96 protein-coding genes and 9 pseudogenes (1 of these 105 running past the window's edge) are annotated in these 115,343 nt (G+C 69.5%); 64 read left to right on the top strand and 41 right to left on the bottom strand.

Translation table 11 applies throughout. The annotated features are described in order from the left end of the window. The 9 genes from AB5J87_RS39260 to AB5J87_RS39220 all read right to left on the bottom strand — a co-directional run. Positions 1-1,112 carry the 5' portion of a hypothetical protein gene (locus AB5J87_RS39260; RefSeq protein ID WP_369384112.1) on the bottom strand. The gene continues 175 nt to the left of window position 1, outside the view, so only the first 1,112 of its 1,287 coding nucleotides appear in the window; it begins with the start codon at positions 1,110-1,112; the stop codon falls past the left edge of the window. A gap of 869 nt (positions 1,113-1,981) precedes the next feature. Beyond that, positions 1,982-2,800, bottom strand: a complete 819-nt coding sequence (locus AB5J87_RS39255; protein WP_369384111.1) for a hypothetical protein — start codon at positions 2,798-2,800, stop codon at positions 1,982-1,984. A gap of 285 nt (positions 2,801-3,085) precedes the next feature. Beyond that, entirely contained in the window at positions 3,086-4,015 is a 930-nt protein-coding gene (locus AB5J87_RS39250; RefSeq protein WP_369384110.1) for a hypothetical protein, read from the bottom strand. Between the two features lie 35 nt (positions 4,016-4,050). Continuing rightward, the gene (locus AB5J87_RS39245) at positions 4,051-4,371 is read right to left on the bottom strand and encodes a hypothetical protein (RefSeq protein WP_369384109.1); all 321 of its coding nucleotides are present in this window, start codon (positions 4,369-4,371) and stop codon (positions 4,051-4,053) included. Positions 4,372-6,371: 2,000 nt separating this feature from the next. Then, positions 6,372-6,668 carry a hypothetical protein gene (locus AB5J87_RS39240; protein ID WP_369384108.1) on the bottom strand — a complete coding sequence of 99 codons (297 nt, stop codon included), beginning with the start codon at positions 6,666-6,668 and terminating at the stop codon, positions 6,372-6,374. 183 nt (positions 6,669-6,851) lie between these two features. After that, the gene (locus AB5J87_RS39235; protein ID WP_369384107.1) at positions 6,852-9,887 is read right to left on the bottom strand and encodes a DEAD/DEAH box helicase; all 3,036 of its coding nucleotides are present in this window, start codon (positions 9,885-9,887) and stop codon (positions 6,852-6,854) included. Beyond that, on the bottom strand, positions 9,872-10,642 hold the full coding sequence (locus AB5J87_RS39230; RefSeq protein ID WP_369384106.1) for a hypothetical protein: 771 nt from the start codon (positions 10,640-10,642) through the stop codon (positions 9,872-9,874). The genes AB5J87_RS39235 and AB5J87_RS39230 overlap by 16 nt, the downstream gene beginning before the upstream one ends. Positions 10,643-11,200: 558 nt before the next feature. Next, positions 11,201-12,781, bottom strand: coding sequence for an FG-GAP-like repeat-containing protein (locus tag AB5J87_RS39225; protein ID WP_369384105.1), 1,581 nt, complete (start codon positions 12,779-12,781; stop codon positions 11,201-11,203). Positions 12,782-13,106: 325 nt separating this feature from the next. After that, positions 13,107-13,547, bottom strand: coding sequence for a hypothetical protein (locus tag AB5J87_RS39220; RefSeq protein ID WP_369384104.1), 441 nt, complete (start codon positions 13,545-13,547; stop codon positions 13,107-13,109). A 469-nt stretch (positions 13,548-14,016) separates the two neighbouring features. On the opposite strand from AB5J87_RS39220, the gene AB5J87_RS39215 reads away from it, so the two are divergent. Together AB5J87_RS39215 and AB5J87_RS39210 are read left to right on the top strand one after the other, a co-directional pair. After that, positions 14,017-17,961 carry a DddA-like double-stranded DNA deaminase toxin gene (locus AB5J87_RS39215; protein ID WP_369384103.1) on the top strand — a complete coding sequence of 1,315 codons (3,945 nt, stop codon included), beginning with the start codon at positions 14,017-14,019 and terminating at the stop codon, positions 17,959-17,961. A 17-nt stretch (positions 17,962-17,978) separates the two neighbouring features. Next, a complete protein-coding gene (locus tag AB5J87_RS39210) occupies positions 17,979-18,485 on the top strand; it encodes an Imm1 family immunity protein (RefSeq protein WP_369384102.1) in 507 nt (168 codons plus the stop codon). Between the two features lie 231 nt (positions 18,486-18,716). Here AB5J87_RS39210 and AB5J87_RS39205 read toward each other — a convergent pair whose 3' ends face one another. The 3 genes from AB5J87_RS39205 to AB5J87_RS39195 form a co-directional block, all read right to left on the bottom strand. Beyond that, entirely contained in the window at positions 18,717-19,583 is an 867-nt protein-coding gene (locus AB5J87_RS39205) for a hypothetical protein (RefSeq protein WP_369384101.1), read from the bottom strand. Positions 19,584-19,607: 24 nt separating this feature from the next. Beyond that, positions 19,608-20,375 (bottom strand): hypothetical protein, encoded by a 768-nt coding sequence (locus tag AB5J87_RS39200; RefSeq protein ID WP_369384100.1) that lies wholly within the window; start codon positions 20,373-20,375, stop codon positions 19,608-19,610. A gap of 255 nt (positions 20,376-20,630) precedes the next feature. Continuing rightward, positions 20,631-21,758: a hypothetical protein gene (locus AB5J87_RS39195; protein WP_369384099.1), complete on the bottom strand. Its 1,128-nt coding sequence runs from the start codon at positions 21,756-21,758 to the stop codon at positions 20,631-20,633. Positions 21,759-22,645: 887 nt separating this feature from the next. Here AB5J87_RS39195 and AB5J87_RS39190 point away from each other — a divergent pair. Further along, complete coding sequence (locus tag AB5J87_RS39190) at positions 22,646-23,281, top strand: hypothetical protein (protein WP_369384098.1); 636 nt, start codon at positions 22,646-22,648, stop codon at positions 23,279-23,281. A 74-nt stretch (positions 23,282-23,355) separates the two neighbouring features. Here the strand turns inward: AB5J87_RS39190 and AB5J87_RS39185 are convergent, their stop codons facing one another. The 5 genes from AB5J87_RS39185 to AB5J87_RS39165 all read right to left on the bottom strand — a co-directional run bounded on the left by AB5J87_RS39185 (position 23,356) and on the right by AB5J87_RS39165 (position 28,056). After that, positions 23,356-24,282, bottom strand: a complete 927-nt coding sequence (locus tag AB5J87_RS39185; protein WP_369384097.1) for an FAD-dependent oxidoreductase — start codon at positions 24,280-24,282, stop codon at positions 23,356-23,358. Next, positions 24,279-24,821: an isochorismatase family cysteine hydrolase gene (locus AB5J87_RS39180; RefSeq protein WP_369384096.1), complete on the bottom strand. Its 543-nt coding sequence runs from the start codon at positions 24,819-24,821 to the stop codon at positions 24,279-24,281. The genes AB5J87_RS39185 and AB5J87_RS39180 overlap by 4 nt, the downstream gene beginning before the upstream one ends. Positions 24,822-24,859: 38 nt before the next feature. Beyond that, positions 24,860-25,591: a hypothetical protein gene (locus AB5J87_RS39175; RefSeq protein ID WP_369384095.1), complete on the bottom strand. Its 732-nt coding sequence runs from the start codon at positions 25,589-25,591 to the stop codon at positions 24,860-24,862. An 855-nt stretch (positions 25,592-26,446) separates the two neighbouring features. After that, complete coding sequence (locus tag AB5J87_RS39170; protein ID WP_369384094.1) at positions 26,447-27,700, bottom strand: helix-turn-helix domain-containing protein; 1,254 nt, start codon at positions 27,698-27,700, stop codon at positions 26,447-26,449. Further along, the gene (locus AB5J87_RS39165; protein WP_369384093.1) at positions 27,697-28,056 is read right to left on the bottom strand and encodes a putative quinol monooxygenase; all 360 of its coding nucleotides are present in this window, start codon (positions 28,054-28,056) and stop codon (positions 27,697-27,699) included. Before AB5J87_RS39165 ends, AB5J87_RS39170 begins: the two co-directional genes overlap by 4 nt. A gap of 432 nt (positions 28,057-28,488) precedes the next feature. On the opposite strand from AB5J87_RS39165, the gene AB5J87_RS39160 reads away from it, so the two are divergent. The 30 genes and pseudogenes from AB5J87_RS39160 to AB5J87_RS39015 all read left to right on the top strand — a co-directional run bounded on the left by AB5J87_RS39160 (position 28,489) and on the right by AB5J87_RS39015 (position 50,515). Next, positions 28,489-29,337 (top strand): hypothetical protein, encoded by an 849-nt coding sequence (locus tag AB5J87_RS39160; RefSeq protein WP_369384092.1) that lies wholly within the window; start codon positions 28,489-28,491, stop codon positions 29,335-29,337. 240 nt (positions 29,338-29,577) lie between these two features. After that, positions 29,578-29,838, top strand: coding sequence for a WhiB family transcriptional regulator (locus tag AB5J87_RS39155; RefSeq protein ID WP_369384091.1), 261 nt, complete (start codon positions 29,578-29,580; stop codon positions 29,836-29,838). Between the two features lie 90 nt (positions 29,839-29,928). Beyond that, a complete protein-coding gene (locus tag AB5J87_RS39150; RefSeq protein ID WP_369384090.1) occupies positions 29,929-30,105 on the top strand; it encodes a hypothetical protein in 177 nt (58 codons plus the stop codon). A 197-nt stretch (positions 30,106-30,302) separates the two neighbouring features. Further along, a pseudogene (locus AB5J87_RS39145) lies at positions 30,303-30,485 on the top strand (DUF5999 family protein); the annotation flags it as partial. Positions 30,486-30,723: 238 nt separating this feature from the next. Then, positions 30,724-31,098, top strand: a complete 375-nt coding sequence (locus AB5J87_RS39140; protein ID WP_369384089.1) for a hypothetical protein — start codon at positions 30,724-30,726, stop codon at positions 31,096-31,098. A 140-nt stretch (positions 31,099-31,238) separates the two neighbouring features. Further along, the gene (locus tag AB5J87_RS39135; protein WP_369384088.1) at positions 31,239-33,452 is read left to right on the top strand and encodes a hypothetical protein; all 2,214 of its coding nucleotides are present in this window, start codon (positions 31,239-31,241) and stop codon (positions 33,450-33,452) included. 184 nt (positions 33,453-33,636) lie between these two features. Beyond that, entirely contained in the window at positions 33,637-34,107 is a 471-nt protein-coding gene (locus tag AB5J87_RS39130; RefSeq protein WP_369384087.1) for a hypothetical protein, read from the top strand. Beyond that, positions 34,107-34,310 carry a hypothetical protein gene (locus AB5J87_RS39125; RefSeq protein WP_369384086.1) on the top strand — a complete coding sequence of 68 codons (204 nt, stop codon included), beginning with the start codon at positions 34,107-34,109 and terminating at the stop codon, positions 34,308-34,310. The genes AB5J87_RS39130 and AB5J87_RS39125 overlap by 1 nt, the downstream gene beginning before the upstream one ends. Positions 34,311-34,690: 380 nt before the next feature. Next, positions 34,691-36,373, top strand: coding sequence for a hypothetical protein (locus tag AB5J87_RS39120; protein WP_369384085.1), 1,683 nt, complete (start codon positions 34,691-34,693; stop codon positions 36,371-36,373). A 2-nt stretch (positions 36,374-36,375) separates the two neighbouring features. Then, positions 36,376-36,912, top strand: coding sequence for a hypothetical protein (locus AB5J87_RS39115; protein ID WP_369384084.1), 537 nt, complete (start codon positions 36,376-36,378; stop codon positions 36,910-36,912). 79 nt (positions 36,913-36,991) lie between these two features. Continuing rightward, entirely contained in the window at positions 36,992-37,852 is an 861-nt protein-coding gene (locus AB5J87_RS39110) for a hypothetical protein (RefSeq protein WP_369384083.1), read from the top strand. Beyond that, positions 37,849-39,282: a DNA/RNA helicase domain-containing protein gene (locus tag AB5J87_RS39105; protein WP_369384082.1), complete on the top strand. Its 1,434-nt coding sequence runs from the start codon at positions 37,849-37,851 to the stop codon at positions 39,280-39,282. Before AB5J87_RS39110 ends, AB5J87_RS39105 begins: the two co-directional genes overlap by 4 nt. A 112-nt stretch (positions 39,283-39,394) precedes the next feature. Further along, complete coding sequence (locus AB5J87_RS39100) at positions 39,395-39,868, top strand: hypothetical protein (protein ID WP_369384081.1); 474 nt, start codon at positions 39,395-39,397, stop codon at positions 39,866-39,868. 243 nt (positions 39,869-40,111) lie between these two features. Further along, complete coding sequence (locus AB5J87_RS39095) at positions 40,112-41,092, top strand: AAA family ATPase (protein WP_369384080.1); 981 nt, start codon at positions 40,112-40,114, stop codon at positions 41,090-41,092. Next, a complete protein-coding gene (locus AB5J87_RS39090; RefSeq protein ID WP_369384079.1) occupies positions 41,089-41,355 on the top strand; it encodes a hypothetical protein in 267 nt (88 codons plus the stop codon). The genes AB5J87_RS39095 and AB5J87_RS39090 overlap by 4 nt, the downstream gene beginning before the upstream one ends. Next, on the top strand, positions 41,352-41,555 hold the full coding sequence (locus AB5J87_RS39085; protein ID WP_369384078.1) for a hypothetical protein: 204 nt from the start codon (positions 41,352-41,354) through the stop codon (positions 41,553-41,555). The genes AB5J87_RS39090 and AB5J87_RS39085 overlap by 4 nt, the downstream gene beginning before the upstream one ends. Before the next feature lie 200 nt (positions 41,556-41,755). Continuing rightward, entirely contained in the window at positions 41,756-42,595 is an 840-nt protein-coding gene (locus tag AB5J87_RS39080; RefSeq protein WP_369384077.1) for a hypothetical protein, read from the top strand. A gap of 77 nt (positions 42,596-42,672) precedes the next feature. Beyond that, positions 42,673-43,443, top strand: coding sequence for a hypothetical protein (locus tag AB5J87_RS39075; protein WP_369384076.1), 771 nt, complete (start codon positions 42,673-42,675; stop codon positions 43,441-43,443). 99 nt (positions 43,444-43,542) lie between these two features. Beyond that, positions 43,543-43,851: a hypothetical protein gene (locus AB5J87_RS39070; protein ID WP_369384075.1), complete on the top strand. Its 309-nt coding sequence runs from the start codon at positions 43,543-43,545 to the stop codon at positions 43,849-43,851. A gap of 90 nt (positions 43,852-43,941) precedes the next feature. Next, a complete protein-coding gene (locus AB5J87_RS39065; protein ID WP_369384074.1) occupies positions 43,942-44,634 on the top strand; it encodes a GGDEF domain-containing protein in 693 nt (230 codons plus the stop codon). After that, positions 44,631-45,287, top strand: a complete 657-nt coding sequence (locus AB5J87_RS39060; protein ID WP_369384073.1) for a hypothetical protein — start codon at positions 44,631-44,633, stop codon at positions 45,285-45,287. Before AB5J87_RS39065 ends, AB5J87_RS39060 begins: the two co-directional genes overlap by 4 nt. Continuing rightward, positions 45,284-46,000 carry an RNA polymerase sigma factor gene (locus AB5J87_RS39055; RefSeq protein ID WP_369384072.1) on the top strand — a complete coding sequence of 239 codons (717 nt, stop codon included), beginning with the start codon at positions 45,284-45,286 and terminating at the stop codon, positions 45,998-46,000. Before AB5J87_RS39060 ends, AB5J87_RS39055 begins: the two co-directional genes overlap by 4 nt. After that, positions 46,000-46,482, top strand: a complete 483-nt coding sequence (locus tag AB5J87_RS39050) for a hypothetical protein (RefSeq protein WP_369384071.1) — start codon at positions 46,000-46,002, stop codon at positions 46,480-46,482. The genes AB5J87_RS39055 and AB5J87_RS39050 overlap by 1 nt, the downstream gene beginning before the upstream one ends. A gap of 208 nt (positions 46,483-46,690) precedes the next feature. Beyond that, positions 46,691-47,093, top strand: a pseudogene (locus tag AB5J87_RS39045) (NUDIX domain-containing protein). A gap of 86 nt (positions 47,094-47,179) precedes the next feature. Further along, complete coding sequence (locus tag AB5J87_RS39040; RefSeq protein ID WP_369384070.1) at positions 47,180-47,734, top strand: hypothetical protein; 555 nt, start codon at positions 47,180-47,182, stop codon at positions 47,732-47,734. Beyond that, a complete protein-coding gene (locus AB5J87_RS39035) occupies positions 47,731-48,420 on the top strand; it encodes a hypothetical protein (RefSeq protein ID WP_369384069.1) in 690 nt (229 codons plus the stop codon). The genes AB5J87_RS39040 and AB5J87_RS39035 overlap by 4 nt, the downstream gene beginning before the upstream one ends. Next, a complete protein-coding gene (locus tag AB5J87_RS39030; protein WP_369384068.1) occupies positions 48,417-48,626 on the top strand; it encodes a hypothetical protein in 210 nt (69 codons plus the stop codon). The genes AB5J87_RS39035 and AB5J87_RS39030 overlap by 4 nt, the downstream gene beginning before the upstream one ends. 36 nt (positions 48,627-48,662) lie before the next feature. Then, positions 48,663-48,955, top strand: a pseudogene (locus tag AB5J87_RS39025) (hypothetical protein); the annotation flags it as partial. Between the two features lie 49 nt (positions 48,956-49,004). Continuing rightward, positions 49,005-49,703, top strand: a complete 699-nt coding sequence (locus tag AB5J87_RS39020) for an HNH endonuclease (RefSeq protein ID WP_369384067.1) — start codon at positions 49,005-49,007, stop codon at positions 49,701-49,703. Positions 49,704-50,110: 407 nt separating this feature from the next. Continuing rightward, on the top strand, positions 50,111-50,515 hold the full coding sequence (locus tag AB5J87_RS39015; RefSeq protein WP_369384066.1) for a hypothetical protein: 405 nt from the start codon (positions 50,111-50,113) through the stop codon (positions 50,513-50,515). 542 nt (positions 50,516-51,057) lie between these two features. Here AB5J87_RS39015 and AB5J87_RS39010 read toward each other — a convergent pair. The 6 genes and pseudogenes from AB5J87_RS39010 to AB5J87_RS38985 form a co-directional block, all read right to left on the bottom strand. Beyond that, positions 51,058-51,405, bottom strand: a complete 348-nt coding sequence (locus tag AB5J87_RS39010) for a transposase (RefSeq protein ID WP_369384065.1) — start codon at positions 51,403-51,405, stop codon at positions 51,058-51,060. Between the two features lie 64 nt (positions 51,406-51,469). Then, positions 51,470-52,900, bottom strand: a complete 1,431-nt coding sequence (gene ltrA / locus AB5J87_RS39005; RefSeq protein WP_190094918.1) for a group II intron reverse transcriptase/maturase — start codon at positions 52,898-52,900, stop codon at positions 51,470-51,472. A gap of 614 nt (positions 52,901-53,514) precedes the next feature. Beyond that, positions 53,515-53,779, bottom strand: a pseudogene (locus AB5J87_RS39000) (IS630 family transposase); the annotation flags it as partial. Beyond that, positions 53,776-54,315: a transposase gene (locus tag AB5J87_RS38995; protein WP_369384064.1), complete on the bottom strand. Its 540-nt coding sequence runs from the start codon at positions 54,313-54,315 to the stop codon at positions 53,776-53,778. The gene AB5J87_RS38995 and the pseudogene AB5J87_RS39000, both read right to left, overlap by 4 nt. A gap of 70 nt (positions 54,316-54,385) precedes the next feature. Further along, positions 54,386-54,573, bottom strand: a pseudogene (locus AB5J87_RS38990) (transposase); the annotation flags it as partial. A gap of 48 nt (positions 54,574-54,621) precedes the next feature. Continuing rightward, entirely contained in the window at positions 54,622-55,827 is a 1,206-nt protein-coding gene (locus tag AB5J87_RS38985) for a cation:proton antiporter (RefSeq protein ID WP_369384063.1), read from the bottom strand. Positions 55,828-56,198: 371 nt separating this feature from the next. On the opposite strand from AB5J87_RS38985, the gene AB5J87_RS38980 reads away from it, so the two are divergent. The 3 genes and pseudogenes from AB5J87_RS38980 to AB5J87_RS38970 all read left to right on the top strand — a co-directional run bounded on the left by AB5J87_RS38980 (position 56,199) and on the right by AB5J87_RS38970 (position 60,590). Continuing rightward, entirely contained in the window at positions 56,199-56,762 is a 564-nt protein-coding gene (locus tag AB5J87_RS38980) for an SCP2 sterol-binding domain-containing protein (protein WP_369384062.1), read from the top strand. 77 nt (positions 56,763-56,839) lie between these two features. Beyond that, positions 56,840-58,041 (top strand): annotated as a pseudogene (locus AB5J87_RS38975) (acyl-CoA dehydrogenase family protein). A 1,064-nt stretch (positions 58,042-59,105) separates the two neighbouring features. Further along, positions 59,106-60,590 (top strand): FAD-dependent monooxygenase, encoded by a 1,485-nt coding sequence (locus AB5J87_RS38970; protein ID WP_369384061.1) that lies wholly within the window; start codon positions 59,106-59,108, stop codon positions 60,588-60,590. Between the two features lie 77 nt (positions 60,591-60,667). Here the strand turns inward: AB5J87_RS38970 and AB5J87_RS38965 are convergent, their stop codons facing one another. After that, positions 60,668-61,432: an SDR family NAD(P)-dependent oxidoreductase gene (locus tag AB5J87_RS38965; protein WP_369384060.1), complete on the bottom strand. Its 765-nt coding sequence runs from the start codon at positions 61,430-61,432 to the stop codon at positions 60,668-60,670. A gap of 296 nt (positions 61,433-61,728) precedes the next feature. Here AB5J87_RS38965 and AB5J87_RS38960 point away from each other — a divergent pair, with 296 nt between their 5' ends. From AB5J87_RS38960 to AB5J87_RS38950, 3 genes are all read left to right on the top strand, one after another. After that, positions 61,729-62,535 (top strand): alpha/beta fold hydrolase, encoded by an 807-nt coding sequence (locus AB5J87_RS38960; protein WP_369384059.1) that lies wholly within the window; start codon positions 61,729-61,731, stop codon positions 62,533-62,535. Between the two features lie 29 nt (positions 62,536-62,564). Beyond that, on the top strand, positions 62,565-64,031 hold the full coding sequence (locus AB5J87_RS38955; protein ID WP_369384058.1) for an FAD-dependent monooxygenase: 1,467 nt from the start codon (positions 62,565-62,567) through the stop codon (positions 64,029-64,031). 166 nt (positions 64,032-64,197) lie between these two features. Then, complete coding sequence (locus AB5J87_RS38950) at positions 64,198-65,382, top strand: acyltransferase family protein (RefSeq protein WP_369384057.1); 1,185 nt, start codon at positions 64,198-64,200, stop codon at positions 65,380-65,382. Positions 65,383-65,612: 230 nt separating this feature from the next. Here the strand turns inward: AB5J87_RS38950 and AB5J87_RS38945 are convergent, their stop codons facing one another. The 5 genes and pseudogenes from AB5J87_RS38945 to AB5J87_RS38925 form a co-directional block, all read right to left on the bottom strand. Further along, positions 65,613-66,701 (bottom strand): arylcarboxylate reductase, encoded by a 1,089-nt coding sequence (locus AB5J87_RS38945; RefSeq protein ID WP_369384056.1) that lies wholly within the window; start codon positions 66,699-66,701, stop codon positions 65,613-65,615. Beyond that, positions 66,698-67,654: an ACP S-malonyltransferase gene (locus tag AB5J87_RS38940; protein ID WP_369384055.1), complete on the bottom strand. Its 957-nt coding sequence runs from the start codon at positions 67,652-67,654 to the stop codon at positions 66,698-66,700. Before AB5J87_RS38940 ends, AB5J87_RS38945 begins: the two co-directional genes overlap by 4 nt. A 359-nt stretch (positions 67,655-68,013) precedes the next feature. Continuing rightward, on the bottom strand, positions 68,014-68,979 hold the full coding sequence (locus tag AB5J87_RS38935) for an NAD(P)H-quinone oxidoreductase (RefSeq protein ID WP_369384054.1): 966 nt from the start codon (positions 68,977-68,979) through the stop codon (positions 68,014-68,016). 183 nt (positions 68,980-69,162) lie between these two features. Beyond that, positions 69,163-70,845 (bottom strand): annotated as a pseudogene (locus tag AB5J87_RS38930) (MDR family MFS transporter); the annotation flags it as partial. Positions 70,846-71,331: 486 nt separating this feature from the next. Then, entirely contained in the window at positions 71,332-71,787 is a 456-nt protein-coding gene (locus AB5J87_RS38925) for a carboxymuconolactone decarboxylase family protein (protein ID WP_369384053.1), read from the bottom strand. A gap of 81 nt (positions 71,788-71,868) precedes the next feature. Here AB5J87_RS38925 and AB5J87_RS38920 point away from each other — a divergent pair, with 81 nt between their 5' ends. Further along, positions 71,869-72,747: a sigma-70 family RNA polymerase sigma factor gene (locus AB5J87_RS38920; RefSeq protein ID WP_369384052.1), complete on the top strand. Its 879-nt coding sequence runs from the start codon at positions 71,869-71,871 to the stop codon at positions 72,745-72,747. Between the two features lie 197 nt (positions 72,748-72,944). Here AB5J87_RS38920 and AB5J87_RS38915 read toward each other — a convergent pair whose 3' ends face one another. Then, positions 72,945-73,619, bottom strand: coding sequence for a gamma-glutamyl-gamma-aminobutyrate hydrolase family protein (locus tag AB5J87_RS38915; RefSeq protein ID WP_369384051.1), 675 nt, complete (start codon positions 73,617-73,619; stop codon positions 72,945-72,947). Positions 73,620-74,088: 469 nt separating this feature from the next. Here AB5J87_RS38915 and AB5J87_RS38910 point away from each other — a divergent pair, with 469 nt between their 5' ends. From AB5J87_RS38910 to AB5J87_RS38855, 12 genes are all read left to right on the top strand, one after another. Next, positions 74,089-74,547, top strand: a complete 459-nt coding sequence (locus AB5J87_RS38910) for a pyridoxamine 5'-phosphate oxidase family protein (protein ID WP_369384050.1) — start codon at positions 74,089-74,091, stop codon at positions 74,545-74,547. A 291-nt stretch (positions 74,548-74,838) separates the two neighbouring features. Then, positions 74,839-75,708, top strand: a complete 870-nt coding sequence (gene rfbA, locus AB5J87_RS38905; RefSeq protein ID WP_369384049.1) for a glucose-1-phosphate thymidylyltransferase RfbA — start codon at positions 74,839-74,841, stop codon at positions 75,706-75,708. A gap of 34 nt (positions 75,709-75,742) precedes the next feature. After that, on the top strand, positions 75,743-77,140 hold the full coding sequence (locus AB5J87_RS38900) for an NDP-hexose 2,3-dehydratase family protein (RefSeq protein WP_369384048.1): 1,398 nt from the start codon (positions 75,743-75,745) through the stop codon (positions 77,138-77,140). A gap of 58 nt (positions 77,141-77,198) precedes the next feature. Beyond that, positions 77,199-78,350: a nucleotide disphospho-sugar-binding domain-containing protein gene (locus tag AB5J87_RS38895; RefSeq protein WP_369384047.1), complete on the top strand. Its 1,152-nt coding sequence runs from the start codon at positions 77,199-77,201 to the stop codon at positions 78,348-78,350. Positions 78,351-78,499: 149 nt separating this feature from the next. Continuing rightward, positions 78,500-79,477 carry a dTDP-glucose 4,6-dehydratase gene (gene rfbB, locus AB5J87_RS38890; RefSeq protein WP_369384046.1) on the top strand — a complete coding sequence of 326 codons (978 nt, stop codon included), beginning with the start codon at positions 78,500-78,502 and terminating at the stop codon, positions 79,475-79,477. Next, positions 79,474-80,475 (top strand): NAD-dependent epimerase/dehydratase family protein, encoded by a 1,002-nt coding sequence (locus tag AB5J87_RS38885; protein ID WP_369384045.1) that lies wholly within the window; start codon positions 79,474-79,476, stop codon positions 80,473-80,475. Before rfbB ends, AB5J87_RS38885 begins: the two co-directional genes overlap by 4 nt. After that, positions 80,472-81,776, top strand: coding sequence for a lipopolysaccharide biosynthesis protein RfbH (rfbH, locus tag AB5J87_RS38880; protein ID WP_369384044.1), 1,305 nt, complete (start codon positions 80,472-80,474; stop codon positions 81,774-81,776). The genes AB5J87_RS38885 and rfbH overlap by 4 nt, the downstream gene beginning before the upstream one ends. A gap of 49 nt (positions 81,777-81,825) precedes the next feature. Beyond that, the gene (locus tag AB5J87_RS38875) at positions 81,826-82,797 is read left to right on the top strand and encodes a Gfo/Idh/MocA family protein (RefSeq protein WP_369384043.1); all 972 of its coding nucleotides are present in this window, start codon (positions 81,826-81,828) and stop codon (positions 82,795-82,797) included. A gap of 388 nt (positions 82,798-83,185) precedes the next feature. Then, the gene (locus tag AB5J87_RS38870; protein WP_369384042.1) at positions 83,186-86,563 is read left to right on the top strand and encodes a BTAD domain-containing putative transcriptional regulator; all 3,378 of its coding nucleotides are present in this window, start codon (positions 83,186-83,188) and stop codon (positions 86,561-86,563) included. 175 nt (positions 86,564-86,738) lie between these two features. Further along, a complete protein-coding gene (locus AB5J87_RS38865; RefSeq protein ID WP_358991193.1) occupies positions 86,739-86,963 on the top strand; it encodes a hypothetical protein in 225 nt (74 codons plus the stop codon). 141 nt (positions 86,964-87,104) lie between these two features. Beyond that, positions 87,105-88,019, top strand: a complete 915-nt coding sequence (locus AB5J87_RS38860; RefSeq protein ID WP_369384041.1) for a Crystal protein ET79 — start codon at positions 87,105-87,107, stop codon at positions 88,017-88,019. Positions 88,020-88,075: 56 nt separating this feature from the next. Further along, positions 88,076-88,951 carry a ribosome-inactivating family protein gene (locus AB5J87_RS38855; protein WP_369384040.1) on the top strand — a complete coding sequence of 292 codons (876 nt, stop codon included), beginning with the start codon at positions 88,076-88,078 and terminating at the stop codon, positions 88,949-88,951. Between the two features lie 126 nt (positions 88,952-89,077). Here AB5J87_RS38855 and AB5J87_RS38850 read toward each other — a convergent pair whose 3' ends face one another. Further along, a complete protein-coding gene (locus AB5J87_RS38850; protein WP_369384039.1) occupies positions 89,078-90,346 on the bottom strand; it encodes a hypothetical protein in 1,269 nt (422 codons plus the stop codon). Positions 90,347-91,565: 1,219 nt separating this feature from the next. Between AB5J87_RS38850 and AB5J87_RS38845 the strand changes: the two genes are divergently transcribed. The 4 genes from AB5J87_RS38845 to AB5J87_RS38830 all read left to right on the top strand — a co-directional run bounded on the left by AB5J87_RS38845 (position 91,566) and on the right by AB5J87_RS38830 (position 95,410). Next, positions 91,566-92,333 carry an XRE family transcriptional regulator gene (locus tag AB5J87_RS38845; protein WP_369384038.1) on the top strand — a complete coding sequence of 256 codons (768 nt, stop codon included), beginning with the start codon at positions 91,566-91,568 and terminating at the stop codon, positions 92,331-92,333. A 105-nt stretch (positions 92,334-92,438) separates the two neighbouring features. Continuing rightward, complete coding sequence (locus AB5J87_RS38840) at positions 92,439-93,530, top strand: MBL fold metallo-hydrolase (RefSeq protein WP_369384037.1); 1,092 nt, start codon at positions 92,439-92,441, stop codon at positions 93,528-93,530. A gap of 421 nt (positions 93,531-93,951) precedes the next feature. Further along, a complete protein-coding gene (locus AB5J87_RS38835) occupies positions 93,952-94,527 on the top strand; it encodes an N-acetyltransferase (protein WP_369384036.1) in 576 nt (191 codons plus the stop codon). Positions 94,528-94,879: 352 nt separating this feature from the next. Further along, the gene (locus tag AB5J87_RS38830) at positions 94,880-95,410 is read left to right on the top strand and encodes a macro domain-containing protein (RefSeq protein ID WP_369384035.1); all 531 of its coding nucleotides are present in this window, start codon (positions 94,880-94,882) and stop codon (positions 95,408-95,410) included. Positions 95,411-95,537: 127 nt separating this feature from the next. Here AB5J87_RS38830 and AB5J87_RS38825 read toward each other — a convergent pair whose 3' ends face one another. Next, on the bottom strand, positions 95,538-95,846 hold the full coding sequence (locus AB5J87_RS38825; protein WP_369384034.1) for a hypothetical protein: 309 nt from the start codon (positions 95,844-95,846) through the stop codon (positions 95,538-95,540). 1,189 nt (positions 95,847-97,035) lie between these two features. On the opposite strand from AB5J87_RS38825, the gene AB5J87_RS38820 reads away from it, so the two are divergent. Next, on the top strand, positions 97,036-97,566 hold the full coding sequence (locus AB5J87_RS38820; RefSeq protein ID WP_369384033.1) for a hypothetical protein: 531 nt from the start codon (positions 97,036-97,038) through the stop codon (positions 97,564-97,566). Between the two features lie 571 nt (positions 97,567-98,137). Here AB5J87_RS38820 and AB5J87_RS38815 read toward each other — a convergent pair. Together AB5J87_RS38815 and AB5J87_RS38810 are read right to left on the bottom strand one after the other, a co-directional pair. Continuing rightward, positions 98,138-98,638 carry an HAD domain-containing protein gene (locus AB5J87_RS38815; RefSeq protein ID WP_369384032.1) on the bottom strand — a complete coding sequence of 167 codons (501 nt, stop codon included), beginning with the start codon at positions 98,636-98,638 and terminating at the stop codon, positions 98,138-98,140. Further along, positions 98,635-98,928 carry a hypothetical protein gene (locus AB5J87_RS38810; RefSeq protein ID WP_369384031.1) on the bottom strand — a complete coding sequence of 98 codons (294 nt, stop codon included), beginning with the start codon at positions 98,926-98,928 and terminating at the stop codon, positions 98,635-98,637. The genes AB5J87_RS38815 and AB5J87_RS38810 overlap by 4 nt, the downstream gene beginning before the upstream one ends. Before the next feature lie 947 nt (positions 98,929-99,875). On the opposite strand from AB5J87_RS38810, the gene AB5J87_RS38805 reads away from it, so the two are divergent. From AB5J87_RS38805 to AB5J87_RS38795, 3 genes are read left to right on the top strand one after another with little or no spacing between them, the layout of a single operon-like run. Beyond that, positions 99,876-101,726, top strand: coding sequence for an ATP-binding cassette domain-containing protein (locus AB5J87_RS38805; protein WP_369384030.1), 1,851 nt, complete (start codon positions 99,876-99,878; stop codon positions 101,724-101,726). After that, the gene (locus tag AB5J87_RS38800; RefSeq protein WP_369384029.1) at positions 101,723-102,574 is read left to right on the top strand and encodes a class I SAM-dependent methyltransferase; all 852 of its coding nucleotides are present in this window, start codon (positions 101,723-101,725) and stop codon (positions 102,572-102,574) included. The genes AB5J87_RS38805 and AB5J87_RS38800 overlap by 4 nt, the downstream gene beginning before the upstream one ends. Further along, positions 102,571-103,536, top strand: a complete 966-nt coding sequence (locus AB5J87_RS38795; RefSeq protein WP_369384028.1) for a methyltransferase — start codon at positions 102,571-102,573, stop codon at positions 103,534-103,536. Before AB5J87_RS38800 ends, AB5J87_RS38795 begins: the two co-directional genes overlap by 4 nt. A gap of 168 nt (positions 103,537-103,704) precedes the next feature. Here AB5J87_RS38795 and AB5J87_RS38790 read toward each other — a convergent pair whose 3' ends face one another. The 4 genes and pseudogenes from AB5J87_RS38790 to AB5J87_RS38775 form a co-directional block, all read right to left on the bottom strand. After that, positions 103,705-105,867, bottom strand: a complete 2,163-nt coding sequence (locus AB5J87_RS38790) for a PIG-L family deacetylase (RefSeq protein ID WP_369384027.1) — start codon at positions 105,865-105,867, stop codon at positions 103,705-103,707. Positions 105,868-106,039: 172 nt separating this feature from the next. Next, positions 106,040-107,044 carry an esterase/lipase family protein gene (locus AB5J87_RS38785; RefSeq protein WP_369384026.1) on the bottom strand — a complete coding sequence of 335 codons (1,005 nt, stop codon included), beginning with the start codon at positions 107,042-107,044 and terminating at the stop codon, positions 106,040-106,042. Between the two features lie 461 nt (positions 107,045-107,505). Further along, positions 107,506-107,817 (bottom strand): hypothetical protein, encoded by a 312-nt coding sequence (locus AB5J87_RS38780; RefSeq protein WP_369384025.1) that lies wholly within the window; start codon positions 107,815-107,817, stop codon positions 107,506-107,508. 266 nt (positions 107,818-108,083) lie between these two features. Continuing rightward, a pseudogene (locus tag AB5J87_RS38775) lies at positions 108,084-108,473 on the bottom strand (TetR/AcrR family transcriptional regulator C-terminal domain-containing protein); the annotation flags it as partial. A gap of 204 nt (positions 108,474-108,677) precedes the next feature. Here AB5J87_RS38775 and AB5J87_RS38770 point away from each other — a divergent pair. Genes AB5J87_RS38770 through AB5J87_RS38760 form a run of 3 tightly spaced genes read left to right on the top strand, consistent with a single transcriptional unit; the run spans position 108,678 to position 111,534 of the window. Then, complete coding sequence (locus AB5J87_RS38770) at positions 108,678-109,097, top strand: amino acid ABC transporter permease (protein ID WP_369384024.1); 420 nt, start codon at positions 108,678-108,680, stop codon at positions 109,095-109,097. 5 nt (positions 109,098-109,102) lie between these two features. Continuing rightward, positions 109,103-110,944, top strand: coding sequence for an alpha/beta hydrolase (locus AB5J87_RS38765; RefSeq protein ID WP_369384196.1), 1,842 nt, complete (start codon positions 109,103-109,105; stop codon positions 110,942-110,944). Further along, positions 110,941-111,534, top strand: a complete 594-nt coding sequence (locus AB5J87_RS38760) for a hypothetical protein (RefSeq protein WP_369384023.1) — start codon at positions 110,941-110,943, stop codon at positions 111,532-111,534. Before AB5J87_RS38765 ends, AB5J87_RS38760 begins: the two co-directional genes overlap by 4 nt. A 53-nt stretch (positions 111,535-111,587) precedes the next feature. On the opposite strand, the gene AB5J87_RS38755 is transcribed toward AB5J87_RS38760, so the two are convergent. The 3 genes from AB5J87_RS38755 to AB5J87_RS38745 all read right to left on the bottom strand — a co-directional run bounded on the left by AB5J87_RS38755 (position 111,588) and on the right by AB5J87_RS38745 (position 113,513). Next, entirely contained in the window at positions 111,588-111,764 is a 177-nt protein-coding gene (locus AB5J87_RS38755; protein ID WP_369384022.1) for a hypothetical protein, read from the bottom strand. A gap of 103 nt (positions 111,765-111,867) precedes the next feature. Further along, entirely contained in the window at positions 111,868-112,575 is a 708-nt protein-coding gene (locus AB5J87_RS38750) for a M24 family metallopeptidase (RefSeq protein WP_369384021.1), read from the bottom strand. A gap of 212 nt (positions 112,576-112,787) precedes the next feature. Continuing rightward, positions 112,788-113,513: a VOC family protein gene (locus AB5J87_RS38745; protein ID WP_369384020.1), complete on the bottom strand. Its 726-nt coding sequence runs from the start codon at positions 113,511-113,513 to the stop codon at positions 112,788-112,790. Between the two features lie 467 nt (positions 113,514-113,980). Here AB5J87_RS38745 and AB5J87_RS38740 point away from each other — a divergent pair. After that, a pseudogene (locus AB5J87_RS38740) lies at positions 113,981-114,911 on the top strand (IS5 family transposase). Positions 114,912-115,343: the final 432 nt, after the last annotated feature.

The following is a 115,343-nucleotide window of genomic DNA, read 5'->3' as shown; positions in this document are numbered from 1 at the left end:
GACAGATGCGGCGAGGGGTAGTCCAGCACCGTGTACACACGCCAGTCCTGGTTGGCGTTGACCGGGGTGGGGCTGGAGGTGAACCAGCCCTCGGTGCGCTGGCGTGCGGCCTGCGTCTCGATCCAGGCGACTTCGTTGGGCTGGACGATCTCCTTGATCATGCGGCCGGTGGTGGGGTTCCAACTGGGGGAGGTCCCGGTGCCCGTGGTGAACTGCTTGGTCATGTTCTTGGAGGCAGGGACGGGAGGGAGTCCTGCCTCGGGTGGCAGGTCGCTGACCGTGCGGGAGGAGAACTGCAACGGACGTTCACGGGTCTGGGTTTCCCGGGTGCAGTTGATGTAGCCCTCGTCCGCTACGCGGGCGGGCGCGTAGGAGGCGAAGGAGTAGTCGTCCAGGGGCGTGAACTTGCACGGCGTTGCGTCTGCATTGCACGCGTTGACCCCGTCGATGACGGTGCGTTTGTCGTTGCCCCGGAAGGCCAGCGAGGAGGGGAGTTTGTTGGCGGGGATGGTCTTGTCCAGCGGTGGCTGTACCTGGACGGCCGTGACGTTGGCAATCATCGGCCCGCAGACGACGTCGTACGTGCCCGGGTCTGCGTCAGCGGCGGGAATGACATTGTCCGGCAGGGTCGAGGTGAAGGTCAGGAGCGGCTCGTACTCGGTGGAGGTGAAGCTGTAGGTGAGGCCGGTGCGCCACACTCCGCTGCCCAGCTTGAGGAATTGCTTGTCCGGGTCGGGCTCGGTGCGGTAGCTGCTGACCGCTCCGCCCGGAGCCTGGAGGGTGTAGCTCTGGCCCTGCTCGGTGCTGCGCGGCCCGCAGTCCAGACGCACGGTGGGGCTGTCGTCGAAGGTCACCGTGACCTTGGCGCCCGGGCGCACGCCCCGCAGTCGCTGCTTGAAGCCGGAGGTATCGCCGGATTTACGCAGCGTTACGGCGGGCTTGCCGCCCGGATGCCCGGAGGCTGTCGAGGAGAAGCGGCCCACTCCGCCGACAATGCCGTTGCCGTCGTTGTCGGCAGTGGAGCCGACGGACCAGCCGTAGACGACGTTGTCGGTGTAGTCGCCGGTGAACGCCGGCTGGGTGAAGTCGCCGTTGACGACCGCGACGCTCACCGGGTCGGCTGGTCCAGTTGGCTCGGCATGCACGGGCGGGCTGGTCAAGCAGAGGCCAAGAGCACTGCCGAGTGCAGCGGTCCCTACGGTGGCACAACGCAGGCGGCTCACAGGCCACCGCCGTGCAGACTCACACCTGCACCGGTCCCGCCGGTTCTCAACATGCGGACAACGGGGGGCTGGGCGGTGCGTGCGTCGGCCAGCACAGGCTGAGGCACTGCCGCCCTCGCACCCGGATGGATCTGTTGCATGAGGAATCCTCACGAGGGATGAATCACGAATGCACGCTGGCATATCGTGTTGACATCGGAATAAATTACGGAAAGCACTGCACATTCGGTGAAGTCCACGCCGAAACCTGCCCCGAATACCATCCCCTCGGCCTATCGACCGAGACTTCACACGCCACCGCCTGAGCCCAGGCTTTCACACCCGTCGAGGCGGCGGGCCGCGATTCACCGTAAAGCCGAACGCCCACCTTTACCACCCCAGCCATTCACCCGGAGCCCGGCGCCATGAGAATGAGATCAATGCATGTACTTGACTCTTAAGATCAGCCGATATCAGACTACCGAAACAAGGATTGGATTCTCACCCAGCCCAGACCTTCCAGCGAATCCACTGTGCCCCTGTTGACTATTTCAACAGGGGCACCAGGAGTCGCCGATCCGGATCTTTAATCCTGCTCCTCCGTCGCCCCCCATCAGGTCTCGGGCTCACCCGCCGACCCTCGTTCAACGGCCAGAAATCCAGCAACGCGTGCGCCTGATCCGACGCCGAAGGCAAGGTGTCATGACGCCCGCACCCTGGTCTGCGTCACCGCATTTTGCCTCTCGATTCACTAAAGACCGCACGCAGCCTCCCAGCCTTCACCCGGAAAGCGCTCCCCATGTCATCCACTGAGTCGTCCTCCCGCCACCGGGGTGATAAGTTACACGAGAGATAGCGTCCTGCGAATTCGTAGGGATTCCCGGGTTCGGGTTAATTGCTTGTTCCAAGATTCCCTTGGAAGTATTATTACCCTCCGCGTCAGTTTGGGTGAAGAATTTATGACCCAATCGCCCGAGGGCCTCACGAATCAGTGGCCCGAGAACCGGTCCCGCCTCATTTGCGAGCTTCTCATCTGCCATTTTTCTGAACTCTTCTGCTGCAGATCCGGCGAAGGCGTTCGGCCCGGCAGTGTATGAGAAGTCGTGCTGAACGCAGGCGTTGAACAAATCCTCTTTCTGTCTCTGGGTGAGGTCGCGCGGAAGTCCGGTGCACCCATTCGTGAAGAATGTCCTGCGCAAATGACTGAGTGGACCTGCTTTGGCCAGAATTGATTCCCGCAGGCAGATGAAGTCATCGTTGTCCATTTCCGCAAGCTGGCGGACCTGGTCCGCAGGCAGTGCCAGCCCGGGGCTCACTCCGCTACCAGCCGAAGGCGCCGCACCGAAGTTAGTGACCTTGGGGTGCGCCGCATACGGGGTGCCCGGGGCAGGGCTGGGATCGACGGTCCAGCCGTTCCTGGTGCACTTGTGGTGCTGCCCACTGCCTGTCCCCGCTGCGGTGGTCGCAGCAGGTGATGAGGCGGAGGCGCCCGTAGCCACCGTGAGCGTGGGGACCGTCAGCGTTACCCAGAGGACTCCGATCACCAGCATGCGCGGCATACTGCGCCCGCCCTCAGCTGCCGAGCCGTATTTGTGCATGGGAATCCTCCTGATACGGCCTCCCGCCGAGGGAAGGCGTGCGCGGGCCTGGGGATGGGGAAGGGCGGAAATCTGGGGCAGGCAAAAGGCCGTCGGAGACAGCAGATGCGGTCGCTGGCGACGGCCCGGCTTCTTCCGGGCGGCTTGTGTGACAACGAGGCGCCGCGCCGGTCAGTGCCGCGCACAGCTGGAGAGTTCACGGGGCGAAGCCGCCCGGCAGAGGGAAGCGTCAAGGGCGCGGTGGTGCCGACCGGCTGCCTGCCGGGGTCTGACAGCCGGCCTGCCTCACTTGGACAGCCGTGCTGGAATCCTCGCCACCTGGGAGGCGGAAGCCACGGAGCGCTTCTTCAGCTGTGCCCCCTTGGGCAGGGCGTCGATCGGCGTCAGCATGTCCGCCGCGGGCATCGCACGCGGGCCCGCGGCCTCTTGCGCAAGGCGCCCCTCCGGGCGAACGCGTTGGCAGGTCCCGTCCGGCACGGTGAACGTGTCCGCGATGAACGTACTGCGGTTCACCGAGGACGGGCCGTCGACGGCAACATTGCGGATGGACCCCCCGCTGCCGGTGGTCAAGGTCCCCGTGACTCTCTGCATGGCGTGGCTTGCCGCGAATACTAGGGTGTCTCCTGGCGCGACAACCACGTCGTACTGGGTCTCCTCGGCTTGCTGGTCCATCCAGGTGCGCGAGTACCTTCCGTTGTAGGCGCCCTTGAACGCCGCCGAGGCGCCCATGGAACCAGTGACGGAGCCGCTGGCGCCGGTGGTTGTTGTGCCGCCGATGGTGCCCGTGGGGCCCGTCTCCAGGTTGGGGAAGCTGAAACTGCCGTTGGTGTTGTTGTTGTTCTCCAGTGAGGAGGAGACCGATCCGGAGACGTTGCCGGATGAGTCGGCAGACCCCCCGATCTCGCCGCCCAGGTTGTCGGAGGTCGCCGTAGTCAGCGTGAGCTTGCGAGTGACCTTAATGTCCTTCTTCGTGCAGTTGATCACCGCGTTCCCCAGGGACTGCACTGCGGTGTTGAATTCTCGGGGCTTGGTCTGATCGATCTGGAACGAACAGGTGGCGCGTGTGGCCGCACAGTCCTGAAGAACCGGCGCATACGAGGCCATCCGCTCGCCCTTGGCGTCGTAGCCCTCGGCCGTAGGCATCGCCGAATCCGCATCCGCGGCCGCGAGCGCGCTGCCGGGGGCGACGGCGATGAGCGCTGCCACAGCCAGCACCAGCCGACTCCTTCGGGCAGAGAGAGGAAGGGACTTCACCGGGTCATCTCCTTGCACATCGCGGTGTACACGTCCGGGTTGTTCGCCGGGTCCCCCGCCGGCAGGCTCGCCTGAAAGTCCCCGCAGGTCTTCTTCACTGCGCCCGCTGCGTTTCCGACCGGCTCGGCCTGGTACTCGTCCAAGGTCTTCTTGGTGTCATTGATGCCGGCGTACTGCGCGCTGCCGTCACCCGCCAGCTTCTTCATGCACGCACTGTCACCTGGCTGGCAATAGTTCTGAAGCGTCTGCTGAATCAGCTTGAGGTCGGTCGCGTTCTGCCCCCGCTCCTGCTTGGCATCGTTGCGCTGGGCGTCCACCTCCTTCCGGTCCTCCGCCGTGGCCCCGCAGGGCTTCGCTTCACCATGCGGACACGGAGCATTGGGGTCGGGCGGGGTCGGCTCCGCAGCACGGACCCCGGAGACGCTGGCGCCAACGACGGTACCCGACGTCACCCCCACTGCCATGCCGGGCGCCGCGGAGAACACGACGCCTGCGAGAGCCAAGGCGGGCAGACCCGCCCGCACTACCATCCCCCACCGAGGGCAATTCCGCTGCATGGACCTTCCTCACGAAGAACGGACGCGAATACGCATCGACAAATCACGTTGACGCGAGCACGTTACGAACTTCTATGACAATCGCAATAACCGCCACACCGTCGTTGCGCCGCACTCGGTAACGAGTTCGACTGTCGAGCATGAGATCGGCTTGGAAAACCGAGCCGTGCCACACTCCATGATGTGTTGCCAGTGTCTCCGCCCGTCCGCCCACCGTGGCTGCCACGAGAACCGTCACCCGCAGTCATCCGACGGCGGCCGACGTCCCCCTGGCCGTCCCCGGGAGGCCAGCCAGAGGGAATGTTCGGACCGCGCTAAACGGACGACGCGCCCCGGTCGTCCGGGACCGGTCAGACAATGTCGACACCTTCCGACGACGCTGGACGCTCCATCCGATCTTCGGCAAAATGGTGGCCACGTCCGGCGTGCCCACACCGCCGCGGCGTGACCAGCTGCACGTACGACTTCGGCACCATCTGCGGGCCGACGATGATGGGCGCCGGCTTCCTTAGGCGCATCGGGGAGCGGAAGGCCAGCAAGAAGAGGCGAAGCGAAAACGGGACGCCCCAGAACGTGCTGGGCATCATCACCGGCCGGCTTCAGTGCCAAAGACGCGCTGCTGCGCCGTGCTTGGCGGTCTACGCCCCCGGCAAGGCGGTGATTCGGATGCCGGTACGCCCGAGCTGCCACCGGTGGGGCTTCAGTGGGGTCAGACTGGTACCAGGCAGCCAAGCCCCACCGAAAGACTGAGCGTTAGCCACCGAGGCCGCGCTGCCCACATTCCACGCCATACCGTTTCCCTAGGCCCGACGGATACAGGACCGCACCCACTATGCAGAGCAGCGTTGGCACCTACGGCGCACACGCACTGCCCAGGCGGCACAGAACGATCGTGTTGCCGACCCCGAGTGGTCGTCAATCCGCCGGGCCCTACAAAACGGCTGCATCGCCGATATCCAAGTGTCTCCGGTGTCCAAAACCCGGGGTCAAGGCCCGGTCCAAGCCGCCGAGTCCCAGCCGGGCACCGACCCGGACCGACGCGGCTTCACCATCGCCCTGCAGGGCGCCCGTGACCTCGTCGTCCAGGCCGTCGGCATCACCACGGTCCCGAACACCAGCACCATCGGTGTCATAGGCCAGCGGTCCTGGCCGGTCTCCTCCCACCCCGCCGGCCCCGCGTCAGCACCCGCAAGGTCCGCTCATCGGATTCCCGGTACGCCAACGCCAAGACGACGGCCGCCCCGACCGCAGCCGCACCGTCACCCGCCTCTGCATCACTGTCCTCGAGCCCGCAAATGAGCAGCCCGCGCTGCCCCCCGCTTCCCGCGACGACCGGCTCACCACCCACGCCAAGCGCCGCAGACACCGCATCCTTGACCTGCTCCACGAAGAACCCGGCCGTCCATGGCGGCCCCGCGACATCGCGGCCCGCTTCGACGACGTCACCCTCGAGACCATGTACAGACAACTCAACCGCTGGGCCGCCAACGGCCTCATCTACAAGATCGGCCCCGGCCTCTACACAGCCACGCAGTGGTCATCAACACCCTTTGCCAGCAGCGGAAATGCGTTAACTACCCGGCCTTGGGTCAAGGCTCCTCGGGGGAAGGCCCCTCAACATCAACACGGGGCCCGCCCCCACGGACGTCATGGGCTGGTCCTCGCCGAGGGCGGCATCTCTCCGATTCCTGGATACCGATCGAGCCGTCCACCGCCGTGCTGACGGCCTGGAACAGGAGGGTGGGCACGCCCGGCGCGGGCTAACCCTCGGTGTTCTCCAGGCTGGTCGTGGCCAGGGTCGTGACCAGCTGTCCGGCTTCGAGGTGGTGGGTGAGGTCGAGACCGCTGTCGATCATGGTGAGGACGGCGTGATGCCGGGCGGCGGGGATGGCGGCAATCCGGGTTCCGTCACGGTGGACTGTGATGGTCGCCGGCTTCTTGCCGGGGTGGGTCAAGGTGACCGACCCGTCTGCGGTGCCCGGGCCTACCCGTGCCAGGGGGATCGTCACGGGGCGACCGCGCAGGAGTTCGTTGAGCGGGTTGGCCGGTTTGCTCACGTAGTCGAGGAGGTCCTCGACCTCGTACGTGTTGGCCTTGTACGTGGTGATCCAGCCGTCGATCTGCTGGTCGGCGAGCCAGGTGCGGAGCTCGCCGGAACTGATGCGGGCATCTGCGGCAGCGCGGCCGATCTGGTGGGCCAGGCGGCGGGAGGTGATGCCGGAGGTGAGCAGAGTGATCGCCTACTCGGTGTCGACGCCGTGCCGGATGTGCCAGGCCGTGTGTGCGAACAGGCGGGGCGTGGTGGGGGTCAGCAGGGGGTGGGTGTTGACGAGGTTGACCAGGGCGCCTGCTGTCCAGCTGATCGCGTGCTCGAATGCCTGGCTGATGCTGTGCACGGCCTGCTCGAGCGGGCGGGGATCGGATGGCTCGCTGTCGGGCATCCAGGCGCGGGCGAGTTCGGGGATGGAGGTGCCAGAGATCCAGTTCCGGATCGCATCGCTGATCGGCACCCCGTTGGGTGGCCCGGTGTACTGCCAGCACCCGGTGGTCTCGGGCAGCTTCAGAAGGTCCTCGAAGACGCCGTGCTCGACGAGGAAGTTCAGGGTCTGCTCCAGCGGCAATTCGGGCGGCCCAAAGAAGATGCTGAGCTCGTCCAGGGTGTCTGCGGGGGCCGCTTGGGCGACCAGCTGTTCCGCGAGGCGCTGGGCGATGCTGTCGAGGGAGCGCGCAGATCCGATGCTGGTGCCGGTGGTGGCCCAGCGGCGTGCGACGCCGGAGTCGGTGGTGTCGTAGATCGCGGCGACCCTCTCCGCGAGCGTCATCCAGCGGGCCGGGACCGATGCATCGGCGGCCTGGTCCATCGCGAGCAACGACCGCACCGGGTCCAGCCGGTCGCCGGGTGCGTGAAGGGTCTCCGCGTGGGTCTGCAGGACGAGCCACACGAACGCGGCGAAGTCGGCCGCAACCGTCCCCACCAGACCGAACAGGTTGTCAAGGCCGAGCTGCAGCGCCCGCTCCGCCTGGTCCAGGGCCTGCAGGGCCTCCTGGCTGAGGAGTTCGGAAGTGACAGTGAGCTGCTCGGTGTCGGGGGTGAAGGCCTCGAACTCCGCCGACCGGGGCCGGTAGGGGCGGGTGAGGATCACCCATCCCTCGCTCTCACGGCCGGCCCGGCCGGCCCGGCCGATGGCGTTCAGCAGCTCCGCGGGACTGAGGCTGCGCTGATTCGCGCCCGTGGTATCGCTCTCGAGCGTATGACTGACGATGACCGTGCGGACTGGAAGGTTGACGCCGTCGGTGAGGGTGGTCGTGCTGGCGATGGCCAGCAGGTCCCCGTCGCGCAGCCCTTGTTCCACGGCGTGGAGGACGTCGTCGGGAAGGTCACCGTGGTGGAAGGCGACGCCGTGGCGAGTGCACTCGACCAAGGGGTGCTGCTCGCCGAGCGTCTCGGCCAGGAACTCAGTGAGCGCCGCCGCCTCAGGACGGACGGCCAGCCGCTGGGCCATGGCGTGCGCGGCGTTCCTCGCGATGACCTTGCTGGCGACGACCATCAGCACGCTGCCGGCACGGGTCAGGGCAGCGGCGCCGGCGGCGAACACCTCGTAGTCCGGGATGCCGCCGGTGAGCCTGGTGGCCGCGTTCCACTGCCGGGCGTGGGGGGAGGCGTACGCTCTGGTGCCGACGTTGGGGATGGTCAGACCGAAGGTAGGGATGGTGGCGGTCGGCCGGACGTCGAGCCGGGTGGACACCGGCACATTCGCGCGGGTGGTGGAGGAGCGCTTCTTGCTCGGCTTGCGCGAGGTGAGTTCGGCCTGGTCCTTGAGCAGCTGCGGGTACATGAGGCCGTGCAGGCGCCGGGGGCCGCGCCAGTCGTCGGTGAAATACACCTCCTGCGCCGGGCGCGCCGGGTCCAGCCACGACGCCAGGGCAGCCCGATTGCCGACCGCGGCGGACAGCAGCACCAGCCGGACGTCGGAGCGGGTCCGCAGGAGGGCGAGCAGGCTCTCCAGCACGAAGCCGCGCCGTCCCTGCGTGAGGTGGTGGGCCTCGTCGACGACGACGAGGCTGACCTCGTCCAGCGCTCCGCCGGGGTTGTTGCGGATCATGTGCATGAGCCGTTCCGGGGTCACGACATCGACGTCTCCGACGAGGGACCCGCTGCCCTCGGCGAGCGGGAAGTCCGGCTGCTCGGCGACCAGCTTGCGTTCCATCAGCCGCAGTCGGCCGCGCAAAGCGGCCCGCATCTCCCGGCCGAGGCTTCGCATCGGCGACACGTAGACCACGCGGCCGGGTCTCTGCGCCAGGTGCGAGCAGATGACCAGCTGGGCCATCAGCGTCTTGCCCGCGCTGGTGGGCACGCTGATCAGGCTCCGGCCAGTGCCGGGGGCGACCGGGTTGCCCCGCTCCAGGCTCAGCAGCTGGCGCTGCGGGCGCCACAGCGTCATGACCGGCGGGTGGGACATCGCGAAGGTCCGGGCAACCGCATCCGGGGTTCCCTGGGGGAGCAAGGTGTACAGGCTGCTGGCGGCCATCTCACCGCTCAGACCGAGAAGGTGGGCCGCGACCCACCGGGCCGTCGGGTCACCTCGGCCCGCGCGCCCGTCCAGCACGCTGCCCAGCAGATCCTGGGCGTCGCGCAGACGCTCCAGATCGCCGAACGAGAGGAACAGGCGGAGAAAATGGACCGCTTCCACGACGGCTTCGGCGCAGCCGTACATCGTGCCTGCCAGAGGCTCGTCGTCCATCAGCGTGCGCAGCTCCGCGAACTGGCGGCGCCAGGCGGACAGAGCCCGGTTCAGGTCGGGCCGGTCGAATGCCAGGAAGACGACGCCAGCCTCCAGGGCCAGGGTGTCGAGGTGTGCCGGGAGCGAGGAGGTGAAGTCCACCAGGTTCTTGACCTGGCGGTAGACGGCGGTGGCGTTGGGCTCCTGCTCGCACCTGCGGTACCCGGCCTGGGCGGCAAAGGCGATCCTCAGCCGCTCGGTGGGAGAGTGCCGCTGGTCGGCGAGGGCCAGGTCCATGACGTGCGCGCTGACCGCCAGGGCCTGCCGGGTCCGCACCGGGTCGAACCCGGGTGCCTCGGGCTCGATGGCGGCCAGCCCGTGCAGGAGCCACGCCGTCGCCAGCACGTCGTCCGGGATCTGCTGGTCGCTGCGGAAGGCGGCGATCTCCAGTTCGGTGATGGCAGCCAGCAGTTCCTGCGCCGAGGGCAGGACCCCGCCGGGGCGGTATTCGCCGAGGGCAGTCGCGAGTACAGCCGGATCTAGAGTGCGGTCCACACGTACTTCCTCACCTCATGGGCGAAGCCCTCGAGCTCATCGATCGCCACTACCAGGCCCTGCAGCGCGCCGGGGTGCTTGTGGGTGGAGAAGTGCTCGTGCGCCAGGTGGAACGCCTTCGCCGGGATCGCCGTGGTGTTCAGCGCGACGCTGACGCCGCCACCGGCCGACTCCTCCTCATCGACCCACTGCTCGGCCAGACTGCCCACGAACTCCCGGGTGTCGTCAGCGAGCAGCTTGTCGCCCCAGGAGAGCATGCCCAGGTACGTCGCTCCCTTCGTGCCCAGCTGCATCCAGCCCCTGCGGATCGCCCCGTCAGGCTGGTCCGCCTCCCCGGTGTACTTCTTCATCTCCCACAGCCGGAAGGAGAAGCCCCGGTCCGTGCCGTTCTCCCGGTAGACGATGAGTCCATCGCCGCCTCCATCGTTGACGGCGGCCTTCGGCGGTCCCAGGATCTCCACGGCGCGCGCTGGATCCTCGGGCCGGTCCCGGGTCAGCAGGTACCAGAGCCACTCGCCTACGTATCCGGCCAGCCCGTGGTTGCCCTTCTTCCCCACGGCTGCCGCTTCGAAGACAGGCTCCGCGAATGCCTTCACCAGGACGTGATCGTTCCCGGTCAGCGTCTCCTCTTTCAAGGTGGCCTCGCGCCACGTTCCGTAGGGTCGCGGGCGCCCGCCGGTGCGCTCCCGCATGATCTCGTCGGCGATGATCCACGCGGCGGCCGCCCGGTCCTCGGGAGTGCTGCTGAGGGTCACGACGAGAGGGGCACATCTGGTCGTCTCCTCGGGGCTCTCGTCGTACCAGGTCGGCCACCCGCCCACCGACGGCTGTCGCTCGGGCCAGCGCCTGCGCGGGCGAAACGTCCGTCACCCGAACCCCCTGCTCCTCCCAGACCACCCCCGCTCTACCGGTTGGGCACAGGGGACCGAGGCGGCCCCCGGCAAGATCACCCTATCGAGCGGTCCACACAGGCCCTGGAGGACTGCCGGCCGTAGGCACCGGCCCTGGGTCAGCCGTCAGCACCTCCACGGGTGCGACGCGGGACGATGTCCTCCGGAACGCCGAGGTGCACGGTGGCCGTGTCGAGGTGGGCAACTGGAGTGTGCTGCCGCCGCCGTTACGGCGTAAACAACGGCAGACACATCAAATCGGTGGCTGTCAGGGCTACAGCGGAGGGACGAGGTTGGATTCCCCTTCCCACTTCACATGAAGATCGTTCCTCTTACCTCGGGACAACCGATCAACTCGTGGGCTTGTTTGTGATCACTGCCAAGTGCACGTCTTGGCAGTGATCACAGATGGATCAGGGCGGGTCAGGGGCGGGTGGGCCACATGGAGCGGCCGTCGGCGAGGTGGCCCTTGCCGTCTCCCTGGTACCAGCGCAGGTTGGGGTGGGTCAGGGGCTGGCTGGTGGAAACGTCGGAGAGGCCGGCGAGGTCGCCCTTGCCGTCGCCGTTGAAGTCGCCGCCCGCGATGATCTGCATGTTCTTCCAGCTGGTGTCGGGCCACAGCGGGCGGGCGCTGTCGAAGGAGCCCTTGCCGTTGTTGGCGTAGAACTGCAGGTCGCCGGAGGGGGCGACGGTGGCGATGTCGTCCAGGCCGTCACCGTTGTAGTCGGCGGTGGCGAACTGGGTCTTGCCGTCCCACGTGTTGTCGGGCCACATGCGGCGCTTGTCGCTGCTGAGCGTGCCGTCCGCCTTGGTGCTGTAGGCGTACAGGGCACCGCTGCCCCAGATGGCCAGCAGCCCGTCCCGGCCGCTGGAGGTGTCCTTGAACCGGGCCAGGTGCGGCATCGTCTTCCACGAGTCGTCCGGCCACATCGCCGTCCGCTGCCCGAGGGCGCCGTCCGCCTGCCCGGGGTAGAGGACCAGCCTGCCCTCGTCCCACATGGCAGCGACATCCATGCGCCCGTCACCGTTGAAGTCCCCGGCGACCAGCTTCTTGACCTTGCCCCAGCTGCTGTCCTTCCACAGGGCGCGCCCGTATTCGAGGGTGCCGTCCGGGCCGGAGTAGAAGGCGTGGAGGCTGCCGTCGGTCATGACGGCGGCGATGTCGGTGCGGCCGTCACCGTTGAAGTCGCCACCGGTGACGACCTTTGTGGTCAGGATCGACTTGGTGGTCAGCCGGGTCTGCTGGATCCAGGAGCTGACGGTGTCGACGCGCATGTCGACGGCGCCGTCGCGGGTCTCCTCGGAGTTGTAGCAGCCCGCTTCCCAGGTGAGGGAGTGGATGCCGACCAGCTCATAACGGCCGCTGCTGGTCTGGCGGAAGGTGGGCCCGCCCGCATCCCCCTTGCAGATGCCCGCGGTCTTGCCGTCGCGGCCGGCCAGGGACAGGGTGGCGTCATCGGCCCCGGTGAGGCTGGGGGTGGCGGTGTGCGGGGCGTCGGGCACCCAATCCGTCTTCGTGCGCCCGTACCCGGTCACCCGCAGGCTCTCGCCTGCCGTCACCGGCGTGGAGGCCACATCGACCGGGTCCACCTTGAACGCCGGAGTCGAGCTGCCGACCGGCGAGATGGTGCGCAGCTGAGCCATGACCAGGTCGCGGTCCGGATGCGGCACGAGCCGCAGGACCGTGACAGGAACTGCCGATCCGCCGAACGCCTGGCCGTCCACGGTCACGGTGGTCTTCTCGGCCGGGGCGCCGGCCACCACCTTGCCGCTGGCGTCGGCGAAGCAGCTGGCAGCCGTCAGCACCCACTGCCCGTCCACCAGCGCACCCGAACAACTGCGCTTGCCATCCCCGATGGTCAGCTTCGCGGTGAAGGCGTAACTGCCGGAAGGGACGGCGTCGCCGGAGACGGCGCCCACAGGGGATGCGGTGACCAGGCCACTGGCCGTGGCGAGGGCGACCAATGCGGTAGTCCACGCGGCGCGTGAACTCAGTGCAGACATCAATGGATCCTTATGGAGTACGGGGAAAGGGCATCCGTAGAAACGGTGGCGGGCGCCGAGATGGATGCTGAGCCGATTGAACTTGCGCCTGCCGGAGGTGTGGGGCGGGCGGCAGCAGGTGGCTGTGAGCCGTGTCTGGGACTGGCCGGAGCTGATTCACGGCGCTCAGTGCGTCGCGTGCTCCCGCGGGGGTCTACGGGTCGCTGACTTTTCCGCTCGGTCACCTTCGGGCGACCACGAGGCATCGGGAATACCGTCAGGGCGTATCGCAAAGTCTGTCGCAGGACCACAGCGCCGGGGTTAGGGCCTTCCGGTTCGGGTGGGATCAGCCGGTGACACGGAGTTCGAGCAAGACAGCTTGCTTGCCGGTCGCCATTTCGCCTACGGGGGTGAAGTCCTCGACGGGAGCGTTGACAACAGTGGTCTGTCCACCCGCAGTGAGCTTCGCCTGGACTGGGTGGCCCTTCGTCCAGATACCATGAGTTTGGGGAAGTTCCATAGTCAGGTATCCCTGCTTTCCGCTGATGGTGAAGCAGAAGAAATTATCGCCGGAGCGTGACTCGACCATGAGGTCATGCGCCGACTTGCAGTCGGTCAGCAGGATGTGACCGTCGCCCTGCTTGAGGGTGATTTTCCTGTCCTTGAGGATCTTCGCTGCGCCGGGATAGGCGAATTCTTCGACGGCGGACGGCATATCAACGCCTGCCGCTGCGGGCGAGACCGCAGTTGAGGACGGTGGGGCTGCCTCGGCGATCGCATAGGACATGAGGGCTGTGCATCCCAAAGCCGCAGAGGCTGCGGCGGCGAACAGTACGCCACGGACAGAAGAGATTGCCACGTCGGTCTTCCAAGGTAGGAGTGGAGTGCGCACCCAGGGGCGCCTCGAAGTCCGATAAGTAAATCATATGTAAGATGTTGGCAAACAACCCCTCAATCACTGGGTGACGAGAGGCTGTTGCGCATTCGAACGCGGTCCGTGCACCGCACCGGGGGGTGCAGGCTCTCAGCCTTCGAGCACCCAGTCGACGTCTCAACCTGTTTCGGTTCCTGGTGCGATGCCTGGCCCGTTACCAGAGAGATCGAGCAGAGTGAAACGAATTCTGAACCCCCCTGACGTCACACGCCTGTTCAGAGACAGGCCGCACCGGCATCAACCGGCACGCAGGCTGCACACCGCCTCTGCCGGGGTCATCTCCGCCGTATTGGTGGCAGGACTACTCGCAAGCGCACCGGCAGTGGCGGACGACCTTTCCGAGCAGACCCCGGACGCAGCACTGAACCGCAGCCTCGTCCTGCAGCAGTGGCGTGGCGGCGGTGCCGGAATCAGGAAAGCCGCCGAAGAAGCCCTGCTGGGATCCGACGAAGACATCAAGAACTTCCTCAAGAGCAGTGACAGCATTGAATGGATCGACGACAGGATCGCCGTCGGCCGCATGGTCAACGCTGGTGGCCCGTCGCTGCGCGAGGCAGCCGTGGAAGCGCTGCGGCCGCCCCATGGCCCCGATGAGGTAAGGGCGTTCCTTAAGGAGGGGTGGAAGGCTCCTTTGCAACTCGATGAGCGGGTCGAGGTCGGCAAGCTCATCAGCTCGGGCGGATACGGTGTCAAGGAAGCCGGAAAGGCGGCTCTGCAGGGCAGCCCCGAAGACGTCACTGCGTTCCTCAAGACAGGCCAGTTCAAGCCCCGTGAGATAGACAACCGGGTCGAGGTCGGCAAGCTCATCAACGCCGGCGGGCCGAACGTCAAGGCTGCGGGCAAGACGGCGCTGCAGGGGACACCAGACGACGTCGTTGAGTTCCTTCAGATCGGCCAGTTCGTGGCGCGCAGCCGTGACCAGGAGCACTTCACGGTCGCCCAGCTGGCTGATCAAGCCGCGCAAGCGGGCACACAGGCGGAGCAGGCCACGGAAGCGGCTGTCGAAGCCAAGGACCGCGCGGTCGAAGCCTCCAAGAAGGCCAAGGAAGCAGCGCAGCAGGCAGCTACCGAGACCGGCCTGGCCAAGAGCGATGCCAAAAGCGCAGCTCTCAAGGCACAGCAGGCGGCTGACGCGGCGAAAGCCGCAGCTGAGGCATCTCAGCGTGCGGTAGACGCAGCCAGCGAAGCCAACCGTTCCTCCAGGGTGGCTGCGCTGGCTGCCGCACAGGCAGCCAGCGCAGCGATCGGCGCGGCTGACGCCGCCACACGCGCTCTGGACGCCGCAGCCGCCGCTTCAAACGACGCCAAAAAGAGCACGGACGCCAAGGAAGCAGCCGGCAGGGCCCGCACGGCTGCCGCCGGCGCCAAAAGAGCCGCCCAGGCTTCAGAGAAGGCCGGCCAGGCCTCTCTGGCAGCAGGAAAAGCCGCCGACGCCTCCCTCAGCGCCAGCGACAACGCCATGGACGCGGCCGATGCGGCTGACCAGGCTGACAGTTACGCCAGCAGTTCCCAGTACTATTCTGGCCAGGCCAAGTCAGCCGCGGCAGAGACGCGTCGCCATGCCCAGGAATCCCGGCGAGCGGCCACACAGGCCGTCGCACTAGCAGCAAAGTCGGCCCAGGCAGCGAAGGAAGCCAGGGATCTCGCCGAATCTGCCGCCACACATGCCGAGAACGCGGCGAACGCCGCTGAGGACGCAGCCAAGCACGCCGGCGATACGGCCACAGCCGCTGCTGAATCCGCCAAGCACGCCAAATCAGCCGAATACGCAGCCGACGCTGCCTCCAAGGCCGTCGCCAAGGCGAAGGAGGTCTTCGCTCTCGCGCGGGAAACTGAAGCCGCAGACCTTGCTACCCGTACGGCGGCTGCCATGGAACGGGCCAGGTCGCAGAAGGACGCCGGGGACGAACTCACTGTTCAGGCAGCGCATGTGGTACTTGAAGGCACATCCATCACGCAAGACACCGCTGCCCTGGCCGCTGAAGCCGTCAAACCAGACGCTGACGAGAAGTCCCTCGCGGCCCGAGGGCGCGCTGTCGCTCTGCGCTCGCTGAAGTACTTCGGCTCCTGGCGCCAGGACGCGGCGGCGCGAGCTCTGTCGGGCACTGACGCCGATGTACTGGACTACCTTCGTACGGGCTGGAAGAAGGCCGAAGCGGACGAGACTCGCCAGCAGGTCTCCGATCTCGCTGCCCAGAGCCCCTACGAGGCCGTGCGCGACGGGGCGGCCAAGGCACTGGAGGGAACCCCTGAGCAGATCGCAGACTTCTACACCACGGGGCAGTACCAAGTAGCAATCATCGAATACCGCATCCTCGTCGGGAAACTGGTCACCGACGGCGGTCCCGGGATCAAGGAAGCAGCCAAGGCCGCCCTCGCCGACGGCAGCCCTCAAGCCCTTATGGCCTTCCTCAACAGCGGCCAGTATCAAGCACGGAACATCGACAAACGTGTCGAAGCCGGGAAGCTCTTCAGCAGTGGGGGTCCGGAAACTCAAGCTGCTGCCAAGATCGCACTTTCTGGGCCGGCGAACCAGCTGCAGGACTTCATCGAAGTTGGTCAGTACATGGCTGATCGCAAAGATCAGCTCGCCGCCACTCACGTGAATCAGGTTCAGAGCCTGATTCACCAAGCCGAAGCGGTCGCGGCCGACGCTCAGGCTAATCGCTGGCGCGCCGCAAAGGCTGCTGCCGATGCCAAGAGAGCCCAGACGGTTGCAGACAAGGCTGCCGCAGAAGCAGACAGACTGGCTCGGCAGGCAAAGGAGTACGCTGCCGATGCCCTCAAATCCGCCAATAGTGCCACGGCTAGCTCGCAGCAGGCGGCAAAATCTGCCGCCACGGCCCGAAATGCTGCTGACCGTGCCGAAAGCGACGCGGCCGCAGCTGAGGAATCCGCTGCACAGTCCGAATTCTCTGCGAGCTACGCCCGAACCTCAGCTGCCACTGCGCGAAACGCAGCTGATGACGCCTACGCCTCGGCCTTGATCGCAGGAAAGAACCGGGACGAAGCGCAAAATCTGGCCAGCCAGGCATGGGCAGATGTTGTCAAAAAGCGCGAAGCCGAGCTGGCGGAGGAACGCCGCCGGGCGGCAGAACAGCACCTGAAGGAGCGGGAGAGCAGCAAGAAGAAGCCATGCATTCCCTATCCCAGCCGGGACAGTCTTCCCCCGTGTATGTATTCTGCTGCCACGGGCGGCGACTACTACCTGAAGATGCCGGAGTTTGACCCGGTACTGAAGGAAGCCGTGTGGGAAATCTTCGGTCTCAACGACGCAAAGAAATGCGTCAACGATCCGAGCTTCGGCAGCTGCAGCATGGCCGTCATATCGGTGATCCCTCTGGGCAGGCTGAAAATTGCCAAGAAGGGTGGAGACGCACTCGTAGACGCCCTGAAGGGGTCCCGGTATTACAAAGACGTTAAGTGCGTTCAGTGCTTCCTCCCTGGCACCAAAGTGCTGATGGCAGACCATTCGACCAAGAGCATAGAATCCGTCAAGGTCGGCGATCAGGTTACTGCCACTGACCCTTTCAGCGGAAAGACCGCTGCGCGCGCGGTAAATGACCTCATCATCACGGAGGAAGACAAGCACTTCAATGCGCTCACCATCGCCACCCGGCAGGGCGATGAACAGCTCACGGCCACGCATGAGCACCCCTTCTGGTCCATATCGCAAAGGGGGTGGGTCAAGGCAGCTGATCTCAAGGCCGGAATGACTCTGCGGACCCTCGATGGCACGACTGCAGAGATCAAGGCAAATCGCTCATTCGTCAAGCACGCCCGGACTTACAACCTGACAGTGGACGAGATCCACACATTCTATGTACTCGCAGGAAAGACTCCGCTGCTGGTCCATAACTCCGAGTGCCCTCTGTACGTCGTGAAGGCTCTGCGAGAGCTGATGGACAAGCGGGTAACCACGGGCCGTGCGTTCGATTCGGCAGGAAAGGCTGTGGGCGCCGAGATCACCAGCGGCCGGGACGGCCTGATGGAGGCGGCGCAAGAATATCTGGCCAAGTCTCCCAACATCTTCAAGATTCCCGCAAAGGCGAAATACGATGCGGCGTACCATGTCGAAACCAAGTACGCCGCATGGATGCGGCAGAACAAGATAACCGACATGCACGTGGTGATCAACAATAACTACGTGTGCAGTCCCCCGCTTGGATGCCAGGCGGCGGTCCGCGCCGTCCTTCCACGCGGATCTACCATGACGGTATGGTATGTGGGGGCCAAGGAACCCATGATTCTCCGAGGGCTGGACTAGATTTGATCCTGAACGCAGTGATCCACGGAACCTATTACTACGCTGAAACATGGGAGGAGAAGCTGGGCTTGATTAACGAAATCATGGAGAACATGAAATCGGAGGACCTTGGCGCTCCCGGTATCAGCGCGGGCGAATCCGCATGTCTCATGTTTGCAGACAGGCGCCATACAGCGGACACCTTCGACTGGTGGCCCGACAATTACCTGCGTGTGTCCGTCAACGCTGCAACGGGGTACGGCGGCCTCACCTGGTTCGTCAGCGCCGAGCGCGCTGACGAAAGGAAAGATGAAATCTCTCAGAGTGTCTGGGTATCGGACAACCCGACTCCGCCAGATTTTGATCCACGGGTCGTCTCCGACCCAGGGTTCCCTCTCTTCTACGATGCTCAAAGTACACTTCCGGCAACTCAGGTTCGCGCCGCCCTGGAGGAGTTCTGCAGAGCGGAAACGGGAGAACGTCCCGCGTGCATCAACTGGGTTCCTGGGGAAATGAACGGATCACGTCTTACTGACGACGAGTAATACACCGTAGACATCCACTTCCCCTCCGAAATGTGCGGCCGTCCCTGGCGGCCGCCGCTGACTCGGTCGGTAAGCAGGTAGGGGCCTCGCCAAGACGTCTTGGCGAGGCCCCTACACGTCAATAGCAGCGAGCCGCAGCTGCAGCCTGGTTGATGGCGAAGCGGCACAACCCCGGACTCCGTGTTCTCCATATGGCAGAACCCGAATGCCTGGGGAATCATTGGTCACCCTCTACCACTGGCTGCGGAGCCGGGCGCACTCCGCGGTGACCTGGGCGAGGAGCTCAGTGTCATCCTCGGGCAGGGGGCGATCGAGGCGTTCGGCGAGGTCGCGATGCAGGCGCAGCGCTTCGCCGGTGCCGGCGGCGGCGAGGACGGATGACCACAAAGGGGCGTCGGGGCGGGTCTTCTCCTCCACGGCCTCCAGGACTGTCAGCCGGTCTGCGTGGCTGAGGCGAGCAAGTTCACGCTGCCCGGTGCGCTCTCTCAACTCCTCCCAGGCGGTGAGGCGTTCTTCCCGGGCCGCCTTCTTCAGCGCCCCGAGGACGAACGGGGTGAGGTAGGCGAGTTTCTCGGCGTGTTCCTTCTCCGCCTGGAGCGCTGCTGCCCGTCGCTCGGCCTCGGCTCGTTCGGCCCGTTCACGGTGCTCGGCCTCTTCCTGCGCGCGAGCACGCTTGCGCTGTTCTGCCTGTCGCCGCCGCTCTTCCTTGTCCTGCTGTCCCACCTGGTGGCGCTGCTGTTCCTGCTGGACCCTGCGGGCAGCGTTGCGCTCCTCCTCCATCCGGTGGTGCTTGCTCCGAACAGAGCGGTACTTCTCCCGTGCATGGCGGAGGATCTCCCGCTCCGCGATCGAGACGTTCTCGTCTCCCATCAGCCGGTCGGCTTTGGCCAGAAGCAGGGCCGTGGGCGAGTCCTGCAGCTGCCGCAGGATCGCCGTGCGCTCCCGGGTCCGCTCGTCCATCAGCCGCTCGCCGTGGTCGAGGGCGATGCGCAGCCGGGCAATGTCCTGCGGGATCGTCTCGTTCTCCAGGAGCCGCTTGATGGTGCGCACCGCGGCGTACAGGCGGTGGGGTTCGCGGCGGGCGCGGTCGAGGTGCATGACGGCGCGTTTGACTGCGTCGTCCTAGCGCACCGTGGGGGCCGTCTGCGGCGGTGAGGTGAGGGTGACGATCGCGCGCGCAGGCGTGTTCGTGCCCGGGGGCTGCTGGGTCGGGTGGTTGCTCAGTGGTGCGCGTACGGCGTCGGGCCGGGTAGTGGTGTCCATGCCCTTGGCCGTCAATGTGACGTGGTCGGGGGTGTCCCAGGTGGTGCCCTGGCCGGGATGTTCGGTACCGAACCGCATGACGGTCCCTCCGCCGGGCCGGTCCTCGAAGCGGAGACGCTGGACGTATCCGCGCTGGTTGAGGATGTAGGCGGGGACGGGGACGCCGGGCCCGAGGATGATCTCCCAGGAACTGTTGTTCCAGTCGACGGGTCGGTTGCGGGCGAGGTGGACCAGCAGGGTGCGCCCGTCCTCGAGCTGGGCGAGAACGGCGGAGCCCAGCGGCTCGGGATAGCTGAACGCTGCCGTGAGGCCCTGTGAGTGGAGCCAGGACGTCAGATGGGCCTTGGCGAAGAGGTGGTTGGCGCTGTCCTTGCCCTTCGCCGTGCGGCCGCAGGGCTCTCCGGAACCGTCGGAGCCGTAGTGCGCGAAGTGGCAGATTTTGTCGGTGCACAGCCGCGTGGTGAGCCGCCGGCCGCAGCCGCCCTCGAACTTGGTGCCGCACCAGATCGTCTGATCCTGGTGCGCGAGCCGGAATGCCTTCAGCTCGTCCACGGTCTCCGGGCATATCGCCGGGTCGTCGGAGTCCGGACTGCCAAAGACCGCGGTCTGTATGAGGCGCCGATCCATCGTGCTCCCTATGGTGCAGATGAGTGACTTGGCAGCATTGTGCTCGCTGCCACTGACAACCGGGCCGGACTCGCCCCAACAGCAAGGGCACGGACCGCTGCCCGCCGGGTCCTCCCCCGAGGACCGGACAAGCCAGCGCGGGCTCAGGGGCGCCGCAGCGGATGCCGGATGCGTGACGCCTAGCTGCTGCGGCCGCCGGTAGGCGCCACCGGCGACGATCCCGCCCTCTCATGGCTGCCCGCCAAGAAGTCTGAATCAGAGCCAGCCGTTGCCTCCGGCGTCGTGGCGGGCGGCCTGGCTGACGGCGAACGAGCACAGCTGCGCGCCATAGAGGTCGAGGGCGTCGACGGGGTCCTCCTCCATGTGGTTGATCACCTCGGGCCAGATGTTCCAGTCCAGCCGGGCCGCGGCGCGATCCGCATCGGTCCGCGCATCGCCGGCTTGTGCCTGCTCACGGCGCTGGAGCTGGATCCATGCCGACCACTCAGGATTGGCCATCGGCTCGGCGGAAGGCCGGGCGGCTTCCGTCTCGGCTTCGGCTGCCAGCTGCTGGTCGTAGGCCGTCATGCCGGTGAGCCGCTGGCGGATGAACACGTCGGGGCGCTGTGGCCGCCACCGTGTGCCGGAGCACAGCGCCGTCAGTGCGGCGGCGATCTCGTAGGCGCTCAGGCCCTGGTCGGTGAGCGGACGCAGCACGTACTCCAGCCGTCGCAGCGGCACCGGCTGGGTCCAGGCGACAAGTGCCCGCACCAGGCGGACCGTTCGCCCGGCCTGGCGGACGTCGCCCGCCGTGCGACGTCGGCCGTTCACCAGCGTGCTCTGAAGGGAGATCCGGGTCCTGGGGCGGCTCGCGCGCTTGCGCGAGGTGTCTCTACAACCCCCCACTACCTTCCTCTGACCCACTTCCTTAACCCCGGTACGGGAAGGGGTCTCACAGGCCCCGGACCCCATCGGGACATCCACAGGCGCGACAGCCCCAGGCTCGCCTTCCTGAGCGGAAACAGAAAGAGCGCCACGCTGATCGATGACGATCCGGGCCGTGTAGCCGGAGCCGACGACCATGTGCCCGTGCGCCTGGTCGTAGACGGGAGGGATCACCGCCGCGTACACCGTCGCGGTCCCCGCGTACCCGCCCAGCCCCTGTGCCCGGCGCACATTGGCCCGGCTCCCGCGCTCCACCCACACCAGCGCGCCCAGCTCCCGCAGATACGCCACGTGCCGGCTGATCGTCGCCCGGGACATGCCCAGGCGCGCCACCATGCCCTCCAGGCAGTAACGGACCTGCCCCGAATCGAAATCCATCCGGCCCGCCAGGTCCCGCGCGACCATCAGCGTCGTCTCCGAGGCACGCGGGTGCAGCCCGGCGGCCACCAGCCACTGCACCGACCGCAGCCACCGCCGCGGCCCCGACCGCCGCGACCTGGTCGTCGCGACACACTGCTCCCCCGCTGGTGCTGCGGGCACGGCAAGTACCCCGCCCAGATCCGACTCTGGACGGGGTACTCGCCGTGCCCGCAGCACCAGCGCCGTCACGGCGCCGACACGACGGTTTCACGCAGGCGCGACCGGCGCCGTGACGTGAAATGTGACCGGGAAGACGCCGCAAAATGCGCCAAACGGTCATGGGTGGGCTGGCAAAGAGCAGCGTGATGCTGCAACATGAGTCGTGCCTCTTTCGTGAAGGGAAGAGGGCATGAAAAAGGCGCCTGTGGCGCTGGTTCGCGTGAACCGAGATCGAACTGTTCGGCCGGCGGCAACCGGGCGGACAGACCCTTCAGAGGGCTGGCAGGCCTTCTGGTGGCAGATGGGGCGTCAGCCGAGGTGCTGTGAACACCTAGGGAGCTGAACGTCCCGGCGGGGAATCCGCCTAACTTTTACGTCATCTCGACCCCCGCCAGGGGAGAGATGTGTCCGCGCCCGGTCCGGTGCGGAAGCATGGGAAAGGCACCCGTCCGGAGCGACGCGCAGGTCATCGCTGCTACGGAGGCGGGTGCCTTGTTCGTCTGGCAGAGGGTATGGGTACCCTGATCCATGTCGAGACCATCCCTTTGTAGGTCTGCGGCCGTGCCCCGGAGTGCAGCCTCGCGGGGCTCAAGCATGTCTGTATTGATCTTATTCACGGGCACAGTACCCCCCTCACGGTGCGTCACGACAGCCCGCCTCCGCCCGTGTCGGCCTGGCACAGAAGCCTCCTGACGCACCGCCAGGCTCAGGCCCTCCCTCCAGCCCTTCGGGAAAGCACCGGGCCCGGGCAGGGGATGATGAGCACCATGCATACGACGCCGACCGAGTCCCTCGACCTCGACGTGGAGACCTTCGCCAGCCCGGCGCAGCAGCGTCGATTCGCCGCAGCGATGGAACGCATCGCCGCCGCCCGCGCTCCCGGCGCCCCGGTTCGCGTCTACGTCAGCGCGGCGCCGCGCGCGAGGAACAACCCCAAATGGGACAACTGGCTCACGCAGATCACCGAACAGCTGCCCCCCGGTGTCGACATCCTCCACTACAGCAACACGTTCAGCGAGGAACGTCCCTACGACTGGGGCAGCGTGGCAGGCAGCCTCGACGGGCTCGTCATCGTGGGCAAGCAGAAACGGGCCGGGAGCCGGGTGAACCTTCTCGGCCCCTTCGCCCGCCTCGAACTGCGCTCCCTCATCGCCCAGAAGCCCGTACTGCTCTACGGGCACAACCTCGGGCTCATCCCGGTCATCGACTGCAAGAGCCAGGTCCTCGCCCCCGAGCACGCCCCCCGCCTCAAGCTCATCGCCCCGAAGCGGTGGAAGCACAGCACAGAGACGCTCCACGCCGCCCTCAAGGCGCTCACGCCTCGGCACATCGAGGACAGTCAGGCCCCGGAGACCGCGCGGCCGAGCCACCTGAGCCAGCCGTTCAACGCGCCCCAGCCGTAGGAACGGTGTGATCGCTGACCGGCGTGCGGCGGTGCGCCGCGCGTCGGAGGACGTGGCGGAGCGAGAGAAGGCCCTCACGGTGCTTGGTCCTTCCCCGCTTGTGACGTGCTGGCGTAGTAGTGGGCAAGCACGCACTGCGCGCCCGACCCCTGCGCCGTCACGATGCGCTGGAACCGCGCCGAGCGCAGGTCTCCGGCGATGCGGATGCGGTGATGCTGCTCTCCGGGCGGACAGTAGCCGTCCTCACCCTGCACGACGCCGTCGGGTGCGGCGGCCTTGCTGCCCAGGTTGCCCAGGACTGTTGCCGCCGCGTGGGCCCGCCGGGCTCCCTTCCGGTCCGTGACCAGCACCCTCCAGCCGTCTCCGTCAGAGAGCCGGGCGAGAGTCACATGGGATACCGGGAGAAGGCGCACGTGTTCGTCCCGCGCGATTTCCTCGATCTTGTAGTCATCTGCCGGCGGGTACAGGACGTGCAGAGTCGTCCCTGCGTCGGCATGGGCACGCAGCCACGTACCCAGCGGCCGGTCGCCTCCCAGAACGAATGTCGCACCGGTGCACGCCGCTGGAGGAGTACGCCACAGCGGGGGTGCGGAGAACTGATCCGGCACGCTCACCCAGTCGACGTCGCGCGGTGCGAGAGCGGCCACCCCGGTGGCGACCACGACGGTCCGCGCGAGGAAGGTACGTCCGTCCTCCAGGGCGAGCTCAACCCGGTCGGCATAGCAGCCGACCCTCGTGGCACGTCCGCGCACCAGGGTGCACAGACCAGCTTGCTGCAGCCGCGTCAGGTCTGCACTGAGGGCCTCGGCCAGGTGCACGCCCGTCGTCCAGCCGCCGGGCACGTTCTCCAGCGCCTCAATCGTGTTCAGCCGCCCGCCGACCGCGCCGGCTTCCACGACCACGGTCGCCAGACCGAGGCTGGCTGCCATGACCGCTGCCGCCACCCCAGCCGGCCCGGCGCCCACCACCAGCACGTCCGCGTCGTACGACAGAGCATTCACGCGCGCGCCTCCTGCGCCCCGGTGATCCGCGACAGGACGCTCTCGGCCGTCGTCAGGTGCGCGGCGCCGATATTCCGGGCGGCCAGCAGCAGAGCCGCGTCGTGGTACTGGGCGCCGCCGGTCGAGGCACACGCATCGGTGACGATCCACGGCCGGTAGCCGGCCTGATAGGCAGCGATCGCCGTGTCATAGACACAGGCGTCCGTATCGATGCCACACAGCACCAGATCGCGCCAGCCACGGTCTCGCAACAGCTGAGCCGCCTCGGGCGTCAGAGCGGACGACTGCGCCTTGTCGATCACCGTCGCGGCATCGGTGTACGGAGCAAGCTCCTCAACGAGCGCCTGCTCCTGCGGAGTCCGAAGCCGCGTCCAGCCGGTGATGGTCTCGTAGGGCGAGCCCGCCTCGTTGTGGAAGCGGGTGAAGACCACAGGACCGCCGGCTGCCTGCCACCCATCCACCACGCGCACGATGGACGGCAGTGCGCCGCGGCTGTGCCCGTTGATGAAGCCGTGCTGTACGTCGATGACGATCAGCACTGTTGAGCGAAAGTCCACCCAGTCCGCCTTCCCCGCTGTCACGGATTGCTCTCTCGAAGGGCCTCCTGAGCGGCACGCAGCCGGTCGGGAAGCTCGCTGGTCGCCAGGATCGCCTCGCGCATCACGCGATGCTGCGCGCTCTCCGTGGGACGGGCGGTAGTGAGGCGGACGTACGCACCGCGCAGGAACCTCCATCCGTACCGCTCGGGCATGACGGGATCCCGGCCGTCTTCAATCGTGTGCAGAATGTGCGACGAGAGCGCCCACAGTGCCTGGACATCCAGCTCCAGGGCCAGGATCTGGCTCATCGTCAGGGCACGCTCATTCGGCTGCGGATGGTAGGCAATCCCCGACCAGCCAGCCACTCCGTGGGAGGCGCCGCCGTCGAACGCGAGCGCTTCGGAATGGCTCCAGCCGTCGTGGAACTTGGCCTCCTCCACCCCTTCTCCCAGAGGCACGGCGGCCGTCGGGTCCTGACGGTTGACGAGTACCGACGGCGTGGTCAGCAGCTGCAAGGCGGTAGCAAGTCCGGGGCCCGACCATGCGTGTTCACGCAGCTCGTACACCGACAGGACGTACTCCGGATCGGGCGACACCCCTGCCGGTTCATCGGCACGGTGCTGCTCCAACAGACGTGCCAGGCGCTGTCCCGCCCAGCTCCTGTTCGTCGGGTACGAGCGATAGCGCCACACGGCCAGCTCGGTCAGAGAGCCCACCTGCTGGTGCTCTTCCACGTGCACGACGGCAACACCGCAGGCATAGACGTGCACGGTGGAGGCGTGGGCTGAGGGGTGGCTGCCGGGCAGAACCCGCCGCTCGAGGCCGGCTGGGCCAGCCAGTACAGAAATGCCCGGCTCATACAGGGGGCCGCATCGCGTGCCCAGGTATACCGGAAGGATCTTGTGCGAGACCACGGAGCATGGCCCGGGGCGCGGGACCCCAGCGGACGTGGCGCTGACCGGCTCTCCACGTAATGCCGCTAATCGGACGCGAAAGGCTTCTTGCTCGTCTGTGCTGCACTGAGCAAGTGCGGCATCCAGGATCTGTGCCGTGGCAGGACGGCATACTCGGGCTTTGTCCCGCTGCCAGTGGGAGACGGTCCGGGGACTGATCCCGAGGGTCTGTGCGAAGTCGCGAACGGACTCGCGCCGCACTGATCGCAACAACAACGCCTCCTGACCAGTCCATCGATCCAGCGCGATCACTACACACCCCCTGGGCGGTCTCTGAACAGGCGGACGCGGCTGTAGTGCCACGCTGAGTCCACACTGCTGCTACACGGGGACATCTTGCACAACGCGGCCAGGACGGAAGCTGGTTGTCGGTCGTCAAGCTGCGCAGGTTCCCGGGAGGAGTCCATGCTGGACCCCGCACGAGCCCCTGGGTCGGTTGCCAGCGACGTCGCTGGCCTCCCATGCGGTGGCGGCCCACCGCGCCCGCTTCCCGGGCGTCCAAGACCCGTACTGGACCACCGTGTCGTGTCCGGCTGCCACCCGGCCCACTGCATCCCCACCCCGTGTCCCTCCGCCTTCGTCATGGCCGCGAGCCTCGCGCCAGACCTCAAAGTGGCGTGGTTGGCAGGGAGGTGCAGACCAGTGGCTATCGCTCATCAGGCCGGATTCGGACTAGTCCACGGCAGCCGCCCTCTCCGCGAGTTCCAGCAGCTCGCGCGGTGCGTTCGGCCCTGCCACCAAGACGAGCTCCCGGATGGCTGCGCGGGCGGCTTGGTGGGTCTGAATGATCTCGGGAGCGATGGCCTCAGCATCCAGCAGGCAGCGGAGGGCCTCGCCGCCATGGCGCCTCTGGGCGTGGGCGCGCCCCAGGTCCATAAGGAGCCGGCCCTGGCGCTCTGGCGAGAGTTCGGCGGCGTCGATGGTGAGACCGATGTCGAGCGCCTCGCCCGCGTCGCCCAGGTCCACAGCGGTGCTGACCGCCTGGATCTCGACGTTGACTGGGCCGAACTCCAGATTGAAGTCGTTACGGTTCTCGCCGAGCTGTGTGGCGATCGCGCGGGCCTTGGCGATCTCCTCCTTGGCTTCGGCTCGCGCGCTGGCACGGGCTCGGACGAGGGCCAGGGCCAGGTGGAGGGAGCCGAGGACGGACAAGGACTCCGGCGATTGGTTGCGCTGCTCGCCCAGCGCGTCGATGGCGGTCTGGGCAGCGTGTTCGGCCTGTCCGAGGCTGCGCAGGCGGACGAACGCCTGCACCATGCGGAACACGCTGGCGCAGACGTGCAGAGGATCGCCGGACCGCTCGGCTGTGAAGACCGCGCGATCGGCGGCGACCCAGGCGGCGTCTGCCTCGTCTTGACGCACGAACGCGGCGGACAGGGCTTGATAGCCCCGGGAGAGCAGCAGCCACAGCTCCGCCCGGTGTTCGCCGGAATCAGTCCGTACCGTGTGCTCCAGCTCAGGGAGCAGTTGCACAGCAAGGGCGCTGACCTGCGCCAACTGGCCGGCGTGGGTCAGGTCCCAGAGGTCATCAACGTCAGCCCGCAGAAGGTCGAGGCCGCGCGTCGGTCCGGACTCGTTCGCGCCGGACAGCAGGGTCTGAAGCGCGGGGTGGCCGGACAGCAGTCGGCGGGTCTCGTCCAGATCGTTGGAGAGCGGCTGGGCGGTGGGTGCCTGTGATGGCCCGACTGCTGGGATACCGGGACGCAGTTGCTGCACGGACACGCCCAGCTCGTCGGCGATCTCCTGGAGCAGGTCCATTCGCTGGACCGGCTGCACACCGCGTTCGACCTGGGAGAGCCAGCTGCTCGTCTTCCCGAGCGATGCCGCGAGTTCGGCTTGTGTGCGCCCGCGTTCCTTCCGGAATCTCTGGACGCGCTGTCCGAAAGCCCGATCCTGCGGATCGATGTCTTTCCCGCGCGGCTTCACCCCTGCTCCGTTCCAGGGCGCTTGCTCAGAGCCTCCAGCTCGTTGAGGAACGTCACTTCGACGTTGCTCAGGAACTCTTCCCGTGCCGCGAGGAACTGCTTGGTATGGGCCTGGTCCTCGTGCGCCTGGAACGCGTCGCGGTCGGCGTACAGCTCGTAGAAGACCCGCACCAGGGGCTCGTCCACCGGGGTGTGCACCGAGTAGACGAGCGTGCCGGCCTCGCGCCGGATGCCTTCCATGGTCAGAGCCACCAGGGCGTCGAAGTGCCGGGCCGCCGAGGTGTCTCGGAGGGTGAAGCGCACCACGAGTGCGTATCCGCTGGCCACGAAGTCGTCCTCTCCACGTCGCGTAAGCATGCACACATTCTCACATCTAAAGTGTTTGTGCTAGATAGCATTCAAAGTGTTGACTAGCACTAGAAGTGCTACTACTGTTCAAGGTGTTCCACCCCCGCAGGGAAGGGGCCGCCGGACGGCTCCCAGGCCAAGGCCCGGCTCCTTCACCTGGTACCGCCCGAGGGCGGTACCAGGTGAAGGAGCCGGGCAACGGTTTCCCCACGCACCATCGCAGCAGATCGCCACTTCGGTGGCCGGAGTCCAAAGCCCCAGCCACCTCGGTGGCCGGGAGCCCGAGGCACTTCTAACTCCTCCGCCCATGGTCTGCAGCGAGTAGCACACCGCAGCGCTGATGCGTTGTCCGTCCTGCGGGGCGCCCGATTCGCCGTGCGGCCTGGAGGGCGGAGAGAGCACCTGCGACGCAGCCCTGCCCCTCCGTACGAAGGAGCGCTCATGCTCACGCGAACCCGTGATCTCACCGCCCAGAAGCGTTCGCGCCGGGTCCGTTCCCGCGCCGTCAGCACCCTCCCGCCGCTGGTCGTCTCCACCCTCAAGCCGCACGAGGTCGACCTCGCGTACTCCACGCTGGTCTGCCCCACCTGCCGCACCTGGGTGCCGATCAGCGCCCCGCACAGCCCGCGACCGAAGCTGGTCCCCCACCACACCGAAAAGGCCGGATCCGACGACCCGGTTCGCTGCCCCGGCAGCCACCGTCTCGTCAGCATCAACCTCACCGTCGACCAGTGGTTCCAGCGGCTGGAAGAGGGACTGAGCCAGACCGACGGCCGCCGCTCCCCCCGCGTGCTGCGCAAGCCGACGCTGGGGCCGCCCCCTGCCGTCATGCAGATCGTCGGCGGAGCAATGGACGACAAGACGGCCCGCAAGCTGGACGAAGCCCATGTTCGCGGCTGCTCCGCCTGCTCCGTCATGGACGACGAGGGCAAGATCCTGCGCGCCGCCGACATCACCTCCCGCTGCGCGGACGGCCGCCGCCTCGCCCAACTCGCCGCGCACACCACACGCCTGGCCCCGGCCCGCCGCAAGGCGCAGCTGGACCGCGAGGACGTCAACGACCGCCGGGCATGGGCACACCGCCTGCTGCACCAGCAGCAGTGGAGCCGGCACGCACAAGCAGTCGGCCACGCCGACACCCAGCGGATCGAGGACGTCCTGGCCGCGCTGATCCAGACGCTCAACCCACACAAGGTCGAAGCGCCGCAGCTCACCGCCTGGGAGCGCGCCGACCTGATGAGCGCGATCACGCTCCTGGCGACGCAGAAGGAGCAGCTCCAACGCCGATAGCACCGTCCGGCGAACCGCCACGGCCCCGGCCCTCCCGACCAGCGGGAGGACCGGGGCCGTGGCTGCTCGTACGAGTGGCCAAAACGGCGACAGCCCCGGCGACTTGAGACCCCCGGGACTGTCCAGGACCTGACTGGAGGACCTGATGCGCACCAGCATTGCACAGCACCAGCACCCCACCGACTCCGACCCGGACATGGACGAGGCCCTGCGCCGTGTCCAGCAGGGGAAGTGATCGGCATGGACTGGCGTCACCACGCGGTGTGCCGCGAAGAGGACCCCGAACTGTTCTTCCCGATCGGCAACACCGGGCCGGCGCTCCTGCAGATCGAGGAGGCGAGGGCCGTCTGCCGCCGCTGCCCGGTCATGGAGCAGTGTCTGCAGTGGGCTTTGGAGTCCGGGCAGGACGAGGGCGTGTGGGGCGGTTTGTCCGAGGCGGAGCGGCGCTCCATGCGGCGCCGTGCCGCCCGGAGCCGGGCGCGGACGGAGGTGTCGGGATGACGGACGCCGACCTGAAGCGCATGGAAGCGGAGCTTCGCCGGGTCAATGAGCAGTCGGAGAAGAGCCTGCCGATCAAGTCCGGTGTCACCGGTGGCTGACGACCTGTACGCCCGCTATATGGCGGCCGCGGCGGACAGCCGCGTGCACGAGGCGCGCTGCCGCCAGTGCTCGCTCTATAGGCGATGCGGCACCGGCCAGCGCCTGCACCGGGCTTTGGCGAAACTCCAGGACATCTACCTCGCTCAGCGCAAGCAGAGGCGAGGCTGACTCCGCTCTTCGGGGCGCCGAAGGCGCTCCCTCACCTTCCTGTTCAGCCGGGCCGGGCGTCCGCCCAGGGCGGCCGGCCTGTCGCCTGCCGCAGGCTCGGCAACGCTCCGCGCCTGCCTCCCGCGCAAGGAGAGCTCATGCACACCACTACCCCGCTCGACACCGTCACGACGACTGGCGCCACACTGCCGACCGCGTTGTGCACGCACACGCCCATGTGCCCCAGTGCTGAGAGTTCGGACCGGGAGGCCGCTGTCGTGGTGGCCAGTCACCCGGGGCAGGGCTGGAGCCTGTTGTGCAACGCCGTCCTGCTCTTCGAGGACACCGGCGAACTGCTCCCCGACGGCCGGATCGTCGCCCCGCACCGGCCCGTCGGCGCCACCCGGCCCCTCCAGCTCGCGGACACCCACGCGCTCATCGCAGGCACGGCCCGCAGCGGGAAGACCAACGCCACCGTGCTCCCCCAGGCCCCCTCCGGCGCCTCGCGGTCGGTCTGACGGCTGCCTCATCCGCCCGCACCGGCCGCTGACTTTTGGCGGCCGGGTCGGGCGGTGCAGGGGAGCCGGACAGCCCGGGCTCACCGGCCCCTGGCCGGTGCACGCGATACGAGGAGAGCACATGGCACAGCAGCCGCAGACACAGGCGGTCCAGCTGATAACGACCTACTTCCAGGGCGACCTGGTCCTGTTCCGCGATGTCGAGCGTTTCTGGCTCGGACTGCCCGGCCACACCTTCGTGGGCCGGGTGGAGCGGTCCTGGCGGCACGCCGACACCGGCAAAGTCCTCTACGACCTGGTCGAGCTGAGCGGTAACCGCCACCGGGCCGGGATCGACCCCGACTACATGAGGCTGCTGCCGGCGACGGACGCGATGCACGACATCGACACCGCGCCGCTGAGCGAGCCGGACACCGGGGCGATGACCCCGGCCGCCGTCGCCTGGCTGCGCCAGCATCTCGGGCAGGACAGCAGCAGGCTGCCCGCCCGCCCCTGACCGCCTGCGCTCAAACGGCCCTCCGGGCCCTGGCATTGGAGCTGCCGGGGCCAGGAGGGCCTGTTCGCGACCCTACCGACCCGATGCCGACCACGGTGGCCTCTTGCACGAGCCGCCGGAGTAAGAGAGGGACATCCCCCGTGGCCAACACCACTACCCGGCGCAGGCGGAAGCCCGCCCCGGCCGTGAAGCCCTGCAGCGGTGGCCACCCCAAGGCGCCCGCGTCGGCCTCGATCCCCGATCAAGCCGCCGCCTCCGAGGAGACGGTGCCCCTGGTGCGCCCGGAGGCCGACCCGGCCCTGGCCGACGCCGCGGACCTCCGGGACCGGGCCGCCGACGTCATCGACCTCGCGCGTGAGGAGGCCGCCGCCCTCCAGGCGGAAGCCGAGAGCGCGGCAGCGCGGACCGTTGCCGCTACGCACGAGCAGGTCACCGTGCTCATGCACCAGGCGCAGAGCCGTGCCGCGGGCATCACCGCCGATGCCGACCAGGAGGCCACCGCCCAGCGCGAGGCGGCCAAGGTCGACGTGGAGGCGGCACGTGGTGAGGCCGACCGGCTTCTTGCGGAGGCCCGTCACCGTTCCAAGATCCTGGTGACGAAGGCCCGCGCGCAGGTCGCTGACCTCACCGAGCTGGCCGCCACCGACCGCGCGGCCACGGCCGCGGCGGTTGCCGAGCTGCGCCGCCTGGCAGAGGCCGACCTCACCGAAATCGCCGCCCTGGTCGACCAGCGCCGCGGCGAGGCCGGTCAGATCCTCGCCCGCGCCCAAGAGCAGGCCGATGCCCTGGTCGCCGCCGCGCAGCGGGAGGCCGATCAGGCCCGCGAGCGGTTCGCCGCTCTCGCGGTGACGGCGGCCGAGCAGTACGACGGCCGCCGCGCGGAGGCGGAGGCGCTGTACGCGGACGCGGTCAAGGCCGCCGACGGCCGGCGCCGCGAGGCCGACGAGCGGGTCGCGGCCGCGCACGCCGAGGCGGAGGCCGCTCGCACCGAGCTGCGCGAGAAGCTGCGCGCCCTCACCGACCAGTTCGACGCGGAGGCCGCCGCCAAGCGCAAGGCCCTCACCGACGAACTCGCCGGACTCAAGGCCGCCTGCGAGAGGCAGCGCGAGCGGCTGCGGGAGGAGGCCAAGACCGTCGCGGTGCAGCTGCGTGAGGCGGCCCAGAAGGAAGCGAGCCGCATCACCAGCGAGGCGGAGCGCAAGGCGAAGGCCGTCACCGACCGCGCCGCGGCTGATGAGTCCCGTGCCCGGCGGCTGCTCGAGGAAGCTCGGGAGGCGAAGAAGTCCGCCTCCCGCTGGAACGGCTGGCAGCACAATCTCAGCCGTAAGGCGTGGAAGATGGCGCCGTGGATCGCGCTCGCCGCGGGCGTCGGGCTCGCCGCCTCCGGCGAGTACGAGCTGGCCCGCATGGTCGGCATCAACACCTACGTCGCCCCGCTGCTGCCCGTCAGCATCGACGTCTACTGCGTCACCGCGTTCCGGGCCAAGAAAGACATCCCGTACGCGCTGCTGCTGATGGCGTCGGCGAACGTGACCTATCACCTGTCCGAGCAGGCCGAGATCGTCAAGCCCGGCCACCCGGCGCCGTGGCCGCTGACGACGTTCGTCGTGCTGATCTTCGTGGCGGTCATCTGGCGCGTCCACACCCTCATGCACAACGACGGTACGGACAGCCGCGACAGTACGGCCGCGTCGGGCGGCCGTACCGGTACGGACAGCGGAAACGGAATGCCGGTGCGTACAGGTACGCACCGGCGTACCGACGGAACGGACGCTGCGTCGTCCGGCCGTACACAGGGCGCGCGCCACGACCTGTACGCCGCGCACAACGCGGTTCAGCCGGACGGCTCGGGCGCGGGATGGGACGGTACGGACCCTGTACGCCCCGCCTCGCACCCGCCGCACGAAGGTGACGCCGAAACGCCGGTGACCAGGGCGTACAGCGGCCGTACAGGCGACGTACACACCACCCCCGAAGGGGTGGCCCGTACAGGTACAGCGGCGGCGGGGCGTACCGGGACGGCCAGCGTGGCCGTACAGGGACGCACCAACGCCGCCAGCGTCCGTACACAGCCCGGCGCAGAGGATGTTCCGGGGGCCCGTACCGGTACGGCTGCCGCGTCCTCTCCCGCAACCGGAACGACGGGTACAGCGGGCGGAGAGCGTCCCGGTACGCCGGTACGGACGGACGAGGAACTCGCGCCGCTCGTACAGAAACTCCCCCGCACCGAAGACGGGTTCGTCACCCTCTACCAGGCCCGAACCAAGCTCTCCGTCAACCACGACCGCGCGGTACGCCTGCTGTCCAAGGCCGGCCTGCTGCGCCCCGAAGACGCGGACAAGCACCTGGCCTGATCCGCCGTCGCCCCCTGCCGCTCATGGTCGCCCCCGGCCCGTGCCCACGCCCCCGGGTGTGAGCGCGGACCGGAGACGGCCACGGCCGGCAGGCCGATCGCCCGCACCGCGCCCCGAGCGGGAACGCCCCCGGCCCGGATCGGCGCCGACCCGATGGCACAACCCGACCAAGGAGAAACCCCTGATGAGCGACGAGAAGCAGCCGCGCAAGGGAGTGTGGACGCCCGATTTGCTCGCGGAAGGCCCCGAGAAGCGACGGGTGTTCATTGAGCAGCGCAGGCAGTTCCTCGCCCCCCTGCTCGCGGAGTCGAAGTCCCTGCTCGCAGAGATCGAGGCCGACCTGAAGGAAGCCGACAAGCTCCCCGGTGACCTGCCGTTTCAGTCGAAGCTGCGGGCGAAGCACACGGTCCGGCCGCTCGAGAAGGTCATCGCGGACCTCGAGGACGTGATCGTCCAGCTCACCGCGTACAGCGCGCGGTACAAGCGCAGCTATGAGGAACTGCCCCAGAAGCGGGCGGAGAAGGAAGCCGAGAAGCAGCGCCTGAAGGAGCTGAAGGCGGGCGGCAGGCAGCAGCAGATCGAGGCGCCCGAGCCGAAAGCGGAACCCGTGCAGGACGCCAATCCGTTCTTCTCGCACCTCAACAAGGGCGCGTGATGCCGGGCAAGGATCCCGCGCGGTCCAAGCGCCTCACCTTCGAGCTGTGGTCGCCCCGGATCAACGGGGCAGCCACACCTCGTGATCAGGTCGTCGTGCTCGTCGATGCGGCCCGGGCGCATCTTCCCGACGACGATCCGATGTGGGCGGCACTGGCCGGCCAGCTCGGGAAGTACCTGAAGGAGAAGGGCTTCGGCTCGTAACGCTCCGCGTTCAAATTCAACGTTCAAGTCAAGGAATCCGGCGCCGCACCGGCGTTGTCACACGTGCGCGTGACGCGCGCGCTTACGCGAGGGTGGCGGCTACGTCAAGTGAGGACGAAGAGATGACCGACGACGGTCGGGGCGCGGACGTCATCACGCACCCCTTGTTCAGCCTGTCGCCCCCCGGCAGCGACACGGACGACGGGTTTCCGCCCCCGCCGGAGGCCGGTGACCTGGCGCCGCCGCCCGACTTCTTCCTGCCGTTTTCGACCTCCGGGGACGACGACGATGCGAGCAGTGTCGACCCGGACGACGTCGCCCCGGACATGGTCGCCCATGCCTCAAGCGGAACCGGATCTCCGGCCCGTGCGACGGCCTCGATGGCGATGGTCACGATGGCGGCGATCGCGGTTGCGGCGCTGCGCGGCACTTGGTCGGTGGCGAACTATCTGAAGGCGCGGCGCGAGCATCACGACGCCGTCGCCGACAAGGCGCGCGAGGCGGCCGACAAGCAGAAGGTCGCCAACGCCGCGAAGGCGGCCAGGGTGCAGTCCGGGCCTGAGTTCGGACGCGGCGCGAGTGGCAAGGGCGGCGGCCGCTCAGGCGGGTCCGGCGCCGGTGGCGGCTCGGGGCGCGGTGCCTTCGGGCAGCACAAGCCCGCCTCCCCGAAAGATGGTGGCCGCGGCAGCACCGCCACCGGGGCAGGCGGCCGCGGCACGGGACTGAAGGGACCGAAGAACGGAACTGGCGACGGCTCGCGCACCTCGGGGCCGGGCTCATCGGGCAAGAGGCCGAAGGACGCAGCCGGAGGCGGCAGCGGATCGCCGGGCTCGGGCAAGGGTTCACCGGCCGGGGCGAAGAAGTCGCCGGGCACGCTCGGGAAGCTCGCGGCCGGGCGGCAGCAGCGCAAGAACGACGAAGCGAAGGCCCAGCGCCAGGCCGCTGCCGATCAGCGCAAGGCCGATCTGGCCGACCGCGCGGCGGCCCGGAAGGAAGCGGCAGCCGAGGCCGCCGACCGGCGCAAGCACAGGGCTGAGAAGCGGAAGGCGAAGCGCGAGCGTGAGAAGGCCGGCGGCACCGGCCCGAAGGACCCGAAGGAGACCGGCAAGGGCAAGCCCGACGAGAAGGTCGACCTGACCAAGAAGCCAAAGGCCGGTGACGGCGCCGGGGCCAAGAAGGACGACACCGAGAAGGTCGACCTCACGAAGAAGCCCAAGGCCGGTGACGGCACGGAGACGAAGAAGGACGACACCGAGAAGGTCGACCTGACCAAGAAGCCCAAGGCCGGTAGCTCGAAGGGCGGGGCGAAGGAAACACCGAAGGCGCCCCGGAAGAAGAAGCCGCGCAGCAGGCGGCGGAAGCCGAAGGGGAGCACGACGGGACCGAAGACGCGCGGGCGGCGCAGGAAGGACCGCAGCACCAGCGGCCCCGGATCGATGCCCGGCGGTGACGGCGAGTGGCTGCGCCCTCCGCCCGGCTGGGACGTCACCTACAAGGTGGACCTCGAGGTCATCCGGCCTGAGCCGCGGCGACGTCAGCCCGCCGGAATCACCACAGGCCGCAAGGGCCTGCCCGCCGGGTCATCCGGTCAGGTCACGCCCACCCGATCCGTACCGAAAGAGAGCCCGATCGTCATGGGTACAGCCGTTTCCGTCGGCGAGGTCGGCGACACCCAGTTCATCGACGCCGAACTGACCGTGTACGACCTGATCGAGTCCGACGAAGAGATGGGTGAGCAGATCCTTCAGGGCGTCGATCACATGAACCTCGTTGCCGCCAAGTGTGAGGGCCTGAAGTCCGGGCTCGAAAACCTCTACGCGATGTGCATCGAGAAGAAGGTGCCCGGCGTCCTCGTGAAGTGGTGCATCCGCCTCATGGAGCGGGCCGGGAGCGTCCAGGACAAGGCTGAGGCCCTGCGCGACTCCCTGCCGCGTGCGTCCGAGGCGATCCTGTCGGCGCGCGACACCGCCGTGGAGGCCGACAAGCTGCGGGCCGACCGGGTCAAGGAAGCCGGACACACCGCGCCGGCTGAGCGTGAGTACCACGACCGAAGCGGGGTCTGAGCATGAGTACCGAGTCCGAGAGCGGCGGCGTGATCGAGCCGACGAATGTGCAGAGCAGCGCGGAGGTCGCCGCATCCGGTGCGTCCGACCTGCCGGCCCCCGGCGAGGGCATGGAGGCTGCGGCCGATCTGCCTGCCGAGCGCAGCGGCCGGATCGTCGACGTCATCGCGGACGCGATGACGTTCATGCTCGTCATCGCCCGGCTGGGAGTCGCGGCGGCGGCGATGCGGCTGCTCTCGCAGGCCGTGAACGGCGCGTACTCCTACGTCGAGGACTGCGCGAAGACCGTCGACGGGCTCGCCGACGTCGCCGCGGCCCTGGCCGTCGACGACTCGGTCACCTCCTCGCACCACGACGCGGCAGCCACGATGCGGGAGTCCCTCGAACTCGCCGACGCGCTCGCCGCTGAGGCGGCGGAGATGGCGACCGAGTTCGACAACGCGGCCCGTGACCACGAGAGCGACTACGGCGACGTGAACGAGGCGATGCAGGCCGGCCCGTACGACGTCGCCGAACGCGAGTGGTACAGCAACCGCTAGCCCGAATCCGCCCCTGAAGGCGCCGGTCCCTCGTGCGAGGGGCCGGCGCCTTCCGCATCCTTGGAAGGGAGTGCCGACGATGCCGCTGCGCACGTACATCGAAACCACCCGCCGAGCCGGTTCCGCTGTGGTCAGCGGCGCGGGCCGGCTCGCGACCCTCGCGGGCGCCAGCGCCATGGCGGCGGGGCTGTTCACCGATGCCGCCACCCTGCCCGCCATCCTCACCACGATCGCGGCCGGGCTGGGCGGGGCGTTCCTCTCCCCCCGCCTCCAGCTTGCGCACCCGATGAAGAAGCCGATCGTCTCCACGATCTACCTGGCACCGCACACCCTGCTCGTCTCCAACCTCGTCACCGAGCTGGCGTGGGACGCGAGGGAGGGCCGCCTGGTTCAGGGCGGCGTCGCCGCGCTGTGGACGGCCGGAGTGTGGTGGCTGCGCCCCGCACAGCTCGCCAAGCGGGTCGCGAAGTGGCCCGACCCCGTGGTCGAGACCGACGACACCGAGGGCGACCAGGCGGCCACCGGCACGGAGGTCGAGGCCGCCGTCGAACTGCCCGACGATCCGGCAGGCCGGTGGTGGGCCCTGAACGCGGCGAAGAAAGGCGGCGTCGCCGAGGGCACGCACGTGATCGATGTGCGGCCGATCGAGGACGGGCGCAGGGTTGCTGTCGCGCTCGGTGCGATCGAGCCGGGCGAACCCGTTCCCGACATCAAGATCAAGCGCTTGTCGGCCCTGATGAACGTGCCCGAACAGCTCCTTGAGGTACAGGCGATCCCCGGGTACGGAGCCGGGTTCGCGATGCTGCTGATCGGGCCCAAGCCCGAACAGGGCCCGGCGCACGACGAGGACGTGTGGGCGGAGATCGGCCGGTCCGCGCTGCCCGGCGTGACCCTCCTTGAGATCAACGAGTACGACCTGTCGCAGGAGTTCACCCCGTGACGCCGGCTGCCCTCGCGAAGAAGCACGCCGACGAGAAGGCAGGGGTGATGCGCGAGTACATGCTGCGCACCCGGCCGGGCGGGGTGAAGGGCGCCGACCACAAGGCCCTGTGCGACCTCCTGGGCGTCGACGACCCCAGCCGCGTGATCTTCGAGCAGGGCAGCGGCCGCGAGGCCGTCGTCCGGGTCTTTCCCGTGAACCCGCTCGCGAAGATGCGGGCGGTCACCTTCGAAGACCTCGAGATGGATGAGGACGGCTGCATCCGGATCGGCTCGTACTACGACGGCGAGCCGCTGCGGATGCGGGTGCACGACCCCGAGACCGGCAACGCCCAGCGCATCATCATTTTCGGCACGACCGGCGCCGGGAAGTCACGTGCCCTGCAGGCGTTCCTCGCCGCGTGCAAGCGCAACGGGATCGTCGTGCACCTGGCCGACCTCAAGGGCGGCCAGTCCGTACCCGAGGCCAAGGGCAACGTCGCCACCCACGTACGCACGCTCAAAGAGGCGATGGGCCTGCTGCGGGCCGCCGTCGCGAAGGCCGAAGAGCGCTTCAACCGGTACGCCGACCTGGGCCGCTCCGGCTTCCTGATCAACACGCCGGACCCGCTCGAATACGTCGTCATCGACGAAGCCAACCGCCTCCTGGAGAAGGGCAGCCCCTTCCGGGCCGAAGCGGCCCGACTGATCAAGGAGATCGGGCGGACCGGGCGCAGCGTCGGCATCGGCATCGTGCTCGCCGCGCAGGCCGGGCACCTGGACGAGCTCGGTGGCAGCGACACCCTGCGCGCCATGCTCAAGGAAGGCGAAGTCATCCTCCTGCGGTGGAGCTCGCAGATGATGGCCTCGCTCGTGGGCGACGGCCTGCTGCCGACCGGCGAAAACCTGCAGCCCATCCCGAAGATCCTCGGGCGCGCCCGTCGCATCCAGCGATGGGGAACGCCCGTCGACCGCAGCACCGAGAAGGCCAACTCCCAGGGCATGTGCTACCACCTGACGTCGGTCAGACCGACGTCGATGGCCCGCTTCTTCCTGGTCGGCTCGCTCTCCCCGCACGAGGGATTCGACCCGGTGATCCGCCAGCTCTACGGCGCCGGCGCCCCGCCGGGCGAGCCCCTGAAGCTGATCTTCCCGCCGCCCAAGGACGGCAAGGCAGACCAGGCGGCCGGTGACGGCGACGACCTGGAGTACGGCGAGGACCACGGGGCCGAGTCCGAGTCGCTGCCGCCGATGCCCCGCACGCTCAAGGACCGGATCCTCGCGGCACTCGAATCCGGTCCCCTGTCCGAGCCGGACCTTCTCGCGGCCCTCGATGAGGACGGTGGCAAGGACGCGCGGCGCGGTTCCGTTCGCACCACGATCAGCACCCTTCGCGGCGAGGACAAGGTCGCCCCGAAGGACACCTCCGGCCTCATCAGCCTGCTCATGTGATGTATCGCCCCCCGCCGCCCCCTCGCGCCCTCCCCGCCACCACGGCGCGGAGGGCGCGCCTGCACCGAACGGAGACAGCACGATGGACTTCCCCTCCACTGACGGCCGCCCGATGTCCGACTCCGCAGCCGCCGCCGAAGCTCAGCGGATCATCGAGACCGAGTTCCCGCCCGAGCGGCCGGCCCGCCACTTCCCCACCTCGTTCCGCGACGACTCCTCCGTCCCCGCCTTCGGCACCACCCCGCCCGTGCGGCAGGAGGATCACCGGACCGTGCCCGCCTGGGCGGCCGGGATCGCGGTGGCTTCCATCGGCGTCGGTGCCGGCGTCACCGGCATCGGCTGCGGCGCGTGGCTGGTTCTGCAGGGCCTCGCCTCGGTCAGCCTGAACAGCGTCTTGATGGTCACCCTGCCGTTCGCCGGCCTGGCCATGGCCGCCACCGCGATCAGCAGCGCGATCAGCCGCGCCCGATCCACCGTCACCAAGACCATCTACCAGGCCCCGGTCACCCAGAAGACCGAGATCCACAGCCACAGCACCACGCGCGGCATGTTCTTCGCCCGCACCCGCAACAACATCCACCACTGAACCGGACACCCCGCGTCGTACTCGAACCCCGCCCGCGCAGCCGGGAGTCGAGTGCGGCGCAGGCCGCCCCGGGCCGCCCGCACGCTCAGTCGTCATCCAGGCAGATCGGCAGGCGCCTCCGACCGGTGTGGCCGGGGGCGGGCCGCCGGGCGGCCGTACGCATTGCCACCACCAAGGCCACCGTCCCGTGACGATGCGCCTGCAACTGACTGTCTCCACCCTCTACTCGCAGGGAGAATCCGCATGAGCACCACCTTCCCCGCCGCCATGCAGCCACGGGATACGGCCATCCCCGACCCTGCACTCGTCGTGATGATCGGGGCGAGCGGCAGCGGCAAGTCCACCCTGGCGAGCAGTTGGCCCGCCACCCAGGTCCTGGAGCTCGACGTTTTCCGGGCGATGGTCTCGGACCAGGCCGGTGACCAGTCAGCGACCGTGGCCGCAGCAGCCGTCATGTACGCCGCACTCACGGCGCGCATGGCCCGCCGGCTCACCACGGTTATCAGCGACACGAACACCGACGCCCGTGTCCGCAGGGGACTGATCGATGCCGCCCGCGCTCATGATGTGCCGGTGGTCGCGCTGCTCGTGGCGACCCCGGCCGACGTCTGCGTGCGGCGTCAGGCCAGCCGTAGCCCAGGCCGGGCCGTGCCCGAGGACGTCGTACGCCGCCAGCACGCCGACAGCGTCGCCGCTCTCCCCGACCTGCGCGGGGAGGGCTTCGACCACGTCGTCTTCGCCGACAGCCTCCACCGCCTGGAGCCGCTCCTCAAACGGGCCAGCGACACCCGCCGCCGCGACATGGGCTGGGACGACGGACCCGGCCTGGGCTCCCTGCTCCTGGTGCGCCGCGTCTTCGGTCCGGACGTACTGTCCCTGTGGACCTGGCGCGACGGCAGCGACCTGGCGGGCGGCGACCGCGTCGGTGAGATCCGCCTCGGCACGGACCGCCTCGTGCTCGCCCTGCGCCGCAACGTAGACGGCGAGGGCGACTTCGGCTTCGACCTGCTCACCTGCTGCGCGGTGGACGACGCGTGCGACGCCCGTGCCTGGCAGCCCGTGTACTCGGTGACCGACCTCCTCATCGCGCACACCAGCGACCGGCCGTCCCCGGACACGGTGTGCACCGTCCACGGCGGCCTCGACGACGTCAGCCAAGAGGCCGACGACCACGACTTGGGTTCCGACCTCGAGGGGCAGACCTTGGGGGCGATCCGCGGATGAGGGCCAAGTCTGCTGCGGGCGGCTGGGACCAGGCCGTCTTCCGGTGCGGCCGGTGCGGTGCCCAGCACACCGCCACCACCGAGGCCGGCTACCTCAAGGCCGTCGGCGCCCACGGCGATGCCCACGCCGTATGGGACCGGCTGAACCCCATCGAGCGCGACGGAATCGCTTCGATCCTGCGCACCATCCTGGCCGCGCCGGACCTCGCCGCGGAGCTTTTGGCCCTCGCCGACCGGCAGTTGACGGAAGACGCCAGTCGGTGAGCCGCGCCGCCGACCGTCCGCACCCGCTCACCCCGGCCGGCCTTCCGGCCGGGGAAGCGTGGGCCCACGGCTGCCCCGACTGCCACCTCACCATCCAGGGCGGCACCACCGGACTCGCCGCGCACCGCCGCACCGTCCACGATCCCCACCGTGACTACGGCGACCGCCGTACCCCCATCACGATCCAACTCGACCTCTGACAGGCGAATGCACCAGGCGGCGTTCGACTGCACCCGGGCCGGCAGCGGCCCGGTCACTGTGACGTGCTGAAGCTGCGGCCACCGTGCCACGGTTCAGCGCGCCACGGCCCTGCATCGGACCGCTGACCGGCACACAGACCCCCCGATCAGCGACTCCCCGATCGCGTGCCCACGGTTCACCGAGGAAGGACACCCCGCGCATGAGCATCACGAACACGTACGGCACCGCGCACCACGTCAGCGACACCAACCCGGCCCACGTCACCAGCTGCGACCGCTACCGGATCCCCCTGGTCGCCACCATCGCCCCCGCAACCCCCGGCTACGAGGACATGGTCGAGATCCTCAAGGACAACGGTCACGACACCCGCCCCGAGGGGTACGGGCTGATCTTCCTGGAGTCCGAGGAGTTCTCCGCCACGTACTTCGGGCCGATCGCACAGATCGAGCAGTACCAGCGCGAGAACACCGACGGCAGCGCGGCCTTCGACGCCTCCCAGGGCGTCATGTACGCCCAGTGGCCCCACGGCAAGGGCTGGGACACCTTCCTCCCCCGCACCTTCTGGAACGCCAAGGCGCGCGGTGGGATCGCGGACGGCGTCGGCCTCGTCACCGCCTTCGCGCACACCGAGATCCCGGGCGCGGAGGTCATCGTCTACGAGTTCGAAGGGAAGTGGCTTCCCGACAGCGCGCCGCAGATGCTGGTGACCTACCACTGCTCTGGCTGCCATCTGGACACGTTCCACGACAGCGGGCACGTGCACGAGAACACCGGCCCCGACAGCCGACGCTGGGCCGCCCGCCAGGCCCGCCAGCACCTCATGGGCGCTCACCGCCACGGCGTCGGCGGGCAGGAGAGCCCCTGCCGCCCCAACAACGGGGAGATGCTGCGCGCCGTGAACGCGACCGCCCGCCAGATGTGGGGCACCACCGGCAACGCCCTCCCGGACACCGACGACGCGTACTGCGCCACCAAGGGCCCCTGCTCGATCATCCGCGAGCTCCGTGCCGGAGTCCGCCCGCCCGTCTACCGCGCCTGACCGCCGCCATGAACACCCCGACCAACACCCCGTTATCCAGCGGCTCCGACCGCGCACATCCCTTCACGGAGGCCCGCATGGCCCGCAAGCCCACCCCCTGGTACATCGCCACCCCCGCCGACGGCATCATCGAACTGTCCCGCGTAGCCGGGACGCCGGTGAACCTCGCAGCGTCCGTCGGCCAGGTCGTCGACCACCCCCGGCCCTGCACCGCCCTGTGGTTCGACGAGAGTCCCTTCTCGTACTTCCGCATGGTCAAACGCGTCGGCGAGGCGCTGGAGGACACCGGCATCTGGCCGATTACCTGGCCTGTGCGGCTGTGGAGTGTTCAGCCGCTGGGTGAGACCGGCAACCGCAGCCCGCGCTACTACCCCTACCGGCTGCTCTCCCACCAGATCCGCGTCTTGGAGGAAGTCGACGCGCACAGGGCGCTCGGCCCCTGCGGCCGCGACGTCCTGGACGTCGTGCAGCAGGAGATCCCCGAGCGGGCCGCAGGCTGGGCTGCGGACTGGGACGCCGACCCCGAGGGCATGCGCCAGCGTGAGTGGGACTGGGCGCAGTGCGGCGGCCCCACCTGCGGCAGCGGACAGTGGGCGCACTCCCTCGCCGTGGCGGTCTCGCACGCCCGCCGCGAGTCGGCCGCCCAGACCTGGAGCGAGCACCTCGCCCGCCGCGCCGTCGACCAGGCCCTCGCCGGGACCGACGCCAGCATGATGGCGTACTGCTACGCCTACAGCCGCGCCACCGGCTGCGCGGTCGCCGCCCAGCACCAGGCCCGCTTCGAGCCATACGTCCTGGACGCGCTGCGCGGCATCGGCCTCGACTCCCCTGCTCCCGCCGCTGCCTGACGGGCTCTCCGTGCCGCCCCGGACCTGGCCACCGCGCCGGCGTCCGGGGCAGTGGCGGTGGCCCTTCAACCACCACGAACACGAGAGGAGCTGGAGGTCATGCCCCTGCCCACCTATGAAGTCGACGTGCCGATTCACAACGCCGCCGGATTGCGCGGTGTGCACGTCTTCACCGGACAGGCCGACAGCCGCAGCGCCGCCGTACGCCACGCACACGAGGTGTACGACGCGGCGCGTACCGCGCAGGCGATGGGGCTTGAGGTACCCGGCCGGCGGCCGGACGGCTGGGGAGCACACCCACCGCGTCCCGGCTGGCGGCTCGACTGGACTGCGGCGGAGGCCGGCCGCTGGGGCGAGCCCCTCACCTGGATCCATGCCGGGGACGCCGAGGACGGCTTCGAGCTGTAGCTCCGCCCCGGGACAGCCGCTCTGCTTGGCGGCGTCGTCGGCTGTCCCGGGCCCATCCATCCCGTACGAGACGAGAGGGAGGACACCAGTATGGCGTCCCGCCCGCGCGCCAGGGCCCTGATCGGGCAGCGCGCACGCATCCAGATCACAGCACTGCTTCCCTTGACCGGCTGGGCTGTTCACGCCACGGCGCTGCACCGCCGCCTGGCCGCGGCCCGCCGCGACGCGCTCACCGGCCTGCACTCCCGCCCCGGCTACGTCCGGCACGCGACCCGTCTCCTGAACCGCCGCCGTGACCCGGTGCTGCTCGTGTTCCTGGACGCGGTCGGCTTCAAAGCGATCAACGACGGCTACGGGCACGACGTCGGCAACGCCGTGCTCATCGCGATCGCCTCCCGCCTGGAGCGGTGGGTCGGCGGCGACGGGGTCGCCGCGCGCCTGCACGGGGACGAGTTCGCCGCCGTCCTGACCTGCCCCGTGGCCGAACGGGCCCAGCGTCTGCGGGAGTTGCACCGGCTGCTGCACCAGAGCGTCGACGTGGACGGCAAGGCGGTCGCCGTCGCGGTCTCCATCGGTGCGTCCAGCCCCAGCGACCTGCACTCGCGTGACTACACCCACCTGCTGCGCGGCGCCGAAGGCGCGATGTACCAGCACAAGCGGGAGCGCGCCGGCCTGTACCGCATCGCCACCCCCGGCCACGCCAGCGAGCCTGCCGTCAACGGCCGGCGCCTCGGCCGCACGGGTACCACCCCTCACCCCCTCACCCAGGAACGCACACGATGATCCCCTCCTCCCCCGCCGCGGACACCACGCCGTACGCCCGGCTGTCCCGCGAAGCGATCCCCACCGGCGAGTGCTTCCGCACCCGCACCCCCAGCGGTGCGGCTCCCCTGAGCCGTGGGCAGCAGCGCGCCAACTACGAGCTGCTCGCCGCGGTCTCCCGCCGGCCCCGGACCGCACCGGACCACGACCTCACCCCGATCCGGTGCCTGACCATCCGCCCGCCCTGGTCCGACCTGATCGCCCTCAAGGACGACCAGGTCGCCAAGCGCATCGAGAACAGGGCGTGGGTCACCCCGTGGCGCGGCACCCTGCTCATCCACGCCGGATCCGACGTCGACACCCCCGCCATGGCCCTCGCACCCGTGCGGGAGGCGCTGGAGAACACTCACGAGCTGGTGCGCGGTGCGGTGGTCGCCGTCGCCGACCTCACCGGCATCCACGCGGACGACGGCGCGTGCACGCCCTGGTCCCAAGAGGGCCGCTTCCACTGGGAGCTGACCCGGGTCCAGCGGCTGACCACGCCTGTTCCGGCTCGCGGTGCCCAGCGGCTGTGGAAGCCCACGCCGAAGCTGCTGCGGCAGATCGCCGCCGGCAACCCGCACCTACGAGGTCGGCTGAGCGGCACCCCCGTGACGCAGGAGGTCGGCGCGTGAGGGCCCCAGACACGACGACCCGACAGGCCTCCAAGGCAGAGGAGTCGGTGACCGCCCTCGTCGACCGGGCCCGCTGCGGCGACCGCGAGGCGTTCGCTGACCTGTACGTCCGCTACCGGCCGCAGATCTACACCTACCTGCTGCGCCGTACCCACGACCGGCAGCTGAGCGAGGACCTGACCGGTGACGTGTTCGTCCGGGCCCTGGCCCGGATCAGTGCGTTCACCTGGCGCGGCAGCGACTTCGGGGCCTGGCTGGCCACGATCGCCCGCAACCGGCTGCTCGACCACTACAAGAGCGCCCGGCACCAGAGGGAGACCCCGACCGGCGACCTGTCTGACCATGACGTCGCTCTCGGCGACATCGGCGAACGGGTCTGCGACGACCTGGCCCGCACCAGCGTTGTCGCCGAACTCCGAACAGCCCTGGCCGGGCTGACTCCCGGGCAACGGGAGTGCCTCTGGCTGCGCTACTGGCACGACCTGTCGTTCCCTGAGATCGGCGCGCGCATGAACCGCAGCACGAACGCCGCCAAGGTACTCAAGGAACGCGCGCTCCAGAACCTCCGCACCCCGGACAACCGGGCCGCGCTGCGTCAGGCCGCCTCCGGCACCCGCACCCGCTCCCCCTCGCCGTCCCTCACCACCCCGCGCGCCGTGCCGCGCCTCCCGACACCACGACGGCCCGCCCCCTCCCCCCACTTGGACTGCTGATGGACACCACACACTGCACCGTCGACGGCTGGGCCGATGCCATCCCCGCCCCCTGCCCGGCCGGCACCGCCACCTTCGACCTGATCGTCCGACCGGTCGACGCCGACACCCGCGCCAAGGACGCCCCCGACATCATCTATACCTGCACCAGCCACGACTCCCGCATCACCCACCAGATGCTCAACGAGGTGCAGCCGGGCAACTTCCTGCGCCTCACCGGCACCCTGCTCCCGCCCCAGCCACCCGACACCGTGGCCCGTTTCACGGTCGAGGCTCTCGAGGTCCTGGACACCGGGCTGATCCCGGTCCTGCGCGACATGGTGCTGGACCGCTACGGCGACTACATCGTCGTCTTCGACGCCGACCGCGACCAGGTCCCCGTCTTCACCACACACGGGCAGTGGGTCGGAGCGGCGGACAACCCCGACGCCATCACCACCCTCATCGACATCCACGAACGCGTGAACGGCGGCGACGGCTGATGACCGCCACCACCGCGCAGGCCCGGACCGTCCTGGAACGGTTCCCCGCAGGAGATCCCCGCGGCTCCTGGCCGGCCGAAGAGTACGCCGCCGCCCAGCGCGCCCAAAGCACCGACGCCCGCGTCGTGATGGACCTCGGCAGTGACCAGTTCCTCGGCCTCACCACCCCTGGGAGACACACGCGACCGACACCGAGACGCCCGAGACCATCCGCTACACCGCCGACGTGGTGGCTCTCACGCCCCACGGCGACGTCCTGCTCATCGAGCGCGGCTGGCCGCCGCACAAGGGCACCTGGGCCTTTGCCCGGCGCTCACGTCGACGCGGGCGAGACCAGCCGCGCCGCGGCCGCCCGTGAACTGGCAGAGGAAACCGGCGTCCAAGTAGCCGCTGACGCCCTGCGCCAGATCGGCGTCTGGGACTCCCCCGCGCGCGACCCGCGCGGCCGGTACGTCACCGTCGCCTACGAGGCCTTGGTCCCCGCCGGCGCCACGGTCATCGCCGGGCATGACGCCCGCACCGCCCGGTGGTGGCCCCTGGATGCCCTGCCGGAGCGACTCGCCTTCGACCACGCCGCCATCCTGAACGCCGCCACGGCGTCGATGCCCTGAACGCCACCCCGGCGCCGCGCCCCGCCCTTCCGGCCGGGGTGCGGCGCTCCCCTCCCACTGCCCGTCAGCACACCGAGAGGGCCCGCGTGTTACCCACCCTCATCACCGCAGCGCTCGCCATCGTCGCCACCCTGCTGGGCGCGATCGTGAGCGGCCGATTCCAGGAACGCGCCACCGAACGGCAAGTGCGCGTCACCCACGACGAGAGGGTCCGCCGCGACCGCCTGGAGGCCGTCACCGCACTCGCCTGCGCCACCTCCGACCACCGCACCGCCATGTGGAGGCGCGGCGACGCCGTCCTCCAGCAGGCCGGCCCCGAGCGGATCGAGGCCCTGCGCGGCGAGAGCCACACGACCCGCCACGCGGTCACCCGCCCGCTCATCGCCCTGCGCGTCCTCATCGAGGACCCAGCCGTGCGCGCCGCCGCCGACCACATGATCACGCTCACCTACGCCATCCGGCAGGCCATCCCCACCTCTGCGGTCGGCACCGACCGTGAGGCGGCCAAGCGGCGACTCACCGAGGCCCGCGAGGCCGCACGGATCGCCCACGACACCTACGTGAACATCGCCGCCCGCTACCTGAACCAGCCCATGCCGACGGCCATCCCGCGCCCCATCCCCGAGGAGCCGAACCGATGAAACGCCCCCTCTTCCGCCGCTGCGGCAACGCCCCCGGCGCCCTCTCCCCCGAGGACCAGGCCGTCGTCGACCAGTTCCGCGCGCTGCTCACCGCCCTGCACAACCCCGAGCCCTGGACCCCCGGCAGCGCCCGCGACATCGCCGTGCGCGTCGGCCCATTCATCGAGCGGGCGCAGACCCGGCCCGGAGACGACCACGGCCCCGACCTGATCGCCGTGACCCTGGTCCACCCCGACACCCCGCACACCGGCGCCTCCCGCCACGGCCGCCGGCTCGGCTACACCCACCACGACTGGCTCCGCTGCCCGACCAGCGCGATCACCGGCTGCTGGCAGCCCGGCTACACGATGCTCACCCACGCCACCGCCGACCTGCCCCTGCCTGACGACCTCGGCATGGACCCCGCCCACTACGCCCTCTACATCGAAGCCCGCCGACGCGACGACAGCCTCGACGGCTTCACCCTGCTGCGCCTCGGCCCGTACACCCAGACCCGGCACGCCCAGCAGGACCACGACCGGATCACCGCCACGCTTCAGGGACGGGAGACCACCCTCGTGCCCGGCCACCGGGTCTCCGTACGGTTCGGGCCGTGCGACGTGAGCGACCACCAGCTGTTCACCGACCCGCATGAGGCCGATGTCGTGGCGCTCCTGGACGCCGCCGTCGCGGGGGTGAGCGTGTGACCGCCCCGGCCCTGTACGAGATCGAGACCAGCGAGGGCGACGACGGCACCCTGCACCCCGTCGAGCAGCTCTGGACTCCCGGCGAAGATGCCGTGGAGCACGGCTTCATCGTCCACCGTGACCTGTACGTCACCGGGATCGACGACGCCATCGAGGACTACCTCTACCCGGTCGCGTTCATGTTCCTTGGCAAGTCAGCGTGTTGAGACAGGTGCCCCTGCGTGGCGTGGTGCGCGGTGGTGCTGGGCGCCGCGCAGTGCGGTCGGCGGGTGCTCAAGGCGGTGCGTCGGCTGCCGGTGCTGGCCCGGCGCAAGGTGGCCCAGCGCCCGCTGCTGCCCAAGGAGATCGACGCCGAGCTGGTGCCGCCGGCGTGGAAGAAGGCGGTGTACTCCAACACCGGCTGCCTGAGGGCGCGGTGGACAGCGACGCCTACGTGGCGTGTGTCCTGGGGCAGCTGCACCGCGCACTGACCCGCCGCGACGTCTTTGCCTCCCCGTCGAACCGCGTGACGATCGACCGACGGCTACGGATTGTCAGTGCCCTGTCTTACGATCCCGCCTGCCAGCTACGGGCAGGAGGGTGCAGTGGAAGCTATTCGCCGAGGTGACAGAGGCAAGCAGAAGGCCTGGGTGTGGCTGATGGTGCTGACTGCGCAACGTGGCCTGTGCGTGTATTGCGGCCGCTCCCCGTCCACCACACTGGACCACGAAAGGCCGATCGCCGGGGCAGGCCACGACATCTGGTGGAACTTCGTCCCTGCCTGTAAGCCCTGCAACCTTCGGAAGAGTAAGCACGAGAGCGCCGCGCATTGGGTTGCAGATATGGACATCTGCCACCGATATCCGGAGCTGACACGCTCCAAGTGGAGGATGAGCCCGAAGGTCTTCGCCGGCATCACAAGGCGCGTGGAACGCGTTCAGCGAGAGATAGCCGACGCGGATCGCCGCGAGTGGTTCGAGCTGCACTACGGTGAGGAGAAGTGGGGAAACAAGACTGAGCTGTTCGAGATCCTTGATCGCTGCAAGGCGGAGCTCAAGGGGTACCCGCACTACCCTTGGCGGACCCCGAAGGTCAAGGAGCTGAAGGGGCACTGCACGCGCCTGATCTGCTGCGGTTACTTCCATCCGCAGGCGAGGCTTCTGCACGCGTTCCTGGAGCGGGAGGAGGTCAGAGCCTTCCAGCGCGCCGTCTTCAACGAGCGCGCGCACGAGGGTGAAGTGCTCGGCCGCCTCGTCCGGCAGTACCTCGCTGACAGGCAGCGCGATCTCGATGGCGAGGCATAGCCCGTTGCTGCGGCAGGCATCCGGTTGATCCGGCGGCCCAGTTCTCCTGCCATGTCGACCCGCCGATCCGCTCCGGGTTCTCCGGTGCACGGGTCCGCCAGTACTCGAAGTCCTCGACGTCGCGCTCCACCGCCTCACGCCAGCCCTTCCCCTGCCCCCACAGGAACGTCAGGAACAGAGCGATGTCCGTCGAGTAGTTGAGCCGGGTCGATCCAGCGTGCGAGCGGAAAGCCCGTGACTGGACGTACCGGGTCAGCAACGGGTCAACTCGATAGTCTGGCGCCAGGAAGATGGCGTCGCCAGGACGCGCTCCCGCCTCCGCCTCGCGTTCCGATAAGCGCTCGGACCAGGTCCGCAGCTCGTCTGACCCAGATCGCGGCCCGGCCGCCCGTACCCAGAAACACGCCATGCCCGCACAGGCCAGCCCTTCAGAAGCCGCTTCAACACGCGCATTCAATAGGGAATTCATGACCATCGGCCATCAGCGGTGGGCCGACGTCATCGAGGCCGCCGCCGCGTACATGGCCCGGACCCACGGCTGGCGGAACCTTCACCTCTACCTCGGCGACGGCCCCTCGGTCCTCATCCCGCGCTTCCCCCGCGCTGTGCTCACGTACGGCATTTTCCTGCGCCACCCTCATCCGCACCACGGCTGCGGCTGCGAGTGGGGATGTGCGTGGCGCATGATCTGGGCACCGGCTGCCGAGTCCGGTGCGGTGCCGGTCACCGTCATGCGGCATCCGGTTGCCCTTGCGACCGGGGTGGTCATCCCCGATCCAGACGGCAGCAGCGCCGCGGTCTGGGGTACGTAACGCCAGCCCAGCTCCCTGACCCGATGCCCGGTATCCGAGGCCCCCGAACCGAAGGCCCAGCCCCTCAACAGGGGCTGGGCCTTTTTTGCGTTCTGCGCCCGGCGCGGGCTGGACAGACTCGTCCAATGCCGCGCACATCAGTGGAGCTCGACGCATTGCCGTGCGCTGCCGTAGTTGAAATGGACGCAGATGCGGGTTCCCGCAGCGACGGACGGTCCGGTGTGGCCGCCGCGCCCCCACGTGACCTCGTGCCAGGAATGGGCAATCGTTCCTCGACGCCATCCCCCACCCACCCGAGCGGCACGGCCCGGCTCTTGACACGACCACTGGGCGCGATACACCGCATCCCGGGCGACAGGACTCCGCGACGCGCGTACCCACGCCACGTGCCGCTGCGACGATCCGGTGGTATACCAGTAGTCCACGACGATGCCGTAGGAACAGCCCCCCCTAGCGCGGGCTGCACGAACTGGCCCGCAGGTCCCTGATCGAGCCCGATGCCGACGCCGGCGAGCTCACGGCAACGGTGAGAGCGAGCGCCGTTACTGAGGTTGGCGGCGTGATGTCGTGAGGGTGAGGCCGGTTCCGGTGAGGCAGCCGTCGAGGAGGTCGGGGTGGTACTGGATCTCGCGGAGTCTTGTGCGCAGGATGCGGATCAGGTGGTCGGGGTCGGCGAAGGCGGTGTTGCACTGACCCGAGCGGCGGATCAGGGACCAGATGCCCTCGACAGGGTTCAAGTCGGGTGCGTATGGCGGAAGTTGGAAGGAGGTGATCCAGTCGCGATCGTCGATGAAGGTCCGCAGACGGGCGTCGAGGTGCACGGTGAAGTCGATCCGGGGCGCGGTGCCGGTCTTGTCGACCGGCCCGTTTCCCCAGACCGCTTCCCGCACCCGGCGTGCCCGTTTCCGAGCACCGGGCGCTCCACAAGTCCTGCTCAGGAACCGTTTGTTGTTCTCATTCCAGGCCGGGCCAGGGGGTCGGGATGACTGTTCCCCGATAGCGGTAACGCGTGGTGGTTACCTTCGCGGGGTTGAACAGTGGCCTTTCCTCCGAGGCCGGCCACCATCCGACGTCGCAGTAGCGGCGACGGAGGTCCTTCCAGGTGGACCGGCGGTGTTTGCGGCGTAACCAGCTCCCGACCTGGCGCCACGTGTAGTAGCTCAGGTAGGCGAAGGTCGCGCTGGACACGCCGGGCCGGAAGTAGACGCACCAGCCCTTGAGCGCCGGGTTGAGCTGACGCAGCAGGGCATCGAGCGGCTGGCTCGTGTCCGTTGTCCGGCACATCGTCCTGACCTTGCCGGTCATGGCCTTGACGGCCTTTCCGGACGGATAGGTGTAGATGTAGTGCCGGTCGCTGCCTCGTTTCCGGTGGCGCTGGATGCGCCAGCCGAGAAAGTCGAGGCCCTTGTCGATGTGGGTGATCAGGGTCTTCTCCGGCGACAGGCGCAGGCCCATCCCGGACAGGACTTCTGCGATCTCCTCCCGGAGGGCTTCGGCGTCTTCGTTCGTGCCCGACACCATCAGGCACCAGTCGTCCGCGTAGCGGACGAGCCGGTAGTTGGGCAGGCGGTGGCGACGGCGCTTGGCCCTTTCCATCTGGCTTGAGGCGGGTCCACCGGGCCCTCGGGCGATGTGCTCGTCCAGGACCGTCAGGGCCACATTGCTCAGCAGCGGTGAAAGGATCGAACCCTGCGGGGTTCCGGCGCGGTTCTCTCGCAGCATGCGGTCCTCGCCGAGGATGCCTGCCTTGAGGAACGCCTTCACCAGTGCCAGGACGCGCTTGTCCCCGATTCGTTCCCGCACCCGGCCCATCAGGGCCGGATGGGAGATCTCGTCGAAGCATGCCGTGATGTCGCCCTCGACCACCCACTCGTAGGAGCGGGAAGCGAAGTAGCGGACCTCGGCCACGGCGTCATGAGCGCGACGGTTCGGGCGGAACCCGTAGGAGCACGGGTGGAAATCTGCTTCGAAGATCGGCTCCAGCACCAGCTTCAAGGAAGCCTGCACCACTCGGTCGGCAATGGTGGCGATCCCCAGGCGGCGCAATTTGCCACCCGCCTTCGGGATCATCCGTTCCCGTACCGGCAGCGGGCAGAAGCTGCGGTCCTTGACCTGCGACCGCAACCCGTCGAGGAAGTCCACGACGCCCTGCCCGGCCTCGATGGAACGGGCCGTGCGCCCGTCCACTCCGGCCGTGCGGGCTCCCTTGTTGCCCCGCACCCGGTCCCACGCAACCAGAAGGAACGCGGGATCGGCGACGAGGTTGAACAGATCATCGAACCTGCGATGAGGGTCATCACGGGCCCAACAGTGCAGCTTGGTCTGGATCTTCAGTACCCTGCGCTCCGCTCCAAACAGAACGGAGTCAAGTTCGTCGGTGTTCACCGGCGACAGCCTCCTGACCTTCCAGTACGTCCACTGCTGACTTGCTGGTCTCCTTCGCCATGTACGCGCCTCTCGCGCGCTCGGACTACTACGAGACCTCCGTCCCGCCCAGCGGCCATCAGTTGGCAACGGACCTGCCCGCCTCCGGACTGGCTGTCCGGTGGGAAGGGCGACCGCGGGCGGTTCCCACGTTCACTGCAGAATCGATCAAGGAGGGAGGTGCCCGCCTCTACCCCGACAGCCTCGCCATGCCTACGCCGCAGGCTTTCGGCATGGCCTCCCCACCGGACCTAAAACCCGGCTTCGGAGTTGAACGCCACCCAGACGAGTGACGGTCACGCGCTGCAACCCGGCCCGTATCCGTCAGGTTTGAGCCGAGCGGGACACTTACGGGGCGTCAGACAACGGTTCCTCTCGTACACCTTCTCCTCGCTGCTTGCCGGACCCGGACCGTCTGACAGTGCCGACCCGTTCCGTACGTTGTCAGGGCTGCTTTCCGCCGCCACGTGCGTTCCCACGTGGCAACTGCCCTCAGCTTCACCAGGCGGCTGCGACCGCCAGGCGGTGGAGTCCTTTCACCTCCACTCGATTCCGTAGCGCCTCGTGGCGCACTTCAGGTTGTCCCATACAAGCACCAGCGGTGCGTCCAACTGTGTGCGCGGCGATCAGCAGGTCGCGGTAGTCGCTCCAGGCGAAGCTGCGTCGCCCTTTGCTCTTGTGGTCGGCATGCCGTCTGGGCCGGAAGATCAGGCGCGAGCGTTCGCCGGGCTTGTAGCAGGCCAAGGCGGCGATGGAGAAGCGGCGCTGCGAGCGTCCACGCACCCGGATCACCGGGGTGCGGCCGCGTTTGGCCCAGGTGCGACGGGTGGGCGGCGTCATCGAGAAGCCGGCTTCGTCCTCGAAGACGACGTAGGCCCCGAGCGCCGCCGCGGTGCTTCCACCTGCGGCCACGTGTCCTTCACCCAGCCACTGACCCTCTCCTCGTCTCGCTCCAGTGCCCGCCGGGCCGGGACCTGGTGGCTGAAGCCGTTGCGGTGGAGCATCCGCGCGATGGACGAGAGCGTCATCGTCTTGTGGAATCGGCGCCCGATCAGCGTCTTGATCCTGGCCAGGGTCCATGTCTGGTCGCCCCAGCCATGGGCTACCGGCCCTTTGGCCAGCTCTTCTTCCAGAGCCACGACCTGGGCCTGGCCCAGCTTCGGCCGGGCCGCCGAGCCCCTGGACCGCAGAGCGGTGTCTCCGCCCCGCTGCCACGAGCGGCGCCAGCGTTGCACGGAGCGCACGCTGACCCGCAGCAGCTTCGCCACCTGCGCGTTGTCCTGCCCCGCGGCGAACATCCCGGCCGCCTCCATACGGATGCGCTCGCGAAACACCCGCCGCTCGGCCGTCAGACCACCGCCTTGCGGATACCTCATATACCGGATGTACCGCGACGACCATCACCTGTCAGCCCCAAACGACATCACGCCGCCAACCTCAGTAATGCCTGAACCAGTTGTGGACGGTGGACCAGGACCCGAACCCGGCCGGCATCTCCCGCCACTGCCCGCCCCTCCGGAACCCCAGATCGCGCCCTCGCACTGCTGCCGAAACCGATCGGGATACGGGCCGTACACGCCGATCGGCAGGTACAGCCCCTCACACCCGTCATGGTGAGCAACTCCACCGCCCACCGGTCACCTCGGGTGCTCAGGCCGATTGGTTGTGGCCCGACGGGGGGCTCACCACGACTCGGAGACCTCGGCGGACCGCCGTGCGGACGTGTCGCCCGCCCGCAGCCTCAGCGCGAGCAGTGGCAGGATCAGGACCGACAGGATCGCCGCGCCGACCAGCGCCGCTGCTTCGCTGGTGCCGAGGCTGCCGTCATCGACACCGATGGTGGTAATCGCGACCACCAGCGGCAGACAGGTGGCGCAGTACAGGGCGAGCGGGACGCGGTCGCGGCGGGACAGGTCGCGGGGGGCGAGGAGGTAGGCGGGCGTACCGCGCAGAAGCAGGAAGAGCAGGAGGAAGACGGGCAGCAGGAGCAGCGGGCGGCCGCCGTGCAGCAGGGCGGCCAGGTCGAACTCGATGCCGGTGACGGTGAAGAAGACCGGGACCAGGAAACCGAATCCCATCGCCTCGATCCTGGCCAGTACGCCGGTGCTGTGCTCGGGCGCCGCCCCGACGAGGACGAGCCGGGTCAGCAGGCCCGCCGCGAACGCGCCGAGCAGGCTGTCCAGGCCGAACGCGCTCGACAGGCCCAGCATGCAGGCCAGCAGCAGCATGACGAAGCGGACCGCGAACTGACCGCTGGTGTGCAGGGTCTTGGCGATGACCGTGGAGAACCACGGTGGGCGCGGCCGTAGCGCCCACACCACGGCGGCGGCGGTGATCGCCGCGAAGACGAGCAGGACGGCGGCGGACCGCCCGGCACTGCGGCCGCTGAGCAGCACGGCCATGGCGATGATCGGGCCGAACTCGCCCACCGCGCCGAACGCCATCACCACCGTCCCGAACCGCCCGCGCAGGGCCTGGGTGTCGCGCAGGATGGGCAGCACGGCGCCCAGGGCGGTGCTGGTGAGCGCGGTACCGATGACGAAGCTCTTGTCGGCGGTGCCGCCGGTGAGCGCGAAGGCGAACCCGAGGGCCAGCGCGAGCGTGACCAGCCAGGCGCCGAACGCCCGCCGCAAGGTGTCCCCGCGTACTGCGGCGAACTCGATCTCGTACCCGGCCAGGAAGATCAGCATGGACAGGCCGAGATGGGAGAGCACGTCGATGACCTGATCGCGATGTGTCCAGCCCAGGACATCGGGGCCGACGAGAACCCCGAGCAGGATCTCGAAGACAGCGACCGGGACAGGCACCCAACGGCCGACCGCATACGCGATCAGCGGCGCGAGGACCGCGATAGCCATGATGAGGATGAGTGTCCCGGGATACGACATAGATCGTATCTAGCACAAAGAGGACAGAACACCGGCGACCGGCTCCCGCACAAGCCACCCCCACACACCGTAGAACCCCAGGCCACCATGGCCGGGACGCCAGCCGGTTCAGCCACTCGCCGGGACCCGTTTTGCCTCCGCCGGACCCGCAACGCCATGAGCCTGGTCGAAACCGGGAACGCAGCCAACCCCCTGGTGTGGCAGCCGCCCGGGGGCGACCACAGATCGACACGACTCGCGCACCCCCGCCCCGGGAAGCCGTGCCTGTCCCAGGGGCAGGCTTCCGATGACTGTCCCCGCTCGCATCTCCTTGGCGACGCTTGTCAGGACGTCGCCAAGACCGTCGCCGCCCTCGCCTTCTACAGGAAGGGGTGGTGGGGCCCACGGATAGGGCTCCCGTTAATCCTTTCCCCATTATTTCGCGGAATTTCTCGTTGCTTTCTCGTCCATGGCCCGACGCCGGTGATTCGTTAAGCTCACCAACCGGAGCTCAGGGACGTCTTCGTGACCATGACCGGAGGCGACTGGACGGAAGGAATAACGTGGCCCTTTTCATTTCCCCTCAAGAAGCCGAGAACATCTTCGGCAACCTGTTCGGGTTCCTCCGGGACGATCCCGTCTTCCGGGACCGGTTACGGCGGCAGGACATGAGCATCCGTCTTATCCAGACCGACCCGGACTGCTGTTTCTTCATCTCCGCCGACGAGTTCCACATCGGGGAGGGCGTCCCCGAGCAGGCGACCGTCACCATCCGCATGTCGTGCGACGTGGCCCACTCCCTCTGGCTCGGGAAGTTGCTGGTCCCCACGGCGATCGCCACGCGCAAGGTCCGTATCCAGGGCAAGGTCTCCCGGGTCCTGGACCTCGTGCCCATCCTGCGCCCGGCTTTCGATGACTACCCCGAGGTCGCCCGCACCGCCGGGCTGCCCGTCTGACGCGCTCCGCGTCGCCCCGCTCGCGTATCCCCACACCCCTCACACCCCTCACACCCCCATCTTCCAACGGAGAAGAGATGTCCGGCTTCGTAACGGAATTGAACTTCGACGAACTCCCCGAGGAGCTGGAGAAATTCCGAGACCAGGTACGTGATTTCGTCCGGGAGAGCTTCGCGCCCCGGATGCTGGAACTCGACGCGGCACCCGCAGACGACTTCGACTGGCAATTGGTCGAGCAGGGACACGCGATCGGCCTGACCCGGGTGGCAATACCCCGTGATTTCGGCGGGCTGGGGCTCGGCATGCTGGGGACCGCCGTCGCCCTGGAGGAGATCGCCTCGGTCTGCGCCGGTACCGCGCTGATCTTCGGGGCGGCCATGCTGGGCCAGGCGCCCGTGCTGCTCTCGGGCGACCCCAGGCTCCAGTCCCGTTTCCTCCCTCTGTTCTCCGGCGACGAGCCCGTGCTCGCCTGCAACGCGGTGACCGAGGAGGAGGCCGGCTGCGATCTCATCATCCCCGACAACGCGGTGCACGCCCGGGAGGTGATGTCCGCGCGGCGGGAGGGCGACCACTATGTCCTCAGTGGCCGCAAGCGCTTCATCACCAACGCCCAGGTGGCCAGGTTCGCTTCGGTCTTCGCCAACATGGAGGGCGCGCCGGGAGCCACCGGCCTCACCTCGTTCATGGTCACCCTCAACACCCCGGGCGTCACCCGCGGCCCGGTCGCGGACAAGATGGGCTACCGGCCCTGCCTCGGCAGCGAGTTGCTGTTCGAGGACGTCAGGGTTCCGGTGGAGAACCGCGTCGGCGACGAAGGTGACGGCATGGCCATCAACATGGCGCAGAGCAACATGGCCCGGGCCTCGGTCGCCGGGATCTCCACGGGAGTCGCCCGCGGCGCCCTGGAGATGGCCCTGGACTGGTGCGGCAATCGGGTCCAGGGCGGCAGGCACCTGCACCACCACCAGTTCACCGCCGCCAAGTTCGCCGAGATGAGCGCCAAGGTCGATGCCTCCCGGCTGCTCGCCTCAAGGCGGCACACAAAGCGGACAACGAACTGCCGGCCCCGCAGTACGAGCCGGCCGTCGCCAAGCTCTTCGCCGACCGGACCGCCATCGAGGTCGCCGATCTGGCCATGTCCCTTGCGGGAGCCCGTGGTTATCTGCGCTCCTTCGGTCTGGAGAAGCGGCTGCGGGACGCGTACGGCGCCCGTATCTACGAAGGCACGCCGGAGGTGCTCGCCCTCGCGATCACCGAGTCCCTCTATCTGGGGGACTGAGTGAGCGGGACCCGTCGGCCGGTCCCCGCCCGGCCGGCGCAGCACCGCAACGCCCCCTCTGCCCCGCCGTGCACCGCCCACCTGCGGTACGCCGACGACGTGGTCCGCCTGCACGCCGGTCTCGACTTCCGGAGGCTGCCCGAGCAGCTCCAGACACCGGACCGGTGCTCCGGCCACACCTCGCTCATCCCTCCGAGCACCTGTTGGCCTCCTGAACCGGGGGGCCACCACATGACCACCGCCCCCAACCCCGCGTTCGAGCACGCCCGACACCCCCTGCGGCCGCCATGTCAGCGGCACCAACCCGGCCCTCGGGATAGCGAGCCCCGGGAGGGCACAAACCCCATCGGAGTTAGGCTGGTGAGGCGATATATACGCAGAGCGTTCCGGGCGGGAGAACGTAGCGTATTCATGCTGGAACATGGAGTAGTTTCAGCCCCCTCGGTAAATCAGTTGCCCTCTTGGTCAGCAAGGAGTATTACCGAGCCGCCCTGCCGTCCTTCGAGGGTTTCTGTTGTCAGAGCGCTGACATAACTGTCCAAGATCTGTAGTCACACCGGTGTACACCACACCCCGAGATGGCCATAATTCTCAAGGATCTTGAAGGATGAACAGTCCATTAACAGAGGACGCTGGCCGTTCAGGGCGGCCAGCCGCACGGAATTCTCAGCCGCAGGCTGGACCCGTCTGCCATGACGACGACGCAAGGAAACCGGCGACTCCGCCAGGTTTATAGATGAACTCTTGCCTTTTTCTGCGACCCCCCCCTTCCTAACGTTTGGCAGGAAGGGCCGAAAAACCGGATATACAACCGTTCAACGGCGGAGAATCCGGAGTCGAACACCCCGCCAACACAGGGTGAACTGTGATAAGTCGAGCATACTAGCTTATTTGCTTTCGCGAATAAGTGAGTATGTATGTCTGCTCGGTGTGCCATGTGGTTGCATTGCCGCTGCCCTCTGTGCGGGTGTTCGGAACAGGCGGTAAGGAATCATTGATTCCTGGACGCGACGCGAGATTCACTGGGCGGCATCCATTCGCGCGGATCCGCAAGGAGTACCAGCATGAGTCAGCGTGTCATTGTCGTCGGTGCGGGACCGGTCGGCCTGATGCTCGCCGGGGAGCTCAAGCTCGGCGGGGCGGACGTTATTGTCTATGAAAAATTGGCGGCGCCCAGTGGAGAGTCCCGCGGGCTCGGGTTCACACGACGTACCGCGGAAGTGCTCGACCAGCGTGGCCTGCTGGAGAAGCTGGGTGAGTTCCGTTGGGGCAGGCAGGGCCACTTCGGCGGTGTGCGCGTCGACTTCGACCGGGTGGCGGACCGCCACTACGGCGTGATGGGCCTGGCCCAGTCCCGCACCGAGGAGCTGCTCGGCGCATGGGTCGAAGGGCTGGGCGTCACCGTGCGGCGCGGTTGCCAGGTCGTGAACCTGCGGCAGGACGAGGAGTCGGTCACCGTCGTGTTCGAGGGGCCCGACGGGCGGGATGAAGACACCGCCTCATACCTCGTCGGCTGCGACGGCGGCAAGAGCACCGTGCGCGGGCTCGCCGGCATCGAGTTCTCCGTCCAGCCCGCCACCCGCGGCATATTCCTCGCCGACGTCGTGGGGGTCGAGCTGCCGATGAACCCCATCGGCCGGCACGTCGACGGCGGCGGGATGATCCTCTCGGTCAACCTCGGCCCCGGCGTCTCCCGGATCGTCGTCCACGAGCCCGATGTCCCGCCGCACCACGGTGAGCAGGAGCCGACGTTCCAGGAGGTCGCCGACGCTTGGAAGCGCATGACAGGTGACTCCATCCACCACGGCGACGCGACCTGGATGGCCGCCCTGACGAACGCGCAGGGCCAGGCCGAGCAGTACCGCAGCGGCCGGGTCCTCCTGGCCGGTGATGCCGCCCACGACCACGCTCCGCTGGCGGCTCAGGGTGTCAGTACGGGGCTCCAGGACGCGGTCAACCTCGGCTGGAAGCTGGCCGCTGTGGTGAGCGGACGGGCACCCGAGGGGCTGCTGGACACGTACCACGCGGAGCGGCACCCGGTGGGGCAGCGGCTGCTGCGGGACACCCTGGCCGCGTCGCTGCTGTATCTGAGCGGTGCGGAGATGGAGCCGCTGCGTGCGGTGATGCGCGAGCTGGCCGGGCTCCCGGCGGGCGCACGCCATCTGGCCGGCCTGGTCTCCGGTGTGGACATCCGCTACGAGATGGGGGGCGGCCCGCAGGCGGTGCACCCGGCGCTGGGGTTGCGGCTGTCCCCGGACCGGCGGATCACGGTGGACGGAATCGTCCGGCGCTCGGCCGAGCTGCTGCATCGCGCGCGCGGCGTGCTGATCGCGGCCGAAGGCACCGCGTACACGGCGGACGGCTGGGCCGACCGGGTGGACACGGTCCGCGGCACGTGGGCGGCAGACGAGGACGACGACAAGCCGGGCGCGCTGCAACTGCCGGACGCGGTGCTGGTGCGTCCGGACGGATACGTGGCGTGGACCTCCCCGGACGGCGGCGAGCTGGAGGCGGCCCTGATGCGCTGGTTCGGTACGCCCGCAGCGTAGGACGCGCAAATGCCGGGGCCCGCAGCGGTTCCACCGCTGCGGGCCCCGGCATTTGCGCGCGGACTCGGCGCGAGGGATCAGACGAGCAGCGTGCCACCGCTGGCGTCGATGTAGCTGCCCGTGATCCAGCGGGCCTCGTCGGAGGCGACGAACGCGACCACGTCGGCGATGTCCTGGACCTGGCCCACCCGCTTGAAGACGGAGAGTTCGGCCAGGCGTGCCACTACGGCCGGGTTGGAGAAATGCGGCTTGCCGTTGTCGGTCAGGCCCGGTGCGACGCTGTTGACCGTGATGCCGCGCTCGGCGACGTGGCGCGCCAGATGCAGGGTCAGCTGCTCGAGGACCCCCTTGGACATCGCGTAGGCGATCATGTCGGGCTGGGCGCTGCGAGTGATCCCCGACGAGATGTTGACGATGCGTCCGCCATCGGCCAGCAGCGCGAGTGCCTGCTGGGCGACGAGGAACGGCGCCCGCGCGTTCACCGCGAGGTATCTGTCCAGCTCGGCGAGGGTGACGGCCTCCGGCAGCGCGGGCCGCCCGTCGTATGCCGCGTTGTTGACCAGGATGTCCAGGGCGGAGGTGCCGGCCCGCTCGCGGAGCTCCTTCTCCAGTGCCGCGAAGAGTTCCGGCACCTGCTCCGGCTCCCGCAGGTCGGCTCGCACCGTGAACGCCTGGCCGCCTTCCGCCGCGATCAGCTCGACGGTCTCCTTGGCGCCGGTCTCGCTGCTTGCGTAGTGCACGGCCACCAGGGCGCCGTCCCGCGCCAGCCGTCGGGCGATCCCGCGTCCAATACCCCGGCTCGCACCAGTTACCAGCACCGTTTTGTCAGTCAGCCTGCCCATGAAGTGAACCCTTCCTGAGTGCGCGGCGGCTTTTAGGCCGCTTCTTTCGCCGCCTAGATTGGCAAATGATTACGCCAAAGTCGAGTGAGTTAACGGGAGCTGTTCAAGTAAGGATCGGCAATGGTTGGACACTGCCACCCAAGGCTATAGTCCGGGTAATGCAACGAACGGGAGGGTGAATGTCCATGTCGAATAAATCGACTACCGGTGGTCCCGTGGTTCCGGATAACTCGGAGCTGGCGCGGTCGCTTCGCGGAGACTTTGAGAGCAAATTCGCGGATGTGAATGGAACGCGATTGCACTACGTCACGGGAGGCAGCGGAGAGCCCGTCGTCCTGCTGCACGGGTGGCCGGAGACGTGGTGGGCGTTTCGAAAGCTGATGCCCGAACTCGCCGAGCACTACCGGGTCATTGCCATCGACCATCGCGGCGTAGGCGTTCCGGACGAGCTCAAGCCCGCGGACGGGTTCACGAAGAAGAACATGGCGCGTGACGTGCACGAGCTGATCCGCTCCCTCGGATACGAGAGCGCCCACATCGTGGGCCACGACCTCGGGGCGATGGTCGCCTACAGCTTCGCCGCGAATTACCCCGAAGCGACCCGGCGGCTGGCTCTGCTCGACGTCGTCCACCCCGACGAGAGCTACTACGACCGGCCGATGCTGCGGCGTCCCCGAACCGGCTTCAACATGTGGTGGGTGGCGTTCAATCAGGTACAGGGGCTGCCCGAGCGGGTGTTCGCCGGCCACGGCTGGGACCTGATCGACTGGTTGTACAGCAATTCCCTCAAGGACCCCGAGTCCGTCACAGCTTTCGACCGTGCCGTCTACGCCCGGGCGTACGACACGGCGGAGGGCATCCGGGCGGCCAACGGCTGGTACCAGGCGTACCACCAGGACATCGAGGACCTGAAGACCTACGACAAGGTGTCGGTGCCGCTGCTCGCGCTCGCCGCTGCCACCCAGTACGACCAGGTCGAAGAGCAGTTGTCGCAGATCGCGACCGACGTGCGCATGGTGCGGGTGGACAAATCCCTGCACTGGCTCGCCGAGGACGACCCGGAGTTGGTCTCCCGAGAACTGCTCGGCTTCCTCGCACAGTAATCAGTCCGCGCCATCGGGAGGGAATGCAGATGAATCATGCCGTCATCGTCGTCGGGGCCGGGCCGGTCGGGCTGATGCTCGCGGGTGAGCTGAAGCTGGGTGGTGCGGAGGTGGCTGTCTATGACCGGCTGCCCGCGCCGAGCGGGGAGTCGCGCGGGGTGGGTTTCACCCGCCGGGCCGCCGAGGTCTTCGACCAGCGGGGCCTGCTGGCCCGGTTCGGTGACGTCGAGTGGGCGCAGGGTCATTTCGGCGGGGTCCGCATCGACTTCTCCAAGCTGGATGACAATCACTTCAGTGTGCGGGGTGTGCCCCAGTTCCGTACGGAGGAGATCCTGGAGGGGTGGCTCGCGGAGCTGGGTGTGAGGGTGCACCGCAGCCATGAGGTGACCGGGTTCCGGGAGACGGAGGACTCGGTGGTGGTCTCCTTCGAGGGGCCCGACGGGCCGGGGGAGGCGGAGGCCCGGTATCTGGTGGGCTGTGACGGTGCCCGTTCGGTGGTGCGCAGGACGGCCGGGATCGACTTCCCGGGCTGGGATGCGACGCGGGGCATGTACATGGCCGATCTGGTGGGTGCGGGGGTGCGTCAGCGGCCGATCGGTGAGCAGGTGCCGGGCGGGATGGTGATGGCGTTCAATCTGGAGAACGGTGTCGACCGGATCGTCATCCATGATGAGAAGCTGCGTCCGCACGAGGACAAGAGCCAGCTGACGTTCGAGGTGGTGGCGGATGCCTGGGAGCGGATGACGGGGGAGTCGCTGCATCATGCGGAGGTCCGCTGGATCAGTGCGTTCACCGACACCACCCGTCAGGCGTCGGAGTACCGCAGGGGCCGGGTGTTCCTGGTCGGGGATGCGACCCACATCCATATGCCGGCCGGTGCGCAGGGCATGAGTGTGGGGGTGCAGGACGCGGTGAACCTGGGCTGGAAGCTGGCGGCGGCCCTGCGTGGTACGGCGCCGGAGGGGCTGCTGGACACCTTCCAGTCCGAGCGGCACCCGGTGGGTGAGCAGCTGATGCGCAACACCCGGGCGCAGACCCGGCTGTATCTGACGGGTGAGGAGATGGAGCCGCTGCGTGCGGTGATGCGTGAGCTGGTGGAGTCGCCGGACGTCGCCCGTCATCTGGCGGGTCAGGTCAGTGGTCTGGACGTGCGGTACGACGTCGGGGCCAGTGGCCATCCGCTGCTGGGTCTGCGGCTCTCGCCGGACCGGGAGCTGGAGCTGGCCGGCGGCGGCCGGGTCCGGGTCGCGGAGCTGCTGCACGCCGCGCGCGGGGTGCTGATCACGACCGGCGACTCCACCGAGGCGGCCGAGCTCGCCGAGGGCTGGGCCGGCCGCGTCGACGTGGTCACCGGGACCTGGGTCCCCGACGAGAAGGCCGCCCACCAGGACCCCGAGGCACTGCTCGTCCGCCCCGACGGCCACATCGCCTGGACCGCCCCCGACGGCGGCAAACTCCGCGACGCCCTCGAACTCTGGTTCGGCGCCGAGAACTGACCCCACCCGCCCGAAGGGGGTCGCCGCGCACCATGCGGCGCCCCCGGCGGACACCCGCACAGCGGTGCGGTCCCCATGCGGAAGAGCACACCGCCACGCCCTTCCCTGCACCCCGTCCCCACACCCCCGGCCTGGAGGAGCAACCCCAGGCCCAAGGAAGGCTTCCATGTCCCAAGACATCACCGACGCGACCAGACCGGCGTCCTCGGAGCACAGTTCCCGCCTGTCGCTGTCCCGTCTGCCCTCCCTGACCGGGATGCGCTTCGCCGCAGCGTTCTTGGTCTTCTGCAGTCACATCGGTTCGCCGCTCCCCCAGCTGCGCCTGCTCAAGGACAATCACACGGCGGCTCAGTTCACCAAGTACACCGAGAACGCAGGGGCGCTGGGCGTCACCTTCTTCTTCGTACTCAGCGGCTTCGTGCTGACCTGGTCCGCGCGCGAGCAGGACACCGCGCGCGCCTTCTGGCGCCGGCGCTTCGCCAAGATCTACCCCAACTACGTGATCGCCTGGGCCCTGGCGCTCATCCTGTTCGCGTCGTCGTACACGCCGACCCGGGTGGCACTCGCCAATCTCTTCATGGTCCAGGTCTGGAAGCCCGACTACGCGTACATGTACAGCGTGGATCCGCCGAGTTGGTCACTCGGGGTCGAGCTCGTCTTCTACGCTTCCTTCCCGCTGCTGCACCGCTGGTTCGTACGCATCCGCGACGAGCACTTGAAGTACTGGATCGCGGGAGTGACCGCGGCGATCCTCCTCACGCCGATGTTCACCTACGCGGTATTGCCCGACCCGGCCAAGCTGCCGGCGTCCGCGCAGAGCTGGGCCCCCCAGGGCACCTCGATCACTCAGATATGGTTCGCGCTCTTCCTGCCCCCGGTGCGGGTGCTGGACTTCGCGCTCGGCATGCTGCTGGCGCACGCGGTGATGCGGGGACGCTGGCGCAACATCGGCATGATCTGGTCCAGTTTCCTGCTGGCCGGCAGCTACTGGCTGGCCCAGGAGTCGAACATGCTCGTCGCCAAGCGTGCCGCCATGATCATCCCGATCGCGCTGCTCATCGCGGCGGCGGCGACCAGGGACGTCGAAGGCAAGTTCACGGTCTTCAGCAATCGCGCGATGATCTGGCTCGGGGAAGTCTCGTTCGCCTTCTACCTACTGCACTTCATCGTGCTGCAGTACGGGCGCAAGCTCCTCGGACACGGCCTGTACTCCACGTGGCAGACGGTGGGGCTGAACCTCATGCTGCTGGCGGTGAGTGTGCTGGCGGCCGCAGCGCTCTACCTGCTCGTGGAACGGCCCATCACACGGCGCTGGTCGGCACCACGACGGGTCCGTCCAGCCCCAGCGTGACGAGGGGCGGGCGCACGACGCGCCGCGGTGGCGCCACATCCTCGGATGCCATGGGCTGAACGGATCAGATGCTTTGTGCCCCGCCGGGCTTCGGTCCGGCGGGGCACAGCTCTGTCGGCGCACACCTGCCCTGCCGACACGGGCCCCGTGTCCGGTACCCGCAGCCGCCAACCGGTCGGCCCCGGTTCGCCTGTGGGGCGCACCGGGGCCGACTCGGTCCATCGCTGCCGTCAGTACAGGCCCTCCACGTTGCCGACCGCGGCCTGCAGCGGGCGGACGTCGGCCACCCCGTCGACGGGGAAGCGGTCGCCGGTGTCGTATCGCAGAGCCTCGTCCCGCTCGAGGACGTTGGGCAGGAAGAGGTCCTGGTGCAGGACGGTCAGCCGCACTCGGCCCAGGGCGCCGTACGGGACGATCGTGCGCTGATCTGCCTTGTCGACCACGGCCATGGTGACCTGCGGGAAGTTCGGGGCGTAGGGCATCAGGTCACCCGGCTGCTCCACCGGCAGGCCCGCGGCGTTGCCGAGGGTGTTGCCGTAGCTGCGTCCGACGAGGCCGTTGCCCAGCGCTTCCTTGATCTCCCGGTACACGGGCGCAGTCAGGTGGGTTCCGCTGAGCCGGACTCCCGAGAGGTCGCGCACGAGTTCGGGATTGCGCCGGGTCAGGGCGAGCATCAGGGCCGGGGTGGTGTTGATGTAGTCCACCGGCCGCGTGGACAGCACCGTGGTGATCTGGTCGAGCAGGTGGTCGGTGTACTGGCGGGCCTGGTCCAGGTGGCCGCCCGAGATGAGCCGCTTGACCCAGCGCGGGTCCATGTCGATGGCGTACGTCCGCGCGGCGTACAGCGCGCTCGTCTCCCAGACCCCGTTGCCGATCAGGTGCGGTCCGGTGGGGGTGGCCTGGAGCCAGGTGCGGTGTGGCTCGAAGCCCTCGGTCGTGAACGACCAGCGGCGCCACACCCCGCGGTGGACGAGCATGTCCCGGGTGTAGAAGACCCGGCAGGGGGCGCCGCTCGTACCGCCCGTGTCCCAGATCCGGCCGTTGAGCGGACGCTGCACCGCCAGCGGGACGAAGTCGGCCGGGTCACTGTGGCGCAGTACGTCGAGGTCGAACGGCCCGAGGTCGGCCAGCTGGTCGTACCGGGTGATGTCCCGCGGGTCGAAGGGCAGTTCACCGGCGCGCTTGATCCAGTAGGGACTGCCGGACTCGGGATCGAAGTGCCTGCGCACGACGCTGCGGGCCCAGTCGTCGATGTCGGTGTTCAGCCAGCCGTCGATGAGGCGCTCGCACTCCTGCGCGCTCAATCCGTCCGTGGTCATGCCACCACGCTCCTTTCCGGGTACCGCACGTCGAGTTCGTAGAGGGCGGAGAAGACCTTCTCCAGGTCCTTTGGCCGGCCCACGTGGACCACGGGGAACGGCAGGGACAACAGGCCCGGCGGGATGGACGAGCTGACGATGACTGCGAAGTCGACACCGGCGTCGACCATGCCGTCGTAGATGTAGGGCAGGTGCACCGGCTCGACGGGGTTGCGGTCGAACATGTCCCGTATCTCGTCCGCGGTGCTCAGCCGCCCCCTGTCGAGGCCCGAGTACAGGGGCAGCAGCGGATCCTTGAAGTCGACCTCCGCCAGGTGCGGCGCGAGGAAGCGGCGGTAGGGCTCCCGCAGCGGTGTGTGGATCGCGAGTTCCCCCGGCACCGCGGTGACCACGCCCTCGGGATGTGCCGCAGTCAGCCGGTCCATGGCCGCGTTCTCCCCGCCGACGACGACGAACGTGCCGGATCCGTCGGCCGAGGTGCCCACCCATACCGCCGGGTGGACTTCGGGATGGCCGGCCAGATAGGTCTCGATGTGCTCGCCGTCCGGCACTGTGATCACGGCCATGCGCTGCCCGGGGGCGGATGCCGGCAGACCGGGAAAGTCGATGCCGACCGCCATGAGCCGGAACATCTGCCGACGGGGTACGGCACCGGCCAGAGCCGCACCGACCACGCCCCCCAGGCTGAGGCCGCCGATCACCGACGGGTGTACGCGCTGCTCGGCCAGGATGTCGTGCACCGCCATGGACAGCGCCGCCTGCCGCACGGCGGCGAGGCTCTGCTGCACCTCGACCTCCTGCGGGAGCTCGTCGCCGAGCAGCATGGAGACCGGCAGGGAGCACCAGTCGGCTATCTGTTCGTAGAGGTCGCGCATGACGGGGAAAGCCTGGTACAGCTCCAGTCCCTGCGGCTCACGAGTGACACCGCCGCCCAGCAGAAGTCCTAATCCCACCGGTCCGCTCCTTATCGTGAATTTTGCCGGGCCCTATTAACGGGCAGGCAATCCGTATGATGGAACCAGATGGCAATCAAATTGGCCACCACCGGCTGATTCCAAAAACCACGGGCCGCACAGCACGGCCTCTTCTACTCATGAAAGACATCCCCGCGAGGAGTTTTTCGCACGCCGATGGATTCCCTGTGCCAGGTCTGCCAGGTTTTAGGGATGCCTTCAGGGGCAAGGCGCCGAGCTGTGCGACTGCCGACGCGTCGCACTCGCACAGCGATCAGGGACGAGAGATGGCACGTCGCGAATTTTCCGGCGCCGGGACCGGCAGAAAGGGACCATTTCGCCCCGGCCGGGAGAATTTCCTATGCCTGGAGAAGGATCTTCCCGATATGGCTGCTGCTCTCCATGAGCCGGTGCGCCTCGGCCGCTTCCTCGAACGGGAAGACACGGTCCACCACGGGCCGCACCCGGCCGCTCTCCAGCAGGGGCCAGACGTGTTCGCGCACGGCGGCCACGACCTCGGCCTTCTCCTCCACCGGGCGGGCCCGGAGGGTGCTGCCCACCACGGCGGCGCGCTTGACCAGCAGCTTGCCGAGGTTGATCGGCGCGGTACTCCCGCCCTGCAGACCGATGACGACCATCCGGCCGTTCAGGCTCAGGGCGTCGACGTTCCGGTCGAGGTACTGGGCGCCGATCACATCGAGGATCACGTCCGCGCCCTGCGGCCCGACCTGCTGGACGAAGTCCTGCTCGCGGTAGTTGACCGCCACATCGGCGCCCAGCTGTCGGCATGCCTCCAGTTTTTCCGGGCTGCCGGCGGTGACCACGACGCGGGCGCCCAGGGCCTTGCCCAGCTGGATGGCCATCGTCCCGATGCCGCTGGAGCCACCGTGGACGAGCAGCGTCTGCCCGGCGCGCAGCTGCGCGATCTGGACCACGTTGGACCAGACAGTGCAGGTGGCCTCCGGGAGGGCCGCGGCCTCAAGGAGGCTCACGCCCTGGGGAACCGGCAGCACCTGTCCGGCAGGGACGGCGACCTTCTGCGCGTATCCGCCGCCGGCGAGTAGCGCGCACACCTCTTCGCCTACCGACCAGCCGGTCACGCCCGGCCCCAAGGCGGCGACACGGCCCGCAACCTCCAGGCCGGGCAGGGCGGAGGCTCCCGGCGGGGGCGGGTACTTGCCCTGCCGCTGCGCGATGTCGGCCCGGTTCAGACCTGCCGCGGCCACCTCGATCAGCACCTCTCCCCGGCGGGGTACGGGATCGGGCATGTCCGTCCACAGAAGAACTTCGGGGTCACCGTATTGAGGAATAGTGATTGCCTGCATGAACGTGACCGTATCGCTGACAAGGAGTTCTGCCAACACTCACTCCCGTTGCCGTCAGCTTCTTTTCCATCATTCTTTTAACTGCCCTTTAGAGAAAAAATGCCAATTCCAGATCTTTCCCTGAAGGGCAGGCGAACGGAGGCCGCCGGATTACACCGCTCACGCGACGGTGCTGCCCTTTCCCTCTTCGGCGGCTCGCGCCTCCAGGCCCGACATTCTGCGCAGCGGGACCTCTTTGGTCCAGACGACGGTCAGGAAGGCCAGCGCGATAACCCCGGCCGTCAGGAGGAAGACCGTCTGCATGGAGCCGGCGAAACCCTGCTTGAAAGGCTCGGCCAGCCGCGGGTCGATGTTCTGGATGAACGAGGAGTCCTTGAGCACAGCCGATCCGCCGCTGCCCGAGCCAGGGTGGTTGAGCATGTCGAGCACCGGTCCGTTGGCCGGGTTGCTCAGCACGGACGGGTCGTGGAGGGCAGCCTGGAACTCCGGGGAGCCCGATGCCGTCCGCAGCGCCGAGGCGATCTTGTCACCGACGTCGTTGAACAGCACCGAGAGGAAGACGGCGGTGCCGATGGTGCCTCCCATCTGCCGGAAGAAGGTGGAAGATGCCGTCGCCACACCCATGTCCCGGGGCGGCACCGCGTTCTGCACCGCGAGTACCAGCGTCTGCATGCACGAGCCGAGGCCGAGCCCGAACAGCAGCATGAACGCCATCGTCCTGGGCAGCGGCGTGTCCCACTGCACGTTGAAGTGGAACAGCAGCAGCGCGGCACCCATGATGACGGTGCCGACGGTCGGGAAGATCTTGTAGTGACCTGTTCTCGCGGTGAGTTGGCCACTGATGACGGAGGCGATGATGACACCGAGCATCAGCGGCAGCATCTCCAGGCCCGACCGCGTGGGGCTCGCGCCCTTCACGATCTGCAGGTACTGCGGGATCATCAGCATCCCGCCGAACATCCCGGCACCGACCAGCACGGACAGCAGGCTGGTCTTGCTGAACGTGCCGTTGCGGAAAAGACGCATCGGGATGAGTGCGTCGTCACCCATGCGCCGCTCCACGAAGGCCCAAAGGGCGATGCCGCTCGCGCCGATGCCGTAGCAGAGCAGCGAGCGCGTCGAGCCCCAACCCCAGATGCGGCCCTGCTCGGCGACGAGCAGGAGCGGCACCACGCCGAGCGCGATGGTCAACGCGCCCCACCAGTCGATGCGGCGGTCGCGCCGGGTGTGCGGAAGGTTGAGGACCTTGGCGACGACGAACAGCGCGATGATCCCGATGGGCACGTTGACCAGGAACACCCACCGCCAGCCGGCCACGCCCAGGATGCTGCTCTGCCCGGCGAGGAAGCCGCCGACGAGCGGACCCACGACGCTGGAGGCGGCGAACGTGGCGAGCATGTAGCCCTGGTAGCGGGCGCGTTCACGGGGCGGTACGAGATCACCGATGATCGCCAGGGCCAGAGACATCAGGCCGCCGGCTCCTATGCCCTGCACCGCGCGGAAGACGGCCAGCTCGGTCATCGACGTGGCCAGGGTGCACAGGGTGGAGCCGACGATGAAGACCGTGATCGCCGTCAGGAAGTAGGGCTTGCGTCCATGCAGATCGGAGAGTTTGCCGTAGAGCGGCGTCGCGATGGTCGACGTGATCAGATAGGCGGTCGTCGCCCATGCCTGCTGGTTGAGCCCGTGCAGGTCGTCCGCGATGGTGCGGATCGAGGTGGAGACGATCGTCTGGTCGAGCGAGGCCAGGAACATGCCCAGCATCAGCCCGCTGAGGATGGTCAGAATCTGCCGGTGGCTGAGCCCGTTGGACTGCGGTGGCGAGCTTCGGATGTCGCCGCCGGGTGCGGGCGCGGTCCTGCTCATCCGCGCCCGCCACGGTGACGTGCCGGTTGTCCGCAGCCCACCGAACGGTCGTGGCGGGTGGGTTCGCGTCCTGCGCGATCGTCGCCGACGAGCCGGCGCCGCCCCGGATGGTCCTCTGTCATGCCCTCATTCCCCACTTCATGGCCTCGGACGGCAGGTCCGGGCGGATCGGATCACCGCGATCAGGCGGTGCACGCGGGTGTGTGGTGGTCCCGTCCCGGGCCCGCCGGACTCACCCGTGCTCCGCGCCTCCGCGGGCGTCACGCCGGGGGGCGCAAGCCGAAGGCCCCCAGGGAAGCCGGAGCCTGTGGGGGCCTTCGGCCGGGAGATCTCCCGGCCCGGTGAAGGGTCCTGCGCAGGTCGTGCGAAGTCGGTCCGACTCCTGACCCGCGCGGGAACCCGCCGCGCCGCTTGCGCGGCGCAACAGGGTACGCACGCTCGGGGCGCCGCCGTCCGGGGCGTACCCGGGTGACGGCGCAGCCCGGTTCAGGACCAGGTGTTGCCGGCCGGCTCCAGGGTGGTGCGGTTGATGCGGTTGAAGAAGTTGGTCATCGCGATCTCCAGAATGATCGCGTTGAGCTGCTCTTCCGTGAAGTGGTCGGCAACGGCGTCCCAGATCTCGTCGGTGACGCCCGCGCCGCCGTCCTGGATCCGGGTCGCGGCCTCGGCCAGCGCCAGCGCGGCGCGCTCCTCGTCGGTGTAGAAGGGGGCCTCGCGCCAGGCAACGACGTTGTGCAGCCGCTCCTCGGTCTCCCCGGCCTTCTTCGCCCCGGCGATACCCGCGTAGACGCACGGTGCGCAGCCGTTGATCTGGCTCGCCCGCAGGTGGACCAGCTCCAGCAGCTTCTTGTCGACGCCGCCGGCGGCGATCGCCTTGTGGAGGTGCTGGATCGCGGTGTAGAGGTCAGGGCTGACCTTGCTGTTCTTCAGACGGGATTCCATGGTCCTTGCTCCTTCATCGGGTTAGCTGATCGGATTACGCACTCACTCCTATGACGAAGCAGGACCGAGGAAGGTAACAACATGTCCGACACCCGCCCTGCGGAATCCGTGGCCGAGGCGTTCGAAGCGCAGCGCGACCGGCTGCGCGCGGTCGCCTACCGAATCCTCGGCTCCCATGCCGACGCCGAGGATGTGGTGCAGGAGGCCTGGCTGCGGCTCTCCCGCCAGGACGCGGCGACCATCGACAACCTCAGCGGGTGGCTCACCACCGTGGTCGGCCGGATCGGCCTCGATGTCCTGCGGTCGCGCCAGGCCCGCCCAGAAGCCTCCTACGACGACCAGTTGCACGAGCTGGAACTGACCCTCGACGCCGGGCCCGCGCCCGAGGAGAACGCGGAGGTGGCCGACTCTGTCGGGCTCGCGCTCTTGGTGGTTCTCGACTCGCTGCAGCCCAGCGAGCGGCTCGCTTTCGTCCTGCACGACCTGTTCGCCGTGCCGTTCAGCGAGATCGGACAGATCCTCGGCAAGTCCACGGACTCCGCGAAGATGCTCGCCAGCCGCGCTCGCCGCAAGGTGCAGGGGACCGAGCGCCCCGAGGCCGCTGGTCCGAAGCAGCGCGCCGTCGTCCAGGCGTTCCTCGCAGCCGCTCGCGACGGGGACTTCGAAGGGCTGCTGCGGGTGCTCGACCCCCAGGTGAAGCTGACGGTGGACACCCCGGCCGGCACCGTCGTCACCCTCGGCGCCACGGAGGTCGCCACCGGTGCCCGACTGGCCGCAGGTGTGGCCGCAGCTGGCCGGCCGGTGCTCGTCAACGGACTTCCGGGGGTCCTGTCCTGGGACGAAGAGGGCGCTCCGAAGGCGCTGCTCGCGTTCACGGTCTCCGACGGCCTGATCACGGACATCAGGGCCGTGGTCGACCCGGCCAGGCTCGCGGAGCTGGAGCTGCCTTCGCCTGCGTAGGCCATCGGCGCGGGCAGAGCGCCCGCACATGCGCCAGGGCGGTCACCGGTGGCCGGTGACCGCCCTGCCGCGCAACCCGCTTCGCCGCCGCCGTCCGATGTCAGGGACATCCCCAAGGGCGAGGTGCCCAGGGCATGTCACCATCGCGTGCCGGCGGGAGGGGGGGGTGGGGCGCGCGGCTGCCGACGGCGCCCCGCTCAGCAGGCCGCCTCGACGAATGCCTTGAACAGGCCGGCGATCTCCAGGTCGCCCTCTTCTGCATGCGGCTGGAACCCCACGAGAAAACGCGCGGACGGGTCCTCCAGCGCCTCGACGACACCGTCCTCTTGCGCCCAGGCGGTGGCGACGAGCCCCTCGCCGATCGTCGCCACACCCTGATGGTGGTGGCACTTTCCGCTGGTCCAGGCGCCGACTGCCGTCCCCAGGACAGAACCGGACACCACGTCGATGTCACGGACCGTGTGCTGCCCCGGGACGGAGGGCCCGTGCGCGGGCAGGTGCTGGTGAAGGGTGCCGCCCCGGGAGACGGCGATCACCTGCAGGCCGCGGCAGATGCCGAGCACCGGGATGCCGCGCCGTTCGGCGGCGGCCAGCGCGGTGAAGTCGGTGACGTCGCGCAGCTTGTCCGGCGGGAACGTGTGCGGGTCTCGCTCGGCACCGTAGCGGGCGGGGTCGATGTCCCCGCCGCCGGTGATGAGCAGCGCGTCCACGCGATCCATGACGTCCTCGACCGCCTCGGGAACCGGCGGCAGCAGAAGGGGCGAGCCACCCGCTTCGGTCACCTTGGTGATGTAGGTCCAGGGTTGTACGGCCGCGGGAATGGTGCCCCAGACACCCCAGGTCGCTGATACGGCATCCGCGGTGACCGCCACTACTGGTCTCTTCATGGGATGGCCCTCCTGTGCTCGGCGGCGCATCCAAGAAGGGCGCCTGCGTTCGGTTCGTGGCGTTCCCGACTGAAATCGTCTGACATCGGGCTCGCCTTCACCCGACACAGCCCGCTGTCAAATGATTATTCAGCGCGAGAACGCTCCACTGGCGTCCGCGACTATGGTCACGGAGAGAGGGGAATTGCAATGGTTCAAGCACCCCGGTGTGCAAGCGCGGTTTCGCGCAGTTGCACACATCTTCTCGGCCTCATGATTCACTGTGTGATTGCGGGCGGCATCTGAAACACCGGGTCCGACGGCGGGGCAATAAGCTAGATAATGCCCCCACAGCCGACTGACACAAAGGGACATTCCAGCCAAATATGGCAGCGAATGCGATTTCCCGTATCAGCCCGGATGGCCGCCGCGCAGCGGGCCGCCGAATGCTTGAGTTTCTAGGAGTGGAAAATCAATGACGACTGACGCCGCACACAAGCCGAAGGTGGGCGTCATGCCCGCCGGCCACCGTGACACACAGGGCTGGCCGCTCAGCCCCGCGCTCGAGGACTTCCTGGCCGCGGACGGCCAAGGCATTCTCACCACCCTGCGGCCCGACGGCACCCTGCACTCGGTACCCGTCAGCTTCACTTGGGACGGTGAGGCGCGGCTGGCCCGGGTCATGACGGTGGGCATGTCGAAGAAGGCCCGCAACCTCCTCCAGGCGCCGGGGAGCCGGGTCTCCCTGTGCCAGCGCGACAACGTCTCCTCCTGGGTGACGCTCGAAGGCACCGGCAGGGTCTTCGATGACGCCGAGCGCCTGGCGGACGGGGCTCGCCGGTACGCCGACCGCTACCAGAAGGACTGGCTGAACCCGCCCAACCCGGTGATCATCGAAATCGCCGTCGACCGGGTCATGAGCCGGAACGTCTGACCGGCCGGCGCCCGACCCGCTGCCGGAACTGTCGGTTTCTCCTGCATCCAATCAATTTCTCCATTCCGCACTGCGGCGAGTCGATCACACACCGTTTCCCTGGACGGAGTGCGACCGGCTCGCCTTCTCATTTCTCGGCGATTGCAGACACAAATCCCTGGGAAAACCTGCAGAGATCTGACAGTAAATTGACGATCGTGTGACTCCGCATGGCTTGTATCAGTACGGCTGAGAAGTGATCCTTGTTGTCGATGTCAGCCGAGTCGAAACAACAGGAAAAGAGGGAGCGGCGTGAAGGGGATAATCCTTGCCGGTGGGCACGGCACACGACTGCACCCGATTACCATCGGAGTCTCCAAACAGCTGCTCCCGGTCTACGACAAGCCGATGATCTACTACCCGCTCTCGGTGCTCATGCTGGCGGGTATAACCGATATCCAAATCATTTCTGCCCCGCACGACGTCGAAAACTTCCGCAGCCTGCTGGGCGACGGATCCGAACTCGGTATCTCACTGAGCTATGCCGCGCAGGACAAGCCCCGGGGCCTCGCGGATGCCTTCTTGGTGTCCGCGGACCACATCGGTGACGACTCCGTGGCCCTGGTCCTCGGTGACAACATCTTCCACGGCCCGAAGTTCGGCAGTCTGCTGTACCGGGCGGTCCAGGACGTCGAGGGGGCGGTCCTGTTCGGCTACCCGGTGCGCGACCCGGAGCGTTATGGCGTCGGCGAGGTGGACGAGCACGGAAAGCTCGTCTCCATCGAGGAGAAGCCGACCCGGCCGCGTACCAACATGGCGATCACCGGGCTCTACCTGTACGACAACGACGTGGTCGACATCGCCCGGGGACTACGCCCCTCCGAGCGGGGCGAACTGGAGATCACCGACGTCAACCGCACGTACATGGAACGCGACCGGGCCACGCTGATCCCACTCGGCCGCGGCTTCGTCTGGCTGGACACGGGCACCCACGACGCCCTGACCGAGGCCGGGCAGTACGTGCAGATCCTGGAGCACCGGCAGGGCGTACGGATCGCCTGCCTCGAAGAGATCGCCTGGCGCATGGGGTACATCGACCGCGACGCCTGTTACCGGCTCGGCAGCCGGCTGGCGAAGTCGCCCTACGGCCAATACGTCATGGAAGTGGCCCTCTCCGGATGAGGCCGCTGTTCACCGGACCTGGGGAGGGCATGGGATGAGTGCGACAACGCGGCTTCGCCCGCGGACGGAACACAATCTGTCGGAGCGGCTGGCGAAGTCGGCGGCCCTGCGGGACACAGGCCACAGCCTGCGCACGGAAGACGTCGCCAAGTGGCTCGAAAAACGCACCCGGGCCCATCACTTCACCGTCGAACGCATCCCCTTCGCCGAGCTGGACGGATGGTCCTTCGCCGAGGGCACGGGAAACCTGGTCCACCGCAGCGGCCGGTTCTTCTCGGTCGAGGGGTTGTCCGTCACCAGTTCCGAGGGGCCTTTCCACCGCTGGGAGCAGCCGACGATCCACCAGCCCGAGGCCGGGATCCTGGGCATCGTGGCGAAGGAGTTCGACGGCGTCCTGCACTTCCTGTTGCAGGCGAAACTGGAACCCGGAAACCGCAACCTGCTCCAGCTCTCCCCCACCGTGCAGGCGACCCGGAGCAACTACCTGCGGGTCCACCAAGGCGCCCGGGTGCGCTACCTGGAGCACTTCACCGAGCCCGACCGGGGCCGGATCCTCTACGACGTGCGCCAGTCGGAGCACGGCTCGTGGTTCTACCGCAAGGCCAACCGCAACATGCTCGTCGAGGCCGTCGGCGATGTGACGGAGCATGACGACTTCTGCTGGCTGACACTCGGCCAGATCTCGGAGCTGATGCACCGGGACAACGTCGTCAACATGGATGCTCGGACCGTGCTCGCCTGCCTTCCCGTGGGCGACCGTGAGACCCAGGCACTGCACTCCGACGCCGAGTTCCATTCCTGGATCACCGCCGAGCGGTCCGGCCACGACGTGGTGACCCGGCTCGTCCCCCTGTCCGGCATCGACGGCTGGGAACGGGGGGAGGACATGCTCACCCGGAGTGACGGCCGGTTCTTCCGGGTGGTCGCAGTCGCCGTACAAGCGGGCAGCCGCGAGGTACCGGCTTGGTCGCAACCGCTGTTCGAACCCGTGGGTCTGGGCGTGACGGCCTTCCTCTTCCGCAGCATCAGCGGCGTCGTGCACCTGCTGGTGCGGGCGCGCGCGGAGGCGGGCTTCCTGGACACCGTCGAGCTCGGCCCCACCGTGCAGTGCACCCCTGGCAACTGGGACCACCTGGATCCCGCTCAGCGGCCCCCCTTCTTGGAGGAGGTGCTGAGCGCCTCCCCGCAGCGCATCAACTACGAGGCGGTGCACTCCGAGGAGGGCGGACGCTTCCTGTACGCCGAGAGCCGTTACCTGTTCGTCGAGGCCGACGAGACCATGGCGCCACTGCAGGCCCCGCCGGGCTTCCGGTGGTGCACCCCGGGCCAGCTCAGCGCGCTCACCACGCACGGGCACTACGTCAACGTCCAGGCCCGAACGCTCCTGTCCTGCCTCAGCACGGGCGCGGTGCGCCTCGGCGAGGCCGTCTGACACCCCGCACCTGCCCCCACAACCACCCACGCCATCTCACGGGAAGCGCCTGACCCCCATGAAATTCCTCTTCATCGCCGGCGGCAGCTCGGCGACAGTCTTCACCGTCGCACCGCTGGCCATGGCCCTGCGCACCGCCGGCCACGAAGTGCTCGTCGCCGCCAACCAGCCGCTGACCGACACGGCCGCAAGCGTCGGGCTGCCGTCGGTCTCGCTCAACCCGGAGCCGGTCTGGCACTTCATGCGGTTCGACCGTTCGGGCAACCCGATCGATCCGCCCCAGGGCCACACCGAGAACATGCTGCACACCGCCCGGTCCTTCGCCAGGATGGGCCTCGCCGGCCTGGGCACGCTGCGTGAACTCGCCCGGGACTGGCGCCCCGACGTCGTCGTCGGCGGCTCGATGACCTACGTCGCGGGCCTGTTCGCCGCCGAGATCGGCGTTCCGTACGTACGCCAGGACTGGGACGTGGTCCCCACCAACGAAGCCGATCCCGGGGCCGAGGACGAGCTGCGGCCCGAGCTGGAGCGCCTGGGTCTGGAGGGGCTTCCGCTCCCCGCCCTGCAGATCGACGTGTGTCCGCCCTCCCTGCGGCCGCACCTGCCCTCCGCGCACAGCAAGGGGGCGCAGCCAATGCACTGGCTCCCCGGCAACAGCCAGCGCCCCCTGGAGCGGTGGATGTACACCCGCCCCCAGGACCGCAAGCGCGTGGTGATCACCACGGGTACCCGGGCCCTCGCCTTCCAGTCCGCCGAACAGATGCGGCGTCTGGTGGAGGAGCTCGGCCGGACCGGGGCAGAGGTGCTGATCGCGGCGCCCGAGCAGGTCACCGAGAAGTTCGCTCCGGAGCTGGGCGACATCCGTATCGGCTGGCTCCCGCTGGACGTCGTGATGCCGACTTGCGACCTGCTGGTCCACCACGGCGGCGGGGTGACCGCCATGACCGCCATGAACGCCGGGGTGCCGCAGCTCATTACCCCCGAAGCCTCCTACATGGAGATCGTCGCGAAGGCCCTGACGGACTTCGGCGCGGGCCTGACCGTGGCGACGCCGGAAGGTGACTCCACCGAGGCGATCGCCACGGGCTGCCGCGAACTCCTGTCCGACGCGCGCTACCGGCAGCGCGCGGGCGTCCTCGCCCACGAGATGGCCCTGCTTCCCAACCCGACCGAGGTGGCGGCCGTCCTGGAGGAGCTCGCCGTCGGATGAACCCGGCGGCGGGGTGCGGAGCACGCCGGGCCGGCGCGCCCCGCACCCCCGGCACCGGCTCCCGTACCCGCAGCCCGAACCTGACGAGGAGATACAGCGATGACCGCAGCCCGGCACCGGACAGGTGCCCCCGTGCAACAGGAGGCCCGGTGAGAGTGCTCGTCACCGGTGGAGCCGGCTTCATCGGCTCCCACTTCGCCCGCACCCTGCTCGAGGACGGTCAGCCCGGCCTCGAAGGCGCCGCGGTCACCGTCCTCGACTCGCTCAGCTACGCCGGGAACCGCGCCAATCTGCCCGCCACCCACCCGCGCCTGGAGTTCGTGCAGGGCGACATCCTCGATCTGCCGCTACTGCTCGACCTGCTCCCCGGGCACGACGCGGTGGTGCACTTCGCGGCCGAATCGCACGTGGACCGCTCGATCGACGACGCGAACGTGTTCGTCCGCACCAACGCGGAGGGCAGCCAGAACGTCTTCGAGGCGTGTCGGCGCACCGGCGTGGAGCGCATCGTGCACGTCTCCACCGACGAGGTGTACGGCTCCATAGACTCCGGTTCCTGGACGGAGCGCGAACCGCTGCTGCCGAACTCCCCCTACGCCGCCTCCAAGGCGGCCTCCGACCTGATCGCCCGGGTCTACTGGCGTACCCACGGGCTCGACCTGTCGATCACCCGCTGCTCCAACAACTACGGCCCGTACCAGCACACCGAGAAACTCATCCCGCTGTTCGTCACCAACCTCATCGAGGGCAGCCCTCTGCCGCTCTACGGCGACGGGACCAACGTACGGGAGTGGCTGCACGTCGACGACCACTGCCGGGCCATCGCCCTGGTGCTGCGCGACGGAGCCGCCGGCGAGGTGTACAACGTTGGCGGCGGGAACGACAGGACCAACCGTGAGATCGCGGAGCTCTTGGTGGAACTCGGCGGTGCCGACACCTCCGTGATCCGCAGTGTGGCCGATCGCCTGGGACACGACCTGCGCTACGCCCTGGACGACACGAAGATCAGGGAAGAGCTCGGTTACGCCCCGCGCGTCCCCTTCGAGCAGGGGCTCTCCGACACCTTCGCCTGGTACCGCGACAATCCCGCCTGGTGGAAGCCGCTGAAGGGAAGCGGCCGCGCATGAGCCCCACGGCCTTGGTGCTCGGCGGCACCGGATTCATGGGCGGGCACCTGTGCGCCGCGTTCCGCGCCGCGGGCCACCGTGTGGTCTGCGTCTCGCGCGGCGGCGCATCCGGGCGCCTGCCGAGCGACCTCGCCACGGTGCACCTGCGCCGCGACCTCGCAGCGCCGGAGCACGACCTGGCGGCGCTGCTGGCCGAGGCGGCACCCGCCGTGGTCGTCAACGCCGCCGGTGTGGTGTGGCAGGCGGACGAGGAACGCATGTGGTCCCTCAACACCCGCTTCGCCGAGCGGCTGGCCCGCGCAGCAGCGGCGCTGCCGCACCCGGTCCGCCTCGTCCAGCTGGGCAGCTCCCACGAGTACGGGCCGGGCGAGCTGGGCACCAGCACCAGTGAGGAAGCCCGGTGCGCGCCCGCCTCGGTGTACGGGCGCACCAAGCTGGCCGCCACCGAGTCGGTACTCGACACGGCACGGAACACGGGCCTGGCCGCCGTGGTACTCCGGGTCGCCAACGCCACCGGCCCGGGGATGCCCTCCGGCAGCCTCTTGGGCACGGTCGCCGAGCGCCTGGCAGCCGCGCCCGGTGGCGAGCAGGCGGAGCTGGAACTGGCACCGCTGCGCGCCCGGCGCGATTTCGTGGATGCCCGCGACGTGGCGGCCGCCGCGGTGCTCGCGGCGGCCGCACCGGCCGACGAGATCCGCGGCCGCGTCATCAACATCGCCCGGGGCGAGGCGATGTCCGTGCGTCAGCTGGTCGAACGGCTCATCAGCCTCGCGGACCGGCCCGTGCGGCTGACCGAACGGGAGCCGCTCGTGGCTCCCGTGCACGCCAGGTCCGGTGAGGACTCGCGCGCGCTGCGCGCGGACCTGGAGTGGCAGCAACTGGACATCTCGCGCGCGCGTCGCCTTCTGGGCTGGCAGCCCGCCGTGGACCTGGACACATCACTGGCAGATCTGCTCGCGGCCGTTCGGCTGCCGGAGCAAGAAAGGACGCGCACGTGAGCGCTCACAAGAACCTGGTGCTGGACGAAGTCCGCAAGTTCCACCAAGACAGCCAGCCCCAGGGCGGCTTCGTTCCAGGCGTGACCGAGATCTGGCCGTCCGGCGCCGTCCTGGAGGAGGAGGACCGGGTCGCGCTGGTCGAGGCAGCCCTGGAGATGCGGATCGCCGCGGGGGTGAGTTCCCGCAAATTCGAGTCCGCTTTCGCCCGCAAGCTCAAGCGCCGCAAGGCCCATCTGACGAACTCGGGTTCCTCGGCGAACCTGTTGGCCGTGTCGGCGCTGACGTCGCACGTGCTGGAGGACGAGCGGCTGCGGCCCGGCGACGAGGTCGTCACGGTCGCCGCCGGCTTCCCCACCACGGTGAACCCCATCCTCCAGAACGGCCTGACCCCGGTCTTCGTCGACGTCGAACTCGGCACGTACAACACCACCGCGGCGCGCGTGGAACAGGCGATCGGCCCGCGGACCCGGGCCATCATCATCGCGCACGCGCTCGGCAACCCCTTCGAGGTCGCCGAGGTGGCCCAACTTGCCGCGGACCGGGGGCTGTTCCTCATCGAGGACAACTGCGACGCGGTCGGCTCGACGTACGACGGGAAGCTGACCGGCACCTTCGGCGACCTGACCACCGTCAGCTTCTATCCCGCCCATCACCTCACGATGGGCGAAGGCGGCTGTGTGCTCACCTCGAACCTGGCACTGGCCCGGATCGTGGAGTCGCTGCGCGACTGGGGCCGCGACTGCTGGTGCGAGCCGGGCGAGAACGACAAGTGCCTCAAGCGCTTCAAGTACCAGATGGGCAGCCTGCCGGAGGGCTACGACCACAAGTACATCTTCTCCCACGTCGGCTACAACCTGAAGGCCACCGACATCCAGGCGGCGCTGGGCCTGACCCAGTTGGCCAAGCTCGACGACTTCTGCAGCGCGCGGCGCCGCAACTGGCGCCGTCTGCGCGAAGGTCTCGACGGCGTCCCGCACCTGCTGCTCCCCGAGGCGACCGACCGCAGCGACCCGAGCTGGTTCGGATTCGCGATCACCGTGGACCCCGAGGCGCCATTCAGCCGCGCCGAGTTCGTCGACCACCTGGAGGAGCGCAAGATCGGCACGCGGCGGCTGTTCGCCGGCAACCTGACCCGCCACCCGGCCTACCAGGACCAGAATCACCGTGTCGTCGGCGACCTGACCAACAGCGACATCATTACCGACCAGACGTTCTGGATCGGCGTCTACCCCGCCCTCACCGACGAGATGATCGACTACGTCGTTTCCACGGTGAAGGAGTTCGTCGCCAACCGCAGCTGATGACCGCCCCCTGTCCACACTGTCGCCACGAAGAAAGGCACACACCCCCGTGACCTCCCCCGTACGGGTCGCCGTCCTCGGCTGCGCGGACATCGCGGTGCGCAGGATGCTCCCCGCCATGGTGGCCTCGGCCGACGTGGACCTGGTCGCCGTCGCCAGCCGGAGCCCCGTCAGGGCGGACGACGTCGCGCGGCGCTTCGGCTGCGCGGCCGTCCACGGATACGAGGCGCTGCTGGCGCGCGACGACGTGGACGCGGTGTACGTGCCGCTGCCGGCCGCGCTCCACGACGTATGGGTGGAGGCAGCCCTGCGCGCCGGCAAGCACGTGCTGGCCGAGAAGCCGCTGACCACCTGTCAGGAGCGGACGGCGCGGCTGCTCCGGCTGGCGCGGGCGTGCGGGCTGGCGCTCGTGGAGAACGTCCTGTTCGTCCACCACGGACAGCACGCGGCGGTGCGAACCCTGCTGCGGGAGGGCCGCATCGGCGAGCTGCGTTCGCTGCACGCCACGTTCGCCGTCCCGGCCCGGCCCGGCGACGACATCCGCTACCGGGCGGCGCTGGGCGGCGGCGCCCTGTGGGACGTCGGGGTCTACCCGGTGCGGGCGGCGCTGCACCTGCTGGGCTCGGGCCTCGAAGTCATCGGGGCCGTCCTGACGTGCGACGCCGGCCGCGAGGTCGACACCTCGGGTGCCGCGCTCCTGCGCGACGGGGCGGGCACCGTGGCCCAGCTGACGTTCGGAATCGGGCACGCCTACCGCTCGGCCTACGAACTCAGGGGCACCGAGGGCCGGATCAGTGTGGATCGCGCTTTCACTCCCCCGGGCGACCACCGCCCCGTGCTGCGGGTGGAGAACGGGTCCCATGTGGAGGAGATCGGCCTCGCGCCCGAGGACCAGGTGACGACGGCGGTCAGCGCGTTCGCGACCGCAGTACGCCGGGGCGCCGCGCCCTCCGCCGAAACCGTTCTCGAACAGGCATCGTTGCTCGACGCGATCCGCCGGAGCGCGGCCCGGGAGCGCTGACGCTCCGAACGAACCCGGAACCGGCTTCGAACGGCTCTTGAGCAGAAGGGGGCAGTTGCGCCGCATGGAGTACGTAACGGGACCCGGTGGCACCGGGTCAACAAGCCCAGCCCCGGGCAACACGGGGAGGTCGCGTCAGGAGACGTCCCCCCGCGTGATCATCCTGGACACCAGGCGCCACCACCCCCTCTGCGTGGCCGACCAGGAAGTGCCTACCGCACCCCGTCGACCAGCAGGTTGACGCCGAGGCACACCCCGGCCAACAACTGCGCCCATCCGCCCCTGACCTGGCCGTTTTCGGTCACGGAACGGCGCGTTCTCGCTCTGTGACAACCGATCGTCACTCCGTGTCCTCTTCGGGTTGCAGGCATGCCCCGGAGGAGGCGCGGTGGAGTTCAGGCTGTTGGGGACCGTGGGGATCGACACGGAGTCGGGTGGGCTGGCGCTCGGGCCGCCCAAGCGGTGCGGGCTGCTGGCCGCGCTGCTGTTGCTGCCCAATCGGCCCGTTCCCGTCACCGCCCTGGGCAAGGCGCTGTGGGAGGGCGAGCCGCCTGCCCGGGCGCGTTCCGTCGTCCAGGGGCACGTCTCCCAGCTGCGCGCCCTCATCGCGGCGGCGGGCGGCGCCGCGCACGGGGTGGACCTGGTCACCCACACCGGCGCCTATGAACTGCGTACCCCACCCGCCAAGGTGGACAGCGCCCGCTTCAAGCAGTTGGTGCGCCGGGCCGGTGCCCTGCCGGACGCCGCCGAGGCGGTACGGCTGCTGCACCAGGCGCTGGCCCTCTGGCAGGGGCCCGCCCTCACGGGGACCACCATCGGCCCCCTGCTGCTGGACGCCGCCCGCGCCCTGGAGGAGGAGCGGGTCGACGCGGTGGAGCAACTCGCGCAGGCGTACGCCCGACTGGGTCGGCACGAGCGGGCGGCGGCCGAGCTCAGCGCCGAGGCCGCCGCCTACCCGCTGCGCGAGTCGCTGGCCGCCGCCCTGGTCCTGGCCCTGCACCGGTCGGGCCACCGGGCCCGGGCCGTGGAGCGCTACCACCACACGCGCCGGCTGCTCGCCGAGGAGCTGGGCGTGTGTCCCGGGCCCCGGCTCGCCCGGGCATTCGAAGAGGTGCTGCGCGGCGATGCGCCGCCCGCCCCGGCCCGCGAGAATACGGCGCGTACGGCGCGTACGGAGACCTCGGCCCAGGCGGAGCGCCCTCGGCCCCCGGCTCCGGAGGCGTACTCCGAGACCCCCGCCCCGACCACGTGCCCCGAATCCCCAACTCCGGCCCTGTACCCCGATACCCCAGCCCCGTCCACCGAGGCCCCGGCCCCAACCGCCTGCCCCGAAACCCCAACTCCGGCTGCATACCCCGGAACCCCGGCCCACGCCCCAGCCCCGTCCACCGAGGCCCCGGCCCCGGCCACCTGCCCCGAAACCCCAGCTCCGGCTACGTACGCCGACACCCCGGCCCAGGTCCCAGCCCCGACCACCGAGACCCAGGTCCCGATGGCGTACCCCAAAGCCCAGGCGGCCCCGACCGCGTACCCCGCAACCCCAACTCCGGCGGCGCATCCCGCAACCCCGCCCCCGCCGACCCGTTCCCAGGCCCATACCCCGACCCCGCCCCCAGCCCCGTCCACCGAGGAACCGTCCACCGCACCGCCATCCCCCACCGCACCGCCCGTCTCGGCACTGTCCACCGCACCGCCATCCCCCGCAGCAACCCCCCACCCCCGTCCCCACCGCGCCGCCCTGCCCCGCCCCCCAGCCAGCTTCACCGCCCGGGCCTCCCAACTCGCCCAGCTGGACGCACTGGCCGCACCGGCCGCCACCGACGTCTCCCCGATCTGCCTGGTCACCGGCCCCGCGGGCGTCGGCAAGAGCGCGCTCGCCGTGCACTGGGCCCATCGCAACGCCGACCGCTTCCCCGACGGTCTGCTCTTCGCCGAACTGGGCGGCTTCGGGGCACCCGGCCCGGCCGACGGCGACCTCGTGGTCCAGAAGTTCCTGCGGCGCCTGGGCGTGGCCCCCGAGCACGTCCCGGACTCGGCGGAGGGCGCCGCCGCGCTCTACCGGGAGCTGACCGCGGACCGCCGCCTCCTGGTGGTGCTCGACGACGCGGCCTCCTCCGCGCAGGTGCGCCCGCTGCTGCCCGCCGGAGCCGGCTGCGTCACGCTCGTCACCTCACGCGACCGGCTGGGCGGGCTCGTCGTCTCCGAGGACGCCCGGCCCGTACCGGTCGACGTCCTGGACGACACCGACTCCACGGCCCTGCTGGTCTCCGTACTCGGAGCCCGGCGCGTCGCCGCCGAGCCCGCCGCCGCCCGCCGTCTGGCCGCACTGTGCGGCGGACTGCCGCTCGCCCTGCGCGTGGTGGCGGCCCGCCTCGCCTACCGGCCGGACGCCTCCCTGGAGCGGATGGCCGCCCAACTCCTCGACGGCAAACGGCGGTTGGCCCTGCTGTCCGTCGACGACCAGGGGCCGCGCGCCGCGCTCGGCGCCTCCCTGCGGCACGTCGCGCCCGAGGACCGCCGGATGCTGTACGCCCTGACCTCCCACCCGGGCGGACGCATCGACCTCCACGCGGCGACCGCCCTGGCCGGTACCACCGAGGGAGCCGCGCTGCGCGCGCTCGACGCCCTGACCGGCGCCCACCTCGTGGTGGAGGGGCGCGACGGCGACTGGTCCCTGCACGACCTGGTGCGCCTGTACGCCCGTACCACCGCCGGGGAGCGTTCGGTCGGCGATGCAGGCGGTACGGGCGGGCCGGGCACGGACGGCGCGCTGCGGCGGCTGGTGGACCTGCTGCTGCACACCTGCCTGGCCGCCACCGAGGCGGCCGAACCGGGCTCGCAGCCGTGCTGCGCCCTGCCGCCGGGAACCGGGCTGCCCTCCTCCCGGGCGGAGTTCACCTCCCGCGCCCAGGCCCTCCACTGGTACGCCGAGCAGCGCGAACTGCTGGCCCGGACCGTCACCGCGGCGCGTGCCGAGCACCTGCACGCCCAGGCGTGGCGGCTGGCCGTCCTGCAGTGGCCGCTGATGGTCCTGCGCCCGCGCGACGAGTGGTGCCCGCTGCTCACCGACGCGCTCGACTCCGTACAGCGCGATCCGCACGCGGCCGGCGCGGACGGCGAGTCGCGCGTCCGCGCGCTGCTGGGGTGGCTGCTGATCGAGCAGGGCCGGCTGCCCGAGGCCCTGCGTCTGCTGGGGCCCGCGCCCTCGATGGCCACCGACCCGGTCGCCGAGGCGACGGCCCGGATCAACCTCGGCATGGCCCACGCCCGGACGGGCGAGCCCCGGCACGCCCGTACCCAGTGTCTGCGCGCACTGGCGCTCGCGGTCCGCTGCGGCCATCTGCCCACCCAGCGCCTGGCCCTGCAGCACCTCGCCCGGTTCGCCCTCGACGGCGGGCACCCCGAGCAGGCACTGGCCCACGCCCGCCACGCGCTGACGCTCACCCGCGAGAACCACGAAGGCCGCGACGATCGCGACGATCGCGACGGCCACAAGGACCACGACGACCGCCAGGACCGCGAGGAGGAGGTCGTCGGGCGGGCGTGGCTGCGCCTGCAGAGCGGGCAGGCCCTGTGGCACCTCGGCCGCACCGCCGAGGCGCTGGCGGAGCTGGAGGAGTCGGCGGTGCAGGCGGAGGCGCACCGCCTCGACGAGACGGCCGGTCAGGCCCTGGAGCTGCTCTCGCGGATCACCGGCGCCGAGGAGTACGCCGAGCGCCGGGCGGCGCTGGCGGCCCGGACCGGGGAGGACGGGCGGCGGGCGTGAGGGGTGGAAATCGAATGTGGGGGAGGGGAATCGGCGGGCGTCAGAGAAGCGTCAGCGGTACGTCGGTGAAACGTCGGAGGGCACCGAAAGGCTCATCACGTCCCTGACAGACACCGCCGCACCCGGCACACACCGACACGCGGCACACACCGAACGGTGGACCTGGCTCATGCGCATGCGAACGACCGCTACCGGATCCCTGCTCCTCGCGGCCCTCCTGCTCGGCGGCGCCGCCGCCCAGTCGGCGCAGGCGGCCGACTACCGCTACTTCGGCGGGCACTACAAGACGTACGACTCGTGCCGCGCGGCGGGTTCGCTCAGTGTCGGCATGGGGCTGTTCAGCCGCTACGAGTGCGTGGACAACGGGCGCGACGAGTTCGACCTGTACTACGTGAACTGACCCCGGGCGTGAACTGACCCCCGGACCGGGCCGGGCGCCCGGCCGGGCCGACGGCCGCCCGTCAGCGCGGCACGTCGGCCCCGGTCGGCGCCCCGCCCGACTGCGGCGCCCCCAACCCCCCTCCTCGGAAGGCATTTCGACATGTTCGTACGCTCCGCTCGTCCCGCCCGCCGTCCCGCCCGCCGGCGGACCCTGGCCCTGGCCGTGACCGCTCTCGCCGGTGCCGGTGTGGGCCTGGCCCCGGCCGCGCAGGCCGCCCCCGCCGCCCCCGCCGCCTCCTCGGTCTCCTCCGCCGGCGTCAGCGCGTCCTCCGCCCGCAGCGTGGGCGTGGCCTTCAGCAACAGCACCAACCAGCAGCTGATCCGCACCTACTCCAGCCTCTCCCACGGCTGCTGGGACGACGACAACCTCCCGCCCGACTACGTGGCCAAGCGCACCAGCCCCTCCTGGGGCAGCCACTCCTGCGGAATGCTCACCGGCACCGAGGGATACACCAACTACCGGATCGCGGGCACCTCGGACGAGGTGCGGATGCACTGGAACAACCCGTACTCCGGCAGCAACGGCTACTGGTGCGACGCACCGTCCGGCTACCAGTGCACGATCAGCGGCGGCAGCGGCAACAACGCCACCGTCCGCATCACACTCACCGGCGGCCCCGCGACCCTGAAGGCATCCGCCACGGGATCCGTCGTCGCTGCCGTCACCCCCGTGCGCAGCACCGCGGTCAACGTGCTGAACGACTCCGGCCGTGCGCTCGTGCGGACCGGGGCGAGCCTGTCGCACGGCATCTGGAGCGACAACTCCCTGCCGGCCTCGCTCATCAACCCCGGCGCCAGCGGCTCCTGGAAGAGCGAGTCCGACGGCTTCATGACCGGCACCGAGGGACGGGCCTCCTACATGATGTCGGAAGGCGGCATCGTCTCGATCAGCTGGAACAACCCGTTCTCCGGCGGCAACAGCTACAGCTGCAACGTGCCCACCGGGTTCGCGTGCGACCAGACCGGCGGCGGCGGCAAGAACGCGCAGGTCACCTTCCGTATCCGCACGGCCTGACCGGCCGGCCGCCACAGGGCGGCCCCTTCGACGCCCTCCCTCTCGTAAGGAACACCATGCGCAAGGAAATACCCGCTCTCCTGCTCACCGCCGCCCTGCTCACCGGCGTGGCACCCGCCGCGCAGGCCGCCGACGTACACGCCACCGCGGCGACGACGGCCGCCGCGGTGGGGTCCCAGGCGATCGACGCACCGTACACCTGGGACCTCACCCAGACCGACGACGCCGCGGTCCGCACCACCTACGGCCGGGTCATCGCCGGACTGCGCACAGCGGTCGGCCACCACCTCGAAGCCGACCCCACGCTGCTGGAGACCAGCACGAGCCCCGACATCGTGTCGCTGCGCGTGCAGCTCTCGGGGAGCCGCTTCGTTTTCCTCCACTACACGGCCGACAACCTCTACCTGCGCGGGTTCTCGGTCGCGGGCGGGGACGTGGTGCAGTTCAACGACTTCGACCTCGGCCGCCAGATGGGCCGCTCCTCGCGCGTCCTGCCGTTCAACGGCCGGTACGGCCAGGAGCGCGGGCACCTCGAAGCCAACTCGTCCGTCGACCGCGCTCACATCACCTTCGAACGTTCCACGCTCTTCTCCCAGTTGAACGACCTCTACGACTTCGCGAACAGGTCGGGCACGGCCAACAACCAGAGGGTGGCCACGGCCGCACTCACCATGGTGACCGCGACGTCCGAGGCGGCTCGTTTCCGGCCGGTGTACGAGAGCATCCTCAACGCGATGCCGGACGGCGGCGACCGCGGCAGCCAGTCCGCCGACAACATCGAGCTGGAGAACGACTGGAGCGCACTGACGGGCTTCACCCGCCAGATACTCCGGGGCGAGCAGCCGGCGCCGCGGAGGGTGGGCACCCGTACGTTCCGCAACATCCGGGACATCCGCAACGTCCTGGTCATGGTCCTGTCGACCAAGCACTGACCCGGCCCGGCCGGTGAGCCCGCTCCGGGCCGCCCGCGACGCGGGTGGGCCCGGAGCGGGGCTGTCTGTCAGGTGACGCGGGGTGCTCTGGCACCAGGCGATGAGCCCGGTCGGGTGTCTCGGTGGCTATCGGTAGAGCCCGCCCCGCTCCATCTCCCGGATCATCCAGTAGTCCTCCTCGATCGCCTGGCGGGAAGACGCGGCCAGGACGAGTTCGCCGGGGCGGGTCGCCCGGTCGACCGTGCGTAGCACCGGCGTTCCCCCGGTGGGCAGGCCGGTGCCTGCCGTGACCGTGGGCAGGGTGGTCACCGTGTGCAGCGACCGGCCGTCGACGACGCCGTCGTACGGGGCGATCAGCGAGACGCGGGCCACGTGGCGGCGCTGTCCGGGCGGCGGCGGGACGCGGCCCGCGACGGTGGCGTGAACTGCCGCCTGGACGTGGTCGGTTCCCGCTGCCTCCCGTTCGCACAGCGCCTCGGCCGGTGACGTACGGGCGTAGGTCCGTGCCGACAGCAGGACGGGACCGCGCTCGTACGGGAACGCGATGCGGCAGCGCGCCGCGCCGCCCGCGACACCGAGTACGTCCAGCACGCGCCGCACGTACACCGTCAGGGCCCGGCCCAGGACACTGTCGTGTTCCAGCAGATCGGAGCGGCCGTGCACCCCGTCGCGCGTACGCAGCTCGGCCCAGATCGCGCTGATGGTGTGTGCGCCGGTTGCGGGGTGGGTGACCGTGTGGACGACGAACTGCTGGCCAGGTACGCGTTCCTGGATGACAAGGGCTTCGGTGCCGCTGTGGTGGACGGCGGCGTGGCGCTGCGGCCCCCACGCGGCGCGGATCTCGGCGGCGCTGGTGCACACCGCCCCCGGCAGGGGGGTCGCGCTGTCCGCGGCGGTGACCACGTACGCGGGCAAGTCGGCGTCCTTCGCCCAGCTCAGCGCCGCCGCGAGGCTGCTCGTACGCAGGCCGCGCGGCGCCGCGAGACCCATGTCGGCGAGCGCCGCCGCCTGGACGGCACGGTCGGTGCGCAACGCGGAGGTCGCGGGCTCGCCGCCGGGGAGCTCCAGAGCGCGCGCCAGCCGGTCCGCCAGATCGACACCGAGGCCGCCGGCCGCGACGACCGCGTGGACCCCGCGCGCCCGCAGCTTCTTCGCGGTACGGCGCACACCGTGGTGTACGAGAACGCACCGGCAGCCGACCGGCGGGCCGACACCACGGTGGGCGGGCGGGAGTGCGGTGTCGGGGAGTGTCACGGCGATGCTCTCCCACCCCGACTGGGCGTACCGTTGGGCATGGTGGCCGTCGTCACCGTACGGGGCGACGAGCGCCACCAGGCCGACGGGCGACAGTCTTCGGGCGGCCGACCGCGAGGCATCGGCGGAGGCGAGGGACACGGCCGGGGCTCCCTGACGGACGGTGGGACGGTGGGGGGTGGAGGAGATGGCGGTCAAGTGGCTGAGGGTGGGGAGGGTACGGGGGTGGGGAGGGTACGGGGGTGGGTGGCCGGGTGGTGGCTGAGCACCGGCCGCGGCCGGGCCAGCAGCAGTTCGGTGCGGCAAGCCTGGGAGGGGGCGGGCGCAGGGGATGCGCGCGCCCCCTCCGGCTGGGCCGAGGTGCCCGTCCCGCATGACGGGCAGAGCAGGGCGTTGGGAGAAACGCCGCTGCGTCTCGGCGGACCCAGTCGGAGGGGAAGCCTGCCGACTGGGGGCTTCGGGGTCACATCACGACCTCAGCGGTGCTGCGGTGGCCGGATGTGAACGCTCTCGCCGTGCAGGGGATGGGCTGCTGGTGGCCCTGGGGCGGGCCGTCCGCAGCGCGGTCACCGCGCGAGGTGCGGTGACCGGCCCGTGGTCTCCGTGGATGAGCCTGCCGGACCGTCCCTCGGGGCGACGCGGTTCGCCGGGACCACTCCTCACGCGGAGGACCACACCACGGGCGAGGCGAATCCGGCACAGCCGGAAACGGCATACCTTCGGCCACCAGGGGGCGCGGGGGTCCGGAACAGTCACCGGTACGTCAGGAAACCGATGTTGAGGGCGTACGCCGGGGCGTACGCCGGGCGAGCGCCGCCCGTCCTCTCGGACGTACGCCCAGCAGGGTCCTTCAACATGCCGTTCTCCACGTCCACTTGCCCCCGTTCATCCGGATACGCGTCGCGGCATCCAGACAGCGCTTCATCTTCGCGCAAGGCGGGGCGGGCAACAACGGGAAGAGAATCTCCGGTAATCCACTACCTTATATTTAACCTTCAAACACTTGGCGCCCCTGGGGGTTGAGCGGCGCGTCCCGCGGGATGCGCGAGCCGTACGTACGCGAAGCGAGCCATACGTGCGCGAAGTGAGTGCCACCCGCCCCGGTCCTCGGCTGCACGCGCGTCGGCACCGCGGAGTCCCGCAGCGCGCCGCCCCCGACCCTTTGCTCCAGCATCGACATGCTCGACCGCGCCTCCCGACGACGGCCCGCCCCCTCGCCGACCGGCACCCCGCCACCAACGGGAAGTCAAGTACCGGTAATCTGCCACCTGCTATTCAATGGTCAACGCTTCTGTTCTGCACGGGGGGAGAACACATGGAGCACGGGATCGCGCAGCAGATAATGAGGGCCCACAGGCGAGTGCTTGACCGCGAGGACGTGGGATTGCCGCCGCGCCCGAAAGAGGGCCGCCGCGGCCCCCGGGTGGAGGGCCTGGCCCAGACGGATGTCGACCTGCTGACCAACCGGGGAATTGGCACCTACCAAAAGGTGGAGTCGGGCGCCCTTCGCCCGACCGCGTCCTACCTGCTGGATCTCGCGCGGGTTCTCCATTTCAAGGACAGCGAATACATTTACGTCCATTTGGAATACTTCGGCACGGAGCCGTCCCTGCCGCTGCACCCCCAGGCCGACCTCGACGTACCGCCCTCCTGGCAGCGCGTGCTGGACGGGCAGCGCGAGATGGCCTACATCAACGACTTCCGCTACAACCTGCGCCTCTACAACAGCGCGTTCGCCGACCTGTTCCCGCGCGGGGAGCCGCCGGAGAACACCTTGCAGTGGATGCTCTTCGACGAAGAGGCCCGCGAGAGCTGCCTGCTCCACTGGGAGACGGCATGGCTCCCCCACCTGCTCTCCTCCTTCCGGGCCTCGCTCGCCGCCCATCCCGACGACACGGTCCTGCGGCGGATCCACCAGCGGGCCATGGCGTGCCCGCGCATCAGCCGCCTCTACCAGGAGAGCGAGGCCGCCAAGATCCACCCGGACGGCGACCGCCGTCCGATGCTGCACGCCCTCCGGGGGCCCGGCCACGTCATCATGAGGGTGGCCCACATGAGTACGCCGCACGGGGCGCGGTACATGACCATCCTCTTCGATCCCGATGAAGGCTCCGACAGCACCGCATGAGACACCGTCAGAGCCGCCGCCGTCCGGCTCTGCGTCAATTCAGGCCGTACTTTGTGGTGTTCGCCACAGAGCAGGGTGCGAATTCCTTCGGCCACAATGCCGTTCATGAAGTCACCCATGAAGCCGTCCCTGAAGTCATCCATGAAGCCCTCCATGAACCTGCCCGCTTCGCTCGTCCCCATCGCCGACGGAATCCACGGCTGGATTCCGCAGGCCCCGGGAACCTGGGGTTTCGCCAACTGCGTGCTCATCGCCTCCGGGGAGGAAGCGGCTCTCGTCGACACGCCCTATGACGGCCGCATGACGCGCGCCCTGACGGCGGCGGCCTCCGACGTGCTTCCGGACGGGGCCCGGATACGTACCATCATCAACACCCATGCCAACGGCGACCATTGCTACGGCAACGCCCTCTTCCCGGGTGCCGAGATCATCAGCACCCAGGCGTCGCTCGACCACCTGTGCATGGAACCCACCCCCGAGCAGATGCACCACCTCACCCACGGTGTCCCCGCCGACGAACCCCTCGGCTGGTACATGCGCAAGCACTTCGGCACCTTCCAGTACGAGGGCGTCGAACTGGCCCCGCCGACCGCCACGTTCACCGGCCGCCACGAGATCGGGATCGGGGACACCCCCGTACACCTCATCGAAGTGGGCCCCGCGCACACCGTCGGCGACCTCATCGTCCACCTCCCGGAACAGGGCGTGGTGTGCGCCGGCGACGTCGTCTTCATCGGGGATCACGCGGTGCACTGGCAGGGCACCCTCGCCCAGGTCGTCGAGGCGTGCGAGACGATCCTCCGCCTGGACCCGCAGACCATCGTCCCGGGGCACGGTCCCGTCGTCGGGCAGGCCGAGATGCGGGAGTACGTGGAGTACCTGCGCGAACTCGCGGACCGCATCCACTCCGGCCACGCCCGGGGCAACAGCGCGCAGGCCACGGCCGAGGAGCTCGTGACCAGCGGCTTCCACCACCACCTCGGGCTCGGGGAACGGCTGATGATCGCCACGGCCGCCGAGTACCGCCACTTGGAGGGCGACACCTCGGAGCCCGACCTCGTCGCGCTGGCCGGGCGGGCGGCCACGTGGGCCTTCCGGCAGCACCACGCGGACGGCGCGGACGGCTCGCCGCGGACTCCGGCCGCGACGACCGCGCCGACCGCGCCGACCGCGCCGACCGCGCCGACCGCTTCCTGACACCACTGTCCCGGACTCCGAACTGTTCCGAAGCTGCCCCGGGCACCAGTCCGGGGCAGCGTTGCCGCTCGGACCAGGCGCCCTGGTCCGGTCGGAACAAGGGATACGTGCCGTCGCCCAACTCCTCGGCAGAAGCCCGGGACGCTCCCGCCGGCTACGCGGAACGGGCCCGGCCCGGGCATGGGCCCAGGCATGGCGACGGCGAACGCTCGCCGCTACCCTGACCGTGCTGTCCAGCGCCTCGACGTACCGGGTTCTCGGCCTGTTCCACGGGCCTTCCGCGCGGCCCACACGGGCCCTCCGGCAGGTCTTCCGAACCTGTGGCTGAAGAACAGCGGTTTCGGTCTGATTTTCGTCTAGTGTGTCTCTCCCACCGGGTGCCTCCGCTCTGCTGGAGACGGTGACACCTGCAATCCCCCGCGTGAGCGATACCGACCGAAAGGACGGCGAATCCGTGACCGTCGAGTTCAGCCTGACCGACGCCGAACACCTGCCCTCCGTCATGCACGGCCTGCTTCAGGTACACCGCGAGGTGTCGGGCGACGACGGGGCGGCCGAGTCGGAGACGGCCTTCGAGGAACGCTTGGCGACCGCCGCCGCCAAGCCGGGCTGGACGGCGGCCATCGGCTACGAAAACGGCAACCCCGTCGGTTACTGCCACGGTTTCACCCTCGCGCGGGACACCGACTGGTGGTTCCACCTGATCGTGCCGGTGCCGCACTACATCACGTACGAGAACGGCCACCGGACCGCCGTCCTGGACGACATAGCCCTGCGCAAATCGCTGCGCGGCACGGGGGTGGCGGCGCGGCTCCACGACGTATGGCTGTCGCGGCGCCCGGAGGAACGCGTGACGCTGCGCGTGGACGCGACGCTCGGCAACGGCGCTCTCCAGGCAGCGTGCGAATCGTGGGGGTACCGGCGGGTCGCGGACCGTCGGGAGCAGCTCGAATCGCGGGTCTATACGGCGATGACGCGTCCGGTGCGGCATCTCTGAACCGGGGTCCGGTCTGAACCCGCCCGAGCAGTGGGTCACGGCCACCGGTTGGTGAGGCTCGCGGGCATTTTGGTCCTGCCCTGCCTCTTCATTGCCTTCGTCGGGTCCGCTTTCATGTGGGGCCCCTGACACACACCTGCGTGTCTGCGGTGGCCCTCCAGCCGGACTCGGGTGAGCGCCACAGGGCCGGGGTCGGGGCGGCGCGGGCCTGCGCTGTAGTGGAGTCGGTGTCCCCGTCGGGAGCGCTCGGCCCAGGTCGTCAGGTGCAGTTGCCGACCATGGCGCGGGTCTCAGCTCCAGGGGGCTGAGCGGTGCGGGCTCCCTTGTCAGTGGGGCCTGGTGTGATGGACCGATGACGTCATCGATCCCTGTCACCACCTGCAGCGGTGACCTCCTCGCCGCCGAGGTCACTGCCCTGGTCAACCCCGTCAACACGGTCGGGGTGATGGGCAAGGGCCTGGCCCTGCAGTTCAAGAATGCCTATCCCGCGATGTTCGCCGACTACCAGCGGGCTTGCCGGTCCGGCGAACTGGTCCTCGGACAGATGCACGTATGGGATACCGGCGAGAGCGAACGCCCGCGCTATGTCATCAACTTCCCCACAAAGGGCCACTGGCGCGCGCGGTCTCGCATCGAGGACATCGAGGCAGGTCTGGCCGATCTCGTAGCCACCGTTCAGCGATTGGGGATCGATTCCCTGGCCGTCCCCGCGCTCGGCGCCGGTCTTGGTGGCATGGAATGGTCCGAGGTCGAGCCGCGCATCCGTCGGGCTTTCGCCACTGTTCGCGGGGTCCGTCTGTGCCTCTACCTCCCTCGTACGTCCTCGCGCACTGCGGTGAGGGCGGGGAACGCCGCACCAACGCCAGCACCGACCCGGTCGTGATCGCGTGCGGCGAGATACACCAGGCGTACGCCGAGGACGGATCCGAGCGCGATGAGCAGCGGCTCACGTTGCTTTGTGGCGTCCTTGGCGCCTGCCCAGTAACAGGCCGTGTACCGCGCCCAGTTGCCTAGTTCCCGGTTGTCGCGCCTGTGGCGCGGACGCTGCCGGTCAAGGAGTCGCCGCTGTGGGCCGGCTCCCACGTGACCTCGATACTGGCGCCGTACAAGTCCCGCGCGAGTTCTTGCAGCATGGTGGTGGCCGCCGCCTGTGCCGTCTCGGCCTCAGCACCGGCGGGCACCTGGCTCAGCTGCCCGCAGACCATGCCACCCGCCGTGGTGCGGATGCTGTGGCGCCAGCCGTCCGGTGTCCCGAGCAGAACGATCCCTTCGGGCATCGCGAACAGCGGCCCCTTTTTCCTGGTGTGCCGTCTTCCCATGAAGCCATCCAACCCCACGCGACGGGCAGGGAAGACACGGCGGGGCACCCGGGGCGGCGCGCGGGGCGAAGAAGGCGGCAGGACCTCCAGGCCGTGAACGACGGGCAGACCGTGAACGACGGGCAGGCCGCCTTCACGGTTGATGCCGCCCGTGCATCCTGTTGCCTGCGCGGCTTCGCCCGCGCAAGAGTGGAGTCGGCACAGAACGCGAAGTTGGAGGCCACGGGTCCGGACCCCTGCAACTTCTGGTCGCCGCCGAGTACTCCAAGCCGGTCGACGGAAGCAGCGAGGCGATGGTCACCTGGTTCGGCAGCGACAACGTTCATCCCGAGCGTGAGCAGTGCCGGGCCGTGTTCACGGAGCACGCGAGCGTGGTGGCATCGCTGGCCGGGGAACCGATCAGCCCTGGCGATCAAGCGACACTTCGCCAGGCCGCCGGACTCCTATGAGAACGTGATCGCGTCGACCACCTGCCGCAGATCCCGCCACCGACCACCCCACCGAGGCGTCCAGCACGACTCACCGAAGCTGGCGGGACGGGAGAGCCGCACGGCCGCGCCAGTAGTGCGGGTCCCGCGGATCGGCCAGCCACGCTGTCAGCCGCTCAGCACATGCTGCGAAGGCTTGGGACAACGAGGCTTCTGCACCGGTCACGATGCGGAGGACATCGACATCGTGGGAGGCGTGCTCGGTGCCGCACCAGCAGGGCCACATTCACTGCCGCACCGACCGGCTGCCGGGTCGGCTCGCCGCGCCGTTCCCTCTCGCGGAACCCCTGCCCGGCCGGGTGGACGCACGGACCGAGGCACTGACGCGGGGCACGCTCATGCTGGCCGACCAGGGCTGCGGCATCTACTGCCGGCTGGTTCTGAACGGCCCGCGCGCGGGCGAAGTCTGGCAGATCGACCCGGACTGGGGCGGCTTCGTCCCGGCAAGCACCGGTTTTCGCGCCTGGTACACGGGGTGGCTGCAGGGCACGCGAGTACGCCCTACGTCGTCCGGACCAGGCTCCCGGGGCGGGGGGTGACAACGAACCCAGTCGTTCCACACCAATCAGTCGTTCCAGACCAGAACGCCACCGACGACCGTCCTTGACGATTGTCTCTACTCTCCAAGGGGCGCTGGTCGTTGCCATCGAAACGGCGAGCGTTGCCAGCCGGGCGCCAGGGGTCTTCGTAGGATGGGCACGATGGATGAAGACGCTCAGGTCCTGGCCCTGCTCCACACTCTGGACCGGTTGCCGGGCCCGGAACACCTGGAGTTTCCCGACGGTTTCGACTACCCGCTGGCCAAGGCACGAGCGATCCGGCTCAAAGACCGGCTGAACCGGGACTTCGGGCGCTCCTGTCACCTTGACGACCAAATCCAGGACGCCAGCTACTCCTTCATGATCACCATTCCGGCCGAGGCGTCCGCGCCCGGCGTCCCCGTGGGTGTGCGACTGAGCAACTTCGGCAGCCTCGCGGTGGCGACCACCCCGGGGCCCGACAGCCATGACGACCTGGACCACGCCGTTCAACAGGGAGCGCTGAGCGCGGCGGACCGCAGCCGGATCGAGGCCGCTCTCCGCGACCTGGGCTACACGCTGGTGCCCCCGCGGCTGCTCCATGAGCTCTACGACGGCGTGACACGCCTCGCCGACCAAGGCTCCTTCTACCTCAGCTACGGCCCGCACCGGGGCCGCGCGACTTGGTGGACCCGCTACTTCGAGTACTTGTGACGGCGGTAGCAGCTCCAGGTTCTGGCGGCGCCCTCGCCACGGCGGTTGCAAGGGCTGCGAAGACCTTCGGCGGTGTGACGGCTGAAGCGGACGAGAGCGGCTGCGGTCGGCGTCTCGGCACAGGTGAGATCGAGCTGCCGCGGACTCTTGACATGCCGCTTCCAGCAGACCCTGTCCGTCGGGTCGCGCAGAGAGATCCCTCGCACTGGGATGACCGGCCCGCGATCAGTCGGCGGGTCCTGCCGCAGCTCGTCACGGTGCCAGCCAAAGGCATGGCCGAGCCCGATCTCATGGCCCATGACTGGCCACGGCCGACTGGTCGCAGTGGCCTGACAAGCAGGGCAGGGGCCGTGGCCAGTTCCCGCAGACGTGGTGAACGTGGACACTAAGGACGCAGACGCCGCCCATCTCCGCGTCCCGACCATCAGAGTCGTAGCGTCGGCGAGACCGGATTCAGGCGACATCAGCTCTGGCCACGACTTGGCGGAGGCGTTGGTTGGCTGCATGGCTGTCTGGCCGGACGATGTATCGGCGGGTCATAGCCGATTCCGGTGAACCACCGCGGGGATCCTCAAGTGGCCGCCCGCAGCCATTGATCGAGGAACGCGAAGTCTTCGTCGGCGAGGCCGCGGGAGGACGCCACGCGGTGGAGGAGGGCCGGGGTGGGGTGGTGGGTGGACACCCAGTCCCGGTCGGCCTCGGTGATCTCGTCGTCGACCCAGACGAACGGGCGTCCGTCCGCCCATGCCACCAGGGTCCGGGTCTTCCAGTGGAGCCCGAACCACTGGTCCTCGCGTTCATGCGCGTCGGAGGGTTCGGGCCAGTGCACGACCGGCAGGGGTGGCAGGCCGAGCCGCGCCGCCAGTTCGGTGTTCGCCTCGTCCTCCCAGGTGGTGGCCCAGACCAGCTCGCACGGCAGTGCCGCGAGGCGGGGCCCGACGCTGGGGTCGAGCCGCGTCAGGTGCGCATCGGTTGTGGTGCTTGACGGCTCGCGCTGAGGGCCGTCGCCGAACGGCAGGAGAGGTCCGTCGACATCCAGGAACAGCAGCGGGCGTCCCTCGCGCGCACTCATGTCGCGGCCCCCAGCTCGCGCTCGGGCAGGGGGCCGCGTATGAAGCGGGCGCCGTTGCGGACGAGAGCGACGAGGCGGGGTGCGGTGGTCGCACGCCATCTTGCCTGGACGGACTCGGCGAGCTTGAACACCATCGCTGGGGCCGGGCCCGGGCCGCCTGCGCCCCGGGTAACCTTCGTCCGCAGCTCGCCCGTGCTGAAGGTCCACCCGATCGGATCTGTTGTGCGCGGGTGGACCCCGTGCTCGGCCGGGAAGTCATGGAGCGTCTCCGCCACCAATACGCTCAGCACGGGCGCGCCTTTCCGACCCGCGCTGCGACGCGGGCCAAACTCGGTGACCAGAAGTTGATCACTCGGGAAGTTACGCCCTCCCCGTTCCGCGAGACACCCCTTCCCGAGTCAGATCCACAGGTCTTGAGCATCGCTCGTCCCTCCGTGTGCCTCGAGTGACCGGCCTGCTCGCTGGACATCGTCAGCCGCATCGATCAAGCAATGACCATGCGGGGAATGGACGGAACGGGAATAGACGGAACGGATGGCTTCCGATTCATGTGCGGCCCCGACTCCCGCCCGCACTCCCTCAGAACTCACCAGACGCCCACAGGTGCGCGGCGCCACAACAGGCTAGGGACGTGCTGGTCGGGCGCGGGCAGCCCTCAGCGCACACCAGGCCCAGGAGTCAGCGGTGCAACAACCCCTAGCCACCCGTTTCCTGCCGGTGCGCGCCCCCGGGCAAGGACGGACCGGCGCGGGGAGACCGCGAAGCGGGGCTGACCAGCCTCGCGCTCACGGCGCCTCACCTGAGCGCCCGCCGTCCACCCCAGGCAGACAGGCTGAATCCCCCGCTACGACCTCTGGCCGATCGCCAGCCACCGCAACGCCCGACCGTCGGCGTTTCAGCCAATCTCCCCCGAACACGTGCTCCCGCGCGGCAAGGGTCGGTGCACTGCGCACCTTCGGAAATCCGCTGAATCACGGGGTGCGCAACCCGTCCGAAAGGAACAGGTGCTCGAAATCGTGTGGCGTCGTTGAACACACCGACGCCACCGCCACGTCCACGAGGGGGGGACACATTGACGTCAGTCGAACCAGGCAGTGACAAGAGCGCGCGCGGCCCGAAGGCCGCCGTCACGGGCAGCATCTCGAATGCGGAAAGGGAGTTGTACGGGGGCCGGCTGCGCTACGACCAGTCCTACGTCCGCCATGAAGGGCCGTTGACCCGGCTGAAGTTCGGGCACATGGCAGCCACGCTGCCGCGCATGGTGGGCATGGTCGTGCGCACCGGCAGGAAGGCGGACCGGCGCGCGTTGACAGGGGTCGTGGCGGCCGAGCTCGGGCAGGGGGTGACGGCCGCGTCGGGCCTGGTGGCGGTCAACGGCGTCCTGGCGCGGTTGTTCGCCGACGGTCCGACCGTGGACAAGCTGCGCGACGCCCTGCCGTCCCTGGTGGTCCTCGCGGTCGCGGCGGTGGTCGGCGCCGTGCTGTCGGCGTGGTCGACGGCGATGTCGGGACGGCTGGAGCCGCAGGTGGAGCGGGCGGTCTCCGCCCGGTACTACCGGGCCGTCACCGGTGTGGAGGTGGCGGCGACGGAGCGGCCGGAGGTCCAGCGGGTCCTGGAGGCCGGGAAGTTCGGCACCGACTCGGCCCGCAGGATGCTGCGGCTGTCGGTCGGCGTGGGCAACGTGGTGATCGGCATGGCGGCGGCCGCGGTCGTGCTCGCCGCGCTGCACTGGGCGCTGCTGCCGATGCTGCTGGCGATCGCCCTGCCCAAGGGGTGGGGCGCGGTCCGCTCCGCGCGCCGCGACTACCTCTCCCGGATGCACTGGGTCGACCACCGCAGGGCGATCGCCTCCCTGCTCGCGTACCTGACCCGCCCGCACGCCGCCGGTGAGCTCCGCGTGCACGCCGCCGGTACGAAGCTGCTGTCCAGCTACGAGGAGATGTCGCGGCAGACGGAGGCGGAGCAGCGGCGCCTGGCGCGGGCGCAGGCATGGACGGACCTGGTCGCGGGCGCGTTCGCCGGTGTGGCGTCACTGGCCTGCTACGGCGTGCTGTGGTGGCTGCTGGCCACCGGCGGTCTGCCGCTCTCGGTCGGCGGGACCGCGGTCATCGCCATCCGTACGTCGACGGCGCGGCTCACATCCCTCGTACAGCAGGTCAACCGGCTGTACGAGGAGCTGCTGTTCCTCACCGACACCGAGGACGCGATCGAGGTGGCGAGCGAGAACGCGATCCCCCGGACCGGCACGGCGCTGCCCGCGCCGGTGCGGGAGGTGAGGACGGAGGCGGTGTCGTTCACGTACCCGGGCGCCGACGGCCCGGCCCTGAAGGGCGTGAGCGTGCGGGTGCCGCGGGGGAAGGTGACGGCTCTGGTGGGTGCGAACGGCTCGGGGAAGACCACGCTCACGAAGGTGCTGGCCGGGCTGCTGCTGCCCACCCGGGGAGAAGGAGACGTGTGGTGGGTGGGCGAGTCGGGCGAGCGGGTCGGGCTGCGTGAAGCCGATCGCGCCCAGGTCTTCGCCGAAGTCGGTCTGCTGGCGCAGGACTTCCCCCGCTGGGAGATGACGGCCGCCGCGAACGTGGCCATCGGCATCGGTGACCGCCCCCGGGACATGGACCGCGTCCGCGAGGCCGCGGGCGAGGCGGGCGTGCTCGAACTGGTCGAGGGCCTGCCGCACGGCTGGGACTCGATCGTGTTCAAGGGCTATGAACGCGGTGTCCAGCTCTCGGGCGGCCAGTGGCAAAAACTGGGGTCCGCTCGGACAAGGTACCGGAAGGCGCCGTTCCTGCTGGTCGACGAGCCGACCAGCGCCCTCGATCCCCATGCGGAGATCGCCGCGTTCGAGGGGCTGTGGTCCCTGGCTGAGGAGGGGCACGCGGTCGTGCTCGTCACCCACCGGCTCGCCGCGACCATGCGTGCCGACCACATCTACGTGCTCGATGACGGCAGGGTCGTCGAAGACGGCACCCATGAGGTTCTGATGTCCCGTCAGGACGGCTTGTATCAGGGGATGTTCACGGCCCAGGCCGCGCAGTACGGGCAGGCGCCCGCAGCCGCTCCGGTTCCCCGGCCCCGTGGCACACGATGATCCGCCCCGGCCGACCGGCCTCCGAAGCGGTTTCGGACGATGCCCTGTTCGGGTCCGAGGCCGCCGCCTACACCCGCTACCGGCCCGGCCTCCCGGACTCCGCGGTGCGTCTCCTGGCCGCCACCCAGCACGGTGTGCCCGCCCCCGTCCTCCTGGACCTGGGGACCGGGACCGGCCAGGTGCCGCGCGCGCTGCTGCCCGTCCTGCACCGCATGGCGCACGTCGACCTGGTCGACGTGAACGCGTCGATGCTGGAGGCGGCCCGCGCCGTACTCGAACCGTTCCTCGGGGCGTGCACGGTCGACGCCTTCACCGGCGCCGCCCACACCTTCGCCCCCGCCGTGCCCGGCCGGGCACCCACCCTGATCACCTGCTGCCGCTCCTTCCACTGGATGTCCCGCCCGGAGGTCCTGTCCATGGCCGACCGGGTGTCCGCGCCGCGCGCCGTCGTGGCGATCATGGGAGACGGCAGCCTCTGGACTCACCGGGCCGACTGGACGGCCGCCCTGCGGGAGCTGATCCAGAGCTACCTCGGCGAGGACCGGCGCGCGGGCACCCGTGGCACGTTCGCCGGGCCGGGCCACTCCTTCGAGGACGACCTGGCCGCCTCGGCGTTCAGCGAGGTGGCCGAGCACAGCTTCCCCGTCGCGCGGGCCTGGGCGCCCGAAGGCGTCCTCGGCCATCTGCGCACCACCAGCTTCGCCCGCCCCGCGCTGTTCGCCGGCCGCCACCACGAGTTCGAGGCCGCCGCGCTCCGGCTGCTCCAGGACCACGCCCGCTGCGGCGTACTGAAGGAGGACGCGGTGTTCACGGTGCGGCTCGCGCGCCGCCCCGGCGGTGACGCGTGAGCGGCGCCCAGCGGCACACCGAGCCGCTCGACGTCCACCTGATCGCCCTCCGCGACGGCGCGGCGGGCCCCGAGGCCATGGAGCACCATGTGTGCGACGCCATGGGCTGGTTCGCCCTCGACGCCCTGCCGGAGCCGATGGTGGCGTACTGCCGCGCCGGGTTGGACGCCTACCGGGCCGGTGCGCGGATGGCCGTGCACCTCCAGGAGCCCGGCGATCCGATCGCCTACGACCCGTCCGTCGACCGGCTGCGCCTGGTCCCCGAACCCGCCGAGCAGGTGGAGCCCGGACTGCGCGCCCCGGCCCGGCAGCGCACCGTACAGCGGCCCCCGACCACCGCCCCGCCCACCACGAGGAGCAGCACGGTGACGTACACACCCCGCGACCGGTGGGACCAGCACTACCGCGACGGGAAGGGATGGCAGCCGCTCGGCCCGCGCGAACGGCAACTCTTCGCCGAGCACGCCCCCGTCCCCGACGGCGGCGGCCGAGCCCTGGACGTGGGCTGCGGCACCGGGCAACTGGCCGCCCACCTGGCCGAGTTCGGCTACACGGTGGACGCCGTCGACTTCTCCGCCAGCGCGATCGCCCGAGCCCGCGAAGAGCACGCCGACATCGAGGGCGCGCGCTGGCTGCGGCTGGACGTCGAGCGCGACGACCCGGCCGCGCTGCACGAGGAGGGGTACGACCTGATCGTGATGCGGTTGGTGTACCCGTTCATGAGGGATCGCGGTCGCGTTGTTCGCGGGCTGGGCGAGCGGCTGCGCGGGGGCGGCGCGCTCGTCGTCATCACTCCGACCGCCGAGAACACACCGGCCGACCGGCGCGGCATCGCCCTGGACGAGGACGAGATCACACTGCTCGGTGCGGGCTGGGAGTCGATGGAACGGCTGGACGCGGACGGCCTGGCCTTCCTGGTCCTGCGCGGGCCGGGCCACGCCGACGACGGGGCTGTCCGTTGAACGCCGTCCGAACTCGATGGAGGCCCCCGCTGATCACCGAAGGTGCCCCGCGTGCACACCACCATGAGGCAAGAACGCTGCCTCAAGGCGAGCCCACTCAGCATGCGTCGAAGTCGCCACGCCCCATGCAGCCAGCCCCACCCGCGATGACCGTCAGGTGAGGTCAAGTCAGGCCCGATCCAGTACGGGCGTGGACTCCAGCGCCCCATGTGGCGCCAGGGTCGTGAGGGTCGGGGCGCCCTTGGTGTTCCGTGCCAGGGTGGGGACCGTGAGGGTGCGTTGGGGGAGGGTCGACCAGCTTGCCCTGGTCGTTTCGGTCAGGTGGGACCAGCTGGTGGTGCCCTCGTTGTTGCGGCCCGCCAGTAGCACCCCCTTGTCCACCGCCAGCAGTGCCAGTGGGCCGTAGCCGCGTCCGGGCAGGCCCGGTGGCTGCGGGTGCCAGGATCCGTCGGCGTCGAGGCGGTGCAGCAGGGGGCGGGCGGTGACCGGCTCCCGTGACGCGAGCAGTATCGATCCGTCCGGGCGGGCCAGTGCGGTCGGCGGGTCGGCCGAGGCCGGCAGGGCGGTCGGCGTCTCCGTGAAGGCGCTGCCCGGTGAGCGCTGTGCCCAGTGGTGCAGGGTCGTGCGGCTCGCGGCGAAGACGTGGACCCGGCCGCCGGCGTCGGTCACCGCGGTCATACCTTCCTGGAGCGCGGGCGCGCTGCCGTCCAGGACGCTCCAGCGGCTCCACGTCCCGCCGGGCCGCCGGACGCGGGTGGCGATGCCCCGGGCCCACGTACGGGCGAAGAGGTAGAGGGTGCCGTCGTGCCCCTCGGCCACCACGGGGGTGCCGACGCGGCGGCCCCGTTCGGCGTCGGGATCGGGGGTGCCCAGCGAGGCCCAGGGGCCGAACGCGCCGCCGGGGCGGGTCTGCCCGGTGCAGGCGAGGTCGCGCCGGTTGTCGCGGGGGTGCGGCCCGAGCCCGGTGATCCGGGTCGCGAACAGCTGCCAGCAGCCGTCCTTGTCCAGCAGTGCGGTGAGTCCTGGCAGCAGTCCGTCGCCGCCGACCGGTGTGGGTGCACCCCATGTTCCGCTGCCGTGCGTGGTCTCTCGCCACATCACCGCCCGGCCGGAGAGCACGCCGAACGCGGTGAGCTGTCCGGCCGCGTCCGTACTGATCCGGGGCGCGGCCTGCGGTATGCGCGGGCTGGTGCGCTGGACCCAGCCGGTGCCCAGGGAGTGGCCGTGGCCCACGTCGTAGTCGCCGCAACCGGCCGCGAAGCCGCACGAGTCGGGGGTTCCCCCGTACACGTTCAGTATGGCCACCTTGCGGCGTACCAGCGGGGCCGGGAGGTTCTGCGGCCAGCGTTCGTTGTAGTACCCCCGGTAGGGGACGACCGTCCAGGCCGGTGCGGAGCGGCCCTGGGCCTGGCCCTGGCCGGGCCCCCGGCCTTGACCCGGACCCGAACCCGGGCCTTGACCCGGGCCCTGCCCATGCCCATGCCCCTGGCCTTGGCGGGAGCCCTCCCGGTGGCGTTCCAGAGCCGCGAAGGTGAACAGCGCGGCGGCGGTGTGGTCGGGGTGGTCGGAGTAGCCGGGCTGGTCGTGGTGGCGGCGGTTGGCGCCGCCGCGGCGGTCCGTCGCGTCGTGGGGCTGCTGGTCCGGGTCGGGGTCCATGGTCCGCACCAGCGTCGGGGCGTACCGGTCCAGGAGGTGGGCCAGGGCGTCGATGAGCCCGGCGCGGCGCACCGCGCAGGAACGGGTCACCGGGGAGCCGGTGCTGGGACGGGTGCGGACGACGGCCTCGGGGTCGGCCCACAGCCGGGGCAGCACCCAGTCCGGGCCGTACTGCTGTATCCCGAGGAACACCAGCTGGACGTGATCGTGCCCGTCGAGCGTGTCCAGTTCGGCCTCCAGGCCGCCGGGCAGGGCGAGCGCCTCGGTGCGCCAGCGCGCGTCCTTGCGGCCGGTGACCATGAACGCGTACGCGTGCCGCAGACCCTGCCGACGGGCCCCGGCGTAGCCCGGCTCGTCGGGCCGGGGCGGGCGCCGCTGACCCGGGACCTTGTTGATCCCGTCCTTCTCGCCGGAGTTCAGATACACGCTGACGAGCCGGTCCCCCGCCCCCAGGGACTGCTCCAGGTCCGGGTTCATGAAGTACAGGTCGTCGTCGGGGTGCGCGACGACCTGGAGCACGGTGGCACCGCCACGGGGCCGGCCCGCACCGGCGGAGGACGCACCACCGCCGGGTTTGTCCGAAGTGTCCCGGCCGGCCACACACCCCACCGCGGCGACGGCGACGGCCCCCGCCATCACACTCCGCCGCGCCAGGCCCCGAGCGGGCTGCGCCACCACGTTCTCCCCCTGGCATCACACACACGGCCGTCCTGGCCCCGGCATATCCACCCTGGTCAGGAGCAGATGCCGCAATTGACCCGGCCACGATACCGGCGGCCGTCCCCGACGGTGGAGGGGAGGTACGGGGTGGACGGCACGGCCTTGGCCGGATCCGGGCGGCGGCCGGTCACAGAGGAACTGTCAGGAGGGCGCACCGCACGGGGGTGGCGCGGGCGGGGTCGAGGGCGTTCAGCACCAGTCGGTGGACGTTCGGGTCGTACGGGCTGCCCACGTGGCCGGTGAGTTCGAGCGGGCACACCCTCTGGAGCAGGATGTTGTCGACCTCGGCGCCGGGTCCCGCGGTGAGGAACTGGTTCGTGTACGGGGTGACCACCTCGTCGAATTCGGTGACGATGTCGGTGTAGGCCACGCCGGGCTCGGTGTCGCCCCTGGCGTACAGCCGCCGGAGGACCGAGGAGCCGACGGTCTGGTCCTTGGCGGCGGGGCTGTCCAGGCCGAGTGGTCTGCCGGTGCGTCCCGCCACGTCCAGGACGGCGTTGGCGAGGTGGGCCAGGCCGAGCAGGGTGGTGCCGTGGCTGCTGGGGTTGATGCCGACCAGCCGGTGGACCTTGGCGGCGCCGCCGTCGAAGCGGAGGTACCACTGGGGTGTGACTCCGCCGCCCTGGGAGTGGCCCACGAGGTCGACCTGCTCCGCGCCGGTGGCGGCCAGCACCTTGTCGACGTAGCGGGCCAGCTGTCGCGCCGAGTCGGGGACGGGGCCGACGGCCTTCATCAGGGCGTGGGGGCCGCGCTCACCGTAGTTGAGGGCGAAGACGCAGTAGCCGGCGTTCTTGAGCAGCGGGGCGAGGCCGCTCCAGTTGTCGTAGGCGTTCTCGAAGGTGCCGTGGACCAGGACGACCGGGCGGGGGTGGGCGCCGGTCGGCCTGCAGGTGAAGTCGTTGGCCCCGGCCGGGGGGCGTTCGGGGTCGGGCAGTGAGCCGAGCAGCGCCATGCCGAAGTTGACGCCCCCGAGGCTGACGAGGCTGACGAGCGGGGCGGCCGGCCTCGCCGGCGGCGGTTCGGCGGCGGCGAGGCGCGGTGCGGAGGGCGCCGCGGACGCGGTGGGGAGGGCGGCGGTCAGGCAGGCCGCCGCGGCCAGGGCCGAGCATGCGGCGCTGAGGAATCGGCGCATGGGGCTGCGCGCCTCCTGGTGAGGTGTCGGAGCGGGTGAGGTGTCGGAGAAGGCGGGGAGTCGGGAAGGGCGAGGTGTCGGGAAGGGCGAGGTGTCGAGGCGGGCGTGGAGCGGCCCGGCTTCGGCACCGTCGGTTCAACGCTCACCGGCGGCGCGCCGTATGCACCCGTTCGGCTCACGCGTGGTCGGCCGCGTGGACGGACGCACCACGGCACAACGGAGTGGGCCGAGGTCACGGGCCCTCAAGACCTCGTCACCCGCCCCGGACCTCGCCATCCACCCGAGACCTCACCACCCGCCCGAGACCGCACCACCCGCACCGAAACGGCGGACGGAGAACCTTCGGAGCGCTACAGTCCCTCTCTTGAAGACCCCGAGGGGCGCCGGTTGCGTCGGCGCCCCTCGGGCTCTGCTGCTGCGCACGTACATGTGTCAGTGCGGTACGCGGATGATGCTCCCGGTCACGGCGTTCCGGGGCAGACGCCCTGGACGGTCACCCAGATGTTGTTGTCGGGGGTGGTACCACTGGCCACGATCCCGACGGGGGAGCAGCCGGGCGGGAGCTTGTAGTCCGCGTTGGCGCGGGCACCGTCCAGCGAGCCGCTGACTCCGGTGACGTATACGTAGTAGGTGGATGTACCGGTGGGTGACACCGCTGCTCGGGTCGGCGCGGCGGTGGATGTGGCAGCCGATGCCGGGACGGCCAGCGCCACCCCGGCCAGCAGGGTCACCGCGGCTGCGGCGATCCTGGTCGTCGCGAGCTTTCCGTTCAAGGAATCCTCCCGATCAGTCCGATCAATTGCCCCACGGCGCACGGTAGTTGCGCCGCACGCAAGGAATCTAGGACGCGAATTCGCACACCGCAACAGCCGTTGCATCCTGCGCAACCGTCGGTTGGGGCTGTTGTCGGGGGGGCACACGTTTGGGGCCGCCGGGTGCGTGGGGTGGACGCAGGTCGGGAGCGTGGGGTGGCTGCGGGACGGGCGCGGGAGGGGCGCCCGATCCGCCCCCGCACTCCCCCGCCCGTAAACCACGACTCCTACACCGTCGTACGCGCGCTCAAACCGTCCACGATGAGGGAGAGCCCCGCCTCGAACGCGGCCTCCGGATCGATGAGCGGCATGTCGGCCGGGACGTCCGAGCCGTCACCGGGGCCGGGACCGAGGCCCGGGCCCGGCCCCGGGGCCGCCTGCTCCTCCAGGACACTGCCGACCGTAAAACGGCCGGCCGCCAGCATCGCCATCCGGGCGTCGTGCTCGGGCACACCGCGATCGACCAGGAAAGCCATCTTGTGGCGGAGCCGGTCGAGGTCCGCGGTCGGCGTGGAGCCCGCGTGGAGGCGGGCGCCGTCGCGGCGCAGCAGCAGGGTCCGCCGGAAGCTGCGGGTGTTCTCCAGGAACCAGGCACGCCAGTCGTCCTCGGGCGTCGGCCTCAGACGCCGCGCACCGGAACTCGGCAGTGCGAACACCATCGCCTGAGCGCGATCACTCTTGCGTACACCCCGGCAAGGGTGTTAGGCGCAGACGATCTTTTTCCCACCACCCCCCGGTTTGCGCTTGCGCACGCCCCCGCCCGCCCGCGTAACGTCGTCTCGGGGCGGCGCAAGAGGGTCGCACGGGCCACGGGGGAGTACGTGTACACGCAGAGCTGGCAGCGGCTGCTGGACCAGGCCGGGCAGCGGCCGGAGGCGATGTCACTGGCGTCGGTGGGGCCTGCGGGCTCCGGGTCCGCCGACGGCGAGCTGAAGCACAGCGCCAAGCCGTGGTCGGACGCGGCGGGCACGGTCCACAGCCTCCAGACGGACACCACCAAGGCCAAGGACACCCTGACCACGGCCCACGCCGGTGCCGAGGCGGGCACGGCGGGCCTCGCGTGCATGGGCGCGCTCACGTCCGTACTCGCCTCGTGGGAGCTGCGGCTGACGGCTGTTCACCGCGAATGCGCGTCGTTGGAGCCTGCCCTGCGCGAGACGGCGCGGGCGCAGGGTGAAGTGGACGCGGGCGTGAAGTCGGCACTCGCTCAGTACTCCGCGCCGTCCGGCGAGGGGCGGTGACGGGGATGCTCACCTGGCAGCAGCTGCACGACCTCAAGTGTGCCGAGCTTCTGAACGCCGCCGACGGCTGGGGCGCCGTCAGCTCCCAGGCCGACGCGGCCCGGGACCGGATCAGCAACGAGATGATCCGGGGCCTGGAAGCCACGCAGAAGGGCGTGGCCGCGTCGGCCGCCGTCGACCGCCTGCGGCGGCTGGACCGCAACTACGACTACATGCGTACGGAATGCGGACTGGTCCGTACGACACTGAGCTCGCTCGTCCACAAACTGATCGGATTCCAGGGCCAGTTGAAGAGCGCCTTGGACGACGCCGCGAGTCTCGGCTTCACGGTCGCGGCGGACGGCTCCGTGAGCTATCCGGCAGCCGGGAAGAACCTGATCACCCATGAGCCGCTGGCCGGGGGAAGCGTCACGGGCGGCTCACCGCTCCTCACCGGTCCGCCGTCCCTCGGCGGCCCGCAGCCCGGCCTGATCGCTCCCAACCCCCACCACGCCAAGGCCCAGGAGATCGCCACACGCATCCAGCGGGCCCTCCAGGCCGCCCACGAGGCCGACGAGCACTTCAGCACCGTTCTGGGCCGCCTCAAGGCCGAGCCGGACCTGGACGTCACCGACGCGACCTGGAAGGACGCGGCTGCGGACCGGGCGGCGGTACGTGACGCGTCCGGCGAGTACGTGAAGAGCACGATCCCGACCGGCTCGTCCCCGGCCGACCGCCGCGACTGGTGGGCCCACCTGTCCCCTTCCCAGCGCGACGAGTACCTGGCGGCGTGCCCCGACATCATCGGCAACCTGGACGGCATTCCGGCCACGGTTCGCGACGAGGCCAACCGGGACAATCTGCGGCTGCTGATCGGCAAGCTGTCGGGGGTGGACAGCGAGGAGGCACGGGCGAAACTGGCGGGGCTGCGGTCGATCGACGAGCAGTTGCGGGCGGCGCCCGCGCCGGGCGTCCCTCCGATGTACCTGCTCGGCATCGGCGACCAGGGAAACGGCCGCGCCATCGTGGCATTCGGCGATCCGGACACCTCCCGCAACGTCTCCGCCTACGTCCCGGGCCTGGGCACGAAGCTGGACAAGGGCTTCGCGGAGGGCACCGTCAACCGCGCGCGTGACACGGCCCTGGGCGCGCGGGAACTGGACCCCTCCAGCGCGGCGATCGTCTGGCTGGGCTATGACGCACCGCAGAGCATCGACGTCGCGTCGACCAGTGACGCCGAAGCGGGCGCGCCCGCGTACAACCAGTTCATGGCGGGGATCTCCGCCACGCACGAGGCGGGTGACCCGCACATCACCGCCATCGGCCACTCCTACGGTTCCCTCACCGTCGGTCTCGCCGCCCAGCGCGGTGGCATCCCCGGCGCCGACGACATCGTCCTGGTCGGCAGCCCCGGGACGGAGGCGAAGACAGCCGCGGACCTCGGCGTCGGCAAGGACCATGTGTACGTGGGTGCCGCGAAGAACGACGTCGTGACCCAGCTCCCCACGAAGGCCGAATCGGGCGGCTCCGTGCTCGGCAGCGTCATCGGCCTCGGCACCCCGCTCGGCCCCGTCGAGGGCGCACGGCTCGGACACCAGGTCGGGGAGGCCGTGGGCGGCGGCCCCGACCAGCTCTACTTCGGCACCGACCCGGCGAGCCACGAGTTCGGCGCCCGGCGGTTCGCCACGGGTGACGGCCCGTTCATCATCGACGCGGACAAGCTCAAGGACCTGGACATCGGGCACTCCGTCGACTTCGACGCCCACTCCCACTACTTCACCCCGGACAAGGACAGGGTTTCCGCCCGGAACATCGCCCTCGTCGTCGCGGGCCAGGGCGACGCCATCAGCACCCAGGACCCCCGATGAGGATCCACCACGGCGTCGCCGCCGCGCTCCTGCTGCTCACCGCCGCCACCGGTTGCAGCCCGACCCCGCGCTCCCCCGAGAGGAACCAACCGGCCATGGACATGCAGCAGGGCGCCGACCAGGCGGACACGATCCTGGGGCGGACCCTCGCGGCGATCAGTCCCGAACTGCGGTGGCTGCACGGGCCGTCGACCGATGCCTCGTGCGAGGACGACGGCGACGCTCCCAAGGGCACCGGAACCGTGAACCGCCGCATCCAGATCCAGACCGTGGTCTCCCCGGCGCGCCGCGCCGGTCTGCTCGGCATGGTCGAGCGCGACTGGCGGAGCCGCGGCTACACGATCACGAACGTGAACACCCACGAACGGTTCCCGTCCGTCGTGGCGTCGACCCCGGACCACTTCTCCCTGGAGGTGTCGGTCGGCGGGGAGGGCCAGTTCTTCTTCGGCGCCACCACCCCGTGCCTCACCCGCACCCCCGTCGCGACCCCCACCACCCAGCCCAACACCCCGGAACGCCCGGGCCAATACCCTCTCCGCCCCCGCATCCACGACGACTTCTGGTCCGCGACGGCTCCCGTACGTACGTGAACACGAGGCACCCGCGAAGCCGGTCGGGCGGGCTGTCGTGCGAGGGCGTCCGATCAGATGCGTACGAATCGCTTGGGGTCGGCCAGGTAGCGGTCGAGGTCCGGGTCCTCTTGGATGGGGAAGTATTCGTCGTAGATCCGCCATTCCGGGGCGAGTTCGGCGCGCAGCCGGTCGAGCGTGTGGCGTACCGCCTCGTTGAAGTCGGCGCACTCCGCCTCGCGCCTGAGCACTTGGGCGCCTGAGCACAGGTGCCGGGCGGCTTCGCCCCCCATAGGGGCGCTTCGGGGCGCCTCGCACGACGCAATGCGCCCCGAAGCGCCCCACCATCCCCCGTCACGCCAAATCGAGAAGCTGCTCGTAAAACCCGCCGAACCCACGCTCCCGGTCCACGAAGTGGAGTTCCAGGATCCAGTGGCAGGTCCGGCCCTTGCGGTCGGTGCGGCGCAGTGGGTTGTCGTTGTCCGGGGTGATGTACGACTCGGCCTTGGCCCCCTCGTTGGTCTCGTGCGGGAACTCCCCCACGAGGTGCCCGGCGTGCCAGATGCCGATCTCCCAGCCCGCCTCGGTGGCCAGCCGCTCGACCTCGGCGTGCAGTTGCTTGCCCGTGATGTGCGGATCGGCGGCGAACGCGGCGCGTCCCGCGGCGAAGACGCGCGGCAGGTCGGCCAGGAGCCGGTGCTTGGCGGGGTCGGTGCCGAAGACGTAGGTGCGGCCGAAGTCCGCCTCGTACTCCTCGAAGATCGGGCCGAAGTCGGCGAAGGCGACGTCGTCCTCGGCGATGATCCGGTCCGGCGGGTTGTCCCGGTACGGCACGAGGGTGTTGGGGCCGGAGCGGATGATCCGTTTGTGCCAGTGCTTGGTGGTGCCGAACATCTCGTTGGCCAGGTCCCGGATGCGGTCGCTCGCCTCCCGCTCCCCGACCCCCGGCGCGACCAGGCCACGCGCCTCCACCTCGGCGAACAGCGCGATCGCCTTCTCCTGCGCCGCCACCAGCCCCGCGACGCGCGCGTCCTCGTCCGGTACGGAAACCTCGATCGCCATGGTCAAGTCCCCCTGCTCGTCCTGTCGTGCCGCACCGACAAGTTGCGGCATGTGCCAGCCTAGCTGACCCATATGGTGTACATTTGCGCGCCCTGATGGGTCGTCAGTGCCGCATATGCGGTGGGCCCTCGCACCGCTCGCCCAGCCTTCGGCCCTGCTGCTCCCGTCGCCGCGGCTTCCGCCCACCGCCCGCCCGGAGCCCGCCGTACGCGTCAGCCGCCGGACCCGTTCGGCCGGAGCACCCGGAACTCGTTCCCATCGGGGTCGGCCAGCGTCACCGCGCCCTCGCCGTCGCGCTCGGGGCCGAGGCGCTTCGCCCCGAGCGCGAGCAGGCGCTCGACCTCCGCCTCCTGGTCTTCGTCCGGTACGAGGTCGAAGTGCAGGTCCTTGCCGGGGTCCGGCATGCACGGCGGTCCGCCCCACGTGATCTTCGTGCCGCCGTCCGGCGACTGGATGGCGGTCTCCTCGTCCTGGTCCCAGACCAGCGGCCAGCCCAGCGCCTCGCTCCAGAAGTAGCCCACGGCCTGCGAACCGTCGCACGCCAGCGCTCCGGCGAGGCCGCAGCCCGCGAGGAAGTCGTTGCCCGGCTCGATGACGCAGAACTCGTTGCCCTCGGGGTCGGCGAGCACCACGTGGGAGGCGTCCGGTCCCTGGCCGACGTCGGCGTGGTGCGCGCCCAGTGCGAGCGCCCGGGCCACGGTCTCCCGCTGGTCCTCCGGGGAGGAGCTGGTCAGGTCGAAGTGCAGCCGGTTCTGGGCGGTCTTCTGCTTCTGGGAGGGACGGAAGCGGAGGCGGTATCCGGCGTCGTTCCCGGACAGCAGGGCGATGCCGCCGTGCGCGTCGTCGGCTCGCTCCAGGCCCAGGACGCCGGACCAGAAGTCCGCCAGGCGCCCGGGCTGGTGCGCCTCGAAGGAGATTGCGGAAAGTCGGCTGCTCATCGCGCCACGCGTCCTCGGTCCGTTGTGTGCCGACCGAGTGCCACCTGAGCGCCAGACCGCCGGCGGGGCGCGGCGTCGGCGCCCCGGACGTTGATCCTATGAGCGGGGCGGCTCGCTCGCAGCCGAGTATCGCGCGGGCCCGGGTGCGCACACCGCCCCGCGCCCGTACGGCACGCGTCCGCACCACTCCAGCAGAGCTGACAGGTCGACAGGTCCGCACGGAAAGACGACCGCCGGAACGACAAAGGGTCCTGGTCTCCCGTACGGAGACCAGGACCCTCGGTCAAAGAGCGCTGGGCAAGCCTTGCACTTGCATCTCCCCACAGGAAGTGGGGCGCCTTTCCTTGGACCACCAACGCCGGGCCCGCAGCTGCCCAGTTGGCGACTGCAAGCTCAACAAGATCCAATCTAGGCGCTGTTTCTTGGATCTCCTGACAGGTGTGGGGTGTTGGGGTCACGCTGGCTGTATGGGTCGTGGGGATCTGACGAATGCGGAGTGGGATCGGCTGGAGGCGTTCTTGCCTCGTGGTGGTGCTCGTGGGGGTCGGTGGAGTGATCACCGTCGGGTGATCAACGGGGTGTTGTACCGGGTGCGGACGGGTGTGCAGTGGCGGGATCTGCCTGAGCGGTTCGGGCCGTGGGAGACGGTTTATAAACGTCATCGCCGCTGGTCAGCGGATGGGACGTGGACGATGCTGCTGTCGAAGGTGCAGGCTGCGGAGGACGCCGAAGGGCGGATCGACTGGGACGTGTCGGTGGACTCCACCACGGTGCGGGCTCACCAGCATGCTGCCGGTGCGAAGAAGGAGCCGCCCGTTGTGATTCCTCAAAAGGGGGTCGCGTCGGGGACGAATCAGGTCGATCCGGTTCTTCGGAAACTGGCCGTCCGGCTGGAGGAGGTGGTCAGATCGGCGAGTGCCTGGGACGTTCCCGCGGGGGTTTCACCACCAAAGTCCACCTCGCCGCCGACGGACGCTGCCGGCCCCTCTGTCTCGTCCTGACACCTGGTCACTACGGTGACGGCCCACAACTCGAGCGTGTGCTGGAGCGGTTGTCCGTGCCCCGTATCGGAGTTGGCTACCCCGCACCCGGCCCGACCGTGTCCTGGCGGACAAGGCCTACACCTCCCGCAAGAACCGCCGCTACCTGCGACGACGCGGGATCCGCCACACCATCCCCGAACGTCTTGACCAGCAGCGTCACCGGCACAACCGAGGCTCCCGGGGCGGCCGTCCCACCGGCTTCGACAGCGAGCGTTACAAGAAACGCAACACCGTCGAACGTGCCATCAACCGGCTCAAGGGCTTCCGTGCCGTCGCCACACGCTACGAGAAACGGGCCTACATCTACCTCGGCACCATCACCCTCGCAGCCCTCACCATCTGGCTCCGAACATGATCCAAGAAACAGCGCCTAGACCATCCCCCGCGCCTGCGCCAAACCCGCCCGCCGGTGGCCCGTCCACCCCCACCAGAAGGAACAGTGACTCCGGTCCGGCGCCGGTTCGGCGGCGCCGAGGGCGCGCCCCGTCCTTCGGCACCTCTGCACCGCGGCCCGGCCGGCGGCCCGGGTCCAGGTCGGCGCGCGGCGCTTCGCGGCCCGCGCCGGGACGCTCTCCGCGCAGAGGGGGAGGCTCGGGAGCGGTCGCCCGGATCGCCCGGATCGCCGGAGCATCTCGGCCGTCACCGTCAGACCTCACGCCCGAAGTGACCCACTATGTCCGGTATTCGCTTGGGTTCCCGGAGGCGCGCACGCGTCCCCACCCCCCAACACCACCCCCAACCCCCCGCCTTAACCACTTCGCATGGCAGCAGCCGGACAACTGTTACA

It is taken from the genome of Streptomyces sp. cg36 (assembly GCF_041080675.1).
GTDB lineage: Bacteria > Actinomycetota > Actinomycetes > Streptomycetales > Streptomycetaceae > Streptomyces.
The sequence above is the reverse complement of the archived record's forward strand: the minus strand, read 5'-3'. Positions and strand labels throughout refer to the sequence as shown.

Coding starts and splice junctions, on each gene's coding strand:
- AB5J87_RS39255 (WP_369384111.1), bottom strand. CDS start 2,800: ATGCACAAATACGGCTCGGCAGCTGAGGGCGGGCGCAGTATGCCGCGC.
- AB5J87_RS39225 (WP_369384105.1), bottom strand. CDS start 12,781: ATGTCTGCACTGAGTTCACGCGCCGCGTGGACTACCGCATTGGTCGCC.
- AB5J87_RS39220 (WP_369384104.1), bottom strand. CDS start 13,547: ATGTCCTATGCGATCGCCGAGGCAGCCCCACCGTCCTCAACTGCGGTC.
- AB5J87_RS39205 (WP_369384101.1), bottom strand. CDS start 19,583: ATGCACCTCGACCGCGCCCGCCGCGAACCCCACCGCCTGTACGCCGCG.
- AB5J87_RS39200 (WP_369384100.1), bottom strand. CDS start 20,375: ATGGATCGGCGCCTCATACAGACCGCGGTCTTTGGCAGTCCGGACTCC.
- AB5J87_RS39190 (WP_369384098.1), top strand. CDS start 22,646: ATGCATACGACGCCGACCGAGTCCCTCGACCTCGACGTGGAGACCTTC.
- AB5J87_RS39165 (WP_369384093.1), bottom strand. CDS start 28,056: ATGCTTACGCGACGTGGAGAGGACGACTTCGTGGCCAGCGGATACGCA.
- AB5J87_RS39160 (WP_369384092.1), top strand. CDS start 28,489: ATGCTCACGCGAACCCGTGATCTCACCGCCCAGAAGCGTTCGCGCCGG.
- AB5J87_RS39155 (WP_369384091.1), top strand. CDS start 29,578: ATGGACTGGCGTCACCACGCGGTGTGCCGCGAAGAGGACCCCGAACTG.
- AB5J87_RS39140 (WP_369384089.1), top strand. CDS start 30,724: ATGGCACAGCAGCCGCAGACACAGGCGGTCCAGCTGATAACGACCTAC.
- AB5J87_RS39130 (WP_369384087.1), top strand. CDS start 33,637: ATGAGCGACGAGAAGCAGCCGCGCAAGGGAGTGTGGACGCCCGATTTG.
- AB5J87_RS39125 (WP_369384086.1), top strand. CDS start 34,107: ATGCCGGGCAAGGATCCCGCGCGGTCCAAGCGCCTCACCTTCGAGCTG.
- AB5J87_RS39120 (WP_369384085.1), top strand. CDS start 34,691: ATGGCGATGGTCACGATGGCGGCGATCGCGGTTGCGGCGCTGCGCGGC.
- AB5J87_RS39115 (WP_369384084.1), top strand. CDS start 36,376: ATGAGTACCGAGTCCGAGAGCGGCGGCGTGATCGAGCCGACGAATGTG.
- AB5J87_RS39110 (WP_369384083.1), top strand. CDS start 36,992: ATGCCGCTGCGCACGTACATCGAAACCACCCGCCGAGCCGGTTCCGCT.
- AB5J87_RS39100 (WP_369384081.1), top strand. CDS start 39,395: ATGTCCGACTCCGCAGCCGCCGCCGAAGCTCAGCGGATCATCGAGACC.
- AB5J87_RS39095 (WP_369384080.1), top strand. CDS start 40,112: ATGAGCACCACCTTCCCCGCCGCCATGCAGCCACGGGATACGGCCATC.
- AB5J87_RS39090 (WP_369384079.1), top strand. CDS start 41,089: ATGAGGGCCAAGTCTGCTGCGGGCGGCTGGGACCAGGCCGTCTTCCGG.
- AB5J87_RS39080 (WP_369384077.1), top strand. CDS start 41,756: ATGAGCATCACGAACACGTACGGCACCGCGCACCACGTCAGCGACACC.
- AB5J87_RS39075 (WP_369384076.1), top strand. CDS start 42,673: ATGGCCCGCAAGCCCACCCCCTGGTACATCGCCACCCCCGCCGACGGC.
- AB5J87_RS39070 (WP_369384075.1), top strand. CDS start 43,543: ATGCCCCTGCCCACCTATGAAGTCGACGTGCCGATTCACAACGCCGCC.
- AB5J87_RS39065 (WP_369384074.1), top strand. CDS start 43,942: ATGGCGTCCCGCCCGCGCGCCAGGGCCCTGATCGGGCAGCGCGCACGC.
- AB5J87_RS39060 (WP_369384073.1), top strand. CDS start 44,631: ATGATCCCCTCCTCCCCCGCCGCGGACACCACGCCGTACGCCCGGCTG.
- AB5J87_RS39050 (WP_369384071.1), top strand. CDS start 46,000: ATGGACACCACACACTGCACCGTCGACGGCTGGGCCGATGCCATCCCC.
- AB5J87_RS39035 (WP_369384069.1), top strand. CDS start 47,731: ATGAAACGCCCCCTCTTCCGCCGCTGCGGCAACGCCCCCGGCGCCCTC.
- AB5J87_RS39015 (WP_369384066.1), top strand. CDS start 50,111: ATGCCCGCACAGGCCAGCCCTTCAGAAGCCGCTTCAACACGCGCATTC.
- AB5J87_RS38995 (WP_369384064.1), bottom strand. CDS start 54,315: ATGAGGTATCCGCAAGGCGGTGGTCTGACGGCCGAGCGGCGGGTGTTT.
- AB5J87_RS38985 (WP_369384063.1), bottom strand. CDS start 55,827: ATGTCGTATCCCGGGACACTCATCCTCATCATGGCTATCGCGGTCCTC.
- AB5J87_RS38970 (WP_369384061.1), top strand. CDS start 59,106: ATGAGTCAGCGTGTCATTGTCGTCGGTGCGGGACCGGTCGGCCTGATG.
- AB5J87_RS38965 (WP_369384060.1), bottom strand. CDS start 61,432: ATGGGCAGGCTGACTGACAAAACGGTGCTGGTAACTGGTGCGAGCCGG.
- AB5J87_RS38955 (WP_369384058.1), top strand. CDS start 62,565: ATGAATCATGCCGTCATCGTCGTCGGGGCCGGGCCGGTCGGGCTGATG.
- AB5J87_RS38950 (WP_369384057.1), top strand. CDS start 64,198: ATGTCCCAAGACATCACCGACGCGACCAGACCGGCGTCCTCGGAGCAC.
- AB5J87_RS38945 (WP_369384056.1), bottom strand. CDS start 66,701: ATGACCACGGACGGATTGAGCGCGCAGGAGTGCGAGCGCCTCATCGAC.
- AB5J87_RS38935 (WP_369384054.1), bottom strand. CDS start 68,979: ATGCAGGCAATCACTATTCCTCAATACGGTGACCCCGAAGTTCTTCTG.
- AB5J87_RS38925 (WP_369384053.1), bottom strand. CDS start 71,787: ATGGAATCCCGTCTGAAGAACAGCAAGGTCAGCCCTGACCTCTACACC.
- AB5J87_RS38920 (WP_369384052.1), top strand. CDS start 71,869: ATGTCCGACACCCGCCCTGCGGAATCCGTGGCCGAGGCGTTCGAAGCG.
- AB5J87_RS38910 (WP_369384050.1), top strand. CDS start 74,089: ATGACGACTGACGCCGCACACAAGCCGAAGGTGGGCGTCATGCCCGCC.
- AB5J87_RS38900 (WP_369384048.1), top strand. CDS start 75,743: ATGAGTGCGACAACGCGGCTTCGCCCGCGGACGGAACACAATCTGTCG.
- AB5J87_RS38895 (WP_369384047.1), top strand. CDS start 77,199: ATGAAATTCCTCTTCATCGCCGGCGGCAGCTCGGCGACAGTCTTCACC.
- AB5J87_RS38885 (WP_369384045.1), top strand. CDS start 79,474: ATGAGCCCCACGGCCTTGGTGCTCGGCGGCACCGGATTCATGGGCGGG.
- AB5J87_RS38865 (WP_358991193.1), top strand. CDS start 86,739: ATGCGAACGACCGCTACCGGATCCCTGCTCCTCGCGGCCCTCCTGCTC.
- AB5J87_RS38860 (WP_369384041.1), top strand. CDS start 87,105: ATGTTCGTACGCTCCGCTCGTCCCGCCCGCCGTCCCGCCCGCCGGCGG.
- AB5J87_RS38855 (WP_369384040.1), top strand. CDS start 88,076: ATGCGCAAGGAAATACCCGCTCTCCTGCTCACCGCCGCCCTGCTCACC.
- AB5J87_RS38840 (WP_369384037.1), top strand. CDS start 92,439: ATGAAGTCACCCATGAAGCCGTCCCTGAAGTCATCCATGAAGCCCTCC.
- AB5J87_RS38830 (WP_369384035.1), top strand. CDS start 94,880: ATGACGTCATCGATCCCTGTCACCACCTGCAGCGGTGACCTCCTCGCC.
- AB5J87_RS38825 (WP_369384034.1), bottom strand. CDS start 95,846: ATGGGAAGACGGCACACCAGGAAAAAGGGGCCGCTGTTCGCGATGCCC.
- AB5J87_RS38820 (WP_369384033.1), top strand. CDS start 97,036: ATGGATGAAGACGCTCAGGTCCTGGCCCTGCTCCACACTCTGGACCGG.
- AB5J87_RS38815 (WP_369384032.1), bottom strand. CDS start 98,638: ATGAGTGCGCGCGAGGGACGCCCGCTGCTGTTCCTGGATGTCGACGGA.
- AB5J87_RS38805 (WP_369384030.1), top strand. CDS start 99,876: ATGGCAGCCACGCTGCCGCGCATGGTGGGCATGGTCGTGCGCACCGGC.
- AB5J87_RS38800 (WP_369384029.1), top strand. CDS start 101,723: ATGATCCGCCCCGGCCGACCGGCCTCCGAAGCGGTTTCGGACGATGCC.
- AB5J87_RS38785 (WP_369384026.1), bottom strand. CDS start 107,044: ATGCGCCGATTCCTCAGCGCCGCATGCTCGGCCCTGGCCGCGGCGGCC.
- AB5J87_RS38765 (WP_369384196.1), top strand. CDS start 109,103: ATGCTCACCTGGCAGCAGCTGCACGACCTCAAGTGTGCCGAGCTTCTG.
- AB5J87_RS38760 (WP_369384023.1), top strand. CDS start 110,941: ATGAGGATCCACCACGGCGTCGCCGCCGCGCTCCTGCTGCTCACCGCC.
- AB5J87_RS38750 (WP_369384021.1), bottom strand. CDS start 112,575: ATGGCGATCGAGGTTTCCGTACCGGACGAGGACGCGCGCGTCGCGGGG.
- AB5J87_RS38745 (WP_369384020.1), bottom strand. CDS start 113,513: ATGAGCAGCCGACTTTCCGCAATCTCCTTCGAGGCGCACCAGCCCGGG.